Here is a 107,744-nt window from a genome sequence, read left to right on the forward strand (position 1 = left end):
CGATAGCGGCCGGGGTGGGCCAGCAACGCCAATCCCCCAGCGGAATGGAGCCGGCGCCTGACCTCGCTGGCCTTCAGCGCTTCCCCGATCGGAGCTTGGCCCTGGCGATAGGGCTCCAGCGCAGGGTGTTCGGGATCAAAACCAAGACCGAGGACATGAACAAGGCAGCCCTCCAGCAGGCAGCTGATCTCGATGCCACTCCAGAGTTGGGGCGGGCTCATCCCGCTCTCCAGCTGCTGCTCAAACCAGCGCTGGATTGGCAAAAAAGCAGCAGTGCTGTGGTGATCGGTGACCGCCAAGTGCTCCAGGCCGATGGAGAGGGCCTGCTGGGCCAAGGCCTCAGGCGCGAGGCTGCCATCGCTGTTTGTGGTGTGGCAGTGGAAATTCAGCCGCGTTGGGCAGCATTCAGCCGTGACGGATTGCAGGACCGGAATCAGGGGATGGCGCACTAGCTAGCTGCGGCGGCTTCCTTCTCGGCCCGGAGGCGGCGCCAGCGGGCATAGAACTGAATCGAGGCGGCCATGAAGACCACCAGGGCCACGATGAACCAGGTGGCGGCTCCGGTTGGGAACTGGTTCTTGAAGACCACCAGCATCACAACGATCACCAACAGCAAGGTCGGCAGCTCATTGAGGGCCCGCAGTTGTTTGGGACTCCAGCCGCAGCTCCCCTGTTGCAGCTGCCCCATCAGGCGATAACAAAAGAAGTGATAGGCCAGCAGGGCCGCGACAAAGGCCAACTTGGCGTGCATCCATCCCTGCTGAAGCCAGGCAGGGTTGGCCACCAACAGGCCAATCGCCATCGAGACAGCCACCACCATTCCCGGTGTGGTGATGATGTTGGCCAGACGCTTTTCCATCAGCCCGTACTGGGCCTGGAACGCATCCTTGAGGGCAGGCTCGAGCTCCTCGGCCTCCCGGTGATAGATGAACAGCCTGACGAGATAAAAGAGTCCGGCGAACCAGACCACCACGCCGACGATGTGGAGGGTCTTGAACCAGAGGTAAGCCTCAGGAGGAAGGGCCGCCAGGGTGATCACAGGCCGGAGCCGAACTGGGCAACAAGTTAGGCGCCACCACTGGCCGCCAGGGCGCGATGGTTGGCCGCGGTGCTGCGGATCGCAGCCAGCTCCTCCTCCGGAAGCTTGCTGAGCTGCTTCATCACCAATCCCATCCTGTGGTTACGCCTGAGTTCAGGTTCATGGCGTGCCAAAAAATCCCAATAGAGGCTATTGAAGGGGCAGGCCTTGGGACCAGTGCGCTGTTTGACGTCGTAGGAGCAGCCTTTGCAGTAGTTGCTCATGCGCTTGATGTAGTTGCCGCTGGCCGCATAGGGCTTGCTGGCCAGGCGACCGCCATCGGCAAAGACCCCCATGCCGAGCACGTTGGTGAGCATCACCCAATCGAACCCGTCGATGAACATCCGGTGGAACCAGGCCGTTAAGGCTTGGGGATCCAAGCCGGCCAGCAGGCCGTAATTCGCCAGGAGCATCAGGCGTTGGATGTGGTGGGCGTATCCACTGCTCTCGATTTCCGCAAAGACCGTGTCGAGACAACGCATCCCGCTCCCCCCAAGCTGCTCAAACCACTGCGGCAGGGGCTCTGAAGCCCCGAAATGGTTGACCTCTGCGTACTGCTCGCCGAACCATTGATAGAGGCCGTGGGTGTACTCCCGCCAGCCCAGGATCTGACGAATCACTCCCTCGAGTCCCGCCAGGGGCACCTGCCGCTCAAGGCCCTCCCGCTCCAGCCGCTGAATGACCTCCAGGGGATGGAGCAGTCCCAGATTCAGGTAAGGGGAGAGCAGTGCATGCCACAGGGTGGGCTCACCGCTGACCATGGCGTCCTGAAAAGGACCAAAGCCTGAGAGGCGGGTCTGAGTGAAGTGATCCAGGACCTGCAGGGCCTGGTCACGATTGACCGCCCAGCGAAAGGGTTGGGTCTCCCCTGGCAAGCCATGGCGCTGCTGCAGCCCCTCAACCTTCTCGATGACGGCCCTGGTCACGGCATCAGGCTCGAACCAGAGTGGGGCTGGACCGCTCAGACCTTTCGTTGGGGGCTTGCGGTTCTCCTGGTCGTAATTCCACTGGCCGCCAAGGGGTGAATCGGCGGTCTCCATCAGAACGCCAAAACGCTTGCGCCCTTCGCGGTAGAAGAGCTCCATACGCAGTTGCTTGTAGCGCCCTGCCCAAGCCGCAAAGTCTTCCCGGCTCCAGAGGAAGGCATTGCTTTGCATCCAGTGGATGGGAATGGGCAATGACAACCGCTCAATGGAGCGGCGAAAACCGCGATCCACCGGCTCCATCAGCCGCAGTTCCTGGATCCCCTGCTCTTGGATCCAGGCCAAGAGTGCGCTGCTGAACGTCTCCGTCTGGATGTAGTCCACAGTCCAGCCCTGGTCGCGGAGGTCGGCGGCGAAGTGGCGCATGGCACTCCACACCAGAACCATTTTTTGAGCGTGATACGCCCGTTGCTCCAGGACCGAACTGCTCTCCAGCAGCAACACCCGGCAGTCCTCAGGCCTGGCACTGGCCAGAGCTGACTGATCAGGGTTGAGCTGATCACCCAACACCCAGATGCCGATGCTCATGCAGGCTCCCCAGCCAAGCGGCAGGCCTTGGTGGCCACGGCCTGGGCATAGCCGCGTTCGACCAGTCCCGCCGCCGGCGAAAGCTGACCGTTGCGGCAGTCGATCACGATCCGCTCACGGTGGCCCCGCTGATCGCTGATGCGCATCCTCAGCTGGAAGTGATGTTTGGCGCTGCGGCTTATCTCGTCGGCGCAGATGGGGCCAATGCACAACCCGGGCGCAGCCCAGGCCGCTGCGGGAGCCAGCAACAGCATGGCAATGATCGAAGCCAGGATCCAACGCAAGGGCTTCACCCAGCCAGCTCCAACGGTCGATCATTCTCGAGGTCAACCGCGTCCTCCTGGGGCTGGCCCGCGCCAACCTCATCGCCGCCAGGGTGGAAGTGGTCCCAGATCACCTTGGCGAGTCCAGCCCCCATTCCTGGAGCTGCCGCCAGGGCCTCGGGGCTGGCGAGCTGAATCGCGTCGATGGAGCGGAAATGGGCCAGCAACTCCTTGATCCGCTTGGGTCCAAGGCCAGGGATGTCTGAGAGACGGGAGCGCTTCATCCGCTCACCCCGCTGCTGACGGTGGAAGCTGACGGCGAAACGGTGGGCTTCGTCGCGAAGCCGCCGTAGGAGCTGAACGCCGAGCTGCTCCGGTTCGCTCTCCAACGGCTCCTTTACACCGGGAATGAAGACCTCTTCGCGTTGTTTGGCCAGGGAACAGACAACGAGATCCTCATCGAGGTTGAGCTCCCGTAGGGCCTCCATCACCGCAGAGAGTTGACCCTTGCCGCCGTCGATCATCACCACGTCCGGCCAGTCATTGAGCCCGCCCGTGTGAAGCGCTGAGCCTGCCGATCGCCGCAGTTCCTTGAGATCGGCACCGGCAGCCTTGGCCTGGGCCCAGCGGCGGAAGCGACGCCGCATGATCTCGGCCATGGCCATGAAGTCATCGGAATGACCGGAGCGGATCGAGCTGCTCTGGATCTTGTATTTGCGGTAGTGCTGCTTGGCCGGCAAGCCATCGATAAACACCACCTGCGATGCCACCGCATCGCTGCCCTGGATATGGCTGATGTCATACCCCTCGATCCGGCGGGGAGGGGTGTTCAGCTCCAGCAGCTGCGCCAGATCCTCGGTGGCGAGGAGGTTTTGTTCGCTGGCGCGGCGGGCCCGTTCCAGTTCGTAGTTGGCGTTGCGTTCGACCAACTCGATCAGGTCGGCCTTTTGGGCCCGTTGGGGCACGGACAGACGCACCTTGCGGCCACGAAGCTCTGAGAGCCAGTCCTCAAGCAACTGCTGTTGGGGCAAGGGGGCCTGGAGCAGGAGTTCGGGTGGAATCTCAACCCCTTCGACCTGGCTGTAGTGCTCCTCGATCACGGTCTGCAGGATCCGCCCCATGGCAGCGCGACGCGATTCCGAAGGGGGCAGGTCGCCTCCCGCCCCCTCCTCCGCTGAAGGCATGCCAAGGGCATCGGCGGTGAAGCCAAGCCGGCCGACGAGCTTTCCGGCCCGCATTTGAAACAGCTGCACTGCCGCCACCCGCTCGTCGGCAGCCATGGCCAAGACATCGCGTGAGATCGAGCTATCGCCAAGGCTCATCTTCTGATCCGCCGTCAGCGTGTCGATGCCCTGGAGCTGATCGCGCACCCGGGCAGCACTCTCAAAATCCAGGCGCTCGGCGTAGCGCTCCATTTGCTCATGGAGCAGGTCCAGCAGCTCTTCATTGCGTCCCTGGAAGACCATCGCCACCTGCCTCAAGGTGCGGTGGTAGTCCTCGGAGCTGATCTTTTGTTGGCAGACCCCAGGGCAGCGGCCGATGTCGTAATTCAGACAGGTCCGATCCCGATGGAGAGGCTGGGGGCGCTGACGCAGGGGAAAGACCCGTTTGACCAAGCCCAGGGTGCGCCGCAACAGGCCAACATCCACATAGGGCCCATAAAAACGATCCAGGGGTGAGCGGAAGCGCCGCCTGCGGGTGATGAAGATGCGCGGGTAGGCCTCGCTCCAGGTGATGCAGAGGTAGGGATATTTCTTGTCGTCCTTCAGCAGCACGTTGAAGTGCGGCTGGTGGTTCTTGATCAGGTTCGCCTCAAGGGCGAGGGCCTCTGCCTCGCTGTCGGTGACGATGAACTCGATCTCACAGACCTGCCTCACCATCAGGGCGATGCGCGGGGAGTGGCCATGGCCACTCCCGCTTTGGAAGTAACTGCGGACCCGGTTGCGCAGCACCTTGGCTTTTCCGATGTAAAGGATTCGGTCCTCCGCATCCCGCATCAAATAACAACCAGGCTCAGTCGGTACCTCCTTGAGGCGAGCCTTGAGCCGAGCTGGGTCCTGCAGCAGAGACTTCAACCGCCGTACTGCCAGCCGGTGCTGCTGAGTTCGAGGGCCGCGCCATCGCGGTGAAGAACGGCACTCTTGACCTCACCGACAAACACGGTGTGATCGCCATGGGCGACCTGGCCGATGAGCTCACACTCGACTCCACCGAGGGCGTCGTTGAGGATCGGCAGGCCCAGTTCGCCGAGGCTGAAGGGAGCCGCGTCAAAACGGCCACCGACGCCCTTCTGGGGTTTGAAGAAGACGGCAGCTAAATCCTTCTGGTCGGCCGCGAGGACGTTCAACGAGAAGCGCTTGGTGCGCTGAATCATCCCGTTACTGGTGCTGTCGGAGCGGACGGCCATGACCACCAGCGGCGGCTCGAACGAGCCCTGGGTCACCCAGCTGGCGGTGAAGCCGTTGACCTCTTCCCCTTCAGCCACACCACAGATGAAGACCCCGTGGGGAATCTTGCGAAGCAAGGTCTTCTTGGCGTCGGCGTTCAGTGCCATGGATCAGGCCCTCAGAGCCCAAACTCTAGGAACAGCAGGGCCTTTGCGGGTCTGAGCGAGCCTTCTCTTTCTAGGATCGACGGATGAAAGTCCTGTACCCCGGCAGCTTCGACCCCCTGACCCTTGGGCATCTGGATGTGATCGAACGGGGTTCCCATCTGTTCGATGGCCTGGTGGTTGCCGTGCTGCGCAACCCGGGTAAAAACCCTTGCTTCAGCGTTGAGCAGCGGATCGAGCAGATCCGTGGAGCGACGGGTCATCTCCAGCGGATCGAAGTGGCGGCATTCGATGGGCTCACGGTTGAATTCGCCGAGCGCTGTGGTGCTGGCGTGATTCTGCGGGGTCTGAGGGCGTTGAGCGACTTCGAATACGAACTGCAGATCGCGCATACCAATAAAAGTCTGGCTCCGAAGCTGGAGACGCTGTTTCTCGCAACGGCAACGGCCCACAGCTTTCTCAGCAGCTCGGTCGTCAAGGAGGTGGCCCGTTTCGGCGGACCGGTTGGTCACATGGTCCCCACAGGAGTGGCAGAAGATCTGGCGAGGCTTTTTAATCAGTAGTCCCTCCACGCACCCCGCTGATGTCTGAGACGCAGCTGACCTCCGTGCTCGACCAGCTGGATCAACTGGAGGAAGTCGTTCTCGACGGCACCCGGGTTCCCTTCAGTGGCGGGCGTTTGGTCAACGAGCAGGACGCCATCGAATTGATGGATGCCGTGCGGGATGCTCTGCCCGGTCAGTTGGTCAAAGCCGACGAACTGGTGGCCAAAAAGGATGAGTTCATCCAGCAGGCCCGCCAAAAGGCGGACGACATCGTCGCCCAGGCCAAGCAGCAGCGGGATCAGCTGATTAATAGCCAGTCGATCCGCAGTGAAGCCGAGCGGCAGGTGGCGGAATTGCGCGACCAAGCCCGCCAGCAGTGCGAGCAGATGATCGCCCAGGCCCGGCAACAGGTCGCCAAGACAGAACAGGAGCATCAAGCCAGGCTGGCTCAGCTGGAGCAACAGTTCAGCCAGCGCCGTCAGCAACTCGAACAGGAAGGGCTGCAACGCCGCCAGCAGCTTGATCAAGAAGCGATCGAGCTCAAGCGACAGCTCAGCGAGCAACACGAGGCAGCACGGAAGCAGAGCCTCACGGAACTTGAGAAGGTTCGTGTTGAGGCCCTTCGTCTGCAGCAGAGCAGCCAGGCTGAAGCCGAGCGGGTGCAGGGCGATGCTCTGCAGTTCCGCCAGCAAACCCAGCAGCAGTGTGAGGCCCTCATCGCCCGCAGCCGCCAAGAAGCCAGCACGATCCAAGAAGGGGCGAACCGCTATGCGGAACAAGTCCTCGGTGAACTCGAGGATCGTCTGCGGGAGATGGGGCAGGTGGTTGTGGCTGGCAAGCGTGAGCTGGTGAAGCTCCAGGGTGTCAATCCAGCCTCACTGGTGCCGAACCCCGTTGCTGGTCAACAGCAGGCCGTGCCGATCAACCGCGCCCGCCGCGCCGCGGATCGCATTCGCAAGGCAGCCGGAAACCGCTAGGGGCAGAGCGCACCGTTGCGGGTCTGACGCAGCAGTTGTCCAATGACCGTATTGGGGGCGCTGGACCCGTTTGAAATCATGCTGATGTAGCGAGGCCCAGCGGGGGTGTTCAGCAATCCGCTGACGGAGCGCACTCCTCGAATCGTTCCGGTTTTGCCGAAAAACTGACCCTGCAACTCGGTGTCGTACCAGTAGTTGCGGAGGGTTCCACGCTCACCGGCAATGGCCATTGAGGCGAAGTAATGGTCGGCCATTGGGTGCTGCGCCATGCGCAACATCAATGCCACCAGCAGGCGGCTGGTGAGGCGGTTGCCGCGGTCGAGACCACTGCCGTCAACCACCTTGATCCCTGCCATCGGTAGACCTTGGGCGGCCAGCCATTGGCTTGTACGCCACTGGCTTGTGACTTGGTCCCAACTTCCAGCGGCCTGGCGCAGCAGGACCTCAGCAGTGAAGTTGTGGCTCTCGGTGTTCGCCAGGCTCAACAGGCCATGCATGCCGATCGAGCGTTCCTCATGGAGCAACACCGCACTGGAGGGGGGACTCCCATTGGGGGTCGGTGCCACGGTGCTGATGCTGGCCTGTCCTCCCTGACGTTTGATCTCTGCCGCCAACAGTTGTTGAAGGCGACTCGGTGGGTCGCTCACGGCCATCGCCTTGGCATTGCTGGTGACAGCCAGACGCGTAATCGGTGCGCCATAGGCCTCGACACGGTCCTCACCAGGCCAACCTGCCGGCCACCAGCGCTGGGGGGGCTCCTCCTGAAGTTGGATACGGACCGCAGAGGGAGTGGGTGAGCTGCTGCCGCCTTGTCCCAGCGCCAACTTGGCGAAGCGCTGGAGCTGGGGGGTGTTGAAGTCTGGATCCCCCTCACCGGTCAACAGGAGGCTTCCATCGGCCCTACGCCAGAGCCGGGTCGTGAGGCTGTAGTCGGGACCGAGACGGTCCAAGGCCATGGCCGTCGTGACCATCTTTTGGTTGGAGGCTGGGATACGGGGCGTTAAACCGTTCAGATCCGCCAGGAGCCGACCGGAGCCATCGCCAACGCTCACGCTCCAGACGCTGGCTTCGGCACCAAGCACCTGCCGCAGGCGTGTCTGCAACGCTGGACAGCTGACCTGGGTCTGCAGTTGCGGAAATCCCAGTGGAGGCGGTGGAGCAGGCAGGGAGATCGCCCGACTGTCAGGGGCGGCCGCCTGGAGGCCAAGCGAGGGGAACAGCGCTAGGCCAAGGCCAGTCAGAACCCCTGCTCGCCGCCCCGCCATGGTCAGGAGGCCCCGAGTTGGAGCCCAGAGACGGAGCCATTGAGCCTGAATTGCCGTCCCTCCAACTCAATGGGAGCACCAATTTTGAGCGTCTGGTTTCCGAACACCACTCCACCGGCTCCCTTGCGGCCCTCCCCTTTGAGCACAAAGCGGGCATCCAGGTTGCCCAATTGCTGTTGGTTGGGATCGGGAGCGGTGACGACCTTCCCATCGGCCAGAACGGCGGCCAGTTGACGCTGCAGAGGAATGACGTCATCCACCGCCACCGAGCCGTGGGGCTGGTTGCGGATCACGATCGAGACCTTGCCTTGCTCCTTTGCAGCGGCGATGAGCGCAGGCGGATTGGCCACAGGGACGTTACGGACATCGACGAACACCGTCACTGGCTGCAAACCGCCGGTGGCTCGGGCGACGGCGCCACTGAGCTTGGGGCTCCACACCACACCGCCAATGGCCAAAACCACAGCCGCCGCAGCCCCCGCATCCACCAGCGAGAAACGACGCGACAACGAAGGCATGGCGGGGAGGCAGAGTTCGAACTGTACGGAGACTGGGCCGCCGAAACAAGCATTCGTGGGAGCTAGTTCTGGAGCCCCTCGATCAGGCGATCAACGGCCTTGAGTCCTCGAGCGACCCCGCCGCCTTCACCCTCAAGGGCGTCGGCCATCTGCTCAGCATCTGGCTTGAGCTCGAAGTCCTTGACGAAGCGATAGCCGTCGGGGTCTCGCCGGTAGAGCTGCCAGTCCTGGGGATAGGCACGTCTGAGTGCGCCCTCCCCGGTGGGGATGAGGGCATAGGCGGACTGCCAGATGGCGAGGAAGCCCTTGCGACGCTCGCGCGCCACAGTCCCAATCCCTACCGCGGCATCCTCCAATTTTCCGTTCAGCAGAACAACACTGCCGCGGTGCTGAGCGCAGACGGCTTCAACGTCCTCGTAGTCCGCCGGGGTCGGGGCTACCAGGACCAGAAGCCCATCGCTACCGCCGTCGGCCTGCTGGAGTCGCTTGATTCCGCTGAGTTCGGTGATGCTGCCCGCCTGCTCCGCTGCGTCCCGCTTGGCCAGGGCCGCTGCACCGGCGTCAGGGAAGACCAAACGGGCCTCAGCATGGGCAGGCAAAAGCGCTGCCAACAGGCGCAGCGAGACCGGCAGGATGCGCAGTCCTTCAAACCGAAATTCTGCGGTCCAGAAGCCTTTGGCTTGGCTGGCAAGGGCAGCGGCAATCGCTTCAACAGCTTCAGCTTCAGCGCGTCGCAGATCAGCGGGGAGCATCCGGGCCATATCGTTCGGTCGACCCTAATCAGCCATCACTGCGGCGATGGCCTCCCGCAAAGCGATCGGGACAGGCGCAAGGTCAGCGTCGCGATGCCAGGACCCCAAACTGAGGCGCAGGCCGCTGGAGCTGCGCTCTGGTGCGATTCCCATGGCTTCGAGGATCGGACTGCCGGCCGCCTTGGAGCTGCTGCAGGCCGAGCCGCTGCTGATCCCGTAGCCCAGACGTGACATGGCCCGAACGACGGAGCGTCCGGAGAGGGGCACGCCCTGCGGCGACGCGACCAACAAGCTGATGTGATTCGACAGGCGCTGTTCAGGATCCTGAAGGGGATCAGGACCGGTCAGCTCCACTCCGGGCAGCTGGAGCAAACCCGTCAGCAGTGCGTCACGCCTTTCAATCAGCGGATCTTTCGTCCCTTGAAAGCGCTGGATGTTGAGCAACTCCAGAGCCTTGGCAAAGCCCGCAATCAAGGGCACCGGTTCGGTCCCAGCACGGATCCCCTGCTCCTGGCCGCCACCGGACTGGATTGGGCGGACTGGCACCTGATCCCGAATCAAGAGGGCGCCAACACCCCGGGGTCCACTGAGCTTGTGACTGGCGACGCTGAGTAAATCAATGGGCAGCGCATCGAAATCAATCGGCCGTTGCGCAGCCACCTGCACAGCATCCACATGCAGCAGCACCCCTGCTTGACGGCAGAGCCGACCGACCAGGTCCATGGGCTGGAGGGTGCCGACCTCGCTCTGACCCCAGATCAACGACACCAAACGGGTCGGTGGCGCGAGCTGCGACTCCAGGACCGCAAGATCAATGAAGCCCTGGCGATCCACCGGGATGCGCTCGAGCTGCCAACCCTTCCGTTGCAGCTGCAGCGCCGCCGCTTCGGTGGCGGGGTGCTCAACCGCAGAGAGCAAGAGCCGAGGTGCTGACCCTTGCCCGTCCCAGAGCTCAGCAGCGGCACCGAGTAGGGCGAGATGAATTGATTCGGAACCGCCGGAGGTAAAGATCAGGTCCCCACCGCAGCCCAGCTGAGCAGCGATCTGTTGGCGGCTGCGCTCGAGCTGTTCGGCGGCGGCCAGGCCGAAGGCATGCAGGCTGGATGGATTCGCCCAGGCCTCGCGATCCACCCGTTGGATCTCCGCCTGAACCTCTGGCGCCAACGGGGTGGTCGCGGCGCAATCGAGGTATTGGCGAAGATCCGAAGTCATGGTTCGCGCTCGAAGCGAGCGCGGGTCCGAGACTCCAGGGAATTGGTGGCCAGGGTCACCAGATCATCCAGGGAGGTGCTGTTGAGCAGTGCCGCGACCTTGGCTCGGGCGGCTTCGCTGGGGCAATTGTCCGGGCGGATACAGCCGTTAGCGCAGACCGTCGCGCAGTCGATCTGATCGCCTGAATCGGCGGGGGGTTGGGACTGCTCCACGGCAGGGGGCACCATCTCCGTCTCTGCGGCCTGCCCACGCGCCGCGGCTACGGACTCTGCATCCGGGATGGAACCGTCGAACACATGCTCCGCCGGGCCGTCCATAAAGACCTTGCCGTTCATGGCGTCCCAGTGAATCTGCAGGGGGCCGCCCGGGAGGTCGATACGGGCTGTGCGCTCGGAGAGCCCCAGGCGATGGCAGGCCACCAGGGTGGCGCAGGCTCCGGTGCCGCAAGCGAGGGTTGGGCCTGCCCCGCGTTCCCAGACCCGCATCACCAGATGGGAGGGCGAGAGCACCTCGACGAAATGGACATTGGTTTTCGCCGGGAACGCGGGGTGGATCTCTAGCTGACTGCCAAAACGCTCCAAGTCGATTTCATCGACGGAATCCACAGGCACCACCACGTGGGGGTTGCCCATTCCGGCAGCGGCCACGGCAAACCGCTCGCCATCAATCTCCAGTTCGCCGCTGGGAAGCCCCGCCTCGCCGACCTCCAGGGTCGTTGGGATCTCGCTTGGCGTCAGGAAGGGCGCGCCCATGTCGACGCGAATCGTGCCGTCGGGGAGAAGCTCCGGAACGATCCGGCCCGCCAGGGTGTCGACCTGCCAGGTGCGGCCGGGGCCGTCCCCATCGCAATCGGCCAGGAATCGGGCCAGGCAGCGGATGCCGTTGCCGCACATCTCGGGTTCGGTGCCATCGGCGTTGAAGATGCGCATCCGCAATTCCCCTCCGCCGTTGGGTGGCAGGGCCAGGATCACGCCGTCGCCTCCCACCCCAAAGCGGCGATCGCAGAGCTGAACCACCAGCTCCGGAGTCAAACCAAAGAGGAAGTCCGTATCGCCCGATTGACGCCCATCGAGCATCAAAAAGTCGTTACCGAGACCTTGGTACTTGCTGAATTGGAACACGCGCGACAGCCTGTGAATGGAGGCCCACCAGTGCGCTCGATCCTATGGGGAGCAGTCGGGAATGGCGGCCAGGAGACCTCGACACCTCCCAGCCAGGAGTACGCCAAATCCAGGCCTGGATCCGCGAGCAGCTGCCCCTGTCGGTCCAGCTCCTCAACGGCAGCAGCGTCACTGGCAGACCGCTCTGGGTTGACGCTTGTTTTCTCGCACTGGAATCGGAGCCCGGCACCCACAGCTTGCTGATCAATCGCGATGCCATCGCGATGCTGCGGCCCCTCGCCTAACAGCAGCTATGGGAGCATCACTGCTCCACTCCCGATCCGCCCGTGAGCGAGTCCAGCCGCTACCAACCCCAGGCCACTGAGGCCGGCTGGCAACGGGCCTGGAAGGCAAATGGTCTACACAGCACCCCAGAGATCAAGGCCGGCGACGAGGCCTTTTATGCCCTGTCGATGTTCCCCTACCCCTCAGGGAACCTGCACATGGGGCATGTCCGGAACTATGTGATCACCGATGTGGTCGCCAGGGTTCAGCGCTTACGCGGCAAGAAAGTGCTGCATCCGATGGGCTGGGATGCCTTTGGTCTGCCCGCTGAGAACGCCGCCATTGAGCGGGGCGTGGATCCCGGTGCTTGGACGGACCAAAACATTGCCTCAATGCGCGATCAACTCGATCAGCTGGGGCTGTCGATTGATTGGGATCGGGAGCTGGCCACGTGTCACACCGATTACTACCGCTGGACCCAGTGGCTCTTCCTCCAGTTCCTCGATGGTGGGCTGGCCTACCAAAAGGACGCCACCGTTAATTGGGATCCGATCGACCAGACCGTGCTTGCCAATGAGCAGGTCGACAGCGAAGGGCGGTCCTGGCGCTCCGGTGCTCTCGTTGAGAAGCGCAAGCTGCGGCAGTGGTTCCTGAAGATCACCGATTACGCCCAGCAGCTGCTGGATGACCTGCCCAAGCTGGAGGGTTGGCCGGAGCGGGTGCGCACGATGCAGGCCAATTGGATCGGCCGCAGCACCGGAGCTGAGATCCGGTTCAGTGTGGTCGACGCCAACGGCCAGGTCAGTGGCGAGCAGGTCACGGTGTTCACCACCAGACCCGACACCCTCTTTGGCGCCAGCTACGTCGTTCTGGCTCCGGAGCATCCACTCGTCCCCGCCCTGACGACGGCGGCCCACCAGACCGAAGTCGAAGCGTTCTGTGACCTGGTGTCCCGCCAGAGCGAACAGGAACGGACGGCGGAGGACAAACCCAAGCGTGGTGTGTCCATTGGTGCCCAGGTGCGAAACCCCGCCAATGGAGAACTGATCCCGGTTTGGATTGCTGACTACGTCCTGGCGGAGTACGGCACGGGGGCCGTCATGGGAGTGCCCGCCCATGACCAACGGGATTTTCTGTTTGCCCGCCAGTACGAACTCCCGGTCAAGCAGGTGATCATTCCCGAGGGAAGTGACGAACATGCCTTTGAGGGTGGAGCCTGGACCGAAGCAGGGGTCTTGATCCATTCCCAGGGCTTCGATGGGATGACCAACAAGGCGGCCAAACGGGCGATCACCGAAGCAGGGGAGAAGGAGGGTTGGGCCCGTGAGAAAGTCCAATTCCGCCTGAGGGATTGGCTGATTTCCAGGCAGCGTTACTGGGGCTGCCCGATTCCGGTGATCCACTGCGAGAGCTGCGGTGTTGTTCCGGTGCCCAATGAGCAGCTGCCGGTTGAACTGCCAAGGGATGTCGCCTTCAGCGGCAAGGGGGGATCCCCCCTGGCCCAACTTGAAAGCTGGGTCAATGTCGACTGCCCCTGCTGCGGCAAACCAGCTCGCCGCGAGACCGACACCATGGACACCTTCATGTGTTCCAGCTGGTATTTCCTGCGCTACAGCGACGCCAAGAACACTCAGCTGCCGTTTGCGAAAGACGCCGTCGACCAGTGGTTGCCAGTTGATCAGTACGTCGGCGGTATCGAGCACGCCATCCTTCACCTTCTCTACTCGCGCTTCTTCACGAAGGTGTTGAGGGACCGAGGCCTCCTTGGTTTCGATGAGCCCTTTCAACGGCTACTCACCCAGGGAATGGTTCAAGGGATCACCTACAAGAACCCCAAAACAGGCAAGTACATCCCACCCGCTGAGGTGGCCGATGCCACGGATCCCCGTGATCCGTTAACGGGCGATCCCTTGGAGACCTTCTTCGAGAAGATGTCCAAGTCCAAGTACAACGGAGTCGACCCTGCACTTGTCATCGACAAGTACGGCGCTGACACCGCGCGGATGTTCATCCTCTTTAAGGCTCCGCCGGAAAAGGACCTGGAGTGGGATGACGCGGACGTGGAAGGGCAGTTCCGCTTCCTTCAGCGCATCTGGCGTCTTGCCGATGCAGCTCTTGAGCGCGGCCTGAGTCTGGCCGGCGGCGCTGGTGCGCCGGAGTCGGTCGCTGAGCGCCTGGGCTCAGGCGAGGCACTCTCGGAGGCAGAACAAGAGCTGCGCCGTGCGGTTCACACGGCAATCCAAGAGATCACTGACGATCTCGATGGAGACGTTCAGTTCAATACGGCGGTTTCTGAGTTGATGAAACTCAGCAATGCCATGGGGACACATTTGGCTGCGAGCTCGGATGTGCTGGCCTGCGAAGCCCTGCGCACGCTCTTGGTCCTGCTGGCACCATTTGCGCCCCACCTGGCCGAGGAACTCTGGTTGAAGCTCGGAGGCCGGTCTGCGGATGAGGCTCTAGAGAACAGCAGCATCCACACGCAGCAGTGGCCCCAATGCGACGCGTCCGCCCTGGTGCGCGCCACCGTCCCCCTGGTGATTCAGATCAAGGGCAAGGTGCGCGGCAACCTTGAGGTGCCAGCCGACGCCGATAAAGCAACGCTCGAGCGCTTGGCGCTTGAGAGCGAGATCGCAGAGAAATGGCTGGAGGGCAAAGCCCCCAGCCGCGTCATCGTTGTCCCTGGACGGCTCGTCAACCTGGTCCCCTAGGGACCTAGTCGTGAATGAACACGAGGGACTCGGGCTGCCCCCAGTCCCCTTTGGCTGAGATGTGGCGACGGTTGGCGCAGAGGTGCCGCAGGATCCAATAGAGGGGCTCGGCAGTCTCCAGTGCCAACTTGCCTTGGAGTTCGGCCAGGGTGTGTTCCCGCTGGTCAGCCATCACCATCTCCAACCTGGACTGCAGATCCAGAAGTGCTGCCGCCGCTTTCTTGCCGGCCTCAACGCCAGGTTGGTGGTAGGCGTTGACGTTGACCAACTCGCCGTAGAAGCCCACGGCGCGCTCGAACAGTGCAATCAGGGCACCCAGGCTGTGGGCGTTCAGTCGCTGCATCGTGATGCTGAGGTTGAAGCGTCCTTCTTCAGTCAAAGCTGAACGGGTGCCCTGGAGGAAGCCGTCCAAGAAGTCGCCAGGATTCTCGCCCTCCAGCGGCGGAATATCGCCTGGGTCCTCCAGCACCTCGACAAAGGTCACGAAGAAGTTGTCGACACCGTCGCGAAGTTGCTGCACGTAGGCGTGTTGGTCGGTCGAGCCTTTGTTGCCGTAGACCGCAATGCCCTGGTGGACGACCTGACCGTTGCGGTCCAACTTCTTACCCAGGCTCTCCATCACCAGTTGCTGGAGGTAGCGGCTGAAGACCTCCAGACGGTCGCGGTACGGAAGCACAACCATGTCTCGCTGGCCCTTGCCGCCACAGGCGGAATACCAGGCAGCGGCCAACAGTGCAGCCGGGTTCTGATCAAAATCGGCCACCCGAGTGACCGCATCCATCTCAGCCGCACCCGCCAGGAACTCCCGGATGTCGGAGCCAATCAGAACGCCTGGGAGCAAACCCACAGCACTGGTAATGCTGGTTCGGCCGCCGACCCAATCGAACATGTCGAAGCGCGCCAACCAACCCGAGTCCTTCGCTTCACGATCGAGCTTGCTGTCGACCATCGTGACGGCGACGGCCTGTTGGGACCAACTTCCGCCGGCTGCCTCAACCGCACGACGCGCTTGAAGCATGCCGATATGGGGCTCGGGGGTTCCCCCGGACTTGCTGACCACAATCACCAGGGTGGTCTTCAGCCGCTCACCAATGGACGCCAAGGTCCGGCGCATTCCATCGGGATCGACATTGTCGAAGAAATGGAAGGGAAGGCCAGCTCCTGGATCCTGAAGCGCCCGAATCATCAAGAGGGGGCCAAGGCCAGAGCCGCCGATGCCGATCCAAAGCACGTCGGTAAAGCGCTGCCCAGAGCCATTGCCGATGGCTCCAGAGAGAACGTCGCGACCGAAGGACTCAATGCGATCGACTTCAGCCTGGATGTGAGCTCCACTGGCTGGATCGGGGGCGAGCTGAGGGTTGCGTAGCCAGTAGTGACCAACCTGGCGTTGCTCATCGGCGTTGGCGATGGAGCCGGACTCCAGGGCCGCCATGGCCTGGAAGGCCTGATCAAAACGAGGCTTTAAGGCAGAGAGGGTGGCCGAATCCAGGCCCATGCGGCTGACATCGAGCCAGAAGCCGAGCTTTTCGTTGTGCCAGAGCTGACTGCAGAACCTCTGCCACTGGCTCGCGGGGTCCAGAGCGGGTGCAGAGGGGCGGGAAGACATCAGGCCAGATCAAGCGGTCCGCCCTTTGAACCTATCGGTGAAATCCAATCAGGGATACCCTTTTTGGCGTTTCCTGAGGATTGAGCCGGGACCAGGTTGCGACTGTGTGGACCTGCGCATGAGTGCGGCCTCAGGCGAAAGGTCGACCTAGGCTCAAGAAAAGCCTTTTGATTGGGGTCTGACTCTCAATCTGCGCTACGGAAAGCGGCTTCGGCCCCATCGCACCAGGCGCAATCTCTGGGCCTGGCTTGGGGCGGCCACAACGGCGCTAGCCAGCCTGGCGACCTACCCGCTTGTCCAGACCGCTCTGCGCCCCAGCAACGGCGTCAGTGTCGATCGCATCGATAGCAGCAGCCATTCAGACCCAACCAAGTTCAGCGCAGAAGAGCTGAAGGAGTTGCAGCGCCGCTTTGGCGTGCATGGACCCCAACCTCGGCTCGCGCGTCTATTCACCCAAGGGGTGGACCAGTTCACCCCCCTTCGGGACCACACGGTGAATCGGTTGCAATCGCTTCAGCCGGTGATCCAACAGCAAAGCCGCCGCACGGGCCTGAACCCGATGCTGTTGGCCGCGATTCTGTTTGACGAGATGCAGCACGCCAAGCCCGGTGAGGATCACCCCTTGGCAGCCCATTCCGGGCTATTCAGCACCCATGGCCCAGCCCAGCTGGGCCTCAGTGAGATGGAGAAACAGGGATTGCTGAGCCCCAATGCCAGCCCCGAGGAGATTCAAGCCGCCCGCAATCAACTGCTCGACCCGGAGCGCAACGTCGAACTTCTGGCGGGAAAAATGATGCGTCTGCTGAAGCTCCTCGACCGGCAGGCCAGTGAGACCAGCAACGTCAGTCGCTCCCACCGTCATGCCAAGACTGTGGCAACCCTCGCCTATCTCCACAACGGCAAACTCGACTACCCAGCGAGGATCCTGCGCTACATGCAGGACCCCGAACTGCACGGCTTGGTCTATGGGCGCCAGCGGCAACCCCTGTCACCGCTGATCTGAAGGGTCTTCAGCAGAGCACCCCAAGGGCCGCCAATCGCTGCTGCAGCGCCTCCCAGTTGAAGCTCCTGGGATCAGCACGCGCTGCACCAAGATCCACATGGCGGTGGGTCGTAATCCGCTCCTTCGGGATCTTGTAGCGGTTCATCCAATCCGCAAGGACAACGGCCATGGCGTCGTACTGGGCGGAGCTATAGCCACTGTGGGTTTCCGCATCGTTCTCACCATCCAGCGGTGTCTCGAGGCTGAGGTGCAGAGCGAAGTTGTTGATAGAGCCAGGAAGCTCTGGATTCAATACCGCCCATTCGCCATCGAAAGCGGAGTAACCCGCTCCATAGGCACGAAATCGGGGGTGTAGGGCTTCAACCGACTCTCCGTTTTCACCGATCAGCAGGTGGTAGCTGACCTGGTCCTCATCCCTTGGGTTGTGCTTGATGAAGGTGTTCAGCGCCGATTGCAGCCCGAAGACCGTCTCATGCAGAACGACAAGCGATGGGGTCGTCTGCAACGAATTTCCAAACGCGTCATAGGGCACGCGCTGGTCGTAGTTGGAGGGGTCGATCTTGACCCGCTTGAGGGTGGAGGGGTAGTTCTGCTGATGCGTCTTTAACCGTGCCACGAGGGCGCGGTCATTCACGCTGCATTGGCGCTGCAGGGGGCTGGTCCATGCCGCTTGAGCGGGAGGGAGAGGAGCGGGCCGTGCATTGGCAAGGGGAGCTGGCAGCCGCGCGGGAGCCTGACTCGAACGCTGCCAGAGCGGAATGAGGCTGAGGCCAGCCAAAGCGACTAGGGCCAGCCCCAGTGCACGGCGGTGCGGAATGCGAGTCGGTTGCTCGGGAACGAGCCGGACCATGGCTAGCCCACCCGTTGTTGTAACCAGGCCTCTTGGGCTGCCTGCTGGGCGGTTGTGGGGTTGGCTACAGGCTCGAGTTTGTAGCGCTTGGGCTGCGGTGGATCACTGCAGAGTTGAAGCTCCCGCAGACTGGAACGACGGGCCATGAGCAGCGGCTGAGCCACGCCAGCACGCAGATGCGTTGGAACGTCCTCGGGCTTGGCCAGCCGCTGGCCGGCCAAGCCGATCAGTTCATCGCCCACCATCAGCCCAGCCCGCTCAGCCGGGCTATGGCGCAAAACGCGTTGAACCACCAGCCGGCCGTCCTTCAGACCCGTGGTCATTCCCGTCCAAGGATCGCTGGACATCTCCGGCTCCAGAGCCAGGCCTACATCCAACAGGTAGCCAGAACAATCAGGATCGTCGACGTCCGTCAACCATTGCTCTAGACGCCCAGCCAAACCGGTGACTTGCCCTTCAAAGGCCTCCAGCAGATCGGACTCCCCATAGCCGCGACCATGGCGACCGTGGCTTCTCCAAAGCTGCTGAACAACTGCGGAGAGTGAGCTCTGGTGACGCCGGAGCTCCAGGTCCAAACAGAGGGCGACGACCGCCCCCTTGAGGTAATAGCTGACTTGGCTACTCGCGGAGTAGGCATCGGCCTTGTAGAGCTTGACCCAAGCCTCCTCACTGCTCTCTCTGAGGGTCTGGACCTGACGCCCAGGCGTGAGCAGGTAACGGCTGAGGTCCTCCCCAAGATCACTGAAGTAGTCCTGCGGCGTACTCAAGCCCGCGGTCAGCGGCAGCAGCTGATCGAAGTAGCTGGTGACCCCTTCTGCAAACCAGAGCGTCGGGATCACACTGGCGCGGTTGTAGTCCACCGGCCGAAGTTCCCTTGGGGTCAGACGCCGGACGTTCCACTGGTGGAAATACTCGTGGGCAACGAGCTGCAGAAACTTGCGGTATCCGCTGCTGGTCTCGAGGTTGCGGCGCCCATAGACAAGGACTGTGCTGTCGTCGTGCTCCAGGCCCCCATACCCCTCATCCAAGAGGTGCAGCACAAAGAGGTAGTCCGAACTGGCGGGTCTGGGTTCGCCCATCAGCCGGCAACAGGCCAAACAGACCTGCTGTACGTCCTCGAAGAACGTCGGATAACGATCGGCGAACCACACCGCGCAGGCGGGATCTGAAAACCAGGTCACCCAGCGATGGGGAACACCCAGGACCTCGAACGGATGCGACTGGTGTGGACCGGCCTCGATGGGGCTGTCGATCAGCTGATCAAACGTTGTCGCGAGCCAGGATCCCGTGGCATCCGTGGGCAGGGGAACAAAGGCATTCCAGCCATTGGGCACCACGAAGGTCAGGCGGTGGGGACTCCAGCGCTGACCCGCCACCTCGAGAACCACCGCCGCCAAGGCGAAAAAGCCGTGGTCCTGATCCAGATGACAGGTGCGAACCGTCAGCTCCGTGGCCATGACGGCATAAGTCAGCACCAGCGGTCCCGCGTCTGGATTGCAATCGATCTGCCAGGTACTCGGATCGGTGCGGCGCACGGACCGCCCAAGACCCTGCTGAACAGCCTTGAAGCCCTCCAGCTGTTTGACGTAGTCGCGGATCAGGTAGGAGCCGGGTGTCCAGCCGGGTAGTGAGACCTGTTGCTGCGCTTGGGGAGAGGATATCTCCAGCCGCACATGCACCAGGTGGCTCTGAGGGTTGCTCAGATCAAGCTGGACCTGAACCAATCCCGTCATCGTTCAACCGTCAGCTGATCAATTCAACTGAAGCGTTCGACAGCTCCGCGGCAGCGGTCTGAAGGGCCTGGAGTGCGGCGTAGCTGCGGGTGATCTGTCCGACGAGCTGCTGAACGGAGTGGGATCGTCCGAGCCGCTGCAGATCGCCCACCAAAGCCAAACGTCCATTGGACTGACGGGACCAACCCAGTTGCTGCTCGGGGTTCACCTGCACCCAGAGGGTGACCGCCTCCTGCTGGTCGGCAAAACCCTGGAGCTGGCCGCCCCAGTGGACCGCGTAGCCGAGCTCCTGGAGAGCCTGGGCCAGAAGGCGCTCATCCGTAAGGACCGTTGGCAGGATGGAGAGATGGGACATGGCCAGGACTCCACTTTTCCAGACCCTAGCGGGAGTGGATTGGCCGTCCAGTGGCCTTTGCCACCGGAGCATCCGATCGTCACCAAACCGCCCCTGCGCTTGGGGGTCATGGCCTCCGGCTCGGGCAGCAACTTCGAGGCCCTGGTACAGGCCTGCCGCTCCGGGCAACTCTCTGCAGAAGTGAGCCTGCTGATCGTCAACAAACCTGATGCAGGTGCCTTTACGCGGGCCGAGGTCCTGGATGTCCCCGCACAGGTATTGGACCACCGGAACTACCCATCGCGGGAGGCGCTCGACCGCGCGCTCGTCACCTCCTTTCGTGCCGCGCAGGTGGACCTGGTGGTGATGGCCGGTTGGATGCGAATCGTGACGCAGGAACTGATCGAGGCCTACCCAGAACGGCTGATCAATATCCATCCGTCGCTGCTGCCGAGCTTCCGGGGGGCGAAAGCGATCCGACAGGCCCTCGAGGCCGGCGTCACCCTGACGGGCTGCACGGCCCATCTCGTGGAATTAGAGGTGGACACAGGGCCGATTTTGGTGCAAGCCGCCCTTCCTGTTTTGGAAGGAGACTGTGAGGCCAGCCTTTCCGAGCGAATCCATCAGCAGGAACATCGGATCCTGCCCCTGGCCGTCAGCCTGGCTGCCCAGCGCCTTGGGCTTTGCGCTCAGGGATAGAAGGGCAGCAGCGGGAGTCCCGTTTCAGCGGGCAGGCCCGCCATCAGGTTCAAGCACTGCACCCCTTGACCGGCTTGGCCTTTGACCATGTTGTCGATGGCGCTCATCACGATCAGCTGACCGGTGCGCTGGTCCACTTGGACCGACAGCAACGCCCTGTTGGTCTGGCGTACCCATTTGGTCGAGGGATAGGTGCCGACCGGTAGAACCTGCACGCAGGGGGCGTGGCGATAGGCCGCCTCGAGCAGCGTTGTGCAGTCCTCCGCGGTCAGTCCTGGATCGCGCATTCGGCCATAGACCGTGGCGAGTAGGCCGCGCACCATCGGCGTGAGGTGTGGAGTGAACTGCAACTGAATGCTCGTACCCGCGGCTCGGCTGCAGAGCTGCTCGATCTCACTGGTGTGGCGGTGCCCCACGACGCCGTAGGGGGAGATGCCTTCCGAGGCCTCCGCCAGGAGGAGATGCTCCTTCGCGGCCCGGCCGCCGCCGCTGGTGCCTGTCTTGGCGTCGATGACGATGCCGCTGGTCTCAATCAGACCCTGCTTCAAGAACGGGGTCAAAGCCAACAGGCTGGCGGTGGGGAAACACCCAGGAGCCGCCACCAGGCGTGCCGCAGCAATGCGCTGCTGATCCCACTCCACCAGGCCGTAGACGGCTTCCTGGCAAAGGTCCGCGTCAGTTCTAGGGAAGCTGCTGGCCTCGGAGGCATAGACCTCCTTCCACTGATCCAGGGAGCTGTAGCGATAGTCAGCGGAGAGGTCGACCACCTTGACCCCACGCTCGAGCAGCGCAGGGGCGAGGCGGGAGGCCAGGCCATTGGGAAGGCTGAGGACCGCGAAGTCAGCGGCCTCGGCAATCGCATCCACCTCCGGGTTCTGCACCACCGGATCGCCTGGCAGTGGCAAAAACGGAGTGAGCTGACTCCAACGCTTGCCGCTGCTTCGCTCGCCCCCCAGGAAGCTAACGGTCAATTCCGGATGGCCCTGGAGCAGCCGGAGGGTCTGCAAACCGCCGTAGCCCGAGGCCCCAATCACGGCGACGCGCTGACTTGCCATGGCTTGCACTGGGGAAGGCCGATCGTACCGGGCTCTATAAAAGTGTCAGTGCACCTGGCCGTCGGGCCCGCCTTCCCTGAACCAGCCCCTGACTCAGGACTCGTTTGTCTTCGATTCCATCGCCGACGGTCTGGCCGCGATCCGCAATGGCGAAATGGTCGTGGTGGTGGACGACGAAAACCGGGAGAATGAAGGGGATCTGATCTGCGCTGCCCAGTTCGCTACACCGGAGCAGATCAACTTCATGGCCACCGAGGCGCGGGGCCTGATCTGTCTGGCGATGGAGGGTGAGCGTCTCGACGCGCTCGACCTGCCACTGATGGTCGATCGCAACACCGACAGCAATCAAACGGCCTTCACCGTCAGCGTGGATGCAGGCCCCGAGAACGGCGTCTCCACAGGCATCTCAGCGGAAGACCGGGCCCGCACGATCCAAGTCGCCATCCACCCGGGGACCCGTCCGAACGACCTGCGCAGGCCGGGCCACATCTTCCCCCTGAGGGCGAAGCAAGGGGGCGTGTTGAAGCGTGCCGGGCACACCGAAGCTGCCGTCGACTTGGCACGGATGTCGGGTCTCTATCCAGCAGGCGTGATCTGTGAGATCCAAAACGCCGATGGCTCCATGGCCCGGCTGCCGCAATTGGCGGAGTACGCGAAGCGCCATGGCTTGCGCTTCATCAACATTGCGGACCTGATTCGCTACCGGCTCGATACGGAGCGCTTTGTTCGGCGCCAGGCCGAAGCCATGCTCCCGAGTGCCTTCGGTCAGTTTCGGGCGATTGGCTATCGCAACGAGCTCGATGGTTCGGACCATGTGGCCATCGTTAAAGGCAACCCAGAACACTCGGCAGGTCCCATCTTGGTTCGGGTGCACAGCGAGTGCCTCACCGGCGATGCCTTCGGCTCCCTGCGCTGTGATTGCCGCCCGCAACTGGAATCCGCCCTGCGGATCATCGAGGAGGCCGGCGAGGGCGTCGTGGTCTATCTCAGACAGGAGGGCCGGGGCATCGGCCTGATCAACAAACTCAAGGCCTATTCCCTGCAGGACGGCGGCTTGGACACCGTCGAGGCCAACGAACGACTGGGCTTTCCGGCGGACCTGCGCAACTACGGCGTCGGAGCGCAAATCCTCAGTGATCTAGGGATTCACCGTCTCAAGCTGATCACCAACAATCCGCGCAAGATTGCAGGCCTCGGTGGCTACGGCCTTGAGGTGGTGGACCGGGTGCCCCTGGTGATGGATCCCGGCCAGCACAACGTCAATTACCTGCAAACCAAACAGGCGAAATTGGGGCACTTGATGGACACCGCCGCCGTCCAAGGACCAGCGGCAGTCCTGGCCTGGAAGCCGAGTTCAGGCCAGGACGAGGCCAACAGTGCGAGCTTGTTTCAGCAGCTCTCCGACTGGGCCGAGCAGCAAGGATTGGAGTTGGAGCGGGAAGAACACTCCCGGGTGTTGGCCCTGATGGATCAGCCGGAATTGGCCGTTCTCGTGAACGGCGGAAATTCTGAAGGCCTGCGACAGATCCTGAGAACCATGGCGGACTGGCCGGAGACCCAAAGCGTGAGCCTGTTGTTGGCGCCCGATGCGCAGCGCAGCTCACATCCGAGCAACACTCTGGAAGCGCAGCGCAGACCGCTCCAGGAATTGCGCTCGGGTCAGGCGGGGGTCCCGTTTGAAAGCGGAGCCCTGCTGCGCTGGTGTTGAGGGAGTGGGGCTGCTGGGCAGCCCCGACCGGCGATCAGCCTTGGATCGTGACCTTGTTGATCCGGCTGCCGTTCTTCAGCGCCAGGACCACGTCCATGTTTCCGGTGTGACCGAAGACGGTGTGGACGCCATCGAGGTGAGGCTGGGCCTCATGGCAGATGTAGAACTGTGAGCCACCGGTGTTCTTGCCGGCGTGGGCCATGGCCAGGGTGCCGGCCTGGTGCTTCTGAGCGTTGATCTCGCAGTCGATCTGATAGCCAGGACCACCGGTCCCGGCCATGCCGCGGGCACCCTCACGGCTGTTCGGGCAGCCCCCCTGGGCCATAAATCCGGGAATGACACGGTGGAAGGCCAGGCCGTCATAGAAGCCGTCCTTGGCCAGTTTCACGAAGTTGGCCACGGTGTTGGGCGCGTCGGCTTCGAACAGTTCCAGTTCGATCGTGCCGGCGTCGGTCTCCATCACGGCTTTGGTCACGGTGAGATCGTCAGCAAACCGCCTCAGTATGGGCGCTCCGGTAGAAGTGATGGGATCTGATCAGTGGTGATGTCCGTCCCCCATTCCGTCGATCTCAGCCAGGCCCGTCTTGGGGTCCTGGGCGGCAGTGGGCTCTACGCGATGGAGGGGTTGGAGGACGTCCAGGAGCTGACCATCGAGACCCCCTTTGGTCCTCCCTCGGATCAACTGCGTCTGGGCCGATTGGGGGGCATGGAGGTGGTTTTCCTGGCGCGCCATGGCCGCCATCACACCTTCCTGCCCACTGAAGTTCCCTACAGGGCCAACATCTGGGCCATGCGCTCCCTTGGGGTGCGCTGGATTCTGTCCCCATCGGCCGTGGGCTCACTCCAGCAGGAGATCCCCCCGTTGGACATGGTGGTGCCCGATCAATTCATTGATCGCACCCGGGAGCGGCCAAACAGCTTTTTTGGCGATGGCGCCGTGGCCCATGTGGCCCTGGCGGATCCCTTCTGCCCCAGCCTCAGCCGCCTGCTGGCGGATGTCGCCGACAGCTTGATGCCGGAGGGCAGGACCCTGCACCGCGGCGGAACCTATCTCTGCATGGAAGGTCCCGCCTTCTCCACCCGGGCCGAGTCCAACCTCTATCGAAGCTGGGGCTGTTCGGTGATCGGGATGACGAACCACACCGAGGCCAGACTCGCCCGAGAAGCAGAAATCGCCTACGCCACCCTGGCGATGGCCACCGACTACGACTGTTGGTACGCGGACCACGACAGCGTGACCGTCGAGATGGTGATCGGCAATCTCAAGGCCAATGCGGCCCTCGCGACCCAGATCGTCAGGACCACGGCGGAGCGGATCGCAGCCCTAAGGCCCGCCAGTGCGGCGCACCACGCCCTGCAGGATGCACTGATGACCCCAGCCGATCAGGTTCCTGCGGCGACTCGAGTGAAGCTCAATCTCTTCACTGAGCCCTATTGGGGGCCGTTTAAGGGTTAAGTCGTTAAGGCCTGCCGGAGGTTGCCGCCACTGCGCTGGAGGACCTCGGCTGCCTGCGCGGCATCCAGCGAGCGGCGGGCCATCACCAGAGCCAACTTCACCGAGCCAGCACTGGCTTCAAGCAGATCTCGTCCCTGCTCGCGGCTCACGTTGGCGAGATCCGAGAGGATGCGCAGCGCCCGATCCTCCAACTTGCTATTGGTCACGGCAACATCAACCATCCGGTTGCCGTAGACCTTCCCCAGGCGAACCATCACGCCGGTACTGAGGATGTTCAAGGCCATCTTCGTCGCGGTCCCGGCCTTCAGACGGGTGGACCCGGTCAGGACCTCGGGGCCGGTGAGCAAGCGAATATCGATGTCACAGGGCATCGGCACCTGCTCCGCAGGAACACAGGCCATCGCAATGGCGAGGGCACCAACGGAACGGGCATGGGCCAGCCCACCATGGACATAGGGGGTCGTGCCCCCTGCTGCAATGCCGACCAGGGCATCGCCCGAGCCAAAGCCCCGCGCTTCGAGGTCAGATCGTCCGGCGTCGAACAGGTCCTCCAGACCCTCAGAACTGCGCAAAAGGGCCGGAGCGCCACCGGCCAGAACCCCCTGCACTAACTCCGGGGCACTGCAGAAGGTCGGGGGACATTCCGCTGCATCGAGGACTCCGAGCCGACCCGAGGTACCAGCACCGAGGTAGAAGAGGCGCCCGCCCGCCTGAAGCCGCTGGGCGATTGCATCGATCGCTTGTGCAAGGGCAGCAGCGGCTCCAGCCACAGCCTCTTGGGGCTTGCGGTCCTCAGCAACAAAGACGCCAACAAGGTCTTCAGTACTCAGCGCGTCCAGTTCGCTGCTGGCTGGATTGACCTGCTCAGTCAGCAGGTGCCCCCGCTGCACATCCTCAAAGGCGCCTGGGCTCACAGCAGACCCTCAAGGCGCCGGCGAAAGGCTTCCAATTCGCTGTCGCCGGTACTGATGGGCTCTTCCGTCGGGACCAAGGGAGCCTCCGCGGTTTGCGTGGTCTCCTGACCTGGCTCGGGTTGATCCCGCCAGGTTGTGGTGTCCATATTTTTCTCTGGAGGAGCAATCAGCAAGCGCTCCTCGGCGGTCTGCGGCAAGAAGCCACTCGGGACGAAGCGCGCTTCGTAACCGGCGCTGGAGCAGAACTCCTCCATCTCCCGCCGCTCGATCGCTTCAACGCTTGGGGTGGGGAAATCCTGAGCCTCCAGCAAACCGGCATAGCGCTCGGCGTCGTCGCGGTCCTCAAACAGCAGGACAACGGTGGAACCATTGAGTTCCAGGGAGTGAATGCCCTCGTTCTCGCTGCCAGCGTCAAAGAGCAGAACGTGAACCGACATCCAGCGCGCACGGGTCAATCACCAGTGTCTCACTGATTCACCGAGCGTTCGCGCTCACCGTCAATTTCCTCTGCGAGCTGTTGCAGCCGGCGGTACAGCGCTTCCTCCGCCTCAGTCAGCCCCTGAGGAACGACCAGGCGGATTTCAACAAGTTGGTCTCCCCGCTGCTCCATCCGCGTCAAGCCGCGGGATCGCAAACGCAGCAAACGACCACTGGAGGAGCCGGGAGGGATGCGCAGCTGCACGGGGCCGTCAAGGGTCGGGACCACAGCGGTGCAGCCCAAGGCACCCTCCGCCGGGGAGAGCTCCAATTGGTAGTGAACCCTTAGACCATCAATGCGCAGGCCCTCGTCGGTGCGCACCCGTAGCTGCAGAAAATGATCTCTGCCCCCCGGGGCGACCCCGGCGAGGCGTAGTCGCCAACCGTCCCCGGCCATCGGCGGAGTCCACACCTCGATCGCCGTTCCATCGGGAAGGTCCAGCTCCACCCGCACGCCCTCGAGGGCCTGCTCAGGGGTGAGATTCACCACCGACTCGAGCTCCTCGCTGGCCACCACCGGAGGGGGCGGCGGTGGCACTGGTGGCGTGACCTCGCCAGTGCCGTACTCCCGAAAGGGCTCCGGTTCCGGAGCGGAAAAGTCCTCATCAGCGTCCTGGTGACGTGGACGTCTGCGCTCTCGATGAAAGAGAACATCGAGATAGTCCTCGAAGTCAGGAAAGCCCGTCGCAAAGGGATCCAGTCCGGCCGAGGCGGCCGTCGCTTCGTCGAGACCGGCTTCCCACTGTTGACGCCGTTGCGGGTCACTCAAGACCGCATAGGCCTCGTTCACCGCCTTGAACTGCTCTTCGGCATGGGGATCATCCCCGTTCAAATCGGGGTGCCAGCGGCGTGCCTGTTGACGAAACGCTCGCTTGAGCGAAGAGGCGTCAGACCCTGGGTCCAGTCCCAGAACGGCCCAATGATTAATGCTGCCCGGTTCGGACATCACAGGACTCACCTCCGTCAGTCCTCAGCCCAGGGATCTCCCTCGTAGGAGCCGTGATTCGGTGTCGTCGGGGTGGTGGTGGGCCTGCGGTCAGCAAAGCGCTCCTCACGGGGCTGCTGGAGAGGCTCGTCATAGGCATCCTCGTAGGGATCAGCGGGTTGATAACGCTCCTCGAAGTAGCCATTGGACTGGTCATAACGCCGGGCCGGTTGCAGCTCCCTCTCCCGGGGGCTTGGAGGCTCTTCCCAGCGCGGGCGAGGGGGATCAAACCGATCGAGGCTTGGACGATCCCAACGGTCTTCCTGCCAACCGCCGCCGTAGCGGGGTTCGCTCCAGGGGTCGCGGGAGCGTCCTGGGCGGTCCCAGTCATCCCAGTCGTCTTCAGCGAAGAGCTCGTCCTTCAGGGAGCCCAAGGTGTTCTTAATGCCCTGGATTGGATTGGCGTCCTGTTTGCGTTCGCTCGCGAGTCGGCGGTTCAGTCCATAGATGGCCTCCTGAAGCTGACTCACGCTGATGTCGAGTTCGCTGAGGTCTCCATCAGCCAACATCTCCTGGACGTCGCGCATGGCGACCTCAACCGCTCGCTGCTGGCGTTCGGCGCCATAGGGACCGAGCTCGAGAGCAGCGTCTCTGAGCCTGCGCTCGGCTTGTCCCACCAAGGTCTGAGCGCGATTGCGCCGATCGATCTCGGCCCGTTTGCGGCGGTCTTCACTGGCCTTCTCCTCGGCCTCAGCAATCAGGGTTTTGATCTCGTCTTCACTGAGATTGGAGCCGCCCTGGATGCTGACGCTCTGCTGACGGCCGGTGGTCCGATCCGTCGCCGAGACCTGGAGTAATCCGTTGGCATCGATGTCGAACGAGACCTGCACTTGAGGCACGCCCCGCGGTGCTGGGGGAATCCCGGACAGCTTGAAACGACCAAGACTCTTGTTTCCATCGGCCATCTGACGCTCGCCCTGGAGCACATGGATCTCGACGGAACTTTGGTTGGCTTCCGAGGTGCTGAAGAGATCGCTCTTGCGAACAGGAATAGACGTGTTGCGCGGAATCAGCACCTTCATCACTCCACCGATGGTTTCCAAACCAAGGGAAAGGGGAGTGACGTCATTGAGCATCAGATCCCGGAGTTCGCCGGTCAGGATTCCGGCCTGTACAGCGGCACCAATCGAGACGACTTCATCGGGGTTCACCGACTGGCAGGGCTCCAGCGGTACGAGGGTTCGCACCATCTGCTGCACCATTGGCATCCGCGTTGATCCACCAACAAGGACCACATCGTCGATGTCCTCCGCGGCAAAACCGGAATCGCGAAGCGCCCTCTGAACCGGTCGAAGCAGGCGATCCAGCAGATCGGGGCAGAGGCCCTCAAAGGTGCTGCGCTCGAGGGTGGTCTCGATATGAAGAGGGCCGTCCTGACCGGTGGCAATAAACGGAAGAGAGATCGGTGTGCTTTGAACACCACTGAGTTCGATCTTGGCCTTCTCAGCCGCCTCAGTCAGGCGTTGGAGTGCCTGGCGGTCCCGGCGCAAATCGATCTCATGCTCCTTTTGGAAGGCATCGGCCAACCAATCAACAATGCGGCGATCCCAGTCGTTCCCGCCGAGTTGCGTGTCTCCACTTGTGGCCTTGACGTCAAAGACCCCCTGGGCAACACGCAGGATTGAGACGTCAAAGGTGCCACCGCCGAGGTCAAAGACCAGCACGCGCTTGACGGTGCTTCGGTCAAAGCCATAGGCCAGTGCCGCTGCAGTGGGCTCATTCAGGATCCGCTCGACCGAAATGCCGGCCAAGCGACCAGCGTCACGGGTGGCCTGGCGCTGGGCGTCATTGAAATAGGCCGGGACCGTAATCACCGCGGCCTCAACCGGTTCACCCAGATAGGTGCTGGCGTCATCCACCAACTTGCGCAGCACGCTGGCAACCAGCTCTTCAGGGGCGTACTCCCGTTCCGTGGCGGGGCAGACCACCCGGACATTGCCCTGATCGTTGGCTCGAACCGTATAGGGAACACTCAGGCTGCCGTCATCCAGCTCATCCCACTGGCGGCCAACGAAACGCTTGAGGTTGGCGAAGGTGTTTCTTGGGTTGAGAACCAGCTGACGCCGGGCCAACTGACCCACCAGCAGCTCCTGGTCCTTGCTGAAGCCAACAACGGAAGGGGTGGTACGGCCCCCCTCGGCACTGGCGATCACCTGCGGACGCCCACCTTCAAGCACCGCAACCACGGAGTTGGTGGTTCCCAGGTCGATTCCAACGATCCGTGCCAACTGCGTTCCTGCGCCCTGGGGCCATCCACGTTGTGCCCCAAAGCTAACGGCAGTGGGGGCTGAGGGATAGATTCCTAGGAGGTTAAGAACCCCATGGCCAGGAGTCCGCGCCTTGAGCTCTTCGCCTTGCGGCGCCGGTCTGCCGCTGAACGGGCGACCGATCGGGGATTCCAGCAACTCGCCGTTGCCCTGGCTGGGGCGGTGGGTCTGTTGGTCTTCGCGATTCTTCTGACGGTCTTCACGGGGGCCTGGGAGGCCATCCAGACCTTTGGGCTGTCCTTCATCACGACCTCGGACTGGGATCCGATCAGTGAGCACTACGGCGCCTTCACCGCCATCTACGGAACGCTGGTCAGTTCAAGCGTGGCGCTGCTGATCGCCGTGCCCCTTGGGGTGGGCACTGCCATTTTTTTGACTGAAAACATCATTCCCAAGGCCATCCGCGAGGTCCTGGGGGTGATGGTCGAACTGCTGGCGGCCATTCCCTCAGTGGTCTTGGGGCTTTGGGCGATCGTCGTAATGGAGCCCTTCCTTCGCCCTTTCCTGACGGATCTCCACCGCTACCTAGGCTGGATACCGCTGTTTTCGACAGAACCCCAGGGTCCCGGCATGGCGCCAGCGTCCCTGATCTTGGTGGTGATGATCCTGCCGATCATTACGGCCATCTCCCGGGACGCCCTACGGCAGGTTCCCGATGGCCTGCGCCAGGCGGCCTACGGCATCGGCACCACCCGTTGGGGAGCAATTTTCCAGGTCATGCTGCCGGCTGCCATTTCTGGCATCACCGGAGGAGTGATGTTGGCGTTGGGGCGGGCCATGGGCGAGACCATGGCGGTCACGATGATCATCGGCAACTCCAACAACTTCAGCTTCAGCCTGCTTGCGCCAGCCAACACGATTTCTTCAATGCTGGCCAACCAATTTGGTGAGGCCGATGGCATTCAGGTGTCGGCCCTGATGTATGCGGCCCTTGTTTTGATGCTGATGACCTTGCTGGTGAACCTATTGGCCCAGCAAGTGGTGAAGCGACTGAGCCTGAAGTACTGAGCCATGACCCTTTCTCAATACGGAAGCCTTCGTTACCGCAACGGCCTGGCCCGCAATCTTTGGAATCGGATCTTCACCACGGTTGCAGCGCTCTTCACCGGACTGGCGGTCCTTCCGCTCGTGCTGGTGCTGGTTTATGTGCTGCTCAAGGGCGGCTCGCTGATCAATTGGCAGCTCCTCACTGAATTGCCACCCCCTCCGGGGCTCGATGGCGGCGGCATTGGTAACGCGATCGTTGGCACCCTGTTGATTACGGCCTTGGCCAGCTTGATCGCCATTCCCGTGGGCGTTGGCGGCGGCATTTACCTGGCGGAGTATTCACGCTCTGGCGGCTTCGCCCAGTTCGTGCGTTTTGGCACGAATGTGCTTTCTGGCGTGCCGTCGATCATCTGCGGCGTCTTTATCTATGGACTCATCGTCAGCACCCGGGTCATTGCTGGCCAGAGCTACAGCGCCGTTGCGGGGGGGATGGCACTGGCTGTGCTGATGATTCCCACGGTGATCAAGACCACCGATGAAGGACTGAAGCTGGTGCCCCAGGAACTCCGCTGGGGTGCCATGGGCGTTGGGGCTTCGAAGGTCGTGACGATTACGCGGGTCACGCTTCCTGCGGCCTTCGCACCGATCGCGACGGGTGTTGTCCTGGGGATCGCCCGGGCAGCGGGCGAGACAGCACCGCTGATCTTCACAGCTCTTTTCTCACCGTTCTGGGCCGATGGGGTACTCAACCCAATCGCCTCGATGTCGGTGCTGATCTACAACTACGCGATCATGCCCTACGAGGCCCAAATCTCCTTGGCTTGGGCGGCCTCCTTCGTCTTGGTGATGATGATCCTGTTGGCCAATCTGCTGGCCCGCTGGATCGGGCGCCTCTCCAGCACCTGATCTGGGCCCTTCCCTCTGCTTTCTCAACACGTCTGAGCACCACGATCGTGATCTCCTCCCCCCCGGCCAGCCCCAACGTCAGCAGCAACGGGGTTTGCCTATCCCTGCAGGATGTCTCGATCAGCTACGGCAGCAAGGAAGCCGTTCGGGGGGTCTATATGGAGATCCCGCGCGGCCAGGTCACGGCCTTTATTGGCCCCTCCGGCTGTGGCAAGAGCACGGTGCTTCGGGCCCTGAACCGTATGAACGACTTGATCGACGGCTGTTCGATCAAGGGTCGCGTCGTCTTCGATCAACAGGACATCTATGCCCGGCACGTTGATCCGGTCGAAGTTCGCCGGCGGATTGGCATGGTCTTCCAGAAACCTAATCCGTTTCCGAAAAGCATCTACGAGAACATCGCCTTTGGTGCCCGCGTGAATGGTTACCAGGGCGATATGGACGAACTCGTAGAGCGCTCCCTCCGCAAAGCGGCTCTCTGGGATGAGACCAAGGACAAACTCAGAGAAAGTGGCTATGCCCTCTCAGGCGGCCAGCAGCAGCGCCTCTGCATCGCAAGGACCATTGCCATTGAGCCCGAGGTCATCTTGATGGATGAACCTTGCTCAGCTCTGGATCCGATCTCCACGTTGAAGATCGAAGAAATGATGCATGAGCTCAAGAAGAACTACACGATTGTGATCGTGACGCACAACATGCAGCAGGCCGTTCGCGTCAGCGATTACACCGGTTTCTTTAATGTCAGCCAGCGCAGTGACCGCGAGAGCAAGGTTGGAGCGCTCGTTGAATTTGCAGAGACGGAGCAAATCTTTAATGCTCCTAAAGAACAGGCCACCCAGGACTACGTCACCGGCCGTTTTGGCTGAGTTCGTTCAAGAATTGGCATGAAAAAGCCGCTCAGAGAGCGGCTTTCCAAACGGAGAGGGAGGGATTCGAACCCTCGATAGAGTTGCCCCTATACAGCATTTCCAGTGCTGCGCCTTCGACCACTCGGCCACCTCTCCGTGAGGGGCTTTTCGCAGCTCCATCTCTGGATCCAAAGACCACAGAAGACGTCGCGGCTGCGCGGGGGCAACGACGAGAATGTAGCAGTCACTGCTCCCCCCGTTGGATTGCTGCTCCATGCACAGTCACCCGATCACGGTTCATTGGCGCCAGGAGAACCGCACGATCCAGCTGAACGTGCCTGAAGGGGAGTACATCCTCAAAAGCTTTGAACAGCAGGGAGAACCCCTGCCCTTCAGTTGCCGCAACGGGTGCTGCACTGCCTGCGCCGTGCGGGTGCTCGAGGGCCAGATCGACCAGCGTGAAGCCCTGGGCCTCTCGAAGGAGATCCGAAGCCGTGGCTACGGCCTGCTCTGCGTAGCAAGGGCCACGGGCCCCCTTGAAGTGGAGACCCAGGATGAGGACGAGGTCTACGAACTGCAGTTCGGACGCCACTTCGGCCGCGGCAAGGTGCGGGCAGGACTGCCCCTGGATGAGGAATGACGCCAGCGATGACGACACGACTGACCGATCAAGCGGCCCAAGGGTCGGGTCTGAGTTCAGCTGAGCTGGAACGCCTCAGTGCCGTGGCCAGGCAGGCGGCTGCGGCAGGAGCAGCCGAGCTGAAGTCCCTGTTTGGACGACTGGAGCGGATCCGCGAAAAGGGCCGTGCCGGTGATCTCGTGACCGAAGCCGATGTGGCTGCCGAGCAGGCGGTGCTGAGGGTTCTTTCAGAGCAGACCCCCGACCTGGGGGTCCTGGCTGAGGAGAGCGGAAGGAAGGAAGGGAAAGACAGCGCCCTGCAGTGGTGCGTCGATCCCCTCGACGGCACCACGAACTACGCCCATGGCTATCCCTTTTTTGGCACCTCCATTGGTCTGACCTGGCGCGGCCAGCCCCTGCTGGGTGCCCTCGCGGTGCCAGCCCTCGAGCGGCTCTATTGGGCCGCCCCTGGCCTTGGCGCCTGGTGCAACGACGAGGCCATACAGGTCAGCAGCTGCAGCAGCCTTGGAGAGTCCTTGTTGGTCACGGGCTTTGCCTATGACCGCCACACCCGCTTGGACAACAACTACGCGGAATTCGCTTACTTCACCCACCGAACCCGCGGTGTCCGCAGGGGTGGTGCAGCGGCTGTTGATCTGGCGTTTGTGGCCCAGGGTCTGCTGGATGGCTATTGGGAGCGCGGTCTCTCTCCATGGGACCTCGCCGCAGGCATGGCCCTGGTGGAGCAGGCCGGTGGCGTGGTCTGTGCCTACGACGGATCCCCCGCTGAATTGGCCAGTGGAAAGCTGATTGCCTGCACGCCTGAGCTGCAACAGGACCTCGTGGATGGGCTTGCTCAATGCAAACCATTGGCGGGCAGCAGCTTTGGTGCGCCCGAGCTGGATCAGCCCACTCCATAGGATCGGGCGACTTCGACCTGGCCTTGCGATGGCACTTCAACCGGCTGCCGGAACCAGGGATCTCAATCCCCGTGAGGTGGACGGCAACCGTTGGCTGTCCGAGCAACTGGGCCAGGTCTATCGCCTCTGGGGATACGTCGAAGTCAGTCCCCCGAGCGTCGAGCGGCTGCAGACCTTGGAGGCCGGTGGTCGCATCAATGACCGGGAAGTGGTTCGTCTTGCCAGCGATGACCCCTTAGGTCTCCGTCCCGAGATGACCGCCTCGATTGCCAGGGCCGCCTGCACACGCATGGCGGAGCTCCCCAGGCCGCTGCGTCTCTGGAGTTGTGGCACCGTCTTTCGCAGCGTTCAAAGCGACACCGGCCAACAGCGCCTTGAAGAGCAACTTCAGAGCGGCGTTGAACTATTAGGCGGTCACGCCAGCGTCGCCGATGCTGAGTTGCTGCGCCTCCTGCTCGCCTGCATCGCCAAGGTCGGCATCGGGGCAGAGCATCGGCCAAAGCTGCTGCTGGGCCACCACGGTGTTCTCTCCGCCCTGCTCAATCAGGTTCCGCCGGAGCAACGCAACGCCGTCAGAAAGGCCCTGATCAGTTTTGATCCGCTTGCTCTGGCCGGCCTGCAGCTGCCAAGCGAGCAACGCCAGAGCCTTGAGCAATTGATGCGTCTACGTGGCGCTCCGGATCAGGTCCTAAGGCAGCTGGAATCGATGCTCGGCCCCTCCAGTGACCTGGAGCACCTCAGCGCCAGCCTCCAGTTGGTGGCCTCCGCTGCAACCGAGGCCCATGTTGAGCTGCAGCTCGACCCCACCTTCCAACCCCACTTCGACCTCTATGACGGTCTGGTGCTGAAGGTCGTCTGCCAGGGCGTCGATGCTCCAGTCGAGATCGCCAGTGGTGGTCGTTACGACGCCCTGGTGGAGCGCTTTGGTGGTGCGGCCTCAGGCCTCGGGTTCAGCTTCGACCTCGAGGCAATCCAGGGACTGCTTGGAACAGAGAACACTGCACCGCAGCAACGGGCCGTCACGCTGCTCAGCGTTCGAGACCTCAGTCAGCTTCCCGCGGCCTTTGCCGCCCAGGCTGAACAGCATGCCAAGGGTCAAGCCTGCATGCTCCTGGATCGCCCCTGTGGCTCAGAGGCTGAGGCACAAGCCGAAGCCGCAGCACGCGGTTGCCAAGCCGTGATCTGGATGGGCTGAGACAGCACCCCCAGCCCAACTCCTTAAGATCCAGCCCACCCCAGCAACCTGCCGATGGCTCACACGATCGTCACCGACGTCTGCGAAGGCGTGGCCGATTGCGTTGATGCCTGCCCTGTGGCCTGCATCAACCCAGGAACGGGAGCCAACGCGAAGGGAACCGAGTTCTACTGGATCGACTTCGACACCTGCATCGACTGCGGCATCTGCCTTCAGGTCTGCCCCGTTGCGGGTGCCATCGTCCCCGAGGAGAAGCCAGAGCTCCAGCGCGCCGCCTAACCCTTAGGTCAGGGCTTAAGCATTTCTTTGGTTTTTGGCCAGGTGCCGCGCTTGAGTGGATCCATCTGCGGTGGTTTTGCCGTGTCCCTTGAGCCAGGCGCGCTGGTCAAATTGAGCGCGAAACCGGATTGCATCTTGCAGCTGGTCAATCTTGATGAGGTCAGCGGTTCTGCCTGGGTCAGACCCTGGCCCCTGCTTCCCAGCCATTCCGCCACCTTCACGGTCTGCCTGAGCGATCTGGATCAAGCCCAGCCGGTTGGTTAAAAGAGTGTGAGGAGATACGCCACTGCTTGAGGTTCTCCTCAAAGTGGAATTTCCTCCGGGAAGAGAAATATGAATTGGCGAATCCTGAACGAACCTCAACGACTGCAGCAAAGGATTTACCGCCTGATCGACGGGCTCTGCGAGCCGCACCGCCAACTTGACGCCCTGTACCCCAGCCTCGAGGCCGCAATCGAGGATGCCATCGGCTGGCTGCAGCAGAGCAGCATTAATCCCCTCGAGCATCCGGTAGGAGTCGAGGTCGCCACGGGCACCGGGGATTGGCGCACGCTGCGCTCCCCAGAACCCTTGCTGTGCCGCTCGGCTGTGCATCAGTAGGGGCAGCCCCAAGGCGGCGGATGAGCAGAGATCCCTACAGCGGACGCGTGAAGCCCGGGGACTACCACTGTCCCTACTGCGCCCCTCGGCCAACGCGAGCTGTCCAGGGGCCCAACGGACAGCCCCATTGCGCCTATTGCGGTGATCCTCTCCACAGGGAACCCCATGGCCGGGGTCGGCAGCTCGCTGCCGTTCTGGTGATCAGTGGCTTCCTGGCCCCTCTACTCAGCCTCCTCTGGCTGGCTCTACAACCAACGCAACCGCCCCGACGTCCTCAGCCCGCAGAACGCGTTGCCCTGATCTGGGTGGCTGAGAGCCAGGCACCGGACGCGTCGTAGCGACGGATCAAGCGCTGCATGCTGTTGGGCGTTGGCATCCAACCAGCCTCAAGCTGAAAGGCAGCGCGATGGCTGACCTGGACGGGACGCAGGTTGAAGCCGGCATCCGGGAGCAACTGCAGCTGCAGCTCCTGCTCGCCGCCAGCGGTTCCGAGGCAGGGACCCTGCAGGACACCGCTGATCTCGTGTTCCTGGGGACCGATCTGGGTGCGGAGCGAAAACCCCTGGGCACCCTCTTGGCTGATCTGGAAGGAGGTCTGATCAAGGCTGGGTTCCGGCCAGTCGGCACTGATGGTGGAAGCCTGACCGCTCCATTGGCCGGCCAGGCGATCGAGGCTCGCGGAGGGTTGCTCTTCTCCGTGGCCGCCCGAGCGGAATTCGCGGATCAGAACCAACTTGCTAAAGCGACCGTCATTGCCGTGCAGTTGCACCAAACGGTGGCGCCGGTCGCCATCCACAAAGCCGAACTCCCCACCAAATTCGGCACCTGGGGACACCTGCAACGTGCCCTTGCAGAACGTCCCGTTCTCGAAAAACACGACCTGTTTGCCGAGGTTTCGGTAGTCCTGCGCTATCTCATGGATAGGGACACCGTCGTAACCCTCCGGGCCAAAGCGGCGCAGGCTGAAGCGCACTAAACGCTCCTCCTCTCCTTCCTCCAACCGCAAAATCGATGGGGTCGTGTCGGCGATCGATCCATCGGCGGCTAAGCCGCAAAACGTCCCTCGCCACTCGCCCAGGTTGCGTAGGAAGTTGTCCCACTGACTGGACATGAGCTCAGGCGTAACGCGAGTCGGAAGCTAGAGGCTGAGCATCGAGGTCGTGAGCAGCAGATCCAGGGGGGTCGGTTTCCTGCCCACCGCTGCCCCTTGGCGTCAGCCCCTCGCTAGGGAGATTCTGGTGATCACGTTGTGATCAGAGCCGTGGTGCTTCAGGCGGAACAGGGTCAAATCCAGATCCATACCGAGAACATCTTTCCGATCATCAAAAAGGCCGTCTACAGCGGCCACGAGGTGTTCCTGCGGGAACTGGTCAGCAATGGCGTCGATGCCATCAGCAAGCGCCGCATGGCGTCCATGGCTGGCGACTGCAGCGAGGGAGCGGAGGGGAAGATCAGCATCCGCATCGACCGCGAAGCCAAGACCCTCACCATTTCCGACAACGGCATCGGCATGACCGCCGATGAGGTCAAGCGCTACATCAACCAGGTGGCCTTCTCGAGCGCCGAGGACTTTCTCGAGAAGTACAAGCAAGAGTCCGACGCGATCATTGGCCACTTCGGACTGGGCTTCTACAGCAGCTTCATGGTCGCCAAGCAGGTGGAGCTGGTGACCCGCTCCGCCCGGGGAGAGTCCGAGGCCGTTCGCTGGAGCTGTGATGGCTCCCCGAACTTCAGCCTTGAAGCAGCCGAGCGCTCCGAGCCCGGCACGGACGTGATCCTCCATCTGATGGAGGAAGAGGAGGAATACATCGAGCCGGCTCGGATCCGGACGCTGATCACCACCTACTGCGACTTCATGCCAGTGGAGGTGCAGCTTGAAGGCGAGACCGTCAACAAACGCGAAGCCCCCTGGCGCAAGAGCCCTCGCGAGCTCAGCGATGAGGACTACATCGAGCTCTATCGCTATCTCTACCCCTTCCAGGGGGACCCCCTGCTCTGGGTGCACCTCAACACCGACTACCCCTACAACCTGCAGGGGATTCTTTATTTCCCCAAATCCACCGGCCGTGCGGACTGGGAAAAGGGCGAGATCAAGCTCTACTGCAACCAGGTCTTCGTCAGCGATTCGATCAAGGAGGTCGTCCCCCGCTACCTCCTGCCCCTGCGAGGTGTCATCGACTCACCGGACATTCCGCTGAACGTCAGCCGATCGGCTCTGCAAACCGACCGGCGGGTGCGCTCCATCGGCAACTTCGTCGCCAAGAAGGTCGGTGACCGCCTGAAGGAACTCCACCGGGACGAACCCAAGCGTTACGCCGAGATCTGGGAATCGCTGGCCCCCTTCATCAAGATCGGTGCCATGGAAGACGAGAAGTTCGCCGATCAGGTGGCCGAGCTCGTTCTCTTTGGCACCACCGCCGCTGCGGCCGAGGGAGACAACGCTGATCCGATCGCAGCTGAGGGGGGTAAGGCCTTCACGACCCTGGGGGGCTACCGCTCACGCCTTGGCAGCGACAACGACAAGCGCATCCTCTATTGCACCGATGAGGCCGGTCAGGCCGGCGCCCTCGCCCTCTGGAAGAGCCAGGGAGCTGAGGTGCTGTTGGCCGACACCTTCATCGACACCCAATTCATTCCCTGGCTGGAATACCGCCATGAGGAACTGAAGTTCCAGCGGGTCGACAGCGAACTGGATGACTCGCTTCAGGAGAAGGACAACGAGATCAGCGACGCCGAGGGCAAGGACAGCTCAGAGAAGTTGAGGGACCTCTTCAAGGCAGCGCTCTCCAACGACAAGGTCACGGTCCAGGTCCAGGCCCTCAAGGGTGAGAACGCCCCTGCGGCCCTGATTCTTCTGCCTGAGCAGATGCGCCGGATGAATGACATGGGCGCCTTGATGGAGCAGCGCCTCCCCGGTCTGCCAGACCATCACGTGCTGCTGGTCAACCGCAAGCACCGTCTGGTCGAGGGATTGATCAAGCTCTCGGCCGGTTCGGTCATCACCGGAGCGGGCTCCAGTCCTAGCCAGGCTTTGGCCGACAACCTCAGCCGCCATCTCTATGAAATGGCGCGACTGGCCGTCGGCGGACTCGAGCCCAATGAACTCGCCGGGTTCCAGCAACGCAGCTGCGATCTGATGGGGCAGCTGATGGAGCGCGGTCTCTAGGACGCCTGCCCTCTTGAGAGGCCCTTGGGTTTGACATCCCTTGGGCTCTAGGGGATGGTGGAGATTGCCTGTCTGGGCTGGCTAACCCTTCGCAGCCCAGGGCCGACCCTGCAAATGGCACGGCCTGATGGACAGGTGATCCCTGCTGCTTCCGCATGCCGAGCTCCTTCGTCCTCGTCTATCACCGTTCCCCTTTTGACGAGGTGATCGAAGCGGACGGAACCAGGCAGTGGCGAGACCAGAAGAGCCCCAACGGCATCATCCCAACCCTCCGCAATCTGTTCCGCTCCCATCCTTCAGGCACCTGGATTGCCTGGCGAGAGAACGAGGATCCAGCGGCCGAAGATGAAACGCTGACGATCGAGGAGCCGATTGCCATTCGGCTCAGGCGGATTCCGCTGCGTCAGGAGCAGATCGGCAGTTTTTATCACGTCACATCCAAGGAATCGATCTGGCCGATCCTGCACAGCTTTCCCAGCTTTTTTGAGGTCAATAACGCGGACTGGCAGACCTTCAGGGAGGTCAATCAACGCTTTGCGGAGGCGGCCTGCAATGAAGCGGCCCCTGGGGCTTCCATTTGGATTCACGACTACAACCTCTGGCTAGCGCCAGGGTTCATCCGGGCCCTGCGCCCCGACGTCAAGATCAGCTTTTTCCATCACACGCCCTTCCCCAGCAGTGATGTCTTCAGCATCCTGCCTTGGAGGGAGGAGATCGTCGAAAGCCTGCTCTGCTGCGACGCTGTGGGCTTCCATATCCCGCGCTACGCCGAAAATTTCGCACGGGCGGCGTCCAGCTTGCTGCCGGTCAAGAAGGGACCGAAAGCGTTGATTGCCGACCATTTCATGCCCTGCGGCAGCGCCCTGGCCCAACCCGATGCAACCCCCTGGCTGGAGCACAACGGCCACCGCGTCAAGCTCGTGGCAACACCGGTCGGCACCAGTCCGGATGTGATTCGCTCCATCCGAGACTCCAAGCCAGTTCAAGATCTGATCAAGGAGATCGAAAGCAATACCAAACGCGGCCGCACGCTGATCCTTTCAGCGAGTCGCGTCGACTACACCAAGGGCAACGAAGAGCTCCTGCGGACATTTGAACGGCTCCTGGAGCGCAACGAGGCCATCCATGGCCAAGTGGTTTTGGTCTTGGCCTGTGTGGCAGCCAACACCGGCATGAAGGTCTATGAGGACACCCAACGGGGCATTGAAGAAACGGTCGGTCGCATCAACGGTCGTTTCAGCAAGATCGATTGGGTGCCCATCCGGTTGACCACCCAACGCATTCCCTATGAGGAAATGGTGGCCTGGTTTGCCGCATCGGACATCTGCTGGATCACGCCGCTTCGCGATGGTCTGAACCTGGTGGCCAAGGAATATGCGGCGGCACGCAAGGGCCAGGGCGGAAGCCTGGTCCTCTCTGAGTTCACCGGCGCATCGGTGGTGATGAAGGGTGCGGTACTCACCAACCCCTACTCCCATCGACGCATGGATGAGGCCATCGACCTGGCGCTCAGCCTCTCGGGCGAGGAGCAACGGGAGCGGATGGCGTCCATGGCCGCCTCGGTGGACCAGCTCAGCGTCGACCACTGGGCCAAGGAACAACTCGAGGCCATTCAGTAGCAGCCATGGGACGGAGAGGTTGGCTGGTGGGACTGAGCTGTCTCTTGGGCAGCCTGCTCATCAGCCTTGTGCTCTTGGCCCAACCCCGCAAAGAGCCGGTTTCGATCCTGATGCCGGCTCCCTTCGCGGATGCCACGGTTGAACTTGTCGAGGCCTTCAACCGCGAGCACCCCAACATTGACTTGACGGTGACCCGGGGACCCCTGGAAACAGAGGCCGTCTCAGACCTGGCCATCAGCAGCCTCTTGCTTGGCAACAGTCCCTACGACGTCCTCCTCATGGACGTCACCTGGACGCCGAAATACGCCAAGGCCGGCTGGCTCGAACCCCTCGATGGCTGGCTCGGAGACGATGCCCTGAGCGATCTCGCCCCAGGAGCTGAGCTTGGCAATGCCTTTGATGGCCACCTCTGGCGCTTCCCCCTGGTGGCTGACATGGGTCTGCTGTTCTGGCGCACCGACCTCATGGACGCACCTCCCAGAACACCCGCCGAGCTGGAAGCCATTAGCGCCTCACTGCAACAAGAAGGTCGGGTGCGCTGGGGCTATGTCTGGCAAGGCCGCCAATACGAGGGACTGAGCTGCACCTATCTGGAGGTTCTCCGTGGTTTTGGCGGGCGCTGGCTCCGTGACGGCTCACCTGCACTCGACAGCCCGGAGGCGATTGCAGCCAGCCAATGGCTCCGCAGCCTCGTCAATCGCGGGGTCACACCTCCCTCGGTGGCCAACATGGCCGAACCAGAAGCACTTCAGGCCTTTGAAAGTGGCGACGCCGCCTTCATGCGCAACTGGCCCTATGCCTGGGCCGAACTGAACAAGCCGGGCTCAATGCTGGCCGGAAAGGTCGGGATCACCACCATGGTGAGCCTGCCCGGTGAACCCCACGTGGCGACCCAGGGCAGCTGGGGGCTGGCCGTGCTCTCGGGTTCGAACCACAAGCAAGCGGCCGTTGAAGCCCTGCAGTTTTTGACCAGCACAGCAGCCCAAAAAGAGCTCAACCTGAATTGGGGGTATACGCCGACGCGCCTGAGTGTCTTTGAAGACCCTGAGCTAATCAGCGCCAATCCAGTCCTGCCGGAGTTGCAAGCGGCCCTGGCTGCTGCGGTGCTCAGGCCGGTGACCCCGATCTACGCCCAGCTCAGTGACCTGCTCTACCGCGAGGTCAACACGGTGATCGCTGGGGAGATTGCTGCCGCACCAGCCATGGAGACCCTGCAGCGCAACAGCGTTCAACTGGAGCGCTCCACGGGAGGAGTGCAGTAAATGTTCCGCTCACGCCAACAGCTGTGGCTGATGCTTCCGGCCCTGGCCGCGCTAACGCTGATCTTCGTCCTGCCCATCGCTCACTACCTCTGGTTGAGCGTTCACACCCAGACGGTGTTGACCGAGTTGAAGCCCATCCCGGCAGGGGCTGCCCAATGGATCCGGCTCTGGAACGACAGTCGCTTTTGGCAGGACGCCTGGCAGACCCTTCGCTTTGCGGGGTTCTCCGTGACGACGGAAATGGTCCTGGGGCTCGCCATCGCCCTGCTGCTGAACCAGCCCCTACGCGGCAAGAGCAGCTTGCGGCTGATCAGCCTCCTGCCCTGGGCGCTGCCGACAACTGTTATGGCCCTGGGCTGGCGCTGGATCTTTAACGATCCCTATGGCCCGATCAACCAAGCCCTGCATTGGATCGGAGTGGCTCCCGTCGCCTTTCTGGCCAACCCCTCCATCACCTGGATGGCGACGGTCTGGGCTGACACCTGGAAGACCACTCCGTTCGTGGCGTTACTTCTATTGGCCGGTCTGCAGAACATTCCGCGTGATCTCTATGAGGCGGCGCAATTAGAGGGGGCGTCGGCCTGGCAGTCCCTCTGGCGGATCACCATTCCGCTGTTGACCCCCTATCTACTCATCGCCCTGGTCTTCCGCTTGGCCCAGGCGCTGGGGGTCTTTGATCTGGTGCAAGTACTGACCGGTGGTGGCCCCGCAGGCAGTACGGAAAGCCTCGCCCTCTACGCCTATCTCAATGCGATGCGCTTCCTGGACTTTGGCTACAGCGCCACCGTGATGCTGGGTGCCTTTGCGGGACTGATTGTGCTCTGCTCTGGCCTGGCGGGTCTCTGGTGGTTCACAAGCAGCCGCCTATCGATCAAGGGAGGGGAGCCCTAATGGCACGCCTGGTCCTCCTGGTCTGGAGCCTCGGGCCGATGCTCTGGCAGCTCTACACCTCCTTCAGGCCAAGCGCAGCCCTAACCGGGGCTGGCGGTGGCGGCTGGACCCTCGCGCACTACCAGCAGCTCCTCAACGGAAATCCACCGTTTCTGACCTATCTGCTCAACAGCGCGATCGTCGGCTTCAGCAGCACGTTGTTGACCCTGCTCTTGGCCATCCCCTGCGCCTACGCCCTCAGCCGGATGCAGGCCCACCGGGCTCGCCATATCAGCGTCTTGGTGGCGGCTGCCGCTGCCTTCCCCGCGGTACTGCTGTTTTTAGCCCTACTGCAGGTGGCGCGCGACTTTCATCTGGCGAACAACCTTCTGGCCCTGAGCCTTCCCTACGCCGGCCTGTGTTTGCCGCTGGCCATCCTTCTGCTGCAGGCCGCTTTCCGCGATATCCCTGTGGAGTTAGAGGAGGCGGCCCTGATGGAGGGCATGAACCTTTGGCAGCGCCTGCGCTGGGTGCTTCTGCCTCTGATGGCTCCGGCCATCTCCTCGGCAGCACTGTTGATCTTCATCTTCTGCTGGAACGAGTATCCGATCGCCCTGACCTGGTTGAGTCAGTCCGACCTGCTCACCCTCGCCCCAGCGATTGCGCGTATCGCCGGCTCCTCGATTTTCACCGTTCCCTATGGAGCCTTTGCAGCCGCCACCGTTCTAGGTAGCGCGCCATTGCTGCTGATCATGTTGCTGTTCCAACGGCAGATCATCAGTGGCCTCACCCAAGGGGCCATCAAGGGCTAGCCCTGACCAATCACGATCGCTTCACCGCTTGATGACCGCCTCCAGCTCTGCTCGCACAGGTCTTGTTCTCAACCAGCTCTCTCGCAGGGTGGGACAGCAGACCCTGCTGCAGAACCTCAACCTGGAGGTGGCTCCCGGGGAAATTCTGGCTCTGCTGGGGCCCAGTGGTTGCGGGAAAAGCACCACCCTGCGTTGTATCGCAGGCCTCGATCAGGTCAGCAGCGGCAGGATTGAACTGGCTGGAGAGACCATCACAGCCCTTCCACCGGCTCAGCGGAACGTGGCGATGGTGTTCCAGAGCTACGCCCTCTATCCCCACCTCAGCGTGGCTAAAAACCTCAGCCTGGGACTGGAACTCAGGCGAGTTCCCCGTGCGGAGATCGACGGAGAGGTCCAGCGGGTCTTGGCCCTGCTCCAACTCGATGGCTGCCGGGATCGAAAGCCAGCCGAACTCTCCGGAGGACAGCGCCAGCGGGTCGCCCTCGCTCGGGCGCTCCTACGCAAGCCCGCCCTGTTTCTGCTGGACGAGCCCATGAGCAACCTCGATGCCCAGCTCAGGGAAGAGCTGCGCGGCGAACTGCGCGGGATCTTGCACAGCACTGGAGCGCCGGTGGTTTACGTCACCCATGACCAACACGAAGCGATGGGCCTGGCGGACCGCATCGCGGTTCTGAAGGCGGGGGATCTGCAGCAGGTGGGATCAGCCACAGAGCTCTACCAAGACCCAGAGAACCAATTCGTCGCCAGTTTTCTGGGGAGCCCTTCGATCAACCTCTTGCCGCTTCACCCCGGTGAACTCGTCGGTCTGCGGCCCGAGCATTTAGCGGTGGCTGAGGCCGGGGCCCCACAGGACGAACAGGAGGTCGCCGTGGAGGCGCAACGGCAGCATTTGGAGTGGCTTGGCGATCGCGTCATCAGCCACTGGAGAGTGCGGGACACCAGTGTGAAGGTGCTCTCCGATGCCCAAAGCGTCAGCGCGAAGCTGGCGCAAGCCAACGATCGGCCCCTTCAGCTGCGCTGGAGGCGGGAACATGAACTCCACTTCGAGCAGGCCACTGGCCGCCGAATCCGCTGATCGGAACTAGTCCTCCCAGACCGTTTCGATCACATTCATGGCCTGCAGATAAGCAGGGATGTCATCAGCGCTGGCGGACTCATCGTCCACAAAGCTGTCGCCACCGCCCGAACGGCGAGCCAAGTCCGCGACAACTGCACTTACCACGACATCCATTGCCGCTGAGTTGTCGAGATTTTGAAGCGCCTCCGCATAGCGCCTGCTGTGGGTGGGACGCACAGACTCTTGGCAGTAGTTGCTGAGTTCACGGCTCTCGGTCATCACCGAGAAGGCCGATTGTTTGGAGTTTTGCCGGCCAAAGATGGCCATGTAGAGCAGGTTGATCAGCGAGGCGTCATGCAACGGAATGCCGTACTGGCGGACGATCTGGGGCCAGTAGCGCAGGGAGCGCAGGCCCTCGAGTCCCCCTTTGGACAACCCCGCGTCTTCGCACCAGGACTCGAATTCTTCGAGATTCGCCGGGCAGCGACCGCACTCACGCATGCGATTCGCGAGCACGGCCCCCGCCTGGAAATTGCGCGTCGGACTGCCGGCGGTGGGCAGCATCATGCTGCCGCGCACATCGGCAACCATCGCCGTCAACTGCGAGAACGTGTGATCGCGGACCTTCTCCATGTCACCATCGCGGACTAGGGCGGCCTCAATCCTCTGGACGCCATAACCCAATTCCGTCAGGGCAATCGGCTGGCGGTGGTAGAGCCGTTGTCGGTCGGTTCGCGCCATCGAGACGGTGGCCGCTTGATCGAGACACTGCTCCAGCAGCAGGGTCAAGAGGGTCGGAAGAACGCCTGGGTTGTCCCTGTGGAAGGTGTAACCAAAGCCCGCAAAAATCGAGGCCATGTTTTTTGCGGCCTTGATGTATTGCCCTTCGATGTTGTGCACCCCAGCAGAAACCTGAAGGTTGGGGGAAAGGCGATCCAGTAGTCGCGCCCCCAGCAGGGCCGTCAGGGCATTGGGATGGCAGAAATTTGCCGTGAAGCTATCCAGGGGATTGCGCAGGGCTCCATGGCGATGGAAGCCGGTGAAGAAGGCCAAGTTGGGTGCTTTTTGGCACAGCACATAGGCCTCATTGGAGATCGGATCGTGGGTAAACGAACCGGCCAGACAGGCCAGGACAACATGCTCCCGCCCCAACTCTTCGCGCAGCCTGAGGGCCTCCTGGAGGTCCTCCTCGATGTGGTTGCTGTTGGCGCTGAGAACGACTAATTCACAGTTCTTGAGCAAATAGCCCAGGTCGTTGGGCTTCAGCTGGCCTGCCTGCCCGTGGGTGCCCATCCGCTCCATGGTGGCGCGGTGCTCCGGGTCCATCCCTGAAAGCTCCTCGCTCTTGAAGGCTCCGAGAATTTGACGGCCGGGACGCGCGGCCAGAAGCAACCGCGAGCCATCGGTTTGCATCGCGCAGTTGTAGGCCAGCGAAGCGGGATACAAGCCAACGCTGTAGAAGCCGACCTTTCCCTCCTCCAGCGCCAGCAGGCGGCGACGGATCCGTTCAGGGTCCAGGTTGGATTCGAAAAAACCGTTCTGCAAGATCACATCGGGGCCTTCCCCCATCCTTACGGGCCAGAGGGACCCATGGGAGGGTGGAACCCGTTCGACGAGGAACCGATGGCGCGTCTCTCCCTGATCGAACTGAAGCAGCAGATCAGCGCCGACCCGAACGTACTGATCATTCAGGATCTCGACGGTGTCTGTATGCCGCTGGTGCGCGATCCGTTAACCCGGGTCCTACCGGTGGCGTACATCCAGGCAGTCGCCAAGCTGGGGCATCGATTTCGCGTCCTCACCAACGGCGAGCACAGCAGCACCCGCGGCGTGAATCGACTCGTTGAAAGCGCCCTAGCGCCAGGACGAGATCCGGCCGCTGAGGGTTTGTATCTTCCAGGCTTGGCGGCGGGCGGGGTGCAATCCCAAACCCGCCATGGCTTGATCAGCCATCCGGGAGTCACGCCAGCGGAACTCCAGTTTCTGAAGGCCGTCCCCACGCTGCTCAACCGAAGGGTGGGGCAGATCATTCGCCAGATCACTCCGGATGCCAAAGAGGAAGAACAGGAGCGTCTTGCCCAGGCCGCCGTGCTGGATAACGAACTCTCGCCAACACTGAACCTCAATGTTCTTTTTGCTGGCCTGTGCCCGGAAGTCGAAGAACAACGTCAGTTACAGCGGCTCAGCCTCGGATTGCTCCAGAACATCGAGAAGCAAGCGCAGGAGCAGGGGCTGGCCGATTCGTTTTTCGTGCACCTGGCACCCAACCTGGGCCAGCACAAGGGACAAGAACAACTGAAGTGGGCCAGCCCTGAGCACCGCGGGACCAGCGACTTCCAATTCATGCTCCGCGGCGCTGTCAAGGAAGCGGGCCTCTTGGTGCTCCTCAACCAGCACATCGAACGGACCACGGGCAAAGCTCCCCTCGGCGCGGACTTCAACGTGCGCTCCGCCCCAAGAACAGCGGAGGGGCTGCTGGCGTTGGCAGAGGACTGCATCGCCCCAGAAAGCATGCCCACGTTGATCGGCATTGCCGACACGATCACGTCTGAGTGGGTCGTGGAGGGCGACCAAGCCGGTTGGCGCCGTGGGGGCAGCGACCGTGGCTTTTTGACGTTGTTGCAGCAGATCGGACAGACCTTTGAAACCCCTAATCGAGTGGTCTTGATCGACAGCAGTGGAGGGGAACTGGATCGCCCCAGCCTCCAAGATCCAGAGCTCAAAGGTCTGAGTGATCCGGAGGATCCCTTGCGGCTGGATGTGCTTGTTCCGGGGGGGCCAGAGGCCTATGTGGAGTGGTTTGTTGATTTGGCAGACAACGTCTTTTAAAACGTTGGGCTGACAGCGGCAGCAGAACGGCCTATCCAAGGAGGTAGTCGCCGTTTGTTCCGATGCCAGAGGGGGCCAGCAGGACACAAACCTGGCCTCCAGCTCCGGGACAACATCCCTGGTGGGATGGAGCGGTGATCTACCAGCTGATCCCCCGTTGCTACAGCGATTCCGATGGGGATGGCATCGGTGATTTCGGGGGCCTAACCAAGCGTCTGGGCTATCTGCGTTGGCTCGGGGTGGATGCGATCTGGATGACCCCGATCTATCCCTCGCCGCTCAGGGACGGTGGCTACGACATCACAGACTTCACCGACATCCACCCGGAGCTCGGGGATCTCGATGCCTTTCACCGCCTGATCGAAGCGGCCCATGCCCATGGGATCCGGGTGGTGATCGACCTGGTGTTGAACCACACCAGTCAGTTGCATCCCTGGTTTCAACGGGCCCGCTTTGCGGAGCGGGGCAGTCCAGACCGTGACTTTTATGTCTGGAGGGATGACCCGGACGGCTATAGCGATGCCCCAGTCCTCTTTCGACACTTCGAGGACTCCAATTGGTCCTGGGATCCGATAGCGCAGCAGTACTACCTGCATCGCTTTCTGCATCACCAACCTGATCTCAACTACGACAACCCAGCCGTCCAGGAGGCGGTACTCCAGGTCGTTGATTTCTGGTTGGCACGCGGCATTGATGGATTTCGCCTCGACGCCATTCCGTTTTTGTTTGAGCGCGAGGGGACCCGGTGTGAAGGACTACCGGAAACCCATGCCTTCTTGAAGACCCTGCGTCAACGCGTCGATGCCTTTTGCGAGGCCAACCCCGGTCGAGACGTTCTGCTCCTGGCAGAAGCGATTCAGCCGGTCAAAGAAGCCATGCCCTACCTGGAGGATGGAGAGCTGCACGCGGCCTTCAACTTTGCCTTGACGGCCCATCTCTTCGCCTCGGTCGCCCATGGGGAGACCAAGGCCCTGAATCGCTTCCTTCAGGAGATCAGCAGCCTGGACTGCGGCCGCAGTTGGGCTCTACCGCTGCGAAATCACGATGAGCTCTGGCTGGGCGATGGCCACCTGGTGCCTGACGAGGTCATTCACTGGGTGCGTCATGGTCTGCCTGCTGCCCATGGCCATTGGCTGAACTGGGGAATCAATCGACGACTGGCACCGCTCTTAAACGGAGATCCCAGACCCAACATGGCCCTTCATGCCCTGCTTTACAGCTTGCCGGGCATGCCCTGCGTCTATTACGGCGATGAACTCGGGATGGGGGATTGGCCGGGACTGAGGGACCGTGACCCCAACCGAACGCCCATGGCCTGGAGCCCGGATCGCAATGGCGGTTTTTCCAGTGCTCCAGATCCCCTGCTGGTGCTGCCGCCCATCACCGCACCTGGATACGACTACCGCGTGATCAATGTTGAAGTTCAAAAGTCTCTAAAGGGGTCGCTTTTGAACTGGCATCGGCATATGCTGGTCAGCCGAAAACTGCTGCCTGCTCTGAAGCACGGCGACTTTGAACCCCTGCCGAGCCATCACCCGAGCGTCGTCAGCTTCATTCGCCGCTGCGAAGCCATGACCGTGCTCGTTGCGGTCAATCTCAGTGGTACGGGCGCATCCACCGAAATCGATCTGAGCCGATGGGAAGGAGAGCGGATTCGGGAGCTGCTCTGGGGCTGTGAATTCCCAGAGGCCAGCTCCGAATGGTTTGTCTACCTCCAGGCCTATGGCTTTGGCTGGTGGCTGATCGGCGACATGGAACTGGCGAGCAACAGCGACTCGGCCGCTGGAGTCAGTCGCTCCGCTTCCGCCTGATCCAAAAAGCCAATGCGACTGCGCCGCTGCAGCAGATCATCTGCCGAGCGGGCCCACTCCAAGCGGATGTTGTAGCGCCACTCCGCCAGGCAAACGGGAACCACGCTGCTGAGCGGTTTCCGCTCAGACAGCTCCATGGCCTCGTTCAGGACCGCCTCTGCTCGAAGGCCATAACTGGAGATGAGGTGGTCAATTTGCCGGGCCTGGAGTTCGCCGTCCGGCAGTAGACCCTTTAAGTGCTGAGCGAGCTGGGCGAGCTCAGCGTCGGTTTGCTCGGGGGACTGAGCGGCTCCAAGCAGGGGCAGGGGCTCAGGGGCCGGGAGGGTTCGATTCAACTGTTGGGCGATGGCCTGGAGGGCATCGACCGCCAACACCCGGCAGGTGGTCCACTTGCCCCCAAGCAAGCTGATCAGCCCACAATCGAGCTGTTCGACTTCGTGCTCGCGAACCACCTTGCTGCTGCCGCGCTCAGAGTCCGGCTGAATCAGAGGGCGACCGCCGGCCCAGCGGCTGGACACCGAGAAGCTGGGTTGCCCTGGGAACCACTGGCGTAGGTGATCCAACAAGAACGCCACCTCCGCATCGGAGACGGAGGTGGCTTCATCGACTGGACAAGGTGAATCGGTGGTCCCAACCAGTGTTCTGCCTTGGAAGGGGAGCACGAACATCACGCGGCCATCGCTGGTTTTAGGGATCAGCAGGCCGACGCCCTCTGGACACAACGGCTCGCTGAGCACAAGGTGCACCCCCCGGCTGACCAGAAGGCGTGGACTGCACTGCGGGTCGGCCAGAAGCCTCAAACTGTCGGCCTGGATGCCTGTGGCATTGACCACACAGCGGGCTGACCAGTGCTTCAGCGCACCATCGGCCTGACGCGCTGTGACACCTGTGAGCTGGCCCTGCTCCTGCTCGAAACCAACGACCGTGCAGTCCCGCTGAACCACGGCTCCGGCCGCCTCAGCCGTGAGCAAGAGCAACAGATTCAGGCGCGCATCATCAAATTGACCATCGCTATAGAGAACGGCCCCATGGCGCTCGGGGGCCAGGCCCGGCAGGGAGCATTGCAGTTGCTGGCGGTTGATGCCACGACTGGGCTCGAGGCCGGCCGCTCCCGCGAGGAGGTCATACATCCCCAGCCCCATCCGGTAATAAGCCTGCTCAATGGGCCCCTGGGTCGGTAGGGCAATGCGCAGGGGTTGGGCCAAAAAAGGAGCCTGATCAATCCAGTACTGGCGCTCCGCCAGGGCCTCCCGCACCAATTTCAGTTGGGCGGCATCCAGCTGCTTGAAGGCCAGCTCCAGGTAGCGAACGCCGCCATGGAGCAACTTCGTGCTCCGGGAACTGGTGCCCTGGCCTGGATCACCCGCCTCCAGTAACGCCACCCGCAATCCGCGGCGAACGGCCTCGTAGGCCAGGGAGGCTCCACTGCTCCCCCCACCAATGATCAACAGATCAAACGGTTGCATCGCCATGCCACTCCAAACAACGTTCAACCGCCTGGTCCCAGCGGCGTAACCAGCGCTCCCGTTGCGCCTCCGTTTGCTGAGGGCTCACCTGGGTCGAGGAAGCCCTCACCGAGCTGGCAATGGCCTCGAGATCGTCGACCACTCCAACGGCCTCACCGGCCATCAGGGCCACCCCCAAGGCGGTGGACTCCAAATTGGCCGGACGCACCACCTCAACGCCGGCGCTGTCGGCCTGGGCCTGAAGCAGGACAGCGGAGGCCGCCGCCCCGCCATCAACGGCGATGGTGCGCAGGGGAGCGCCAAGGGCCTCGGCCGCACCGCGCAGCAGTCCGGTGACGGCTAAGGCAATCCCCTCGAGGGCAGCCCGGGCGATCTGCGGTGCTCCGGTGTCACGGGTCATGCCGATCAACAACCCTCTGGCATTGGGGTCCCAATGGGGAGAGCCCCAGCCGGTGAAGGCCGGCACGAGCATCAGCTCGCCCGCACTGGCCACCTTGGAGGCCAACCCGTCGACCTCGGCGGACTCACGAATGATCCCGAGGCCATCGCGCAGCCACTGGATGACCGTTCCTGCATTGAACAAGCTGCCTTCAATGCAGTAGGTCGTGCTGCCGTCGGCGTTGCTCCAACCCACGGTGCTCAGCAGGCCACCAGCGGCGCGCTGAGGTTGCTGCCCGCAATTCACGACCAGAAAGGCACCGGTTCCGTAGGTGCACTTGGCCTGGCCGGGTTGCCTGCAGAACTGGCCATAGCTGGCGGCCTGTTGATCACCGAGCATCGCCGTGATCGGCACACCGGCAAAGGGAAGGCCCTCAGCGATCACCCCAAACGAGCTGCGGGTGGGTCGTAAGTCGGGCAACGCCTTCAGGCTCAGACCAACGCGTTCAACCGCCTCCGGCAGCCAACAGAGCTGCTCCAGGTCCAGCAGCAGCGTGCGACTGGCATTGCTGATGTCTGTGGCGTGCTGCGCTCCGCGGGTCAGCTGCCAGAGCAACCAGCTATCGACAGTGCCAAAACAGAGGTCATCGCCAGCCAGGGCCTGCCGGGCCTCGGGATAGGCCTGCAGCATCCAAGCGATCTTGCTGGCGCTGAAATAAGGATCCAGAACCAGTCCCGTCTGGCGCTGCCACTGATCCGCCGCCGCCTGGCGCTTCCAATCCCCGCAGATCGATGCGGTCCGACGGTCCTGCCAGACCAGCGACGGGCCGAAGGGTTGGCCGGTGCTGCGTCGCCAGAGGGTGGTGGTTTCGCGCTGATTGGTGATGCCGCAGGCCCTGACTGCTGCTCGTTGCCCTGGACTGAGGCGCTGCTCCAGTAGGGCCATCGCCTCCAGCTGGCTCTGCCAGATCGCGGATGCGTCCTGCTCGACCCAACCATCATCTGGGTAGTGGATGGCAAGCGGCACCTGGGCCGAGGCCACCGACTCGCCGTTGGAGGACACCAGAACGGCGCGAGAACTGCTGGTGCCCTGGTCGAGAGCTAACAGATAGGACTCAGACACAGGCAAAAGGGTTTCCCCACTCTTACGGGCTTCAAGCGGATCTGTCAGGGGCTTGACGCAGCACGAGACAGTGGAACCAGCTCAAACGTCGCGTCTGCCGATGACCTCGCTCTGGAGTACTGCGCCGGCACTGGCGGCCCTACTCGGCGGTGGGTTGCTGTCCCTTCTGGCAGCAAGGATCTTTGGGATCTTCTTCGGTCGTCTGACACGGCGAACGCGAAGCGAAACCGATGACTTCATCGTTCAAGTCATCACGGACACGATCCCAATCCTTGGCTGGGTCATCAGCGCCAGTTGGGCTTGGTGGCTGCTGCCGACCTCTCCCGAGGCGGATCGGGTGGTCTTCACCATCTCGAAACTCATCCTGGTGGTGTTCCTGGTGCGGCTGGTCAACCGCATCAGCCTGCGGTTGCTGCAACGCTCCGCGGCCCACAGCGGAGATCCAGCGGTCGGCAACATGCTCCGCGCCCTCGCGCCGATGTTGCGGGCGTTGGTCTGGTGCGTCGGCGCTGTCCTCTATCTGCAGAACATCGGTGTCCAGATGGCTGCGATCTGGGCTCTGCTGAGCGCCGGTGGCATCGGGGCAGGCTTGGCCTTAAAGCAGCCGGTCTCTGAATTCTTCGAATACATCACAATCCTTCTCGACAAGCCCTTCCAACCCGGTCAATTCATCCAAGTCGGAGAGGTCTGGGGAACGGTGGAGCGGGTGGGGGTGCGTTCGACCCGTCTGCGCAGCATCAACGGCGAAGCGATCGTCATGAGCAACAGCGCCCTGACCAGCTCAGTGGTGGCGAACTATGGGGAGATGCAAGAGCGGCGGCTGATCTATCGGCTGGGGGTGACCTACGACACCAGCCACGCCGTACTGGAACGGATCCCTGGCCTGTTGAAAGCCATTGTTGAGCAGGGGGGCGATGCCCGCTTTGACCGGGCCCATTTCGTGGCCTTCAACAGCAGCAGCCTTGATTTTGAGTTGGTCTATTTCGTTCCTTCGAACGACTACGTCCAGGCGATGGAAGCCCAGCAACGGATCAACCTGGCGATCGTCCAACGCTTCGCCCAGGAGGGCATTGAGTTCGCCTTCCCGACGCAAACCTTGCACCTGCACAACTGCACTGAGGCCTTGGGTTCTGGGGTGTGACCCGACTTGCTATGGTGGGTGCTTGGGCAATTTGCCCGAAGTTGTGTTTTTAGAAGATCGGTCATGTCCCGGGTCTGCCAACTCACCGGCAAGCGCGCCAACAACGGCATGGCCGTCTCCCACTCGCACATCCGCACGAAGAAGCTCCAGCAGGTGAACCTGCAAGAGCGCCGTCTGTGGTGGGCTGAAGGCAACCGTTACGTGAAACTGCGGGTCTCCACCCGTGCCCTGAAGACCATTCAAAAGAAGGGCCTGGGCGCCTACGCCAAGCAGCTGGGCATCAACCTGGCCAAGATCTGAGCTTCAATCCTGGGAGTTCTCCCAGGATCAAGTTGAACCGCCGCAACCTGCTTGTTTCGTTTGGTGCTGCGGCCTTAGGCCTGCTGGGACTCCCCCGGCAGGCCTTTTCGATGGGAGGGACCCTGCCCGATCTCGATCAACCGGCCCCTGGCTTTGGGCTCTCCGGCGTGGTTCCAGGCGAGGGGGGGGCCGTCGAAGCCGTACGCAGCCTGAGCGATTTCAAAGGGAGCTGGGTGGTGCTCTACTTCTATCCCCGAGATTTCACGGAGGGGTGCACCTTGGAAGCCAAGGGCTTTCAACGGGATCTGCAGCTGTTCCATGCCCGCAATGCCGAAGTGGTCGGAATCAGTGCAGACGACACGGACTCCCACAAAGAGTTCTGCGGAAGCGAGGCGTTGACCTACCCGCTACTCTCTGATCCCGGAGGAGAAACCAGCAAGCGCTACGGCAGCTGGATCCCGCCCTTCTCCCAACGTCACACCTTTTTGATTGACCCAGAAGGGGTTCTTAAAGAGCGCTGGTTAGGGGTACGGCCCCTAGGCCACAGCCAGGAGATCCTGAAGCGGCTGGATGAGCTACAGGCCTAAGGCTGCGCGCTGCTCCAGCAGCCTCAGGTGGGCTTGACCTGCAGGGAGGCTGTCGCAGAACAGGCAGTTGTCCTCAAATCGCACTTGATAAAGCTCGCCTTCGCTGGAGCGCAGCTGATAGATCACTCCCCCTTGGGGATCGACCAGCACAGGGACCTGGGCCATGGGTCTTCAGGAGCAACGAGCAGAGGCTGGCTCGGCGATTGAACCCTTGCCATAGGTGCATCAACTCATCATCCGTAGCGACCACTACAGGTGATGCGGGTGGCCACGAACCGGGGTGGACTTTGGTAGCGAAAGAAACCTGAAGGGGTCTGACTGCTCTGCATGCTTGCCCCAATTCCACTCGAGCAATGTTTACCGAGTACAGGCCAAAGAAGGGATATGACGAATACTTCAGTGCCGCCGAAGGCCCTCGCTCCGGCCTCAAGCCCCTGGTGAACTCCCTGGGTGCACTCGGGATCGAGAAACTCAACCGCAATCACGCCGCCGCTGGAGTCCTACTGAAGCGACTCGGGGCCACCTTCAGGCTGAATGATTCGGGCGGACGCGTGGGGGAACGGATCCTTCCATTCGACCCGCTGCCACGCTTGATTCGCTCGAAGGAGTGGGAGCGTCTAGAGCGAGGACTGTCCCAGCGCCTAGAGGCGATTGATCAATTTCTGGGTGACATCTACGGCGAGCAACGCATCATCCGAGATGGGGTTATTCCGCGGGAGCACGTGGAAAGTTCCCTGGGGTGGAGGCGCGAGCTTCAAGGGTTCAAGCCCCCCTTGGGCAAATGGTGTCAAATCTCCGGGCTTGATCTGATCCGTGATGGAGAAGGAACCTGGCGCGTCCTGGAGGACAACCTGAGATGTCCTTCTGGTGTCGCCTATTTCCTGGAGAACAGGAGGGTGATGAAACGGATGTTCCCGAGCCTGTTTAGTGGCCGGATCGTCCAGCCGATTGATCGCTACCCCTCCCAGCTGCTGCAGACCCTGAGGGAGCTGGCGCCCTGGACCGACTCCCCCCGGGTCGTCCTCCTGACCCCCGGGGTGTTCAACAGCGCCTATTTCGAACACAGCTATCTGGCTCAACAGATGGGCATTCCCCTCGTCGAGGGCCGGGACTTGGCCTGTGAAGACGGACGGGTTTGGATGCGCACGACCCGTGGATTGGAGACCGTCGATGTGATCTACCGGCGCATTGATGATGACTTCCTCGATCCCGCCGTCTTCCGCAGCGATTCAATGCTGGGGGTCCGCGGACTGATGGAGGTCTATGCCCAGGGACGGGTGGCGATTGCCAACGCTCCTGGAACTGGAATTGCCGACGACAAGCTGATCTACGCCTATGTGCCGGAGATGGTGCGCTACTACCTCGGGGAGGAAGCCATCATCCAAAACGTCCCCACCTACCTCTGCTCTAAAGCTGAAGATCGGTCCTATGTACTAAGCCATCTACGGGAGCTGGTGGTGAAAGCCGTCTCGGAAGCTGGAGGCTATGGGATGTTGATCGGACCCCATGCCAGTGACGAGGAGATCCAAGACTTCGCCACGAAGATCGAGGCCAATCCGCGCAACTTCATTGCCCAACCCACCCTGGAGCTCTCCACCGTCCCCTCCCTTAGTGACGGCGAGCTCTACCCCTGCCATGTGGATCTGCGGCCCTACATCCTGCGGGGCAAAACCACCTGGGTCACACCAGGCGGGTTAACCCGCGTGGCCCTCAAGCGGGGATCACTGGTGGTGAATTCCTCCCAGGGCGGCGGCTGCAAGGACACCTGGATCGTGGAGGACGCCCCATGCTGAGCCGCGTCGCGGATTCCCTCTATTGGATCAACCGCTATGTGGAGCGGGCCGAGAACATCTCGCGCTTTGTCGAGGTCAGTGCTGCCATGGCGCTGGACTGCCCCCCTGGTAGCGCAGAGCCCTGGCAACCACTGATCGATGCCAGTGGTCATCGCTCTCTGTTTGATGCGCTCTACCCCGGTGGAGGTGAACAGCAGGTTCTTGAATTTCTCATCCGCGCTGAGGCCAACCCCAACAGCATCGTCAACTGCATCGCGCTGGCCAGGGAAAACGCCAGGCAGATCCGGGATGTCATCACCAGTGAGATGTGGGAGCAGCTCAATGGTCTCTACTGGACCCTGGTCGAGAACGACGGGTTTTGGGAGGAGCCAACCCCAGAGCAGCTCAGGGAGATCCGGCGTGGCTGCCAATTGTTTTACGGAATTACCGATGCCACCCTCAGTCGGGATCTTTCCTGGCAGTTCAGCCGACTCGGTCGGCTGATTGAGAGGGCGGATAAGACCACTCGCATCCTTGATGTGAAGTACTTCCTTTTGCTCCCGAGCCCTGATGACGTCGGCGGGGTACTCGACGAGTTGCAGTGGATGTCTCTACTGCGCAGTGCTGGCGCTTATCAGATGTTCAGGCAATCCAACGTTGGGGTGATTTCACCGGAAGCGGTGGCGTCCTTCCTGCTGCTCAATCCCCTCTTCCCGAGGTCGGTGCGCTACTGCCTCGAGCGGATCCATGAGACGCTTCAGGTGATCGGGCGCGATGCCGCCGCCGGGACGCCCGACGACCTCGAGTGCATGGTGGGTCTGACGCAGGCCCGCTGGAGTTTCAGCAAAATTGAAACGCTGATCGCCGGTGGTCTCCATGAGGCGATTGATGGCCTTCAGCAGGACCTCAACCAGCTGCACAATCTGATTCACGCTCGCTACTTCGTGCTTCCGGGCGGACTGAGCCCCGAAGACACAACAGTGATCCCCGTGAGCTCCACCTCCCTGTCCACCACCGCTTCCGGTCAAGACCTGGCATGCGCGCCCGCTTAATTCATCGCTTCGACTACCGCTACAGCCAGCCCGTGCTACTGGGACCCCATCGTTTTTGCCTGCGGCCCAGGCCCCATGGGTTTCAGCGTCTGATCGATTTCAAACTGAGCATCGAGCCTGAGCCGAGCCAGCTCTATGAGCTGATGGCAGCAGGTGGCGACACCATCACCCGGGCACGGTTTCTCCAGGAAACCGATTGTTTTCAGGTGGTGGCCACGAGCGAGGTTGAGACGTTCACACCACCCCTGATCGAAGCCTGCCTGGACGAAACGATGTTGAACCTGCCGCTCGCCATCGGCAGGCTGAATCCCGATCTCATGAGCAACCTCCAAGGCTGGTTGCCCAACGGTCAACATGATGCCGCCGCTGTCGATCTGGCCCAAGAAGCCCTCACAGGCAGTGATGGCAGCTGCCTGAGCTTTTTGCAGCAGCTGATCGAGATCATTCAGGACCGCGTCAAATACACCGAGCGCCATCAAGGCCCCGCTTGGCCTGCGGGCCGGACACTGAAGGAGCGGATCGGCTCCTGCCGTGATCTCGCCATGCTGATGATCGAGTGCTGCCGCAGCGTTGGACTTCCAGCCCGGTTTGTCAGTGGCTATCACCTTGTGGAGCCCAAACCTGAGCGCTACGACCTGCACGCCTGGACCGAGGTCTACCTCCAGGGAGCAGGCTGGCGAGGGTTCGATGCCAGTGGCAAGGGGGCGGTGGATGATCGCTATATCCCAGTGGTGACCTCTTCGAAATCAGATCTCACGGCGGCCGTCAGCGGCACGTTTTCAGGTCCGACGGGGGTTCAAAGCACGCTGAATTGGGAGATCCAGGCCGAAATCCTCTGCTCGGCCCAGTCCCGTTGAACGCCTACCAGCTGACGCCATGCAACTTGGGCAACGGCGCTGAGCGAAAGGTGGTCGCAAACAGACGAGGAATGAGTCGACTGTTGTAGACGCGAAACTCGCGGGCAACGCTGGCTCCCGGATCACGGATTGCCTGATTCAGCACGACCGATCCCTCCTCATCCGAGATCGAACGGTGGAAGGTCCCGGGCGGAATCCGGAGAATGTCACCACCGGTTTCAAGACGAACAATGTGATACGGATAATTCCAGCCGAAGTTCACCAAATAGAACAGGCGACCCCCGGTTAGAGCGAGCAGATTGTCCTCTTGATGGGGGTGGAGATAGAACTGCCAGGCTCCCGTATTGGGCTCATCCGGTGGACTAACGGCCGGCCCGCTATGGATGACCAAATCCCGCGCGTTGGAGTTGTCGACGGTGATATCGAAGAAACGAACCGCAGGGGTATCGCGGAACTTCTCGTAGGGGATCAGCTCAAACATCTGAGCTTGGGTGGCTGTTCCTGACGACATGCTGCGTCCGTGGGATAGCCCAATGAACCGCACTCCCTGGTCTCCAGGGCGTGTACAGCACTACGCAATTCAGGATTAGCGCCTATGCGTCAGCCCTCGAGCTGGCGCCCACGCCAGGTCCAACCACGTCCGGTGGTCGTCTTCCAAATACTGGCGGGCACGATGGCCGCAATCAGCAACGCCCCAAGCCAACTCAACCACCAGAATTTGATCGGTGTGCCAAAGCGCCAGGCACTCCACAGACGGATCGCCAAGACCAGGGCGATGGAGCAGCCCACAGCCCAAATCGCCATTTGCTCAATCGGACCGCCAAGCCATCCCTGCAGCAACAGAGCAACGGCGCTGAACCAGGGAGCGGCAAACAGCAGCAACACCACAGCGACACTGCCAACGGCTTTGAACCAGTTGCGATCAACCCCCAGAAACCAGTTTTTGGTCCAGCCTTCCCACAGCGCTGCCAAGGAGCGATACATCTGCAGGTCGACAAGATCAACGCCAAGCAGATAGCGCAGACTAAGGCCGGCCTGCTTGACCGCTCGGGCCAGGGCCAGATCTTCGACCACCTCAGCGGCAACAGCGCGATGGCCTCCAATCGCCCGATAGCTGGAATGGCGAAAGAGCATGAAGGGACCAGCAGCAAACGCCGTTGGATCGTTGGGGTCGTTGCTGCGCCGAATCGGAAAACCCAAGCCCAACAGGGTGGCCACAATCGGCTGCACCAACCATTCCGCAAGACAACTGCACTGCAGCCGGGGAGCCAGGGTCAACAGATCGCTGCTTTGACTGCAGGCCTCTTGAAGGGCAGCCTCAATCACCCCGGGCTGCAGGCGCACATCGGCATCGAGAAACAGCAACCATTGCCGCGATGCCGTTCCATCGGGCCAGGGCAGCTCCGAACCGATGGTTGCTGGCCAATTCTTGCCGGACCAGCGCTCACCACTGGGGCGCGCTCCGGCCTGCACAATCCGCCAGTGGAGATCAGAACGGCTGCAGCTCGTGCGGCACAGCTCAGCTAAGGCCTGGGTGTCATCGCTTGAGGCGTCATCAATCACGACGAGTTCGATCGGCCAGTCAGGCGGGCAGGCCGCAACGATCGCCCCAAGGCATCCCTCGATGTTGTCGTGCTCGTTGTACGCGGGCACGAGAATCCGCAGCCACCCGCAGTCTTCGGGGCACTGCTGCGAATCCGTCTTGGTCAGCCTTGGGGCACGGCCCAGTTGCAGCTCCAAAGCCAGCAGGAGTACAAACAAGCAGAGACAGCTCGCAGCCGCCAGATCCAGAATCAGCGACATAGGGCGGCACGCAGGATGCGTCGATGCAGCTCCACCGTCGAGCGGATCGAGGCGATCACCCTGCTCGCCGGAGGACCATCCAAGCTGCTGCGCCAAAGCGTCAAGCACTCCTCAGCAGTCCGGCCGCGCTGGCGCAAGTCCAAAGCCTCAGACTGGAGTTGATCAGCGCAGGCCTGGACCTTGGGGTCGTAGCTCAGGGCGCTGACCGGAGCACCGGAGAGGGCCGCCAGAATCAAGGCATGCAGGCGCATCGCCAGAACCAGACCAGAGGAGCGAAACACGGCCATCGCCTCCCTGGGATGGCTCGCGCTGAGTTGGCGACTGCGCCTCGATAAGCTCTCGGGCATCAACCCCTCCCGGCGGAATTGCTCCAACAGATCAGCGTCCTGGTTGCGATGGAAAGGAAGCCACAGCACCTCGCGGTCTGCCTCTGTGGATAACTGGTCCAGAGCCTGGAGATAAGGACTCCAATCACTGCCCTGGAGCAAGGGCGTTGGCCGCCAGCAGACCACGATTGGTCCACCACGGCCGAGCCACTGCTGCTGCGGCAACATCCAAACCGCATCCGCAGCGTGCTCGCCGTCGCACCCCAGACGGCGAGCCAAGGTCGCCGATTCAGGATCACGCCAACTCACGGCAGTCGTCATCTGGAGCAGCAGACGCACCAGGGCCCGCGTTCGCTTGCGTTGAAGTGGACCGAGTCCCTGGGCCCAGAGCACCACCGCCTTGCCCTGGAATCGGGCGGCGGTAATCAAGCTGGCGTAGTAGATCAGGCTTTTAAAACTGGTGCTGTCCTGCAGCAGGCTTCCGCCGCCCAAGACCAGGGCATCGCAGGCTCTCAAACAGGAAAGAACGGCCTTGAGGTCACGGCGCTGCACCGTCTCAACGCCGTGCAACTGCCGCACCTGGTCCTGGTCAAACGCCGTGACGACAGGCGTCCAAGCTTCAGGCAGCTCCCCAAGGACAGCCTGCAACAGGGCGTCATCGCCAAGGTTGTGTTCGCCGTAGTAGCCGCAGAGCAGAACGGACTGAGGCACACCACTGCATAGCGCGATCACCAGCTTCGCATCGCCTGAAGGACTAGGCGGCTGCGATCAGGCGCTGCCTCAGCAGCGGTAATTCTTGGTCAATCCGTTCACGGGCGTGATCCAGGGAGGTGCAGGTCCCGAGGGACAGACCGCTTCGGTGCTGAATCGCGTAGCAACGGGTGTGATCGGCTTGATCCATCAGAGCAATCCGGCAGCCCCGATGGATCCAGGCTGGTGACGGCTGCGACTCCACCTTCAAGCACCGCTTGTCTAAGCCAATAGAACGTTTCCGCGGGTAGGGATCAAGCGATCCCCTTGAAGAAAGTTCAAAGATTGGGCAGGAGTGCCGCGAGTTTGGTGCGGAAGTCACCCTTGGGCATCCCGCCTTTGAGTTCACCGTGGATCATGAACTCACCGTCGGGGTCTTCCACCACGAGGTAGGTCGGCCAGCCCATTCCTTCCTTGTTGGGATACTGCGCAAGCAGGACCTTTCTGTATCTGCGATAGGTCTCGGTGTCCTGCAACATCACGCTGACAAAGCTGCACCCCAGTTCTTCAGCAACCTTGCCGTCGTAGTGGCTCATCCGATGGCAGGTGCCGCAATCCTCGGAACTGAACTTGAGGACTGTGGGTGCCATGGCGAGGACTGCAGTGCCGGCAACTTAATGGCACTGATCGAGGCTGATGTCGCCGAGGAAACAAAGATCGAGAAGACGTTGCAGTGCAGCCGCCCGCGACGGAAGACCCCACTGTTCCTTCAGGGCATCCAAGCGAGCCAGATGAACTCGGCGAAGATCGCAGCTGACCTTGATGCGCTCATCACCCAGAAAAGGAAGGCTTTGCATCTCCCAGGCCTATCGCTGTCGCAACGATGCCCGCGATCAAGGCGATGTCAACGAACGGCGGGGATGGTCAGGTAGGCCGGAGCAAAGCTGCAGGCCAAGGCGAGTTGCCGCAGCGGTAGGCCAAAGACCGTGCTGACGAAATCGATGGCAACGCGCGAGAGCAACGGAACACCGCTTGTGTCGCAATTGTAAAGAGACGTGAAGCAGCTCTCAGCTTGCAGGGTGTCAGGTCAGCAATCGGCCGAAGCCCCTTCAGCGATCGAGCTTGTCAGCCAGCGCCCTGGCCTCTTGGGCAAGTTGACGCTTCAGCAGCACGCGATCAGTCACGTCCCGCTGGACCGAGACCCAGTGGGTATACCAGCCCGAGGAATCGGCCAGGGGCGCCACCTTGAGCTCAATCCAACAGGTGGATTGATCGCGGCGGTAGTTGATGACCTCCATGGACGCTGGCTTCCACTGATCCATCGCCGAGCGCAGTGCAGAGGTGCTCTCCTTCGATGTCTCTGGACCCTGAAAGAGCCTCGGACTCCTGCCGAGCACCTCGTGAAGCGCGTACCCGGTCTGATCCAGTAGTGACTGGTTGGCGTAAACGATGACAGGACCCGGGGCATCCAAGGGTTCAGCCAAGGTCACCAAGACGGCATCTTGCGCCGTGTCCAGGACCCCCTCGAGCAAACGGCGGTAGGCGTCTTCGTTGGTTTCCTCGGGGGCCGCATCGAGGCGTTGCGCCCGGCGCCGGAGGATGCCAACGCCAAAGCCAGAGTCACAGGCAAACAGACGGAGGCGGGTGGCCAGCTCAACCCCCGTTGGATGGGGGAGAGGCAGCACATGGTCCCGCGGCCCCTCAGCTAAACGCCGGTGTTCCTGGACGATGAGATCAGACAACTGCGGCCAGCACTCGCCCATTGCGCGGCCGCACCACTCCTGGGAGTGGTGACCCAAGCGCTGTTGAGCCGTGCGGTCGACGTGGGAAACCAGGCCATTGGCCCCGCAGAGCACCAAGCCATCTCCGGGCTCCAGCAGGAAAAAAGGCTGCATGGGGCTGACCCTAAAGAGCCGGCCCGTGCCGATGCTGGAAGCAGTGGCCGATGTTCATGAGCGCGACCCCCTATTTCGAGGCCATCTCCGTTGAGGCCTGGCTTGGTGCCAGGCGAGTGTTCAACGATCTGACCCTGAGCTTGCAAGCAGGGGAACCCACGGTGCTGCTGGGACCCAATGGTGCGGGCAAAAGCGCCTTGATCAAGTTGATCAATCGTCAGCTCTACCCCGTGGTGAAGCCGGGCTCTGAGCTGAAGCTCTTTGGCAGCAGCACCGTCAACCTCTGGGATCTGAGGCAACGCATCGGCCTGGTCTCCAGTGACCTTCAGAGCGGCTACATCCCAACGGTGCCAGCGGAAGACGTTGTTCTCTCCGGCCTCTTTGGCTCAGTCGGGCTAGGCCGTCCCCAACGCCCAACACAGCAGCAACGGGCAGAAGCACTGAACCAGCTCGAGCAGCTTGGATTGGCTGATCTCCGTGGTCAGCCCTTCGGCCATTGCTCGGATGGGCAGCGGCGGCGCTTGCTACTCGCCCGCGCATTGATTCATCAACCCGAGGTGCTGGTCCTCGATGAACCGATCAATGGCCTGGACTTCAAGGCCAAGCACCAACTCCTCAAAAGCCTGCGGCAAATCAGCAGGACAGGAACCACGTTGCTGCTGGTGACGCATCAACTGGAGGCCGTGATCCCTGAGGTCCAACGCGCTGTCCTGATCAAACGCGGGCAAATCGTGGCCGATGGGCCTGCCGATCATCTGCTGACGAGCGCAAGTCTCAGTGCGTGCTTTGAAACCCCGATCACTGTTTTGGAGGAAGGGGGCTGGCGCCAAGGTGTACCCCGAAACAGCGAGGCATAAAAAACAGCCCATGCAGGGCTGTGTGAGGAGGCTTCATCGCCATCGAAGCGAAGCCAGTGGCGACGGGCGATGGGTAGATCGACTCAGCTGTCCGATTGGATCGCGGTCGAGACGTCCTTGAGGGGAATCAAAGGATGGCCCCAAGGGCCTGTGCCAAGCAGTGGCGGCGCGCCGGCTGACGGGGAGAGCGCGGGGCCGGCTTGATAGGCCGCCTCAACCCAGGCCAGCAGCAGCGGACCCAGCACCCCTCCATTGGCCTGCTGACCGGGGCGCAGATTGAAATGATCGCCCCCTTTCGCCAAAACCAATTGGTGCCCGAAGGGCACGGCCTGGCGCATCGGTGTGATTGCCTCGGGGTCAGGTGGCACAACCCAGTCATGGGTGCCACTCACGACCAGAAGACGTGCACTGGCGTTGCGCAGTTGCGGAACCGAAAACAGCAGTGACATGGGCGGCGAGACGGCCACGGCTGCAACGACCCGCGGATCGCGAAGGGCGGCCTGATCCACGCCATCGAGCCAGCTGCACTGCAGGGTCCAGCTCAGATTGCGCTGTGGATCACTGGTTTGCGGGCATCGCTTCTTGAGCGTTGTCGCCTGGGGCACCAGACCCGCCTGCTGCAACGCCGTCGTCGCCCCCCAGGAGTGACCAATGACAACCACAGCGTTGGCGTTGACCCCAGTCACGCCGCTGAGTTGGTCAGCAGCCACCGCATCTGTGACCGCGCTGAGATCGCGAAAGCGCAGGGCCAGCTCAATGGGCTTCGGGGGAGGAACCGCTCCCTTCAGCATCAGGGCCTGCTCCTTGTTATCACTGCCGGGGTGGCGGGGCAGGGCCACGGTGTAGCCCCTGGAGGCCAGCAAAGCGCCCCAGGACGCGAAGTTCTTGGGACTATCCCAGAGGCCATGGGAGATCAACACCAATCGCCCATTGCCCCCTTGCGAGGGTTCAACGAGCACCACCTCCAAGGGCCGTGTGCGATGGGGCACCGCAAGACGCACCTGCCGTTGTCGTACCGCTGGAGATGACGACGGTGCAGGAGCCGTTGGCAGCAGATCAGGTGGGGTCTGGGCGAAGAAGCTGTTGGCCTGGGTGCGCTGGGCCAACATGCGGCCGAGGATCGTTTTGACCTGACCGAGGTTGAAGCGCACCCGCTGGCCAGGAAGGGCCTCGATTAGTTCGACCAGGGTGGGCTCACCACCAGTGGCGTTCACCCTCGCCCGATCCAACGCCTGACGAAAGGTTTGCCCCGTCAGATCGGGATCTCGCCCCTCGATCGTGCCGAGGGATGAGACCACCAAAAATGCTTGCTCGAGCAGAGGTGAGCCAACGGATCCATCTGCTAAACGAATCATCGAGATCGGAATCGGTCGCTGGAGCACCTGCATCAGCAGCTGACTCACCGCTCCGTCCGAGGCCCGATCCAATTCCGCCAGGTCGCTCCGGCCCGCCATGAGGGCACTGGGACTTTTCAGTTCGCTGACCTTGACGCTGAAGCTGGAGCGCAACAGGGGAAGCTCAATCAGAACCTCCTCAATGGCGCGGGCCGGCGCTGTCCAGAGGGGGACTGCGGCGGCCGCAAGAAGCGCAAGGCTGAGCCGCTGCAACCAGTGGAAACTCGACACATGTCTAGTACTACTGCTTCGAGCATCGGCGTAATCGACTGGTGCTACTGGCTTCTGGCTCATTCGCTTATGGGTGGTGCTAGGACTAGTCAAGCAGTGGTTCAAGCACTGACGGGTTGTTCACTCGCAACCACACCATGCCAGCAATCAGGAAATCGCTGACTGTCGACAAGGGAATCAGCGTGTTCTGCTACGAGCACACCAAGGACGGTTGGTATGTCCGTCAATGGAACAAAGCAGAGCGTCGGTATCGCACTAAGCGCATTGAAGGCGCTTCTACCGAAACTGAGGCACTAGCAAACTTCTACAAAGCACTAGCGACTTTCTCAGATACGCCACAACGAGTAATCAAGAGAGTTTCGGAAGCATCAACAATCACCGAACTCGTTAATGAGTTCAACAAGTTAGAGGTTCAGCGTGTGGATGCTGGATTAAAGGATGAGAAAGCACGACTTCGCCGAATCACATCCTTAAGGCGAATGATTGAATACCTTAACGCCAAAGAGATTCAGTTTCCAAATCAGATAGATGTAACTACTTGGGAGGATTACCCAATCTTCCGCAAGTCAGTAATGAAGAACACACGCAAGACAGAACTTCGTGATATTGCCGTCTTTTGCCGCTCCTACCTAGTGCCACGTGGATACTTAGCAAACGAGATTGCAATGTCTCGTGGATTCTTCCCGCGCATTTCCATCGGAGACGACGAGTTAGATGCCAATCCTGCTATCACAGCAGACGATTACAAGATAATCAACAACTACCTTCGCCACCAATACTGCGGAAATGCTCGCACCTATGTTGGAGAGTACTCACGTCGGATGTTCGCCACATTCGTACATCTTCTGAAAAACAGCGGATGTCGTCCATCGGAATTGTTAGCAGTAAGGCGCAAGGACATTGAAATTACAAATCCCAAGCGATGGTCTGAATCCAAGCAAAAGTGGGAAGATGACTACAAACTAAAGATTCACGTTCGTGTGTCCAAAACTGGTAAGCGTCGTGATGTTCTTTGCCGAAGCAATGCTGCTTCAAACCTGCTTGATTTCTTGAAGTTTCAGCGTGGATGGCTCGATAGAAACCATTTCACATTCACCATTAAAGAAGATTCACTCATCTTCGGAAATCCCAAAGAGCACTTTGATAAAACATTTGTCTATAAGCGTTTTGATGTGATGTGGGAAGAAGTCCGAAGCGCAGTTGCAAACGAAATCGCAGGCAACAGATTCAGCGAGCGTCAATATACCCTGTATTCGTTACGCTCAACCTTCATCGAAGATTGCATCACAGCGGGGTTAGATGTGTATCTCGTCGCTCGCTTGTGCGGCAATAGCGTCGAAGTGATTCAAAAGCACTACGATAGACACGACGTTCTCAAACGCGCTGAAGAGGTTCAGTCGTTACCAATTGGTAGGCAGAAACCGCCGGAAGTCGAAACGATAAATGTCCTTGATATTTAACTCTTTCCAAGGACGCACCTACTAAACAATTCCATAAATATGCTGAGCGACGCCTAGAAGCGTCTGTGCGGCGTTTTAATTGCTTTTAGGTGTATTGCTTCGTATGATGCATTTTTAGGCGCCTTGTAGGCGATTCTGAGCGAAGTAAACACATCACCACTTAAACCTATGCCAGACGGACTAACTAAAGACCAACGCCACTAGCGTAATTATCAGTTCCCACATGTATACAGAGAAAAGTCTTACCCTTTGGGCGGATCTATAGAGGGAGACACTCCTCCTAACACCTTCCGTTTACAGGAAAAAGTGCTTATGGGGCAGCGATTAAGGGGGATAGCGCATCTAGAGAGGGAGGAACTCATCGTGCCTGAGTAAGACCACATGTATAGAGGGAAATCTTTCTAACGATCCCACATGTATACAGGAGTAATTCTTATGGGGGATCGATTAAGGGAGAAGTAAGACATTACTACCTCCTGGCAAATGAAGCCTTCGCCAACCCGACATGTATAGAGGAGAATACATAGGGCGTATTTGTATGAAGAGAAATAATCCTATCCCTTCGCCTCTTCCTTTAAAAGCGTTCCACATAGAACACAAGATTATGTACCAGTTATGGCAGTTATTCTTAGAGACATTGCGCCTCCAATTAGAGAGGTGTCAAAGCTTGGTTATGCAGCAGTCGCTGTATACAGTCTGTTGTTTGAATCAGCACACCGTGAGTGGGAATACTCTCACTCCTCAGAAGGATTTCCTCGCGATACCGGTGGAACAACCACTTGGTCTCATAAAGCAATTGCTGAAACCCTAAAGATGGGTAAGGCAAAAGTTATTCAGTCAACCGATGTTTTATTGGATTCAGGCTTCTTGCAAGTCATAGGACGAGTTTCGTCTTCAAAGGGTAGTAAGCATCGAATCTATCGCGTCATTCATCCTAAAGAGATAGAGATTCAGAGGCTCATCATTTCTTATTTTGATGAGCCACCTTCTATTCGCAATAAAAAGATCGACTCCATGAAGCATTCGTCTTCTGAAGTCATCGAGAACGATTCTGAAATCTTCTACTAAGACAACTTTAACCGACAAACATTCTATTTCTCTTTATGCCACGCAACAAGTATCAACGACGCAGAGGAATGCGTCCATCTACAACTGCTCCATCTGCCGCTCAAACTGAACTTCTCCAGCATCCTGTTCAACTACCACATTCATCAACTTCTTCCGCTGATGTCGGAAGGGAAGCAGCACGTCAAGTTCGAGAAACCAACAATCCCAATACTCGGTTCATCGACAAACCAGATGCATCTACAAATAAGAACGTCCTTAGAGATGCCTACAACCGCCAACAAGCGGCTTCTAGGAGTGTTCAGCGTCAAGTACTAGGAGAAGCATCAACTGCCTCTCTGAAGCCATCTGGAAGGTATGTAGCGCCATCCGTTCCACCACGCTTATCTATGCAACTTGTCGCTAAAGGTGGAGCAATGCGACTGATGCCAGTTCCAGCAATTGGTGCAAACATCGCTGCTGGTGTCGCCGCATATGCAATTGAACGTGCTGCACAACCAGCACTTGAGTATCTAGGTGAAAAACTCGCTAGAGGCTTATACAGCGGTTATGAAGCCATTTTTGGTGATACCGACGGTATGACGTTCGATGAGTTGCAAGAGCACCATCGGAAGATTGAACAAGAGTATCTAACGAGGATTCAAGGACAGACAAACGAGGGATTGAATCCTCCAGAAGCCACTCAAGCACTCAATAAACCCGTTCTTGAAGCGCCAGTAACCACACCAAAACCGCCAGTAAACCAACCGAAAGTGGCATTGCCAGCGGAAATGGAGAAACAGACTCAACCTCAGTTTGATGAGCGAAATCGTGAGTATCAGATTCGACGAGCGGCATTAGGTGACAATCCGACTAAAGAAGAGATGGATGCAGTTGTTGCTTACGGTTTGGAGCAGCACAGAATCAATTTCCCTCATCTCTACGACTAACGCTATCCAGAGAGTCTGTCAAAGATCTAAGAGTGCGTATTAATACTCTCATCCCCACATCATTGTCCCCATAGGGGTAGTTGCTGATACACCTTTCACTAGTTCGTTAGAACAGTGCTTTTCTAGTTGATTGCACTATTGATCTCTTTCTCGAGGTTTTCGGTAATCAACCATTAAAGCATTATAACAAGTATCGAAGTCATCCGCAACTTGGTTCTCGTTGTCCTAGTCACATCTTGATGTTTAGTGTCGGAAGTTCCTGGATATACTTGCTGCCTTTATCGCACGTCTTCTTGAGTAGATCAGCGAACAAGTCTGTTTCTGCTTGACCTTTTCTCCATCCTATCCAGAGCTTGCCATTCTTGTATGCAGCATTAGTATCATCTTTGCAGTCATAAATGTCTTCGAAGTATGTGCTGCTAACTCCGCCTGGTGTCGAGCTTGTACCAGGAATATAAGTGGGCGAATTACCACTGGTTGTACAACTTATGCTCCCACCGTATCCGCTGCAGTTTGTTGATGACGTTGAGTTGCCAATAAATGTTCCGGAAGAGCCGCCCTTGGGTGACTTGTAGTACCTAGTAATCCTCTTAAACCCAACATATCTTGTCTGTTGACCATGGTGAGGTATTCGATATGTCCTTGAGAAGTAGAACAGCCTTCCATCGTCTGCTTGGTAAGACATCCAGCCAACTGGCTTTGGTAGTCCGTAAACATCAACACCTTTAGTCTTGATGATGCAGAGTTTGCCATCGCAATCGTCACGCTCTGCCTCTACTGTCTTCATGGAGCTGTTAAACCTCATGCATCCTTCATAGTCTTTAGCTTGAAGGCATTGAGTATGAGAATCTTTCTTTGAGCTCTTTCTGACTGGTATCTTTGCCGTACTGGGTAACACTATTCTATTTCTGTTGTGTGACAGACCCGCTAGTAATTTCATACATTTAGCCGAGCCAGCGCCCATCCTCTTTATACCGTCCGGGATATTCCATGAAAGTGGACTTCCTTTAATCCTCTGCTCCCTAAGCTGTAGATTCTTTATGTCGTGTCTATTTTCACCACTATCAGATTGCAGCCTATCTATCTTATCCTTTGTCAACATGGGATCGCTCTCTAGGCAGCTTCTAAATGCAATACTGACAAGTGCTTCTGTTTTCCATCCGTGTCTGCCACCTTTGGTGTAGTCGATACGGAAGATTCCTGGTGCGAGCCTATTAGCAGCTCTGTGGCAGATTTCTGTCATTCCTTTGATTGCATCGTTGTATTTTTCTTTCCAGCCAATTTGTCCTGATAACTCCTCCTGCATCTCCCATGTCACCTTGCTACCAAGTGATTTCCAGTGTCTATTAGCTTCTGGTTGAGCCTCTTTCACTCCGAATCCATAATCAAACATGCAGCCATCAAAAGCCAGGACTTTCGCTGTATCTTTTTCCCAACCTAGGAAAAACTTGCTATTCCCATATGCTGGAAGCATTGGGAGTGAAGCACACATTACTATTGCTGATGCTGCTGGGATGAATCTCATCTTCATTTGCCTTCAACACAGTGATAACCACGGTCACTAGTTGCTTTAATCGTTTCTGCCTTTAGCCATTTCTCACCTTCTGCTTGGCACGTTGTGATGTCAACCATCTCAATCTTTTCAAGTGCCGCTCCGACTGAGCCATTTTGATCAAATGACTTGCCATAAAGAATTACAAGCCATGCTGACTGAGCATTAGCAGAACCAGCAGTCATTACCAGTGCTGACATAAATAGCGCAAGCGGCAGAAACTTAGTCATGACTCCTCAATCCTTGATATTGACTTCAACCTGAGTTGCGTCTCTGTTCTTACACTTGCGGCAAGCACGTCTTAAGTCTGTCCAAAAGCGGTTGGCTGCACCTTGATTAGCAAAGAGAAACTGTGCAAACTCGGGCTCAGTCATCCCGTCTTCAACGTATTCGACACCAAAAGTCGTAACCCATGATGTTGTCCACATATTTGTGTACTCACCATTTTTGGTAATGTACGTAATATCCTCGAAGCGAAGAGAGTCTTTGTCGTTGACGATTATCCGCCCATCAACAAACTTGACATTGCAGTCGTTGCCTTTCTTTCCGCACCAAGCGTCGTAACCCTTTGCGTTGCTGTCAGTAGCCGCCTCACCTAGTCCTGAGTGAGCAGGTGATATTGCTCCGAAAAGAGATAGAGACGCGATAGCAAGAGTCAGAATCTTTTTCATCAGTTTTTCCTCGATAAAAGTGACAAAAATCTGAGAGCTCTTATTACTATACACTACTGCATCTATTTACCCCCCATGGGAGGGTATAGATCTTTACGAACGTCTGGCTACTGTTTATTAATGGTTGGATTTAGTCAGTTTTGTGTACGTTTTTCGATGTCACTTAACCCACATCCATGTCAAGCAGCAGTTCAAGCAGAAAACCCAGTCGTAGCGGCACTCTTCCAAGTTCTACTAAGACATGGAACCGTTGCGCTGTTCGGGGTTTGAGTTGTAATCAATGAGGATTCAGATCTGTATTGCGAGTCATCCTTGGTTCATAGACAAAGCGACTGAATGAACCGTCAAGCATCGGTACCGAGTCAAGCACCAGTTCAAGCAGGAGTGACCCATAGAACCCAGTCAGTCACTAGAATGGACAAAGCCCGACACAGGCATGGCCCCGTTGCTCTGACCATCATCCGTGCATGACCCAAGTGCAGGTAGCTCTGGCCGTTCTCGAGCACAACGGCAGCTGGTTACTGCAGCTGCGGGATGACATTGCAGGCATCGTCGCTCCCGGCTGCTGGGGTCTCTTTGGCGGGCACCTTGAGCCCGGAGAAGGCCCCGAGGAAGCGCTGCGCCGGGAACTCTGGGAGGAAATTCGACTGGAGATCGGCACGCCGGTTCTTTGGTATGTCTCAAGCCAACCGGGAAAGATCAGACATGTTTTTCGTGCCCGCCTCGAGACGCCACTCCGGGCCCTGGAGCTGATGGAGGGTCAGGATCTCGCACTCTTCTGCCCTAACGCCTTGCTATCCGGCGGGGCCTTCAGCCCAAAACTGAAGCAAACGCGGCCCCTAGCTGAGTCGACCCGCGAAGCACTGAGCCGCTATCAAACCGAGGAGAGCTCTTCGATGCGGTAGTAGCTGCGCTCATCGGAACAACAGACATCGGCGTAGTAGCGCTCAAGGACGTCGTAGGCCGCGTCATAGCTCTCGAATTCCTGACCAGCGAGCGGATCGCTGGTCGATGGATTGGCGGACTCCTCATCCAGGACGATGCGGAACACGGCCCGGCTCGGTTTCAGCTGCTCGAGCAATGCGCCGTAGGTCAGTCCCTCGCCAAAGGCGCGCATCAAGGGATTGAGACCCATCGTTTGGCGCTCGGGATGCAACTTGCTGACGGGCACCAACCAGAAGGACCACTCGGCCGGATCCAGCGGAGTGGTTTGCCCTGAGAACAGGGCGAAGACCAAGGTGTTCGCAGCCGTGAGGGGAATGCGGAACTGGATGGAATTGGGCTCGTGTTGCTCGGGCGCGCTGTAAAAAGCCGCCGTGGTGATCGACAGCTGCCATTCCTCCATCGGCAGGACCAAGGATTGGAGATCGGCGCAGGGCCGTCCTGGTCCCGGGTCGAGCCCCAGCCCCTTCAGCAGCAACCAATGGCAGCCGGCCTCGCGGATCTCATCGGCCAGAAGGCTGGGTGTATTCCACTGCAAAAAGGCAGCCAGTTCAGACATCAAACGAACGCCTCCACTCCAGCTCCTGCTCCCTCGATTCAAGCTCGCCTTCCTGGGGAAACCCAGCCAAAAAGTCCTTGTCGGCCAGCGGTTGATAAGGACCTTGCTTCAGTTCAAAAATCACCGAATCGGGGGCGAGGGCCACGAGCGAGTGAAAGAGCCCCTCGTCGAGCTGAAGGCCTCGAACGGGACCTGCTGCATCGAGTCGCTCCTGACGCAGGCATGTTCCGTTGGCATCGAACAACAGCACCCCGATCGAGCCCTGAAGCACCACAAAACACTCAAACCCCTCCCCCGTACCTGGGCGGCAATGGCGATGGGGCCGGATGTAGGTACCAGGCTGCATGACATTCAAGAAGCGCTGCACCAGATCGCTTTCCTGATGCAGGTTGAAGTTCATCCGCAGGCGCTCACTGGCTCGCGCCCGTAGAGCCACCGCATCAAAAAGGTCTTGATCAATGAGCTGGAGCCCAGGGGAGGTCATCGACGAAGCAAAGCGCAGGGCAGCAGGTAGCGAGTCACACCGACAGGCCAGTGGATCTCAGCGACTGTTGTGGGAGATGAGATGCGGCCATGCCCGATTGGACTCGACCACTGATCGCCGTCAGTCTGACCAGCTTCAGCGTCGGCCTGTTCACCGCCCTCGGCGGCTGAGCTGAGTTCAGCTCAGCGCCTTCAGCAGCAGCGAGCACCCCATCACCAGGCAGAGCAGTTCAAAGGCACGCTTCACCAGCGCTTCCCCCTGACGAAGGGCTACGTGGGCTCCCAAATAGCCACCAGCCAGTGAGCCGACCAGCAGCATCGGCAACCAACTCCAAGCAATCTGCCCTTGGACACCGAGGGTCAGGGCCCCCGTCCCATTCCAAAACAGGCCGACCAAGATCAGTGTATGGGCGACGGCCTTGCCGTAGTCCAGTCCGAACCAGCGCACCAGCCAGAGGGTGACGAACAGGCCCGTCCCCGAGGTCAAGGAGCCATTCAGGAAGCCAATGGCGAAGAGCACCAATGCCCCTAAGGCCAATCGCTCTGTTGTCCAGCTCTGGCCGCCAGAGGAAGCACCGAGCTGAGGGCGACAGGCTGAATACACCCCTAGGGCGATGGTCAGAAGACCCAAGAGAAGAGTGGAGAGTTGGGGCGGTAGCGCCAGAACCGTGCGGGCCCCGAGCCAGACCCCTGGGAGTCCACTGAGCAGGATCAACGCCGAGAGCCGTGCATTCAGGCTGCTCTCTTGCGCATGGCGCAGGCTGGCGCCAACCCCCAGGGAGACGCTGGCGACCTTATGGGTCGCCAAGGCCACTGGGAAGGGAAGGCCCATCAGGATCAAGGCGGGCAGCTGAACCAGTCCAGCCCCGCCTCCAGCCAACGCCGAGAGGGCATTGGAGAGCAGGGCCACCGCCAGCAGCCCCAGTTGCATCCCAATCTCCGTGATGCTCAAGGCCTGCTCCGAAATCGGCGCGAGAAGGCCGCGCTGAGGGTGTTAGCCCAGGGCAGCGGCAGGTAGTGGGCCAAGGCCGCGATCAGACGATTCAAGCGTCCGGGGACCACAACGACCTGTCGGCCCTGGAGGGCGCGCTCGGTCCAGCGCACCAGCTGATCAACGGACATCCAGAACACCCCCGGCAGACGCTGCATGCGTTGCTCGACCCCCAGGACGGCGTGGAATTCGGTGTGGACGTAGCCCGGACATAGGGCCATGACCCGAATCCCAGAGCCACTGTTCTCAGCCGCGAGGGACTGGGACAAGCGGATCAAGTAGGCCTTCACGGCGCTGTAGAGCGTGCTGCCGGGCAGTCCCGGAATCAGGCCCGCCAGAGAGGCGATGTTCAGGATCGTTCCCTGCTGACGCCGCTGCATCTCTGGCAACACCAGCCGCGTGAGCTCCGTCGGGACCTCCACCATCAACCGCAGCATCGACTCCAGCTGCATCCAAGAGGACGCCTCGAAGCTTCCCCGCAGCCCAAAGCCCGCGTTATTGACCAGCGTCTCGACCCAGAGTCCATTCGCCGCCAGTCGCCCTAACAACTGATCGACGGCCCGCGGTTGATTGAGATCCAACGCCACCGGTACAACCCTCGCAGCGGCGGATTGCGCCAGCTCGGCAGCCAGCTCGTCCAGGCGGTCCTGGCGACGCGCCACCAGCACCAACACCTCTGAGTGCTGGGCGAAGGATCGAGCCAACGCGGCACCAATGCCACTGGAGGCGCCAGTGATCACGGTGCAGGGGCGGAACGTGAAATCAGTCAGCGGAGCGACTGCCGCCCCGGAATCAACGGTGACGGAGAGCCGCTCAGCGAGTTGCAAGCAGGCATCCATCTCCTGCCAAAGAAGCTCGCGCCGATCGGACGAGACCGAGAACGAACGGTGATGGAGATCCCTGCCGACGTAGCGGAGGGCATCAACCACCCTGCGGCGATCCCCTGGGCTGAGCGCATCAAGCGACCAAGACGCATCCCTCGCTGTTGTCACGCCCATTGAGCAGGAGGACCTACTCGTACATCCAATCGAAGGACTCAGGGTTCGAGGCAGACCAGGACTCCACCTGGGTGGAAGCGGGCTTGAACAGGAGGCGCACAAGGAGGCTGAGCTCCAGCCCCAAGGCCAAGCTCAGCGCCAGAAGGCCACCGGCTGCCACGAGCGCCTGGGGGTGCGCCACCACGGAAAAGGCTTGCTCCATTACCAATGACCTCGATCAATCTCCACTCCATCCCTAGCCACGGCAAAGGGGACTGATCACAGATGTCTCAAGGGGGACTAGCGCAGCGCCAAAAAGGGACTTAAGGTTGGCTTTAGGTTTGAGTTCAGGGAGTGAACGAGAACAATCCCGTCCTGCAGTCCATGCGTCAGGAACTGCACGAGCTCAAGCTCCGTTACGGCAACTCACCCACGGATTTCAACCGATACCAGCTGGTGCGCCACGAACAGCGCCTAGCCCAGTGGGTCCCGAATGAAAAAATCGGCGCCTGACGACAGGCATGGAGCCTCAAGCGATTCACCTCGGCCCTGGCGCCGACCTTCGCAAAAGCCTTGAAGAGCTAGCCCAGCAGCAGCAGGCCGAAGGATTTGTACTGAGCATTGTCGGCAACCTGAGCAGGGTCGCTTTTGCTTGCCCCGGCAGTGACCAACCCACTGTGCTGACGGGAGAACTCGAAATCATCAGCCTGCAGGGGACGATCTCCCCTCAGGGTGTGCACCTGCACCTGAGCTTCTCCGATGGCGAGTGCCAGGTTTGGGGCGGACATCTCGAGCACGGCAGTGAAGTTCTCAAAGGTGCCGATTTATTGGTGGGTCTGCTGAAGCAATCCGCCCCCACGCGCGCTCCTTCCTCCACTGCTCAACCGCGAATCCGGCTTGCTGTTGCCGAGGGATGCCCCTGGTCGAACCGCGCGATGCGCATGCTGCGCAGCCTGGGAATTCCGTTCGAGCTGGCCCCACCGGAGGCGGGCTCACTGCCCCAGATCTGGATTGAGGGGGCGATGATCGGCGGGTACGAGGACCTGGCCGATTGGCACGGCCAAGGAAAACTTGATCGCTTCCGCACAGGCTTCTGAGACCAATACCTGGCAGCTCCGAACGGGGGCCCAGTGTCAATTGGTCATCGGACGCTTCCCCCCGTTTTCGTACAACGCTTCGAGTGGTGGGGGCCCCGTCCTCCAATCCCCTGCCGATCAACAGGGGCGCCTCGCACTGAAGGTGCCCATCGCAGGGCTGACCATCCCCCCTTTGGACTGCCAAACAGCCCGGCTCTTGGGCCTTCCGCTGCCCCCAGGGATCAGCGTTCAGATCCAGCCAGAACAGCTCGAGGGCGAGCTGGACCCGAGCAGCGGCGCCCTGAGCCTGCGCTTCCGATCTCGCTTTCGCTTCACCCTGGGACCTGCCCGTCAACCCGTCTACCAAGCCTCAGATCTCGTCGTGGACACCGCACTGACCAGCGGGTCCATCGAGGGGCTGCGGCACCGCCGTCAAGGGCGACCCCTCGACCAGGACGGCAGGGGGCAACTGGTGGGGGTCGCCAGCATCGCCCCCTGCCAGGACGCATGGCTCAATGCCTTTCTTGGCCTGCCTGATGAAGCGCTGGCCGTCATGGAGATCCAGCTCCTGAGGGCATGACGCGGGATCTCAAGGCGGCGCTGCTGATCCCGCTGGCTCTGCTGGCATTGGCTTGGCTGCAGGAGGGAATCGATCAACTGCTCTTTCGCGGGCAGTGGAACTTGCCGATGCTTCCCGGTGGTCCGGCCTTGGGGATCCTGACCGCCCCCTTCAGCCACGGCGGTTGGGGACATCTCCTCGCCAATAGCGGCTTGTTTCTTCCCCTCTCCTGGCTGGTCTGCTTCAAGAGCAAGTGGGACTATTTGGCCGTCTGGGCCGCTGTGTTGTTCACAGCCATTCCGGTCTGGCTGTGGTGGCCCAATGGCGCCCACGGCCTCTCAGGTGTGGTCTATGGATTACTGGGTTACCTGTTGTTGATTGGCTGGCTGGAGCGCAGACCATTGACCATGCTTCTGTCGCTGGCGGTCCTGCTGATCTATGGCGGAATTCTCCCCAGTCTTTTGCCGTTCTTCACCCCAGCTGGGGTGAGCTGGATCGGCCATGCCAGCGGCTTCGCAGGGGGGCTGCTCGCCGCTGCGGTGGTCTCGCGATCAAGACCATGACTCATCTCATCCCTCGAGCAGGCTTTGGCAAACCGCTGGGTGCGCTCCTCATCAGCCTCGCCATGGCCCTTGGCGCTTCGGCCCAGCCCTGGGCACCCGGCATGGAACCCCCACCGGTGCTGGAAGCCGCATCCGCCAAAGATGCCCTGAAGCTCGAGGCGTCCCGGCAAGCCAGCCAACGCCAGGACTATCTCCGGGAGGCCCATGAGCTGCTCCACCGCCATTGGGGCACCAAGGTCAAGCCACAACTGCTCTTCGCGGGCGATCGCGCCGATGGTTGCGGGGTGAAGGAGGTGCGCCATCCCATGGCCTTCTATTGCCCCCCCAGCAAACAAATCGCCATGGCCCTGGAACTGCGCAAGAGCGTCAGAGCAGCCAAGGGCCAGAGCGATGCTGCACTGCTCTTGCTGGATCTGGCCGTCTTGGCCCATGAGTGGGGCCATCACGTCAACCGAGAAAAGGGGCTCGGCCCCTTCAGTGGCGGCATGGGGCTCACCGTCAAACAGGAGGAACTCGCTGCCGACTGGCGAACCGGAGTCTTTCTCGGCTGGCTGATGAACGTCGGCGCACTCCAGGTGGACGACTTCTCCAATACGGCGAATCTGCTCTTTGAGATGGGCGACTACGAGCGCATCTCAAGGCAGCACCACGGCTATCCCAAGGATCGCTTTCAGGCCCTGACCCTGGGGTTGAGCAGCCAGCTCCAACCGGGGCAGTCGGTGGGGAACTGGACCGTTGACACCAACGAAACCTTCAGCCGGCCACTCCCCGGGGAGCCAGGGGATTCCCTGCTGGGGGCACGGCGCTATGAGGTGCGGCGTTTCGAAATTGAGCGGGGCCAGCAGATCGCGACGAATCTGATCGGGGGGCTTCTCGGTGCGGCCAGCTGCGTCTGGGGCAGTCAGGACCAGTGCGTTGGGATGGCGATGCAACAGGGCAAGGGGAGAGCCCTGGGCAGCTACACCAAGCGCGAACTCACCCTCTGGTGCAACAGCGGCAGTTTTGATGTCAGTGCTGATGACTTCGACCCCCAACCCATCGGACGGGACGGCAAGGGGCAGGCCCAGGTGCTGGCGGAGAGGGACTGCTGAGCGTCAGCTGAACTCCAAGAGCAGCTCCAGAGTCAGCTTCTCCGCCAAGGCTGAGTCGATCACGCGCAGATGACCGATGGCCGTCGGTCGGTCGGAGCTGGGCAGTGCCCTGAGGTCCGCAACCGCGAGTTCCAAACAACGTCGATCGAGCTCGAGATTCACGCAGGGAATGCAGCGAACGGATCGAACCGTGGGCTCTCACTGGCATCCAGCGCTGGGGGCCAGATCCCGAGCTATCCCCCTCAGCCTTGCAAGGACTTGAGCTCTTCGTCCTGGCGGTGCTGCAGCCAGGCCTGCTGCAGATCGACACGGGTAATGCGATAGCCCAGGAGACGGGCCTGCAGCAAGAGACCGTTGTCATCGCGGCAGCGCCGCAACCGGTGACGCAAGTGCGGACGGGTCTCCGCATCGACGACCAAGCGCTCAAGTTCTTGCCAGCTCATGAGGCTTGAGTGGGTTCCAAACCATCGCAAAGCCAAAGCCCAGAAGCCAGGCATCGGCAGCGAGTCTCGCGAGCCTCCTGAGGCTCAACTGCAGCGGCTCTGTCGCCAGAACCCCTTTGAGGCTGCCGTGGTTCAAGCCCCAGCCCCGACCTTGATGGGCACATGAGACTGCTCCGTATTGCAACGAGCTGTGTCATGCCCTTTCCCAGGGCGCCAGGGATCCCTTAACAACGACTCAAGCCGCCAGCGGGCGATGGGCTTCTTCGTTCAACTCACTGAAGCCATCGCAGAGCGTCAGTCCCTGCTGATGACGGGACTCGACCCGAACCCCGAGATGCTGCAGAGCTGGGCTCTGCGCCGGGGGATGGGCAACCGTTCCTTCCTGAGTCAGGCCAGGCACTGGATTAAGGCGGTGGTGGAGGAAACCAGTCCCCACGTCTGTGCGATCAAGGCCAGCCTCGGCTTCTACCAAGCCCTGGGCCCACTCGGACTGGAGTTGCTGCTGGAGGTGCGCGATCTGGTGCCGCGCGATCTCCCCCTGATCATCGACGCCAAACACGGCGATCTGAATTCTTCAACGGCCCTCGCCCACTACCTGTTCAAAGACCTGGGCGTCGATGCGGTCACCCTCTCTCCCCTGGCGGGTCAGGACATCGCCGCTCCGTTTTTGCTGTATCGGGACAAGGCAGTCGTCATCACCTGCCGCAGCTCCAACCCGGCTGCCAAACGAATCCAGTACCACCCCAACGACAGCGATCCCCTGTTCCTGCAGATCGTGCGGGAGAGCCAACTTTGGGGCACCCCAGACCAGGTCCTACTGGAGGTGGGAACCAGTGACCCCAAGGTCCTCTCTCGGGTCAGACAGGCCGCACCCGAGCGCGTGCTGATGCTGCGTTCGATCTGGAGCGAAGAAGAACGGGTCGATGGACTGCTGGAGGCCGGCCTGAGCAACTCAGCGGATGGCCTACTGATTCCCATGCCCCAAAACCTGCTGGTTGAAGACGACCTAGCGGAACAGGCCGAAGCACTCAAAGGTCGCATCAACCGCAGGCGAACCAGCTGGATGGAGCAGCACCGCTCCGAACAAGCCGAGACCTGCGAGCTCTGGCTGGCCAATCAAGCGTCCGAGCAAACCAGCTCGGATCCGATGGCGGAGCTCATCGTTGAGCTCTTTGACATCGGCTGCCTGTTGTTTGGGGAATACGTCCAGGCCTCAGGAGCCGTCTTCAACTACTACATCGACCTGCGGCAGATCATCTCCGATCCGAACCTGTTCCATCGCGTCCTCCATGGCTACGCGCAACTGATGGAGGGCCTGCAGTTCGATCGCATCGCGGGCATTCCCTATGGAGCCTTACCCACGGCAACCGGGCTGGCTTTGCAGTTGCACAAGCCCCTGATCTACCCAAGAAAGGAAGTCAAGGCCCATGGGGCCAGGCGCCTGATCGAAGGGGATTTCCAGGAGGGAGACCGCGTGATCGTGATCGATGACATCTTGATCAGTGGCGGCAGTGTGCTCGAGGGCATTGCCAAGCTGGAGCGCTCCGGTTTGCAGGTCAACGACGTCGTGGTCTTTATCGATCACGGCGGTCAGCGCGATCAAAGTGCCCGCGAGCGACTGAAGGCCAAGGGCTATGACTTCCATGCTGTGCTGGACATCCAGCGCATCACCAAGGCCCTGCTGGATGCTGGTCGTCTCACGGCCGAGCAAGCCAAGGTGCTGGGATAGGGGGAGATGCGATGAGGCGGGTGACCAGGCTCCTGAGGACAACGGCCGGTCTGATCGCCCTGGGAGCTCTGTTGGTGAGTTGTGGCCCCGCAGCCCGTCAATCGCCACCAAAGAACCAACCTCAACCAGCGGCTTCGGACGAACAGCAGCGTCAACGCCAGGAGCAAGAGCTGCAGCTGCAGACGCTCACGGATGAGGCAGAGGATCTGTTCAACCGCGGCGAAAACGATCTGGCCTGTGAACGGGTGCGCCAGGCCCAGGAACTCCAGTCGACGCTCGATGTCGAATTCATTGATCCCCTGGGAGAGCAGGCCAAGGCCTGCATCGAGCTCTGACGTTGAGCAGCTCCACCAACGCCATGGTCCTGGCGCGGGGCCTCAGCAAGACCTACCGGATTGCCGAGAAACAACCGGGACTGCAGGGCACCATTCGTCACCTGCTGCGACGCCGCTACCGGGACCTTGATGCCGTTAAGGCCATCAGCTTTGGGATCCAGGAAGGAGAGATGGTGGGGTTCCTTGGTCCGAATGGGGCGGGGAAAACCACGACCTTAAAAATGCTCAGCGGGCTGATTCACCCCAGTGCTGGTGAGCTGCGGGTCGCCGGAGCCATCCCGCAACGGCGCCAGCCTGGCTTCCTGCAGGACATCACCCTGGTGATGGGGAACAAGCAACAGCTGATCTGGGACCTGCCTCCTTGGGATTCAATCCGGGTCAATGCGGCGGTCTATGGCATCCCCGAACGGGAGATGAAGCGCCGGGTCAGTGAACTGGCGGATCTCTTGGAGTTGGGGGAGGAACTGAATCGCCCCGTGCGAAAGCTGTCGCTCGGCCAGCGCATGAAAGCCGAACTGCTGGCGTCATTGCTGCACCAGCCCCGGGTGCTGTTTTTGGATGAACCCACCTTGGGTTTGGATGTCACGGCCCAGGGGAGGGTTCGCGACTTCCTTGCCACCTACAACCAGCGCACTGGGGCAACCATCCTGCTGACGAGCCATTACATGGGGGACATCACGGCCCTCTGCGAGCGGGTCCTGTTGATCCACGAGGGGGCGTTGTTCCATGACGGCCCCTTGGATGCCCTGACCAGCAAACTCAGCCCCCATCGCCAGGTCCGACTGGAGCTGCATCAGCCCCTGCCGCGCGAGGCCTTTGAAGCGTTCGGAACCGTCGAGTCCCATCAGGACCATCAGGTTCAACTGCTGGTGCCACGGGATCAGCTGACGGATTCGGTAGCCGCGCTTCTCAGTCGCTTTGAGGTCCTGGACCTTGAAGTGAATGATCCGCCGATCGAGGAGCTGATGCGCAGCCTCTTCCAACAGGCAGGACGGAACTAAGCGTGCGCTCGCCCCGTGCGTCACTACGGATCGCCCGGACGCTGCTGAGCACCCAATACGCCTACATGCTGGAGTACCGCGCCGAGATCGCTCTCTGGGCCCTCTCCGGTGTTCTGCCACTGATCATGCTTGGGGTCTGGCAAAACAGCGGTGCGGCCAGTCAGGCGGGCTGGAGTCCCGCACAACTGCGGCATTACTTCGTGGCGGCGTTCATCGTCCGCCAGTTCAGCGTGGTCTGGCTGATCCATGTCTTTGAAGAGGACGTGGTCAGCGGCAAGTTGTCGCCATTTCTGCTGCAACCGCTCCAACCCCTGTGGCGTTACTTCGCGGCACACCTTGCGGAACAGGCCACACGCATCCCCTTTGTGGCCCTCATGCTCCTGGCGTTGAGTGCGGTCGATCCAGGGTTGCTCTGGAGGCCGAGTCTTCAGGAACTGCTGCTTGGTCTCATCGCCCTGTGGGGTGCGTTCGTCCTGCGGTTTTTGCTGCAAACCCTCAGCAGCATGCTCTGTTTTTGGAGTGAGCGCGCTGCGGCTTTGGATCGCCTCCTGGTGATTCCCTATCTCTTCCTCTCGGGGCTGGTGGCACCACTCGACACCTTTCCGCCTGCCGTGCAGCGCTTCGCCCTCGCCACACCCTTTCCAGCGATGGTCGACTTCCCGGCACGGCTGCTTTCAGGGCTACCGGTGGACCTGGGCGGTGGGTACTTGAGCCTGCTGATCTGGTGCCTGATCCTCAGCCCCCTCTGTTACTGGGGCTGGCAGAGGGGGCTGAGGCGCTACGGAGCCATGGGCGCATGAGACGCTCCAAAACCCTGGCGATGCTGCTGCAGTTCTGGCGCAGTTCATTGGAGTCCGAGAGCGAGTACCAGCTCAACCTTGTTCTGGAGTGCCTCTCTGTTTTCGGAAATCTGGCCGGAAGCCTCTTTGTGCTGTCACTGCTGTTTTCTGGGCAGTCCACCCTTGGGGGCTGGACTTGGAATGAAGCGCTCATCGTCCTCGGGCTTTACACGCTGCTCGATGGCTTCACGAGCTGCCTGCTCCAGCCGAACCTCAGCAAGATCGTGAACCACGTTCAGCAGGGCACCCTGGATTTCGTGCTGCTGAAACCGGTGGACTCGCAGCTCTGGCTGTCCCTGCGCTGCTTTTCCCCCTGGGGCGCTCCAGGTTTACTGGCTGGTTGCGTCCTGGTGGTCCTGGGCTTACCCGAAATCCGCCCTCAGTCCTTGCTCTTGGGTGGACTCTTGCTGGCCAGTGGTGCTGCGATTCTCTACAGCCTCTGGTTCTCACTCGCAGCCCTCTCGATTTGGTTCGTGAAGGTCTGGAATGCCACTGAAGTGCTCCGCTACACGCTCGTGGCGGGGCGCTACCCGGTGAGTGCCTACCCACCGGCTCTGCGGCTGGTGTTTGTGTTTGTGCTGCCGGTGGCCTTCATGACCACCGTTCCATCCCAGGCCCTTCTGGGTCAGGGGTCCTGGCACTGGGCCCTGGGATCAGTGCTGATGGCCGCGGGGAGCCTGATCGCCAGTCGCCTCTTCTGGCAATTCGCGCTGCGCCACTACACGTCAGCCAGCAGCTGAGTCCAGACCCAGCCTTGCATTAGATACACAGTCTGTGTAGGATTGTGGGAGGTCCAGGTCAGAGATTGGCCAGCGAACGCCACCAAGTCATCCTGAGCGAGGCCGCGGCGCACTGGGTTCGCGACTTCTCAAAAGAGCAGCGCCACTCGATCTCAAAAGCCATCGCCATCCTTGTGGATGAGGCGATCGAGCGTCGTGCAGGCCCCGGCCTCGATGAGACCCCAGACACGGACTTCCGCCAGTTCCTTCGCGAAAAGTTCTCGATGGACTTCGAGATTTGGTCCCATTCCAAGCGCGGGTAGGATGTACACAGATGTCCCCATCCATGACTCCCTTCTTCCAGTCTGGAATCAGCCTTGAAACCTCAATCCAGCTCAGCACCTGGCTGGATGCTCGCTTTGGGGCGACGACGGATGAGCAGACGGCGAGCGATCGCCTGGGACGACAGGCCGGGTTGCTTGTCGCCCATGACCTGGTCACGGCTCAATACGCAACCAATGGGATGGCCGATGTCTTTGCGGCGATGCATAGCTGTATCGACGACTGGCTGGAGACGTCTCCCGTACCGCCAGGGGAACGCCGGCCGATCAAGCGCCGTGCGGTTCGCGCGGGGGTGATCCAGTGCTGGACATCACTGGCCGAGATGCGGCCGGATGAGCCCTGCTACCAGGAGCTGATGGAACAAACCTGTGCAGCGGTCATGGTGGCTGAATTGGCGGAGGATCAACCGAGCGCCTGAGACTTAGTCCACGAAGCGTTTGTAGAGCCAGCGCACAAAACCACCGATCAAGGGGACAGGGGCAAACGTTGGGCCGACAAAGTCGAAATAGTCGCGGTGATCAACGATCAGACCCTGGTCATTGAGCCGCAGTCGCGTCGCGCCCGGATACACGAACTCAATGCCCTTGATCTTCAGCCCCATCGTCCATTCGACAAAAGCGGTTTGGCCGCTCAGGGCGACGGCGTGCGGAGCCAGGTAGACATCATCGCAACGGTTCACCAGGCCATCCTGGGCATCGAGGTAGGCCTGAAGTCCATCGCGGGACTGGGTGGGATCCTCAAAATGCACATCCGGTGCATACACCGCTTTCCATTGCCCATGGCTCGGGGCCGGTGCGCCATAGGGCTTGGTGAACAGCTGACGCAGGGACTGCTCCGTCAGTGGGAGCTGGAATCCAGAGGAAGAAGCAGTCACAGCTCAAGGAGCGGGTGCGCTCATCCTGACTTCCTGGGAGGAGCGCTGCGGGGGTGCAACTGCAGGTAGCGATCGACAGGCAGGGGTTGGAGTTGTTCGTAGCCAACCGGAAGCCAAAGATCCCCCTGCTGGGCGTTGTAGTGAATCTCCCAGTGATAAAGGCCCACCAAGGCCTTGGGATCCTCCTTAATTAAGGAGGCATAGAGGAGAACAGCCTCGCCGTAGAGATCGCTGTTGTTGTAGCCCCAGAGACCACGGCGAATGTTCTTGAGACCGCCGCGGCGCACGAGATAACGGGCCGCTGCCTGAATCGCATCATGGGGATTACGGATGTCCCCTCGGCCGATGCCTGGCTCCGCCCAGGTGGTTGGCAAGAACTGCATCGGGCCCTGGGCATTGGCAATGGAGACGCCGTCAATGCGTCCCATCCCGGTCTCCACCAAGTTGACCGCCGCGAGCACCTCCCACTCGATCCCTGTCGCGGCTTCGGCCTTGCGGTAGTGGGCGAGTAACTGGGGCAGGGGTTCGGGGGGAATAATCCGCCAGGCCGGCACCTGGGCAGGGCGGCGTTTGCTCATCGCCAGAAACGCACGTCTCGCCGCCAGGTGCCGTTCGGCCACGGAACGCCAACGGGTTGGGAGTTGATCCAGGACCGCCTGACTGCGCTGTCGATCAAGCGAGAGAACCCGATAGATCACCTGCTGTTGATGGGCCAAATCCGGGAGTTCGTCCGCTGGCGTCTGCGGATCGCGCAACTGGCTCTCAAGCGCAGCCAGTCGACGCGCGGTCTCGCTTGCAGCACGCGGAACCGTTGGGTAACTGCGGGGTTGCCGCCGCGGCGCGGCGGCGGGAGCAGCATTGCTTTGGGCCTCGTTGGGGGAGGCACAGGCCACCAGTCCTGCCAGGGCTGCAGCAAGAACCAAGCCAACGGATCGGGTCATGGATTCAGGGCCGCTGCGCCCATGCCTACAGCAGACTGCAGCGACCGATCAATCAGCCATGACCGTTCTGGTGCTGGAGGAGTCCCAGAGGCGCAAGTGGGACGGATCCGATGACGTCCTGTTTTATGCCGAGCCGCGGCTGGTGCATCACCTGGACCAGGCCTTCCGCACACGGCTCACCGCGCTCTACACAGAGCGGATTCCAAAGAACGCCGTAGTGCTGGATTTGATGTCCAGCTGGGTCTCACACCTTCCAGAGGACAAGGCCCTCGAGCGGGTGATCGGGCACGGTTTAAACGAGAAAGAACTCGCGGCCAACCCCCGCTTGGATAGCTACTGGCTGCAAAACCTCAACCAAAACCAGGAACTACCACTACCCAGCAGCAGCGTGGACGCCACCTTGATCGTCGCCGGCTGGCAGTACCTCCAATATCCCGAGGCCATCGCCAGTGAACTGCTGCGGGTGACGCGGCCTGGCGGTCAGGTGATCGTTGCCTTCTCCAACCGGATGTTCTTCACCAAAGCACCCCTGATCTGGACCGATAGCAGCGATCAGGACCATCTCGATTACGTCGCAGGGGTCCTGGAGGCCCAAGGCTGGCAGTCAACCGAGCGAATCGCAGAAACCACAAAGGCCGCTGGCGTGATGGGGCTGCTCGGTCAGCCGGGTGACCCGTTCTTTGCCGTGATCAGCCACAAACCAAACCAGCTGCCTTAAGCGGCCCAATCGCGGTCGCGCCCCAAGGGAGCTGGAGCGTTCGTTGGTTCGTCCGCGGAGTAGGCCAACTCGAGGATCAAGCGCTTGGCCTTCTGGCGCAGACGGCGCCGATGGCTAAGAAAGGCCCGCACCAGTTGAAGACCCACCACTCCGTAGAGCAGCAAGAGCGCGGCGTTGGCAACGGCAGCAAGCATGCGGCAGCCCCAAAGGTGGGTCCATGAGAACCGCTTCATGGAGAGCGGGCAATCAATCGAGAGAAAGTTTTTTGATTTGGCTCTGCAACGCTGTCGCCCAGGGCACCCGGTCACTCGCGTAGGTTGAAGGCTGGTACAGGGCCTTCAGATGACAGCGAGTTCAGAAGGTCTAACGATTGGTGAGCTGGAGTCCAAATACTTCCTCTACCGCAAGGCCCTGAAACAGCTGCTGCTCGAAGGACGTTCGACCGCCGGCATCGAAAAAACCCTGGTCTGGAGCAGGCTCGAGACCCTGCACAACTGCCTTCCCCGTCAGTACAAGGCACCGGACCAGATCCGCTATCAGCTCCAGCGGGAGATTCAACGGGAGAGCACGGCCAGCTAGGCCGGTCCTCTCGAACAGCTGACCCCGAGTCCTCAGGACAAGGCTGTTTCCGTGACAGCGTCATTCGATGGACGCCGCTCTCCTGGAGGCCGCTGAGGTCTTTCATCCCCCAGGGACCGTGTTGCAGGTCAGCCCCCTGGGCAGCGGCAATGTCAACGACACTTATCTCGTCGAGACCGCTCGCGGAGCGTATGTCTTGCAGCGGATCAACACCGCTGTTTTTGGCTCACCGGAGCAGGTGATGCGCAACCTGCTCACCCTGCAGGCGCATATCGCAGGGAAGGAGCAGCCACCGCAGAGCTCCCGCTGGGAGCACCCGCAGTTGCTGGCGCCAAGGGGCTCAGCCGATCCCTGGCATCGCTGCCAAGAGGGCAAGGTCTGGCGCTGCATGAGCTTCATCGGCCAGGCCCGCAGCGTTGATGCGATTGAGGATGAGCGGCAGGCCTACGAACTGGGCCGGGGGCTCGGTCGCTTTCATCAACTGATCCACGACCTCCCCACCGAGACTCTCCACGACACCCTCGAGGGGTTCCACATCACCCCTCGCTACCTCGATCAGTACCGGCAGGCGCTGGTACGCACACAAGCCGAGCCCTGCGAGGACACCGACTTCTGCATTGCCTTTATTCGCGAGCGCGAAGGCTTCTGCTCCGTCCTCGAGCAGGCCAAGGAGCGCGGCGAACTGCAGGAGCGGCCGATTCACGGTGATCCCAAGATCAACAACGTGATGCTGGACACAGAGACGGGCGAGGCCGTCGCCCTGATCGATCTCGACACGGTGAAACCAGGACTGGTGCAGTACGACATCGGAGATTGCCTGCGCTCCTGCTGCAACCGGGCTGGCGAGGAGGCCAGCAGCCCCGATCAAGTCAGTTTTGATCTGGGATTAGCCGAAGCCATCCTGCGGGGCTACCTCGAGGCGGCCGGTTCGATGCTGACGGCATCGGATCGTCGCTTCATCCCCGAAGCCGCTCGACTGATCAGCTTCGAACTAGGTCTTCGCTTCTTCACGGATCACCTCAATGGCGATGCCTATTTCAAGGTGAAGACGCCCGGACAAAACCTCAAACGCGCCCGCGTGCAATTTGCACTCACCCAGAGCATCGAAGAGCAGTGGGAGTTGCTGCAAACGCTGCTGGTGGGCCTGAGCAACCAGGCCCCTGCTGCCCTGTAACCGTGCTTCGCCTGCAGCCCTTTCAACACGAAGCGTTCCTCCAGGACTGCAGTGTTGAAGCGAATCTCGTTCTGTGCGATTCCGAGCTGCAACTGCAGTTCAGGTTGCAGGGCCCAAGCGATCAACTGGTTTGCCCGGAAGCAACAGCCGAGCCCAAGCGTGTAGACGGTCTTTGGCAGAGCACCTGCCTCGAAGCTTTTTTTGGCGTTCCGGGCCAGCGTCCCTACTGGGAGTTCAACCTCAGTCCCAGTGGTGATTGGAACCTCTACAGGCTGGAGGACTACAGGCAGGGGTTGGCCATCGAAACGGGGATCCAGGTCAAAGGAATCAACAGCCGCCGGCAGGAACTGGATTCGGCCTTGATCCTGGAGTCCGAGGTTTGCCTGGATCTGAAGAAAGCCTTTGAGCAACTGGAATGCTCTCTGACGGCCGTTGTCGCGTTACACCACCAGGGATGCAGCTTTTGGGCGTTGAAGCACTGCGCCAGTGAAGCCGATTTTCACCGGCGCGAAAGCTTCAGCATCACGGCAAAACAATCCGCTCAAGACTGATTACAAAACCGAAGAAATTCACACGCTTTGAAAGCGAAACGTTCTTTTCAGTAGCGTGCGCTACATCAACGTCTGTCCGGTGTGAATGTCACCCACTGCGGAGAAGAGCACCTGGTCAGCATGACCACGGCTGAAGCTTCCCAGCTGGTCGATGCCTGCGCCTTGCTTCTTCTGGCATCGAAAACGACCCCGGATTGCCAACTCAAGCCCGAGATGGCTGCGGTGTTGCAGACCGTCTTCGAGCACCTCAGCACCCACGTCGTCTAAGCGGCCGCTAGAAACGGCCCATGCACGCACTTTCCCTACCCACCTGGTGGATCCATGTGGCCTCAGTGTTGGAGTGGGGACTGGCCATGCTGGCCATTCAACGGTGGGGCCAACGGCGCGGAGAGCCGGAGTGGAACTGGCTAGCGCTGGCCATGGTTCCAGCGTTGATCAGTGCCATGGCCGCCTGCACCTGGCACCTCTTCGATAACGCCCAGGAGCTCTACGGACTGGTCGTGCTGCAGGCCGGCTGCACCGTCCTTGGCAACGCTGCCATGGCTCTGGCGGCCTGGAATCTCCAGCGCAAGCGGGCAACCCTGTGATGAACGGGCTGATCCAAGCTCTGAGCGCTGGTCTGAGCCAACTCGGGAGTGTTGATCCCTCGCCCCTGTTCGCGGCCTCACTGTTCCCTTACCTGGCCTTTCTCTGGTGGGCCTGGAAGTCCAAACGCGTTCCACCCCTGGCCCTCTGGGGCTTTGGCTTCACCTTGATCTTTGTCTTGATCACGATTGCAGCGGCCCTGCTGGCCGAAGGGCTCTACGGCCGTCAGTTGGCCGATGTGGATCCACTGCATGGGGGCGCAGAGCTGTTCTTGACCGTCAGCAACGTGATGATCCTGCTGGGATTCATGCCCAAGGGGGTGAACAAGTCTTAAGCGAAGGGGGCCATTGGCCTGCGCCGCTCGGAAGATGAGGTGTCACCCAAAGATTTCGATGCTCGCTCCTCTGCTGGCTATCGCCCCCGCCTCCGTGGCCTGGTCTCCCAAGGTGGGCCTGGTGATGATCATCGCCAACGTGATCGCCATCGGCATCGGCAAGGCCACCATCAAGTACCCCAACGAGGGTGCACAGCTTCCCAACGCAGCCATGTTTGGCGGCATGAGCCACGCCGCTCTGCTGGCCACCACCTCCTTCGGTCACATCCTCGGCATGGGCGCGATCCTCGGCCTGGCCGCCCGCGGCGTGGTCTGATCCACGCTCCTTCGTTCAGTCGTCTGAAGCCCCCCTCCTGCAGGGGGGCTTTTTTGTAGCCATGGATGCCCAGCCCAGCAGGTAGGGCAGGGCCCGCAATCCATAGCGCTCGAAGCGGTAATCAAACAACAACCGCGAGAGTGCCTCGGCACTGGCCGTTGTCTGCAACCCCTCGAGTAGACGCTCCAAACGACGATCGGCCGGTTCACCGGAGAGGCCGAGCCAGGTGCGTTGGGCCAGACGGCCGCTCAGGGACCAGCGCCACCCCAGCTTTTGGCGCAAACGGTTGGGATAGCTCGCGAGGGGCCGGCCTCGCCCAGCCAGGGCCCCAAGCAGGAGGGGTGCAAGAACATCGGCACTGGTCAGGGCATGGCGAATGCCTTCGCCACCGAGCAGGTTTCCGGTGCTGACCGCGTCGCCCAATCCCACCAGAGCACCACGTTGATGCGCTTCACGGCGACGAATCGTGCTGCGGATGAGCCCCCCATGGCGATCCACCACGTTGTCGCCAGTCAGCCCCAGGCGATCGAGCAGTTGCAGCTGCAATTGGTGGAGCGGCGGTTGCGAGCGCCCGCTGTCGTGCAGGCGGCAGACGCCCACCTTTAAGCGCCCGGGCTCCATGGGAAAGACCCAGCCATAGCCCTGGGGAACCCAACGACTGCCGAGCATGAAACTCAGGCGCCCGGCCCAGTCCTGCCAGCGCTCGACGGGAACCTGGAGCACCCACTCCACCCCTGAGCCACTGACCAGGGGGTGGTGGCGTGGTTCACCCATGAGCACACGTTTTTCTCCGGTGGCATCGACCACGAAACGGCTGGTGATCACTGCTTCACGGCCCCCCGGGCCCCGCAGCTGCGTCTGGGCGAGACCGGAGCTCAGGGTCTCGGTGGCGCAGACCCTCCAGCCGAGCTGGAGTTGCGTACCGCTGGCCAGGGCCTGATCTGCCAACCAGCGCCGCAGGGCCGCAAAGTCCAAAACAACGCCGAGTGGTGCATCGGCCGCCCAGCAACGGCGACTCTCCCCCGGCCCAAAGAGCTGCCACTGGTCCCAGCGAGAGGCGATCACCGACTCGGGCAGCTGCCAACGCTCGACGGCGCTGAGCGGCAGGGCGGCACTGCTGAAGGCGTTCTTCGAGAAGTCCTCCAGGGCCTCCACCAGCAGCACCGTGGCGCCGGCTGCACTCAACTGCTGTGCCAAGCGAGAGCCGGACGGACCGGCGCCCGCAATCAGCACATCCCAGGTTCTCTGATCGCGAGGCGTTTCAGACACCCACAGCCTGGCGCTTCAAGGTGCCGAAGCGATCCAGGATGGACTCGGTCATCTGGACCGGGGTCAGGCCCAGGGCCTCCTTGCTTTGGGCCGGTGTGGCGTGGTCCACCAGCACATCCGGGATACCAATCCGGTGCACCGGCACCAGCACGTCCTTGTCGTTGAGGATCTCGACCACAGCGGCGCCGAAGCCACCGGCGAGGCAGCCCTCTTCCATGGTCACCACCTTGCCGATCCGGCGAGCCATCGGCAGGATCAACGCCTCATCCAGCGGGCGTAGGAAGCGGGCGTTGATCACCGCCGCGCGGACGCCCTGTTCCTGCAGCAGACCGGCTGTAGCCATGGCCGGAGCCACCATCGAGCCATAGGCCACGATCAGCAGATCATCACCATCGGTGAGCAGTTCACCGCGTCCGATCTCCAGGGGCTCCCATCCCTCTTCCATCAAGGGGGCTCCTTCCCCTTCACCCCGCGGAATGCGGAGGGCGGTCGGACCGCTGTGGTTCAAGCAGGTCACCATCATCCGTTGCAGCTCGGCCTCGTCCTTCGGCGCCATGACCGTGAAATTCGGAACACAGCGCAGGTAGCTGATGTCGTACTGGCCTTGGTGCGTGGGGCCATCGGCACCGACGATGCCGGCGCGATCCAAAACAAAAGTGACCGGCAGGTTCTGGATGCCGACGTCATGGATGAGTTGGTCGTAGGCGCGCTGCAGGAAGGTGCTGTAGATCGCACAAACGGGGCGCAGTCCTTCACAGGCCATGCCAGCCGCCATGGTCACGGCATGCTGCTCAGCGATGCCGACATCGAAATACTGCTGGGGGCGCGCCTTCTCAAGGAGATCCAGACCCGTGCCCGTGGCCATGGCGGCCGTGATGCCCACCACCCTGGGATCCTGCTCACAGAGTTTGACCAGGGTCTGGCCGAAGACCTTGCTGTAGCTAGGGGGCTTGGGCTTGCTGGAGGGGTAGGCCTTGCCGGTCGCTAGATCGAATGCACTCTGGGCGTGGTAGCCGACCTGATCCGCCTCAGCGAAGGCGTAGCCCTTGCCTTTGGTGGTGGCCACATGCACCAGCACCGGACCCTCATGGGCGTGGGCCTGCTCGAAGACGTCGATCAGACCTGCGATGTCATGGCCGTCGACCGGGCCCATATAGGTGAAACCCAGTTCCTCAAAGACCGCGCCCAGCTTGGGGACGGCGAGACGCTTCATGCTCTCTTTGAGGTTTTTGAGCTCCGGCGGCAGCTCACCGTGCATGAACGGCAAGTGCTTGATCGCCTCTTCCGCGTTGTCCTGAAGGAACTGCAGCGGACGGCTATGCCGCATCCGGTTCAGGTGGGTCGAGAGCGCCCCGACGGGGGGGCTAATCGACATGTCGTTGTCGTTGAGGACAACCAAAAGGCGGGTCTTGGGGAGGTGGCCTGCGTGGTTGATGGCCTCCAGGGCCATGCCCCCGGTTAGAGAGCCGTCACCAATGACGGCAACACTCTTGAAATCCTCACCGCGTTGATCACGGGCCAGGGCCATGCCCAGGGCGGCAGAAATCGAAGTGCTGGCGTGGCCTGCACCGAAATGGTCAAAGGAGCTTTCGCAGCGCTTGAGGTAGCCCGCAACCCCGTCTTTTTGACGCAGGGTGTGGAAATCCTTGTAGCGACCAGTGATCAGCTTGTGGGGATAGGCCTGGTGGCCCACATCCCAGACCACGCGGTCCTTGTCGAGGTCGAGGGTCTGATAGAGGGCGAGGGTCAGTTCCACAACGCCCAGGCCAGGACCGAGGTGTCCGCCGCTGGTGCTCACCACCTCCAGGTGGCGTTCTCGGATCTGACGGGCAATGCCCTCTAACTCAGTGACGCTCAGGCCATGCAGCTGATTCGGATGCGTCAGCTCGCTGAGATGCATGCCTGCGGCCAAGATTGGGGTTCAGCCTACGCGGAGCCGGACGTCCTCTGGGGTTGATTTGGCTACCCCTAGACCGATCCCAGGAGCTTGCGAGACTGGTGTGATCGTCCAGTCGCAATGACAGCCACCGGCCCCAACCAGACCTCCGGCTCCGGCATGGAGATGCTGCAACGAATCTTGCGGGCCAGGGTCTACGACGTGGCCATCGAGTCGCCCCTCGATGCAGCGCCGAACCTCTCCAGGCGGCTGAAGAACACCGTTCTGCTGAAGCGGGAAGACCTGCAGCCGGTCTTCAGTTTCAAGTTGCGCGGCGCGTACAACAAGATGGCCAGCCTCAGCCCATCGGAGCTGGAGCGGGGCGTGATCGCTGCGAGCGCCGGAAACCATGCCCAGGGCGTGGCCCTGGGCGCCCAGCGCTTGGGCTGTCGAGCGGTGATCGTCATGCCCGTGACCACCCCAGAGATGAAGGTCAGGGCCGTAGCGGCCCGGGGAGCTGAGGTGGTGCTGGAGGGCGACACCTATGACGCCGCCTGCGCGGAGGCCTACCGACTGGCCGATGAGCGAGGGCTGACCTTTATTCATCCCTTTGATGACCCTGAGGTGATCGCAGGCCAGGGGACCATTGGGCTGGAGATCCTCAGACAGTGCTCTGAGCCCCCCGATGCGATCTACATCGCCGTCGGCGGAGGTGGCCTGATCGCTGGCATTGGCGCCTACGTCAAAAGCCTCTGGCCCAGCGTTGAGGTCATCGGGGTGGAACCGGTTGATGCCGATGCCATGACCCGCTCCCTGGCCCTAGGGGAGAGGGTGAAGCTCGAGCAGGTCGGACTGTTCGCCGATGGTGTCGCCGTACGAGAGGTCGGTGTTCAGACCTTCGAGCTGGCCAGAACTGTCGTCGACGCCATGGTCACCGTCGACAACGACGCCATCTGCGCCGCCATCAAGGACGTCTTTGAAGACACCCGCTCGATTCTTGAGCCGGCCGGTGCCCTTGCGGTGGCGGGAATGAAGGCTGACATCAGCCGCCGTCAGCGCGAGGGACAGACGCTGGTGGCCGTGGCCTGCGGGGCCAACATGAACTTCGATCGCCTTCGCTTTGTGGCGGAGCGCACCGAGATCACCGAAGACCGCGAAGCGATGTTGGCGGTCGAGATCCCGGAGCAGGCCGGAAGCCTGCGTCAGTTCTGCACCCTGCTGGGGCAGCGGAGCCTGACCGAATTCAGCTATCGACTGGCCGACCCCAGTCGCGCCCACATCTTTGTTGGGGTGCAAACCAGCGGCAGCTCCGATGAACAGGCCTTGATCCACAGCCTCAGGGAAGCCGGCTTCCCCTGCCTGGATCTCTCCAACGACGAGCTCTCCAAGCTCCATCTTCGCCACATGGTTGGCGGTCGGCTACCGGCCAGCACGGGTGAGGCCGCTGGCCATGGGCGGGAACTGCTCTACCGCTTCGAATTCCCGGAGCGACCGGGCGCACTGATGCGCTTCCTGACCAGCCTGCACCCCAACTGGAACATCAGCATTTTTCACTACCGGAACCACGGGGCAGACGTCGGCCGCATCGTCGTCGGGGTCCAGGTGCCCGAGGCGGAGATGAACGAATGGCAGAGCTTCCTCGATGGACTGGGCTATCAGTACGCCGATGAGACCAGCAATCCGGCCTATCGCCTCTTCCTGGGTGAGCTGGCCGGCAGCTTGAGCGTGGGATAACTTTCGAGCAACGCACTGTTCAGCCGGGGGATATGGCAGGCGACACCCAAGAGCCCATCCCCGCTGAAGGCGACACGATTGCCCTGCAACGGGCCGGCAGCAATCTCTCGCTACCCGCACGGCTAGAGGCCATCCTTTATCTCAAGGGCAGGGCTCTGACCCAGGGCGAGCTAGCCGAGATCGCAGGCGCCAGTCGTGATGAGGTCGAGATGGGCCTGATCACCCTGATGGCCGACTACGCACACAGGGACACCGCCCTCGAGATTCGCCAGGAGGGCAAGCGCTACAGCCTGCAACTGCGGGATGGCCTGGGGGATCTAGTGCAGAACCTGCTGCCGGTGGACCTCTCCACAGCGGCACTGCGCACCTTGGCGACGATTGCCATCAAAAAGCGAATCCTGCAATCCGATCTGGTGGACCTGCGGGGATCAGGGGCCTACGACCACATCAAGGAGCTGCTGGCCCAGAACTTCATCGAGCGCAAACGCCAAAGCGAGGGACGGTCCTTCTGGTTGAGCCTCAGTGAGAAGTTCCATCGAACCTTCTCGGTCAAGACCGATGAGCTGGTGGCCCAGCGCAAGGCGGTCAAGCCAGCTCCCGCCAGTCCCGCAGTCGAGGTCAGCGATGAAGAGTGGGAGCAGGCCGCCTAGGGCAATCCCAGCCTCCACACACACTCAATAGAGTGACTTCAACGCAGCTGCAGCCATGTCCATCCTCGGCGATCTGATCGGCGTCCTGATCCAAACGCTCTCGATCTACACGCTCGTTCTGTTTGTTCGTGTGCTGCTGAGCTGGTTCCCCAATCTCGACTGGAGCAATCCAGTGCTCTCCACCGTCAGTGCGATCACCGACCCCTACCTCGGGGTGTTTCGCGGTTTGATTCCCCCCCTGGGCGGCCTGGACCTCTCGGCAATCGTGGCCTTCCTGGCCCTGCAGTTACTCCAAAGCTTGCTGGAGCAGAGCCGGGGTTACTTCTATCCAGCCTTCTTCTAAGCCGGATCCACGTCGGCGACGGCCTGCTCCAACGGCAGCAGGTCATCAAACTCACCCGCGCGGGTCCGAACAGGAGCGCTGAAGCCGCGCGCTTTCACGTTGGAGAAGCTGAACGGTCCTGGGGTTCCCGCTGGGACAGCCAGACGCAGGGCAAAGCTTGAGTTGCCCTGCTCGACATCGCCAATGGAGCCGACTCGAGAACGGTTCTGAAGCACTGGTTCGCCGCTGGCGTCCAGGATTTGGGCAAAGACATCGGTGTCAAATACCGTCTTGCGACCAGGGTTATCGACACTGCCCCTTAGCACAAAACAACTGGCACCACTGGGCCGCTTGAGCTGCGGTTGAGCTCCGATATCTTCAGCAGGACAGGGGTCCAAGCTCACGTCGTGAACGCTCAGACCAGCGGCCAAGGCGCCAGGGGCGGCGCCGAAGACTGTGCAGGCCACCACGAGCACGGCGCTCAGCGCTCGAGCGAGGGCCCGTGAGAGCGATCGGTGCATCTGCATCCAGCGTGACTCCAGCTGCTTAGCGGTGGTCGCCGCTTCCAGCGATCACGTTACGGGCGGCGCGACTGGCCAATTTGTCGAGGTTGGCCTGGGCGATCTCATCGAGACTGAAGCCCAACTCACTGGCGAGCTGAGCGACGTACCAAAGGACATCACCGAGCTCGAGCTTCAAGGACTCCCGGACTTCCGCGGAAAACTCGCCACCGCTATCGCGCAGCACTTTTTTGACCTTGTCCGCGACCTCTCCGGATTCTCCGCAGAGGCCCAGGGTTGGGTAGATGGGGTTGGAGCCCACATCGGGATAGCGGGCCGTTTGCCTCGCACCCTGCTGATAAGCATTCAGATCCATTGGTACGACAGCGCTGGAGGGCCTCGATGATAGTGTCGCTTCTCCCTTTGGCGCCCCCGAATGGCCCTGCCCGATCTCACGCGTCGCACCAAGATCGTGGCAACCATCGGTCCCGCCACCGAATCGCCTGAGCAGCTCAGGCGCCTGATTGAGGCCGGTGCCTCCACCTTTCGCCTGAATTTCTCCCACGGCGACCACAGCGAGCACGCAGCGCGGATCAGCACCATCCGCAAGGTTGCCGCGGAGATGGGGGTTCACATCGGGATCCTCCAGGACCTCCAGGGCCCCAAGATTCGCCTGGGCCGTTTCAAGGACGGTCCGATCACCGTTGCCCAAGGCGATCCCTTCACCCTGACGTCCAGGGACGTCGAGTGCTGCCAAACCATCGCCACCGTCACCTACGACAAGTTGGCGGATGAAGTGGTCCCCGGGAGCCGCATCCTGCTGGATGACGGCCGCGTCGAGATGGTCGTGGACCAAGTGGAGCAGTCCAGCCAGACCCTCCACTGCACCGTCACGGTTGGTGGCGTCCTCTCCAACAACAAGGGCGTCAACTTCCCGGACGTGCAGCTTTCCGTCCGTGCCCTGACCGACAAGGACCGGGAAGACCTCGAATTTGGTCTGAGCCAAGGCGTCGATTGGGTGGCCCTGAGCTTCGTGCGCAATCCCTCCGACATGGAGGAGATCAAGGCCCTGATTCGTTCCCACGGCCACAACACGCCCGTGGTCGCGAAGATCGAAAAATTTGAAGCCATCGACCAGATGGATGCGCTGCTGCCGATGTGCGACGGCGTCATGGTGGCCCGCGGCGACCTCGGTGTGGAGATGCCCGCCGAGGAAGTTCCCCTGCTGCAGAAGGAACTGATCCGCAAGTGCAACACCCTGGGGATTCCGGTCATCACCGCCACCCAGATGCTCGACTCGATGGTGAGCTGCCCCAGGCCCACCCGCGCAGAAGTCAGCGACGTCGCCAACGCCATCCTCGATGGCACCGATGCGGTGATGCTCTCCAACGAAAGCGCCGTGGGTGATTACCCCGTCGAGGCCGTGGCCACCATGAGCCAAATCGCCCGGCGCATCGAGCGGGACTACCCCAGCCGCAGCAGCGATGGGCAGCTGGCCTCAACCGTTCCGAACGCCATCTCCCACGCCGTCAGCTCGATTGCGAGCCAGCTGGAGGCTGCGGCCATCCTTCCGCTGACCAAGAGTGGATCCACGGCACGCAACGTCAGCAAATTCCGTCCGAGCACACCGATCCTGGCCATCACCAGCGACAGCAAGGTGGCCTCACAGCTCCAACTGGTCTGGGGCGTGACCCCGTTGCTGGTCTCCGACATGGACAACGCAGCGGCAACCTTTAACCGGGCCATGGAAGTGGCAGCGGAGGCAAACATGCTCAAAGAAGGGGATCTGGTCATTCAGACCGCCGGAACCTTCGCTGATGTCAGCGGTTCGACCGACCTGGTCAAGGTCAGCGTCGTGGGCAAGGGCACCGTTCTCAACCCGAGCATCGTTTAAAACGGGGCTCTGCTGGCCATCCCGGCAATGCCCGCCAAGCTCCCTATGCGCGAGACCGTCGGGATGGCCCTGGCCACCCTGAGGGCCAATCGTCTGCGCTCTCTGCTCACGATGCTGGGCATCGTGATTGGGAATGCCTCAGTCATCACCCTGGTCGGTGTCGGCCGTGGTGCCCAGAACCTCGCCGAGGGTCAGCTCAACACGCTGGGGGCCAACGTCCTCTTTGTCGTCCCGGGCAACAACGACAGCCGTCGCCGCGGAATTGATTTTCCCAAGACCTTGGTTTTGGAAGATGCCGAAGCCATCGCCGAGCAGGTCCCGAGTGTTCGCAGGGTGGTGCCGCAGATCACCCTCAGCGCCGTACTGCAGGCGGGTGCAAAAAGTGCCAGCGCCACCGTTTCAGGCATCAGCCCAGAGTTTTTAACGGTGCGGCGCTTTGAAGTGGCCCGGGGCCGCTTCATCGACCAGAGGGACATGGAAGGGGCCCGCAATGTCGTGGTCATTGGACCTGACCTCAAGCAAAAACTCTTGCCCTCTGGCTCCGCGATCGGACAGCGCGTCCGCATTCGCAATCAGGGCTTTGAAGTGATTGGGGTGATGGCGCCGAAAGGTGCTGTCTTTGGCCAAAACCAAGACGAGGCCGCCTACATCCCCCTGACGACGATGGTCAGCAAGCTCTCAGGCCGGGATCCCACCTACGGGGTGAGCCTGAACTTCATCAGCGTGGAGGCCGTGGATGAGGCCAGCACCGGTGCGGCGAAATTCCAGATCACCAATCTGCTGCGCCAGCGGCACAACATCCTGCGGGAGGACGACTTCGCTGTCCGCTCGCAAAAAGATGCCCTCTCGATTGTGGGCACCATCACCGGCGGACTCACCTTGATGCTCGCCGCCATCGGTGCGATCTCGCTGTTGGTGGGCGGCATCGGGATCATGAACATCATGTTGGTCTCGGTCAGTGAGCGGACCTCAGAAATCGGACTGCGCAAGGCCATCGGTGCTCGCAGCAGTGATGTCCTGAGTCAGTTCCTCGTTGAGGCCTTAGTGCTCTCCACCTTGGGTGGATTGATTGGAAGCAGCCTCGGCCTCTCCGCCATTGCAATCGTGGCGGCCGTCACACCCCTTCCCGCTGCCATTGGGAGCAGCAGTGTGTTGGTGACGATGGGACTCTCCGGCAGCATTGGGTTGGTCTTTGGTGTGCTGCCGGCCAGGCGTGCGGCTCGACTGGATCCAATCACCGCCCTACGCAGTCTCTAGGGACAAACCTGAAGGAAATCGGAAGAAGCCTGCGACCTTGAGGGCCGGTCTCATCGACGACAAATCAGGCCGATGAAACAGGCGTCAATGACAGTTCTGATTCCAATTGGTCTTGAACCAGCTCCAGTGTGGGTACCAAAACCGCAGCGATCGGATGGTGATCCTGCGCTGCATTGGACCCGATCAATTCTTCCTGGAGCGGGTGGTCTTCCCCGTTGAGATCCTGGGATTTGAGGCACCACCGGCCTCTGAAGTCGAGATTTGGAGCCATTCCTTAGGGGGACCAGAACTGCTGGAACGGTTCCTGGCGGAGGAGCTCACCAGCGTGTCTGAACTCGATTGGCCGCAATCGGCCTAATGATCAGCCACGAATGAGAGGGAAAAAGCGCTGCCGCGCCTGAGATCTGCCCAGAACAGGCCGCGCTCGCTTTACACTTGTTAAACATTCAGATCTGCACCTCAGGCGGCCATGAATCAACGCTGGCGCACGATTGCTCTTTGGGTTCTGCCCATCAGCGTCGCTGTCCTCCTCGGCTGGCAAGTCCTGGGCGGCGGCTTCGGTGGAGTCAGCCGGTCCTCGGGAACAACCGTGGCACCGCGGAATGCCGCTGTCGCTCGGATGAGCTACGGCCGCTTCATCGATTACGTCGATGCCGGACGCGTCACCGCGGTTGACATCTTTGACGGTGGCCGCACCGCCGTTGTTGAAGCCGTTGATCCCGACCTGGACAACCGCGTGCAGCGCCTGCGCGTTGACCTCCCTGGTCTTGCCCCTGAGTTGGTCAACAACCTCAAAGAGCAGGGCATCAGCTTTGACATCCATCCCCCCCGCACCGCGCCTCCAGCGCTCGGCCTGCTGGGCAACCTGCTCTTCCCCCTGCTGCTGATCGGTGGCCTGGTGCTGCTCTCTCGCCGTGGCGGTGGCGGCATGCCCGGTGGCCCCGGTCAGGCCATGCAGTTCGGCAAGACCAAGGCCCGGTTCGCCATGGAGGCTCAAACCGGTGTGATGTTTGACGACGTCGCCGGCGTTGAAGAAGCCAAGCAGGACCTGCAGGAGGTCGTCACCTTCCTGAAGACTCCAGAGCGCTTCACCTCTGTCGGCGCAAAGATCCCCAAGGGTGTCCTCCTGGTGGGCCCTCCTGGTACGGGTAAAACTCTGCTTGCCAAGGCCATCGCTGGTGAGGCCGGCGTGCCCTTCTTCTCCCTCTCCGGCTCGGAATTTGTGGAGATGTTCGTGGGCGTTGGCGCCAGCCGCGTGCGCGACCTGTTCAAGCGGGCCAAGGAAAACAGCCCCTGTCTGATCTTCATCGACGAGATCGATGCCGTCGGCCGTCAGCGGGGCGCCGGTGTTGGCGGCGGCAATGACGAACGGGAGCAGACCCTCAACCAGCTGCTCACTGAGATGGACGGCTTCGAGGGCAATAGCGGGATCATCATCATTGCGGCCACCAACCGCGCTGACGTTCTCGACTCCGCCCTGCTGCGTCCGGGCCGTTTCGACCGCCAGGTTCAAGTCGACGTTCCCGACATCAAGGGTCGTCTGGCGGTGCTGAACGTGCACTGCCGTGACAAGAAGCTGGCCGATGACGTCAGCCTCGAGGCCATTGCTCGCCGGACTCCCGGTTTCTCTGGCGCTGACCTCGCCAACCTCCTCAACGAGGCTGCCATCCTCACGGCCCGTCGCCGAAAGGAAGCCACTGGCCTGGCCGAGATCGATGATGCGGTGGACCGCATCATCGCCGGCATGGAGGGCAAGCCCCTCACCGATGGCCGCAGCAAGCGACTGATCGCCTACCACGAAGTGGGCCATGCCCTGGTGGGCACCCTGGTCAAGGCCCATGACCCCGTCCAGAAGGTCACCTTGATCCCCCGCGGACAGGCCCAGGGCCTGACCTGGTTCTCCCCCGATGAAGAGCAGATGCTCGTGAGCCGTGCTCAGCTTCGGGCGCGAATCATGGGTGCCCTCGGCGGCCGGGCTGCAGAGGATGTGGTCTTTGGCTATGCCGAAGTCACCACCGGTGCCGGCGGCGACATTCAGCAGGTCGCCTCCATCGCCCGCCAGATGGTGACCCGTTTCGGCATGAGTGACCTGGGTCAGTGCTCGCTCGAGGCCGGGAACCAGGAGGTTTTCCTGGGCCGCGATCTGATGACCCGCAGCGATGGCTCCGACGCCACCGCAGCTCGCGTCGATGCATCCGTGCGCAAGATCGTTCAGAGCTGCTACGAGGAAACCGTCAAGCTCGTGTCCGAACACCGAGCCTGCATGGACCGTGTTGTAGAGCTCCTGATTGAGAAGGAGAGCCTCGATGGCGATGAGTTCCGCGCCATCGTCAGCGAATTCACCACCGTCCCCGAGAAGGAGCGCTTCTCTCCTCTGCTGAGCAGCACCGAAGCTGCCTCGGCCTGAAGCTGAAGAACAACAAAGCCCGCGGTCAACCCGCGGGCTTTTTGCTGTCTAGACGGCAGCGGTCGGAGCAATAAATCACCTGCTCCCAAACCGATGCCCATTTTTTGCGCCATTGGAAAGGGCGCTGGCAGACAGGGCAGATTTTGCTGGGACGTTCACTTGGTGGGCGCCCCCGGCCGCCCACCGCTCCGCTGCGTTGACCGCGCCCGCGGGCCATGGAGCCTTCGCTCGATCAGACAGGGCGCACGGGGCGCTTGTCGATCACCTTGTCGATCAGGCCGTACTCGACTGCTTCGGCGGGAGACATGAAGAAGTCGCGATCGGTGTCGTCCTCGATGCGGTTCAGGGGCTGACCGGTGCGATCGGAGAGCTCCTGGTTGAGCTTCTTCTTGAGATACAGGATTTCGTCGGCCTGAATGCGAATGTCGCTGGCCTGGCCCTGGGCCCCGCCCAGGGGCTGGTGGATCATGATCCGCGAGTGGGTCAGGCTGCTGCGCTTGCCCTTGGCACCGGCGCAGAGCAGGAAGGCGCCCATCGAGGCAGCCAGACCAACGCAGACGGTCTGCACATCAGGCTTGATGTGCTGCATCGTGTCGAAGATGCCCAGGCCGTCGTAGACGGAGCCGCCCGGGGAATTGATGTAGAGGAAGATGTCCTTCTCGGGATCCTCGGCTTCCAAGAAGAGCAGTTGGGCAACGATCCGATTGGCGGACTCTGAGGTCACCGGTTCGCCCAGGAAGACGATGCGCTCCCGCAAAAGGCGGGAGTAGATATCAAAAGCGCGCTCACCACGGCCCGACTCTTCGATCACGATCGGGATCATGGTCACGGGCGGCCTCTGCAGATGGGCGGATCCTACTGAGGTTCAGCCCTGTTCAGCGTTCTCAGCGAGCTAGGGTCGCCTGAACTTGATGGATGTTTGAGCGTGGGTGCGAGCCTGACCGTTGCCGATAGCAAGCGGGCCTTTCACCAGGCGTTCCCCTACGTCATCGCGCCGCTCTATCGCCGCCTGGTGGACGAACTCCTGGTGGAACTGCACCTGCTGAGCCATCAGAAGGGGTTCCAAGCCGATGGCCTCTTTGCCGTTGGTCTGACCCAAGTGTTTGACAGCTTCTCCAACGGTTACAAGCCCGAGGCGCAGCGGGAGCCCCTGTTCCAGGCCCTCTGCAGCGCCAACGGCTTCGATGGGGGGGCCTTCCGTCAAATGGCATCCGACGCCGCTACCCAGGTGGGCCACCACAGCCTCGATGAGGTCAAGGGCTGGTTGAGCAACCGCGGCGAAGGCGCACCTGCGCCAATCGCCGGACTGCTGCACGGCGTGCAGCGCGAAGACTTCCACTACTCCCGACTGGTCGCCGTCGGACTCCTGAGCCTGCTTCAACGGGCCCAGGGCGCCGAAGCGATGGATCCTCAGGCCCTACGCAGCGCTGCCCACGAGATCGGTGAGGCCATGGGCCTGATCAAAGCCCGCGTCGACAAGGACCTCAGCCTCTATGCCGGGAACATCGAGAAGATGACCCAAGCGGTGGAACTGATGGAAGAGACCCTGGCCGCCGAGCGCCGTCGCCGCGAGCGTGCCGCAGCCGAGCACGAGGCCAATCACTAAAGCTTGAGTTCGCCGCTCAGGGCCGTTTGCCCGTCAACTCCTCTGGGGTGTTCACCCGTGATCTCCAGCTGACCGGCGCGCCGGACCACCAGAGGCAGCAGTGAGGGAAGCAGCCCCTTGGCCTGCAACTGGCTAGGCCTGAGTTGCAGGGACCAGCTTGCGGGTCGTTCAGCGACCTCAGCCGCAACGGCGGCAGGAGGTGGGCCAAGGAAAAGCAGCAGCTGCTGCTTCGAAAGCCAGCGCCAGCCGCCTTGGGCCACGCCATCGCGACTCCAGAGCCGTTGACCAGCGTCACCAGGGCTCGGAGCCAGACCTTGATCCTTCAGGGCTTGCTCCACGGCCGCCAGCCGCGCCGTCCAGAAGGAACGACCGTCCCGCAGCCGCAGCTGCAGCTGAAGGCCCGCCAGGAACGGACCCCGTTCAACGGCCGAGAGACGCAGAACAAAGGGGCTTTGTGACAAGCGCTTGAGGGCATCGGCCTTGAGGCCGTAGCGCTCGGCGAGCGCCTGCTTCAAGGCGCCACTACTCAACAGCCCGCGCAGCAGGAGCTCCAGCTTCGGGCCCTGCAGAGCCAGCAGCGTGGGAGGCGCCAGCGCGCGCGTCTGAGCTCTGGGAACCGGGCGGGGGCCCGCCGCCAGGCTGCCGCGGGCTGCATCGGCCTCACCGCTCCAGAGCAGCCTGTTGCCCTCACTGCTGAGGGCCAGGCAGCCCTGCTGCAGGCTGCTGGCCAGGGGTGCCAGGGGACCCAGGAGCGATGAGAGGCCAGCAGCACTCCAATAGACCGCATCACCCCGTTGCAGCTGCTGAGCGCAACGCCGCTCAAGGCCGCGCAGGGACGGTCGATCGAGGCGCAATTGCGCCTGAAGTTCGTTGCGCACCAGGGGGTTAGGGGCCACCAGGGTCAGCTGCTCAAAGCGGAGCGCGTTCTGAGGCAGGGGTGTCTTGGAGGGGACCTCAAGCACAAGGACCGCACCGGCTGAGCTGTGGGTTCCCCAGAATTGCCACCAGAGCTGAGGTCGAGCCGACCAAAGCGGGGCCGCCTGGGGACCAAGGCGCTGGGTCCACAGGGCCGGTGGCGGGTCGGCTGGACGGGAACGGTGGGTCTGAAACAGCGAGGCCTCCAGAAGGAGCCGATCGAGACCGCGGGCTGAGCCGCGAGGAAAGAGCCATAGAGCCAGGGCTGGTAGCAGCACCAGCAAGGCCGTCACTGCCAAGCTGTTGCGCAGGCCCTTCATCAGCTGACCGCTCCATAGAGAGTCGTGCGCTCCCGCACGGGCCGGCCCAATGTCAGCGCCGACGAGCGAAGAGCCTGAACCGATTGGCAGGTGCCCCCCTGGGCGCCCGCCATGCTTGTGATGCTCTCCTCCATCAGCGTGCCACCGAGGTCATTGCAGCCCCAGCGCAGGGCCTCCGTGGCACCAGCGAGGGTGAGCTTCACCCAGCTGGGCTGATGGTTTCGGAACCATGGCCCGAGCAGCAGGCGCGCCTTTGCGGTGAGAAGCAACATCTCCAGGCGATCGGGTTGATCTCGTCCCACGCGATGACGCAAGGCTGCCGGAGCTTGAGCTCCAATGAACGGAAGCAGAACGAACTCAGAAAAGCCAGCCTGTCCGGCCCGAAGCGCCTCCTGCTGCAGGGCCACCAGGGTCAAGAGATGAAGGGCACGATCGCGGGCATTTTCAATGTGACCGGCCATCAGCGTGGCCGTGCTGGCGAGGCCAAGGCGATGGCACTGAAGGATCACCGCGCACCACTGCCGAGCGCTGATCTTCTCTGGACAAAGCTGGGCGCGAACCCCATCGCTCAAGACCTCAGCAGCGGTACCGGGGATCGAAGCCAGGCCGGCTGATCGCAGTTGCTCGAGCACAGCCTGCAAAGCGCTCCCGTCCTGCTCAGCAATGAACAGCAGCTCCTGTGGGGAGAAGGCATGCAGGTGCAGTCCAGGGGCCGCATCCCGCAGAGCCTCCAGTAAATCGACGTAGTAGCGGAGTGCCGAACCGTTGGTGCGGGCCGCTGGATTCAATCCCCCCTGGATGCAGAGCTCTGTCGCTCCAAGGGCTGCGGCCTCAGCGGCCTTGCTGCGAAGCAGCTCCAGGTCATGCCAGTAGGCGCCTGGAGCGCCGGCATCACGGCGAAAGGCGCAAAAGCTGCAGTGTTGAACGCAGTGGTTGGTGAAGTTGAGATTCCGGTTCACCACGTAGGTGACCGTCTCTCCAACCAGCTCTTGCCGCAGGGCATCGGCCTGCTGCTGAAGGCTGACGGAGTCGCCACAGCTCAGTAGTGCCTCGGCAGCAGCAATCGAAGCAGGGCTGGCAGGGTTTTGCGCCAGTGCGTCCTGGAGCTGCTGCTGCGACTGCAGAGTCCAGGGTTCTGGATGAAGAGAAGCGGAACGATCTGGAGCTGTCACCAACAGCTCGACGGAACGGTCCCAGGCCCAAGGTTCAAAAACCCCCGGCTCGAGCGTCACTTGCGGGCGCGAGCTGAGGGCTGAACCGGTTGCTGGCGGCGACGCCTGTCGCGCCACTCAATGGTGGAGAGATAGAGAACTCCACCGCTGACAAACACCAACAGTGCCGCGGTGGTCACCGCGAGAACACTGTTGATGTTGAGCGACTCAATCACGGATGAGTAACCCGGCGCTCAGGCTCAGAAATTCAGGGTGCCGTCGCCGTTGCGACCCCAGACGACCATGGCGATCGAGAAGGTGAAGACGGCGGCAAGAGCGGCCCAACCCACAGTGATCAGCATGGTGCGCAGAAAGCGTTTGGACGAGTGTAACCAGGGCTGTGACCCAAACTGAGATCAGATCTGCTGGCTGTTTCGAGATGCAACCCATCCGCTCCATCAGTTCCTCCCCAGGCGGACAGGCCGTCATGGAGCGGCAGCGGGTCAGGGCTCCTTATCCCACGGGTCGGGTGATCGTTCTCGACGATGACCACAACACGTTCCAACACGTGGTTGAGGTGCTGGTGAAACACATCCCAGCCATGGTCAGCGATCGCGCCTGGGAGCTGGCCCATCAGATTGACTCGCAGGGCTCAGCGGTGGTTTGGAGCGGTCCGCTCGAGCAGGCTGAGCTCTACCACCAACTCTTGGCCGGAGAGGGCCTAACCATGGCACCCGTGGAGCGGGGCTAAGGATCTCGGTTAAGCGAAGCGCCGTTGCAGCAGCTCGAACATCGGCAGCGTGCGCAGACGCTCCTGTTCGGCATCCAAAACGAAGCTGAGGATGCGACCTGAGCAGACCGCCACACCCTTGACGCTCTGGTCGCCACTGCGCTCAAGGCTGACCAACTGGGCGGCACCACCAAGCTCGTCACTGAGCCGTTGCCGCAGCTGCTCGCGCAGCTCTGGAGCGTGCTGGCCTGCCATCCGGCAAAAGGAGGGGACAGCATCTCTAGCAGCGGTCAGGCAATCCCGCCACCAGGGCACTCGTTTCTAAGGTGCCCGCCATGGGACGGCTGGTCATCACCCACAGCACCTACCTCGAGGGCCTGATTCCCTGCCTGAAACGGCTGGTCCGGGAGCCCGAGATCGACACGATCACCCCCGCGGTCATTTCAAGGGTCAAGGGCCGGGCGCCAGAACTGCGCCTGAAGGTCTCCATTCCCATTCGCGGTGGCTGGAAGGTAGTTGCACGGCGCGGAAGCAGCGCCCAGGAAGTGTTTGTGGTGACGGGGCTGAGCGCCATGGAACTGGAGCAGCGAATCCAGAGCGCGCTGGCGCGCTGATCTAGACCTCGACGTCCTGACCCCACTGGGGCGCCACCGGGGTCCAGCCACGGCTCAGAAGAGCCCGCCAAAGCTCAACTGCCTGGTCTCGATGGAGGTGGTCACGGGACTGGAGCAGAGGAGGTTGTGCTGGAAAAGGTCGCCCTGAATCGACGAAGACCATCGGGTCTTGCGCCCAACTTTTTTCGTCGCGATGGAAGCGCTTGGTCGCGAGCGTGGCGGGATCCTGGAGCCAACCGTGTCCTGACATGGGGGTGAGGCGGCAGAAGCAGCGGACGCAGCGGGCCAGACCCAATCCGAGGCGCGAAAGGTGGCGTACGGGGAAGCAACAGGAGCCATCAGCCCGATGCGAGTACACCTGTACTAGCCGGCTTCAGTTGTGCTGTCAACAGGCCCTAGTCGCAACGCTCAGCAAGAACCCTCATCACCTGCCGGCGCACGCGCTGCATCTGGGTGCGTTGGATTTCGTAGCGGGTCGAGCGGGTGAATCCGTAGAAGAGAACAACCCAGGTCGCGCTCAGCCCAAGGGCAATGAGGGCGACGGAAAGAGCATTGATCTCGCCCACACCGCACGCTTCGAGGTGGTCTTAACGG

General features: G+C 61.3%; 127 protein-coding genes and 1 tRNA gene (2 of these 128 cut by a window edge). 66 read left to right on the plus strand and 62 right to left on the minus strand.

Going from position 1 to position 107,744, the window contains the following annotated elements; translation table 11 throughout:
* The 6 genes in view from LY254_RS01770 to LY254_RS01795 are tightly spaced (at most 35 nt apart) and all read right to left on the minus strand, a layout consistent with a single transcriptional unit that may run on beyond the window.
* On the minus strand, positions 1 to 449 hold the 5' portion of the coding sequence (locus tag LY254_RS01770) for a PHP domain-containing protein (RefSeq protein WP_247478474.1). The gene continues 199 nt to the left of window position 1, outside the view; only the first 449 of its 648 coding nucleotides appear in the window; it begins with the start codon at positions 447 to 449; its stop codon lies off the left edge, out of view.
* Positions 449 to 1,036 (minus strand): protoporphyrinogen oxidase HemJ, encoded by a 588-nt coding sequence (gene hemJ, locus LY254_RS01775; RefSeq protein WP_371820527.1) that lies wholly within the window; start codon positions 1,034 to 1,036, stop codon positions 449 to 451. Before hemJ ends, LY254_RS01770 begins: the two co-directional genes overlap by 1 nt.
* Positions 1,037 to 1,065: 29 nt before the next feature.
* Positions 1,066 to 2,589 carry a cryptochrome/photolyase family protein gene (locus tag LY254_RS01780; RefSeq protein WP_247478482.1) on the minus strand — a complete coding sequence of 508 codons (1,524 nt, stop codon included), beginning with the start codon at positions 2,587 to 2,589 and terminating at the stop codon, positions 1,066 to 1,068.
* Positions 2,586 to 2,843, minus strand: coding sequence for a hypothetical protein (locus LY254_RS01785; RefSeq protein ID WP_050778481.1), 258 nt, complete (start codon positions 2,841 to 2,843; stop codon positions 2,586 to 2,588). The genes LY254_RS01780 and LY254_RS01785 overlap by 4 nt, the downstream gene beginning before the upstream one ends.
* A 35-nt stretch (positions 2,844 to 2,878) precedes the next feature.
* A complete protein-coding gene (uvrC, locus tag LY254_RS01790) occupies positions 2,879 to 4,927 on the minus strand; it encodes an excinuclease ABC subunit UvrC (protein WP_247478484.1) in 2,049 nt (682 codons plus the stop codon).
* Complete coding sequence (locus tag LY254_RS01795; protein WP_010317037.1) at positions 4,924 to 5,406, minus strand: flavin reductase family protein; 483 nt, start codon at positions 5,404 to 5,406, stop codon at positions 4,924 to 4,926. Before LY254_RS01795 ends, uvrC begins: the two co-directional genes overlap by 4 nt.
* A gap of 83 nt (positions 5,407 to 5,489) precedes the next feature.
* Between LY254_RS01795 and coaD the strand changes: the two genes are divergently transcribed.
* Together coaD and LY254_RS01805 are read left to right on the plus strand one after the other, a co-directional pair.
* A complete protein-coding gene (coaD, locus tag LY254_RS01800) occupies positions 5,490 to 5,966 on the plus strand; it encodes a pantetheine-phosphate adenylyltransferase (protein ID WP_010317039.1) in 477 nt (158 codons plus the stop codon).
* A 20-nt stretch (positions 5,967 to 5,986) separates the two neighbouring features.
* On the plus strand, positions 5,987 to 6,925 hold the full coding sequence (locus tag LY254_RS01805; protein ID WP_247478486.1) for a hypothetical protein: 939 nt from the start codon (positions 5,987 to 5,989) through the stop codon (positions 6,923 to 6,925).
* Here the strand turns inward: LY254_RS01805 and LY254_RS01810 are convergent.
* The 5 genes from LY254_RS01810 to dapF all read right to left on the minus strand — a co-directional run bounded on the left by LY254_RS01810 (position 6,922) and on the right by dapF (position 11,793).
* On the minus strand, positions 6,922 to 8,190 hold the full coding sequence (locus tag LY254_RS01810) for a D-alanyl-D-alanine carboxypeptidase/D-alanyl-D-alanine-endopeptidase (RefSeq protein ID WP_247478493.1): 1,269 nt from the start codon (positions 8,188 to 8,190) through the stop codon (positions 6,922 to 6,924). The two genes, LY254_RS01805 and LY254_RS01810, sit on opposite strands and share 4 nt — an antisense overlap.
* A 2-nt stretch (positions 8,191 to 8,192) precedes the next feature.
* Complete coding sequence (locus LY254_RS01815) at positions 8,193 to 8,708, minus strand: DUF4330 domain-containing protein (RefSeq protein ID WP_247478494.1); 516 nt, start codon at positions 8,706 to 8,708, stop codon at positions 8,193 to 8,195.
* A gap of 62 nt (positions 8,709 to 8,770) precedes the next feature.
* Positions 8,771 to 9,460, minus strand: a complete 690-nt coding sequence (locus LY254_RS01820; RefSeq protein WP_247478495.1) for a DUF1995 family protein — start codon at positions 9,458 to 9,460, stop codon at positions 8,771 to 8,773.
* Between the two features lie 24 nt (positions 9,461 to 9,484).
* Entirely contained in the window at positions 9,485 to 10,672 is a 1,188-nt protein-coding gene (locus LY254_RS01825; protein ID WP_247478496.1) for a cysteine desulfurase family protein, read from the minus strand.
* Positions 10,669 to 11,793, minus strand: a complete 1,125-nt coding sequence (gene dapF / locus LY254_RS01830) for a diaminopimelate epimerase (protein WP_247478497.1) — start codon at positions 11,791 to 11,793, stop codon at positions 10,669 to 10,671. Before dapF ends, LY254_RS01825 begins: the two co-directional genes overlap by 4 nt.
* A 44-nt stretch (positions 11,794 to 11,837) precedes the next feature.
* Here dapF and LY254_RS01835 point away from each other — a divergent pair, with 44 nt between their 5' ends.
* Together LY254_RS01835 and leuS are read left to right on the plus strand one after the other, a co-directional pair.
* The gene (locus tag LY254_RS01835; protein ID WP_247478498.1) at positions 11,838 to 12,077 is read left to right on the plus strand and encodes a hypothetical protein; all 240 of its coding nucleotides are present in this window, start codon (positions 11,838 to 11,840) and stop codon (positions 12,075 to 12,077) included.
* 42 nt (positions 12,078 to 12,119) lie between these two features.
* Positions 12,120 to 14,768: a leucine--tRNA ligase gene (gene leuS / locus LY254_RS01840; protein ID WP_247478499.1), complete on the plus strand. Its 2,649-nt coding sequence runs from the start codon at positions 12,120 to 12,122 to the stop codon at positions 14,766 to 14,768.
* A 4-nt stretch (positions 14,769 to 14,772) separates the two neighbouring features.
* On the opposite strand, the gene LY254_RS01845 is transcribed toward leuS, so the two are convergent.
* The gene (locus tag LY254_RS01845) at positions 14,773 to 16,374 is read right to left on the minus strand and encodes a glucose-6-phosphate isomerase (RefSeq protein ID WP_247478500.1); all 1,602 of its coding nucleotides are present in this window, start codon (positions 16,372 to 16,374) and stop codon (positions 14,773 to 14,775) included.
* A gap of 397 nt (positions 16,375 to 16,771) precedes the next feature.
* On the opposite strand from LY254_RS01845, the gene LY254_RS01850 reads away from it, so the two are divergent.
* A complete protein-coding gene (locus LY254_RS01850) occupies positions 16,772 to 17,377 on the plus strand; it encodes a hypothetical protein (RefSeq protein ID WP_010317054.1) in 606 nt (201 codons plus the stop codon).
* Between the two features lie 7 nt (positions 17,378 to 17,384).
* On the opposite strand, the gene LY254_RS01855 is transcribed toward LY254_RS01850, so the two are convergent.
* From LY254_RS01855 to LY254_RS01865, 3 genes are read right to left on the minus strand one after another with little or no spacing between them, the layout of a single operon-like run.
* Positions 17,385 to 18,227 carry an N-acetylmuramoyl-L-alanine amidase gene (locus LY254_RS01855; protein WP_247478502.1) on the minus strand — a complete coding sequence of 281 codons (843 nt, stop codon included), beginning with the start codon at positions 18,225 to 18,227 and terminating at the stop codon, positions 17,385 to 17,387.
* Positions 18,228 to 18,229: 2 nt separating this feature from the next.
* Entirely contained in the window at positions 18,230 to 19,960 is a 1,731-nt protein-coding gene (locus LY254_RS01860) for a M61 family metallopeptidase (RefSeq protein ID WP_247478504.1), read from the minus strand.
* Between the two features lie 10 nt (positions 19,961 to 19,970).
* Positions 19,971 to 20,315 carry a DUF1257 domain-containing protein gene (locus LY254_RS01865; protein WP_247478506.1) on the minus strand — a complete coding sequence of 115 codons (345 nt, stop codon included), beginning with the start codon at positions 20,313 to 20,315 and terminating at the stop codon, positions 19,971 to 19,973.
* A gap of 39 nt (positions 20,316 to 20,354) precedes the next feature.
* On the opposite strand from LY254_RS01865, the gene purN reads away from it, so the two are divergent.
* Positions 20,355 to 20,993 carry a phosphoribosylglycinamide formyltransferase gene (purN, locus tag LY254_RS01870; RefSeq protein WP_247478508.1) on the plus strand — a complete coding sequence of 213 codons (639 nt, stop codon included), beginning with the start codon at positions 20,355 to 20,357 and terminating at the stop codon, positions 20,991 to 20,993.
* Here purN and argC read toward each other — a convergent pair.
* Positions 20,984 to 22,048: an N-acetyl-gamma-glutamyl-phosphate reductase gene (gene argC, locus LY254_RS01875; protein ID WP_247478509.1), complete on the minus strand. Its 1,065-nt coding sequence runs from the start codon at positions 22,046 to 22,048 to the stop codon at positions 20,984 to 20,986. The two genes, purN and argC, sit on opposite strands and share 10 nt — an antisense overlap.
* A 118-nt stretch (positions 22,049 to 22,166) precedes the next feature.
* Between argC and ribBA the strand changes: the two genes are divergently transcribed.
* A complete protein-coding gene (ribBA, locus tag LY254_RS01880; RefSeq protein ID WP_247479694.1) occupies positions 22,167 to 23,756 on the plus strand; it encodes a bifunctional 3,4-dihydroxy-2-butanone-4-phosphate synthase/GTP cyclohydrolase II in 1,590 nt (529 codons plus the stop codon).
* 34 nt (positions 23,757 to 23,790) lie between these two features.
* Here the strand turns inward: ribBA and LY254_RS01885 are convergent, their stop codons facing one another.
* Complete coding sequence (locus tag LY254_RS01885) at positions 23,791 to 24,231, minus strand: peptidylprolyl isomerase (protein ID WP_010317065.1); 441 nt, start codon at positions 24,229 to 24,231, stop codon at positions 23,791 to 23,793.
* A 69-nt stretch (positions 24,232 to 24,300) separates the two neighbouring features.
* Here LY254_RS01885 and LY254_RS01890 point away from each other — a divergent pair, with 69 nt between their 5' ends.
* Positions 24,301 to 25,212 carry an S-methyl-5'-thioadenosine phosphorylase gene (locus LY254_RS01890; protein WP_247478511.1) on the plus strand — a complete coding sequence of 304 codons (912 nt, stop codon included), beginning with the start codon at positions 24,301 to 24,303 and terminating at the stop codon, positions 25,210 to 25,212.
* Here the strand turns inward: LY254_RS01890 and murQ are convergent.
* Genes murQ through dnaK form a run of 4 tightly spaced genes read right to left on the minus strand, consistent with a single transcriptional unit; the run spans position 25,209 to position 29,816 of the window.
* Entirely contained in the window at positions 25,209 to 26,126 is a 918-nt protein-coding gene (gene murQ / locus LY254_RS01895) for an N-acetylmuramic acid 6-phosphate etherase (protein WP_247478513.1), read from the minus strand. The genes LY254_RS01890 and murQ overlap by 4 nt on opposite strands.
* Positions 26,123 to 26,563: a DUF3110 domain-containing protein gene (locus LY254_RS01900; protein ID WP_010317068.1), complete on the minus strand. Its 441-nt coding sequence runs from the start codon at positions 26,561 to 26,563 to the stop codon at positions 26,123 to 26,125. Before LY254_RS01900 ends, murQ begins: the two co-directional genes overlap by 4 nt.
* 29 nt (positions 26,564 to 26,592) lie before the next feature.
* Positions 26,593 to 27,549 carry a DnaJ domain-containing protein gene (locus LY254_RS01905; protein WP_247478514.1) on the minus strand — a complete coding sequence of 319 codons (957 nt, stop codon included), beginning with the start codon at positions 27,547 to 27,549 and terminating at the stop codon, positions 26,593 to 26,595.
* Between the two features lie 17 nt (positions 27,550 to 27,566).
* The gene (dnaK, locus tag LY254_RS01910) at positions 27,567 to 29,816 is read right to left on the minus strand and encodes a molecular chaperone DnaK (RefSeq protein ID WP_247478516.1); all 2,250 of its coding nucleotides are present in this window, start codon (positions 29,814 to 29,816) and stop codon (positions 27,567 to 27,569) included.
* Between the two features lie 93 nt (positions 29,817 to 29,909).
* On the opposite strand from dnaK, the gene pstC reads away from it, so the two are divergent.
* From pstC to pstB, 3 genes are read left to right on the plus strand one after another with little or no spacing between them, the layout of a single operon-like run.
* On the plus strand, positions 29,910 to 30,863 hold the full coding sequence (gene pstC, locus LY254_RS01915) for a phosphate ABC transporter permease subunit PstC (protein WP_247478518.1): 954 nt from the start codon (positions 29,910 to 29,912) through the stop codon (positions 30,861 to 30,863).
* Positions 30,864 to 30,866: 3 nt separating this feature from the next.
* A complete protein-coding gene (pstA, locus tag LY254_RS01920) occupies positions 30,867 to 31,748 on the plus strand; it encodes a phosphate ABC transporter permease PstA (protein ID WP_010317072.1) in 882 nt (293 codons plus the stop codon).
* A gap of 32 nt (positions 31,749 to 31,780) precedes the next feature.
* Positions 31,781 to 32,614, plus strand: coding sequence for a phosphate ABC transporter ATP-binding protein PstB (pstB, locus tag LY254_RS01925; RefSeq protein WP_371820530.1), 834 nt, complete (start codon positions 31,781 to 31,783; stop codon positions 32,612 to 32,614).
* A gap of 51 nt (positions 32,615 to 32,665) precedes the next feature.
* On the opposite strand, the gene LY254_RS01930 is transcribed toward pstB, so the two are convergent.
* Positions 32,666 to 32,752: transfer RNA gene (locus LY254_RS01930), tRNA-Ser, on the minus strand.
* Between the two features lie 118 nt (positions 32,753 to 32,870).
* Here LY254_RS01930 and LY254_RS01935 point away from each other — a divergent pair.
* The 6 genes from LY254_RS01935 (at position 32,871) to LY254_RS01960 (ending at position 36,209) form a co-directional block, all read left to right on the plus strand.
* Entirely contained in the window at positions 32,871 to 33,236 is a 366-nt protein-coding gene (locus LY254_RS01935; protein WP_247478521.1) for a 2Fe-2S iron-sulfur cluster-binding protein, read from the plus strand.
* 8 nt (positions 33,237 to 33,244) lie between these two features.
* Positions 33,245 to 34,135: an inositol monophosphatase family protein gene (locus LY254_RS01940; protein WP_247478523.1), complete on the plus strand. Its 891-nt coding sequence runs from the start codon at positions 33,245 to 33,247 to the stop codon at positions 34,133 to 34,135.
* Positions 34,136 to 34,163: 28 nt separating this feature from the next.
* The gene (locus LY254_RS01945; RefSeq protein WP_247478525.1) at positions 34,164 to 35,330 is read left to right on the plus strand and encodes an ATP phosphoribosyltransferase regulatory subunit; all 1,167 of its coding nucleotides are present in this window, start codon (positions 34,164 to 34,166) and stop codon (positions 35,328 to 35,330) included.
* Positions 35,331 to 35,384: 54 nt separating this feature from the next.
* Complete coding sequence (locus LY254_RS01950) at positions 35,385 to 35,609, plus strand: 4Fe-4S dicluster domain-containing protein (RefSeq protein WP_010317082.1); 225 nt, start codon at positions 35,385 to 35,387, stop codon at positions 35,607 to 35,609.
* 81 nt (positions 35,610 to 35,690) lie between these two features.
* Positions 35,691 to 35,873 carry a hypothetical protein gene (locus tag LY254_RS01955; protein ID WP_029626309.1) on the plus strand — a complete coding sequence of 61 codons (183 nt, stop codon included), beginning with the start codon at positions 35,691 to 35,693 and terminating at the stop codon, positions 35,871 to 35,873.
* A gap of 69 nt (positions 35,874 to 35,942) precedes the next feature.
* Positions 35,943 to 36,209: a hypothetical protein gene (locus LY254_RS01960; protein ID WP_247478527.1), complete on the plus strand. Its 267-nt coding sequence runs from the start codon at positions 35,943 to 35,945 to the stop codon at positions 36,207 to 36,209.
* 274 nt (positions 36,210 to 36,483) lie between these two features.
* Here LY254_RS01960 and LY254_RS01965 read toward each other — a convergent pair whose 3' ends face one another.
* On the minus strand, positions 36,484 to 37,320 hold the full coding sequence (locus tag LY254_RS01965) for a DUF3598 family protein (protein ID WP_247478528.1): 837 nt from the start codon (positions 37,318 to 37,320) through the stop codon (positions 36,484 to 36,486).
* Between the two features lie 153 nt (positions 37,321 to 37,473).
* Between LY254_RS01965 and htpG the strand changes: the two genes are divergently transcribed.
* The 6 genes from htpG (at position 37,474) to LY254_RS01995 (ending at position 45,013) form a co-directional block, all read left to right on the plus strand.
* Positions 37,474 to 39,375, plus strand: a complete 1,902-nt coding sequence (gene htpG, locus LY254_RS01970) for a molecular chaperone HtpG (protein ID WP_371820531.1) — start codon at positions 37,474 to 37,476, stop codon at positions 39,373 to 39,375.
* 155 nt (positions 39,376 to 39,530) lie between these two features.
* Positions 39,531 to 40,994, plus strand: a complete 1,464-nt coding sequence (gene ggpS, locus LY254_RS01975) for a glucosylglycerol-phosphate synthase (protein WP_247478530.1) — start codon at positions 39,531 to 39,533, stop codon at positions 40,992 to 40,994.
* A gap of 5 nt (positions 40,995 to 40,999) precedes the next feature.
* Positions 41,000 to 42,256: an ABC transporter substrate-binding protein gene (locus LY254_RS01980; protein ID WP_247478532.1), complete on the plus strand. Its 1,257-nt coding sequence runs from the start codon at positions 41,000 to 41,002 to the stop codon at positions 42,254 to 42,256.
* A complete protein-coding gene (locus LY254_RS01985; protein ID WP_247478534.1) occupies positions 42,257 to 43,147 on the plus strand; it encodes a carbohydrate ABC transporter permease in 891 nt (296 codons plus the stop codon).
* Complete coding sequence (locus LY254_RS01990; protein WP_247478536.1) at positions 43,147 to 43,938, plus strand: carbohydrate ABC transporter permease; 792 nt, start codon at positions 43,147 to 43,149, stop codon at positions 43,936 to 43,938. Before LY254_RS01985 ends, LY254_RS01990 begins: the two co-directional genes overlap by 1 nt.
* Positions 43,939 to 43,969: 31 nt before the next feature.
* Complete coding sequence (locus tag LY254_RS01995; protein ID WP_247478538.1) at positions 43,970 to 45,013, plus strand: ABC transporter ATP-binding protein; 1,044 nt, start codon at positions 43,970 to 43,972, stop codon at positions 45,011 to 45,013.
* A 6-nt stretch (positions 45,014 to 45,019) separates the two neighbouring features.
* Here LY254_RS01995 and LY254_RS02000 read toward each other — a convergent pair whose 3' ends face one another.
* Positions 45,020 to 46,564 carry a hypothetical protein gene (locus LY254_RS02000; protein ID WP_247478540.1) on the minus strand — a complete coding sequence of 515 codons (1,545 nt, stop codon included), beginning with the start codon at positions 46,562 to 46,564 and terminating at the stop codon, positions 45,020 to 45,022.
* Between the two features lie 54 nt (positions 46,565 to 46,618).
* On the opposite strand from LY254_RS02000, the gene stpA reads away from it, so the two are divergent.
* Both stpA and LY254_RS02010 read left to right on the plus strand, forming a co-directional pair.
* Positions 46,619 to 47,824 carry a glucosylglycerol 3-phosphatase gene (gene stpA, locus LY254_RS02005; RefSeq protein WP_247478541.1) on the plus strand — a complete coding sequence of 402 codons (1,206 nt, stop codon included), beginning with the start codon at positions 46,619 to 46,621 and terminating at the stop codon, positions 47,822 to 47,824.
* A 62-nt stretch (positions 47,825 to 47,886) separates the two neighbouring features.
* Positions 47,887 to 49,635 carry an alpha-amylase family glycosyl hydrolase gene (locus LY254_RS02010; RefSeq protein WP_247478543.1) on the plus strand — a complete coding sequence of 583 codons (1,749 nt, stop codon included), beginning with the start codon at positions 47,887 to 47,889 and terminating at the stop codon, positions 49,633 to 49,635.
* On the opposite strand, the gene LY254_RS02015 is transcribed toward LY254_RS02010, so the two are convergent.
* Entirely contained in the window at positions 49,545 to 51,107 is a 1,563-nt protein-coding gene (locus LY254_RS02015) for an FAD-dependent oxidoreductase (RefSeq protein ID WP_371820532.1), read from the minus strand. The two genes, LY254_RS02010 and LY254_RS02015, sit on opposite strands and share 91 nt — an antisense overlap.
* Positions 51,088 to 52,602: a glycerol kinase GlpK gene (locus LY254_RS02020; RefSeq protein WP_247478550.1), complete on the minus strand. Its 1,515-nt coding sequence runs from the start codon at positions 52,600 to 52,602 to the stop codon at positions 51,088 to 51,090. The genes LY254_RS02015 and LY254_RS02020 overlap by 20 nt, the downstream gene beginning before the upstream one ends.
* 100 nt (positions 52,603 to 52,702) lie before the next feature.
* Between LY254_RS02020 and LY254_RS02025 the strand changes: the two genes are divergently transcribed.
* The 3 genes from LY254_RS02025 (at position 52,703) to LY254_RS02035 (ending at position 54,630) form a co-directional block, all read left to right on the plus strand.
* Entirely contained in the window at positions 52,703 to 53,743 is a 1,041-nt protein-coding gene (locus LY254_RS02025; protein WP_247478551.1) for a mechanosensitive ion channel family protein, read from the plus strand.
* A 63-nt stretch (positions 53,744 to 53,806) separates the two neighbouring features.
* Complete coding sequence (gene rpmB, locus LY254_RS02030) at positions 53,807 to 54,043, plus strand: 50S ribosomal protein L28 (protein ID WP_010317109.1); 237 nt, start codon at positions 53,807 to 53,809, stop codon at positions 54,041 to 54,043.
* A gap of 32 nt (positions 54,044 to 54,075) precedes the next feature.
* The gene (locus tag LY254_RS02035) at positions 54,076 to 54,630 is read left to right on the plus strand and encodes a peroxiredoxin (RefSeq protein ID WP_371820488.1); all 555 of its coding nucleotides are present in this window, start codon (positions 54,076 to 54,078) and stop codon (positions 54,628 to 54,630) included.
* Here LY254_RS02035 and LY254_RS02040 read toward each other — a convergent pair.
* A complete protein-coding gene (locus LY254_RS02040; RefSeq protein WP_010317111.1) occupies positions 54,619 to 54,795 on the minus strand; it encodes a hypothetical protein in 177 nt (58 codons plus the stop codon). The two genes, LY254_RS02035 and LY254_RS02040, sit on opposite strands and share 12 nt — an antisense overlap.
* Positions 54,796 to 54,983: 188 nt before the next feature.
* Between LY254_RS02040 and LY254_RS02045 the strand changes: the two genes are divergently transcribed.
* Genes LY254_RS02045 through LY254_RS02055 form a run of 3 tightly spaced genes read left to right on the plus strand, consistent with a single transcriptional unit; the run spans position 54,984 to position 58,311 of the window.
* Positions 54,984 to 56,423: a circularly permuted type 2 ATP-grasp protein gene (locus LY254_RS02045; RefSeq protein ID WP_247478553.1), complete on the plus strand. Its 1,440-nt coding sequence runs from the start codon at positions 54,984 to 54,986 to the stop codon at positions 56,421 to 56,423.
* On the plus strand, positions 56,417 to 57,454 hold the full coding sequence (locus tag LY254_RS02050; protein WP_247478555.1) for an alpha-E domain-containing protein: 1,038 nt from the start codon (positions 56,417 to 56,419) through the stop codon (positions 57,452 to 57,454). The genes LY254_RS02045 and LY254_RS02050 overlap by 7 nt, the downstream gene beginning before the upstream one ends.
* Positions 57,439 to 58,311, plus strand: a complete 873-nt coding sequence (locus LY254_RS02055; RefSeq protein WP_247478557.1) for a transglutaminase family protein — start codon at positions 57,439 to 57,441, stop codon at positions 58,309 to 58,311. Before LY254_RS02050 ends, LY254_RS02055 begins: the two co-directional genes overlap by 16 nt.
* 4 nt (positions 58,312 to 58,315) lie before the next feature.
* Here the strand turns inward: LY254_RS02055 and LY254_RS02060 are convergent, their stop codons facing one another.
* From LY254_RS02060 to LY254_RS02090, 7 genes are all read right to left on the minus strand, one after another.
* A complete protein-coding gene (locus LY254_RS02060; protein WP_247478559.1) occupies positions 58,316 to 58,792 on the minus strand; it encodes a redox protein in 477 nt (158 codons plus the stop codon).
* A 119-nt stretch (positions 58,793 to 58,911) separates the two neighbouring features.
* Positions 58,912 to 60,114, minus strand: coding sequence for a glycosyltransferase family 2 protein (locus LY254_RS02065; protein ID WP_247478560.1), 1,203 nt, complete (start codon positions 60,112 to 60,114; stop codon positions 58,912 to 58,914).
* On the minus strand, positions 60,105 to 61,172 hold the full coding sequence (gene csaB / locus LY254_RS02070) for a polysaccharide pyruvyl transferase CsaB (protein ID WP_247478562.1): 1,068 nt from the start codon (positions 61,170 to 61,172) through the stop codon (positions 60,105 to 60,107). The genes LY254_RS02065 and csaB overlap by 10 nt, the downstream gene beginning before the upstream one ends.
* A 22-nt stretch (positions 61,173 to 61,194) precedes the next feature.
* On the minus strand, positions 61,195 to 61,341 hold the full coding sequence (locus LY254_RS02075; RefSeq protein WP_247478564.1) for a hypothetical protein: 147 nt from the start codon (positions 61,339 to 61,341) through the stop codon (positions 61,195 to 61,197).
* Between the two features lie 127 nt (positions 61,342 to 61,468).
* Complete coding sequence (locus tag LY254_RS02080; RefSeq protein ID WP_247478566.1) at positions 61,469 to 61,780, minus strand: thioredoxin family protein; 312 nt, start codon at positions 61,778 to 61,780, stop codon at positions 61,469 to 61,471.
* Positions 61,781 to 61,804: 24 nt separating this feature from the next.
* On the minus strand, positions 61,805 to 61,987 hold the full coding sequence (locus LY254_RS02085) for a hypothetical protein (RefSeq protein ID WP_247478567.1): 183 nt from the start codon (positions 61,985 to 61,987) through the stop codon (positions 61,805 to 61,807).
* Between the two features lie 252 nt (positions 61,988 to 62,239).
* Positions 62,240 to 63,025: a PAS domain-containing protein gene (locus LY254_RS02090; RefSeq protein ID WP_247478568.1), complete on the minus strand. Its 786-nt coding sequence runs from the start codon at positions 63,023 to 63,025 to the stop codon at positions 62,240 to 62,242.
* 56 nt (positions 63,026 to 63,081) lie between these two features.
* Here LY254_RS02090 and LY254_RS02095 point away from each other — a divergent pair, with 56 nt between their 5' ends.
* On the plus strand, positions 63,082 to 63,882 hold the full coding sequence (locus LY254_RS02095) for an ABC transporter ATP-binding protein (protein ID WP_371820489.1): 801 nt from the start codon (positions 63,082 to 63,084) through the stop codon (positions 63,880 to 63,882).
* A gap of 83 nt (positions 63,883 to 63,965) precedes the next feature.
* Here the strand turns inward: LY254_RS02095 and LY254_RS02100 are convergent, their stop codons facing one another.
* Complete coding sequence (locus tag LY254_RS02100; RefSeq protein ID WP_247478571.1) at positions 63,966 to 65,507, minus strand: alpha/beta fold hydrolase; 1,542 nt, start codon at positions 65,505 to 65,507, stop codon at positions 63,966 to 63,968.
* A gap of 116 nt (positions 65,508 to 65,623) precedes the next feature.
* Here LY254_RS02100 and LY254_RS02105 point away from each other — a divergent pair, with 116 nt between their 5' ends.
* The 3 genes from LY254_RS02105 (at position 65,624) to LY254_RS02115 (ending at position 68,961) form a co-directional block, all read left to right on the plus strand.
* Positions 65,624 to 66,967, plus strand: coding sequence for a site-specific integrase (locus tag LY254_RS02105; RefSeq protein ID WP_247478573.1), 1,344 nt, complete (start codon positions 65,624 to 65,626; stop codon positions 66,965 to 66,967).
* Between the two features lie 615 nt (positions 66,968 to 67,582).
* On the plus strand, positions 67,583 to 68,035 hold the full coding sequence (locus LY254_RS02110) for a hypothetical protein (RefSeq protein ID WP_247478578.1): 453 nt from the start codon (positions 67,583 to 67,585) through the stop codon (positions 68,033 to 68,035).
* Positions 68,036 to 68,070: 35 nt separating this feature from the next.
* Positions 68,071 to 68,961: a hypothetical protein gene (locus LY254_RS02115; RefSeq protein WP_247478580.1), complete on the plus strand. Its 891-nt coding sequence runs from the start codon at positions 68,071 to 68,073 to the stop codon at positions 68,959 to 68,961.
* Positions 68,962 to 69,190: 229 nt separating this feature from the next.
* Here the strand turns inward: LY254_RS02115 and LY254_RS02120 are convergent, their stop codons facing one another.
* Genes LY254_RS02120 through LY254_RS02130 form a run of 3 tightly spaced genes read right to left on the minus strand, consistent with a single transcriptional unit; the run spans position 69,191 to position 71,184 of the window.
* The gene (locus LY254_RS02120) at positions 69,191 to 70,486 is read right to left on the minus strand and encodes a hypothetical protein (protein WP_247478589.1); all 1,296 of its coding nucleotides are present in this window, start codon (positions 70,484 to 70,486) and stop codon (positions 69,191 to 69,193) included.
* Positions 70,487 to 70,488: 2 nt separating this feature from the next.
* Positions 70,489 to 70,743 (minus strand): hypothetical protein, encoded by a 255-nt coding sequence (locus LY254_RS02125; RefSeq protein WP_247478591.1) that lies wholly within the window; start codon positions 70,741 to 70,743, stop codon positions 70,489 to 70,491.
* A gap of 6 nt (positions 70,744 to 70,749) precedes the next feature.
* Positions 70,750 to 71,184, minus strand: coding sequence for a hypothetical protein (locus tag LY254_RS02130; RefSeq protein ID WP_247478593.1), 435 nt, complete (start codon positions 71,182 to 71,184; stop codon positions 70,750 to 70,752).
* 467 nt (positions 71,185 to 71,651) lie between these two features.
* Between LY254_RS02130 and LY254_RS02135 the strand changes: the two genes are divergently transcribed.
* Positions 71,652 to 72,089 (plus strand): NUDIX hydrolase, encoded by a 438-nt coding sequence (locus LY254_RS02135; RefSeq protein ID WP_247478595.1) that lies wholly within the window; start codon positions 71,652 to 71,654, stop codon positions 72,087 to 72,089.
* Here the strand turns inward: LY254_RS02135 and LY254_RS13050 are convergent.
* The 5 genes from LY254_RS13050 to LY254_RS02160 form a co-directional block, all read right to left on the minus strand.
* On the minus strand, positions 72,059 to 72,685 hold the full coding sequence (locus tag LY254_RS13050) for a hypothetical protein (RefSeq protein ID WP_371820491.1): 627 nt from the start codon (positions 72,683 to 72,685) through the stop codon (positions 72,059 to 72,061). The two genes, LY254_RS02135 and LY254_RS13050, sit on opposite strands and share 31 nt — an antisense overlap.
* On the minus strand, positions 72,678 to 73,169 hold the full coding sequence (locus LY254_RS02145) for a WbuC family cupin fold metalloprotein (protein ID WP_247478596.1): 492 nt from the start codon (positions 73,167 to 73,169) through the stop codon (positions 72,678 to 72,680). Before LY254_RS02145 ends, LY254_RS13050 begins: the two co-directional genes overlap by 8 nt.
* Before the next feature lie 177 nt (positions 73,170 to 73,346).
* On the minus strand, positions 73,347 to 74,099 hold the full coding sequence (locus LY254_RS02150; RefSeq protein ID WP_247479701.1) for a sulfite exporter TauE/SafE family protein: 753 nt from the start codon (positions 74,097 to 74,099) through the stop codon (positions 73,347 to 73,349).
* Between the two features lie 17 nt (positions 74,100 to 74,116).
* The gene (locus LY254_RS02155) at positions 74,117 to 75,088 is read right to left on the minus strand and encodes an SDR family oxidoreductase (RefSeq protein ID WP_247478598.1); all 972 of its coding nucleotides are present in this window, start codon (positions 75,086 to 75,088) and stop codon (positions 74,117 to 74,119) included.
* 82 nt (positions 75,089 to 75,170) lie between these two features.
* Positions 75,171 to 75,359 (minus strand): hypothetical protein, encoded by a 189-nt coding sequence (locus tag LY254_RS02160; RefSeq protein WP_010317193.1) that lies wholly within the window; start codon positions 75,357 to 75,359, stop codon positions 75,171 to 75,173.
* 131 nt (positions 75,360 to 75,490) lie between these two features.
* On the opposite strand from LY254_RS02160, the gene LY254_RS02165 reads away from it, so the two are divergent.
* From LY254_RS02165 to LY254_RS02185, 5 genes are all read left to right on the plus strand, one after another.
* A complete protein-coding gene (locus tag LY254_RS02165; RefSeq protein WP_010317195.1) occupies positions 75,491 to 75,649 on the plus strand; it encodes a hypothetical protein in 159 nt (52 codons plus the stop codon).
* A gap of 8 nt (positions 75,650 to 75,657) precedes the next feature.
* A complete protein-coding gene (locus LY254_RS02170; RefSeq protein ID WP_010317196.1) occupies positions 75,658 to 76,233 on the plus strand; it encodes a PCC domain-containing protein in 576 nt (191 codons plus the stop codon).
* 142 nt (positions 76,234 to 76,375) lie between these two features.
* Entirely contained in the window at positions 76,376 to 76,792 is a 417-nt protein-coding gene (locus tag LY254_RS02175) for a hypothetical protein (RefSeq protein ID WP_247478600.1), read from the plus strand.
* On the plus strand, positions 76,789 to 77,334 hold the full coding sequence (locus tag LY254_RS02180; RefSeq protein WP_010317198.1) for a rhomboid family intramembrane serine protease: 546 nt from the start codon (positions 76,789 to 76,791) through the stop codon (positions 77,332 to 77,334). Before LY254_RS02175 ends, LY254_RS02180 begins: the two co-directional genes overlap by 4 nt.
* The gene (locus LY254_RS02185; RefSeq protein ID WP_247478601.1) at positions 77,331 to 78,425 is read left to right on the plus strand and encodes a zinc peptidase; all 1,095 of its coding nucleotides are present in this window, start codon (positions 77,331 to 77,333) and stop codon (positions 78,423 to 78,425) included. Before LY254_RS02180 ends, LY254_RS02185 begins: the two co-directional genes overlap by 4 nt.
* A gap of 3 nt (positions 78,426 to 78,428) precedes the next feature.
* Here LY254_RS02185 and LY254_RS02190 read toward each other — a convergent pair whose 3' ends face one another.
* Together LY254_RS02190 and LY254_RS02195 are read right to left on the minus strand one after the other, a co-directional pair.
* Positions 78,429 to 78,587, minus strand: coding sequence for a hypothetical protein (locus LY254_RS02190; protein ID WP_247478602.1), 159 nt, complete (start codon positions 78,585 to 78,587; stop codon positions 78,429 to 78,431).
* A gap of 80 nt (positions 78,588 to 78,667) precedes the next feature.
* Positions 78,668 to 78,868 carry a Nif11 family protein gene (locus LY254_RS02195; RefSeq protein ID WP_247478613.1) on the minus strand — a complete coding sequence of 67 codons (201 nt, stop codon included), beginning with the start codon at positions 78,866 to 78,868 and terminating at the stop codon, positions 78,668 to 78,670.
* 253 nt (positions 78,869 to 79,121) lie between these two features.
* Between LY254_RS02195 and LY254_RS02200 the strand changes: the two genes are divergently transcribed.
* The 7 genes from LY254_RS02200 (at position 79,122) to LY254_RS02230 (ending at position 84,251) form a co-directional block, all read left to right on the plus strand.
* Positions 79,122 to 80,597 (plus strand): bifunctional orotidine-5'-phosphate decarboxylase/orotate phosphoribosyltransferase, encoded by a 1,476-nt coding sequence (locus tag LY254_RS02200; protein ID WP_247478615.1) that lies wholly within the window; start codon positions 79,122 to 79,124, stop codon positions 80,595 to 80,597.
* A 20-nt stretch (positions 80,598 to 80,617) separates the two neighbouring features.
* Positions 80,618 to 80,932: a hypothetical protein gene (locus LY254_RS02205; protein ID WP_247478621.1), complete on the plus strand. Its 315-nt coding sequence runs from the start codon at positions 80,618 to 80,620 to the stop codon at positions 80,930 to 80,932.
* Between the two features lie 23 nt (positions 80,933 to 80,955).
* The gene (locus tag LY254_RS02210) at positions 80,956 to 81,933 is read left to right on the plus strand and encodes an ATP-binding cassette domain-containing protein (RefSeq protein ID WP_247479703.1); all 978 of its coding nucleotides are present in this window, start codon (positions 80,956 to 80,958) and stop codon (positions 81,931 to 81,933) included.
* 65 nt (positions 81,934 to 81,998) lie between these two features.
* On the plus strand, positions 81,999 to 82,733 hold the full coding sequence (locus LY254_RS02215; protein WP_247479705.1) for an ABC-2 family transporter protein: 735 nt from the start codon (positions 81,999 to 82,001) through the stop codon (positions 82,731 to 82,733).
* A complete protein-coding gene (locus LY254_RS02220) occupies positions 82,730 to 83,512 on the plus strand; it encodes an ABC transporter permease (protein WP_010317210.1) in 783 nt (260 codons plus the stop codon). The genes LY254_RS02215 and LY254_RS02220 overlap by 4 nt, the downstream gene beginning before the upstream one ends.
* Before the next feature lie 65 nt (positions 83,513 to 83,577).
* Complete coding sequence (locus tag LY254_RS02225; RefSeq protein ID WP_247478622.1) at positions 83,578 to 83,814, plus strand: hypothetical protein; 237 nt, start codon at positions 83,578 to 83,580, stop codon at positions 83,812 to 83,814.
* A gap of 23 nt (positions 83,815 to 83,837) precedes the next feature.
* Complete coding sequence (locus LY254_RS02230; RefSeq protein ID WP_029626323.1) at positions 83,838 to 84,251, plus strand: hypothetical protein; 414 nt, start codon at positions 83,838 to 83,840, stop codon at positions 84,249 to 84,251.
* Positions 84,252 to 84,254: 3 nt separating this feature from the next.
* On the opposite strand, the gene LY254_RS02235 is transcribed toward LY254_RS02230, so the two are convergent.
* Together LY254_RS02235 and LY254_RS02240 are read right to left on the minus strand one after the other, a co-directional pair.
* The gene (locus tag LY254_RS02235) at positions 84,255 to 84,707 is read right to left on the minus strand and encodes a nuclear transport factor 2 family protein (protein WP_010317215.1); all 453 of its coding nucleotides are present in this window, start codon (positions 84,705 to 84,707) and stop codon (positions 84,255 to 84,257) included.
* A gap of 20 nt (positions 84,708 to 84,727) precedes the next feature.
* Positions 84,728 to 85,648 carry a transglycosylase SLT domain-containing protein gene (locus LY254_RS02240; RefSeq protein ID WP_247478624.1) on the minus strand — a complete coding sequence of 307 codons (921 nt, stop codon included), beginning with the start codon at positions 85,646 to 85,648 and terminating at the stop codon, positions 84,728 to 84,730.
* Positions 85,649 to 85,706: 58 nt separating this feature from the next.
* Here LY254_RS02240 and LY254_RS02245 point away from each other — a divergent pair, with 58 nt between their 5' ends.
* Entirely contained in the window at positions 85,707 to 86,366 is a 660-nt protein-coding gene (locus tag LY254_RS02245) for a class I SAM-dependent methyltransferase (protein ID WP_247478626.1), read from the plus strand.
* Here the strand turns inward: LY254_RS02245 and LY254_RS02250 are convergent.
* The gene (locus LY254_RS02250; protein ID WP_247478627.1) at positions 86,363 to 86,560 is read right to left on the minus strand and encodes a hypothetical protein; all 198 of its coding nucleotides are present in this window, start codon (positions 86,558 to 86,560) and stop codon (positions 86,363 to 86,365) included. The genes LY254_RS02245 and LY254_RS02250 overlap by 4 nt on opposite strands.
* A 148-nt stretch (positions 86,561 to 86,708) precedes the next feature.
* Between LY254_RS02250 and LY254_RS02255 the strand changes: the two genes are divergently transcribed.
* The 7 genes from LY254_RS02255 (at position 86,709) to psaK (ending at position 89,905) form a co-directional block, all read left to right on the plus strand.
* Positions 86,709 to 86,945 carry a DUF3136 domain-containing protein gene (locus tag LY254_RS02255; protein ID WP_010317220.1) on the plus strand — a complete coding sequence of 79 codons (237 nt, stop codon included), beginning with the start codon at positions 86,709 to 86,711 and terminating at the stop codon, positions 86,943 to 86,945.
* Between the two features lie 67 nt (positions 86,946 to 87,012).
* Complete coding sequence (locus LY254_RS02260; protein ID WP_247478629.1) at positions 87,013 to 88,119, plus strand: phosphotransferase enzyme family protein; 1,107 nt, start codon at positions 87,013 to 87,015, stop codon at positions 88,117 to 88,119.
* A 2-nt stretch (positions 88,120 to 88,121) separates the two neighbouring features.
* A complete protein-coding gene (locus LY254_RS02265) occupies positions 88,122 to 88,670 on the plus strand; it encodes a DOMON-like domain-containing protein (protein WP_247478631.1) in 549 nt (182 codons plus the stop codon).
* 120 nt (positions 88,671 to 88,790) lie between these two features.
* Complete coding sequence (locus LY254_RS02270) at positions 88,791 to 88,937, plus strand: hypothetical protein (protein WP_232197302.1); 147 nt, start codon at positions 88,791 to 88,793, stop codon at positions 88,935 to 88,937.
* A 20-nt stretch (positions 88,938 to 88,957) separates the two neighbouring features.
* Positions 88,958 to 89,257, plus strand: coding sequence for a DUF2499 domain-containing protein (locus LY254_RS02275; RefSeq protein ID WP_247478633.1), 300 nt, complete (start codon positions 88,958 to 88,960; stop codon positions 89,255 to 89,257).
* Positions 89,257 to 89,589 (plus strand): DUF3593 domain-containing protein, encoded by a 333-nt coding sequence (locus tag LY254_RS02280; protein ID WP_247478636.1) that lies wholly within the window; start codon positions 89,257 to 89,259, stop codon positions 89,587 to 89,589. Before LY254_RS02275 ends, LY254_RS02280 begins: the two co-directional genes overlap by 1 nt.
* 58 nt (positions 89,590 to 89,647) lie before the next feature.
* On the plus strand, positions 89,648 to 89,905 hold the full coding sequence (psaK, locus tag LY254_RS02285) for a photosystem I reaction center subunit PsaK (RefSeq protein WP_010317232.1): 258 nt from the start codon (positions 89,648 to 89,650) through the stop codon (positions 89,903 to 89,905).
* Between the two features lie 15 nt (positions 89,906 to 89,920).
* Here the strand turns inward: psaK and LY254_RS02290 are convergent, their stop codons facing one another.
* Both LY254_RS02290 and dxs read right to left on the minus strand, forming a co-directional pair.
* The gene (locus LY254_RS02290; RefSeq protein WP_247478638.1) at positions 89,921 to 91,174 is read right to left on the minus strand and encodes an NAD(P)/FAD-dependent oxidoreductase; all 1,254 of its coding nucleotides are present in this window, start codon (positions 91,172 to 91,174) and stop codon (positions 89,921 to 89,923) included.
* Positions 91,167 to 93,074 (minus strand): 1-deoxy-D-xylulose-5-phosphate synthase, encoded by a 1,908-nt coding sequence (gene dxs, locus LY254_RS02295; protein WP_247478639.1) that lies wholly within the window; start codon positions 93,072 to 93,074, stop codon positions 91,167 to 91,169. Before dxs ends, LY254_RS02290 begins: the two co-directional genes overlap by 8 nt.
* A gap of 117 nt (positions 93,075 to 93,191) precedes the next feature.
* Between dxs and ilvA the strand changes: the two genes are divergently transcribed.
* From ilvA to LY254_RS02310, 3 genes are read left to right on the plus strand one after another with little or no spacing between them, the layout of a single operon-like run.
* On the plus strand, positions 93,192 to 94,784 hold the full coding sequence (ilvA, locus tag LY254_RS02300) for a threonine ammonia-lyase, biosynthetic (RefSeq protein WP_247478640.1): 1,593 nt from the start codon (positions 93,192 to 93,194) through the stop codon (positions 94,782 to 94,784).
* Between the two features lie 32 nt (positions 94,785 to 94,816).
* The gene (gene scpB, locus LY254_RS02305; protein ID WP_247478641.1) at positions 94,817 to 95,434 is read left to right on the plus strand and encodes an SMC-Scp complex subunit ScpB; all 618 of its coding nucleotides are present in this window, start codon (positions 94,817 to 94,819) and stop codon (positions 95,432 to 95,434) included.
* A 55-nt stretch (positions 95,435 to 95,489) separates the two neighbouring features.
* Complete coding sequence (locus LY254_RS02310) at positions 95,490 to 95,777, plus strand: YggT family protein (protein WP_010317238.1); 288 nt, start codon at positions 95,490 to 95,492, stop codon at positions 95,775 to 95,777.
* Here the strand turns inward: LY254_RS02310 and LY254_RS02315 are convergent.
* Positions 95,774 to 96,283, minus strand: coding sequence for a hypothetical protein (locus tag LY254_RS02315; RefSeq protein WP_247478642.1), 510 nt, complete (start codon positions 96,281 to 96,283; stop codon positions 95,774 to 95,776). The two genes, LY254_RS02310 and LY254_RS02315, sit on opposite strands and share 4 nt — an antisense overlap.
* Before the next feature lie 19 nt (positions 96,284 to 96,302).
* Positions 96,303 to 96,632 carry a nucleoside triphosphate pyrophosphohydrolase family protein gene (locus LY254_RS02320; RefSeq protein ID WP_247478644.1) on the minus strand — a complete coding sequence of 110 codons (330 nt, stop codon included), beginning with the start codon at positions 96,630 to 96,632 and terminating at the stop codon, positions 96,303 to 96,305.
* 60 nt (positions 96,633 to 96,692) lie between these two features.
* Here LY254_RS02320 and pyk point away from each other — a divergent pair, with 60 nt between their 5' ends.
* The 4 genes from pyk to ftsH all read left to right on the plus strand — a co-directional run bounded on the left by pyk (position 96,693) and on the right by ftsH (position 101,814).
* A complete protein-coding gene (gene pyk, locus LY254_RS02325) occupies positions 96,693 to 98,150 on the plus strand; it encodes a pyruvate kinase (protein ID WP_247478646.1) in 1,458 nt (485 codons plus the stop codon).
* 27 nt (positions 98,151 to 98,177) lie between these two features.
* Positions 98,178 to 99,407, plus strand: a complete 1,230-nt coding sequence (locus LY254_RS02330) for an ABC transporter permease (protein WP_247478647.1) — start codon at positions 98,178 to 98,180, stop codon at positions 99,405 to 99,407.
* 154 nt (positions 99,408 to 99,561) lie between these two features.
* Positions 99,562 to 99,765: a DUF1830 domain-containing protein gene (locus tag LY254_RS02335; protein ID WP_247479707.1), complete on the plus strand. Its 204-nt coding sequence runs from the start codon at positions 99,562 to 99,564 to the stop codon at positions 99,763 to 99,765.
* 111 nt (positions 99,766 to 99,876) lie between these two features.
* Positions 99,877 to 101,814 (plus strand): ATP-dependent zinc metalloprotease FtsH, encoded by a 1,938-nt coding sequence (gene ftsH, locus LY254_RS02340; RefSeq protein WP_247478649.1) that lies wholly within the window; start codon positions 99,877 to 99,879, stop codon positions 101,812 to 101,814.
* A 25-nt stretch (positions 101,815 to 101,839) separates the two neighbouring features.
* Here ftsH and LY254_RS02345 read toward each other — a convergent pair whose 3' ends face one another.
* A complete protein-coding gene (locus LY254_RS02345) occupies positions 101,840 to 102,031 on the minus strand; it encodes a DUF2256 domain-containing protein (RefSeq protein ID WP_247478651.1) in 192 nt (63 codons plus the stop codon).
* Between the two features lie 15 nt (positions 102,032 to 102,046).
* Complete coding sequence (gene clpP, locus LY254_RS02350) at positions 102,047 to 102,637, minus strand: ATP-dependent Clp endopeptidase proteolytic subunit ClpP (protein ID WP_010317246.1); 591 nt, start codon at positions 102,635 to 102,637, stop codon at positions 102,047 to 102,049.
* A gap of 102 nt (positions 102,638 to 102,739) precedes the next feature.
* Here clpP and psb29 point away from each other — a divergent pair, with 102 nt between their 5' ends.
* Complete coding sequence (gene psb29, locus LY254_RS02355) at positions 102,740 to 103,420, plus strand: photosystem II biogenesis protein Psp29 (RefSeq protein WP_247478653.1); 681 nt, start codon at positions 102,740 to 102,742, stop codon at positions 103,418 to 103,420.
* Here psb29 and LY254_RS02360 read toward each other — a convergent pair.
* Genes LY254_RS02360 through petN form a run of 4 tightly spaced genes read right to left on the minus strand, consistent with a single transcriptional unit; the run spans position 103,417 to position 106,168 of the window.
* Positions 103,417 to 104,655 (minus strand): hypothetical protein, encoded by a 1,239-nt coding sequence (locus LY254_RS02360; RefSeq protein ID WP_247478654.1) that lies wholly within the window; start codon positions 104,653 to 104,655, stop codon positions 103,417 to 103,419. The genes psb29 and LY254_RS02360 overlap by 4 nt on opposite strands.
* Entirely contained in the window at positions 104,655 to 105,827 is a 1,173-nt protein-coding gene (gene cofH / locus LY254_RS02365; protein WP_247478656.1) for a 7,8-didemethyl-8-hydroxy-5-deazariboflavin synthase subunit CofH, read from the minus strand. The genes LY254_RS02360 and cofH overlap by 1 nt, the downstream gene beginning before the upstream one ends.
* Before the next feature lie 56 nt (positions 105,828 to 105,883).
* Positions 105,884 to 106,042: a hypothetical protein gene (locus LY254_RS02370; RefSeq protein WP_010317254.1), complete on the minus strand. Its 159-nt coding sequence runs from the start codon at positions 106,040 to 106,042 to the stop codon at positions 105,884 to 105,886.
* Positions 106,043 to 106,066: 24 nt separating this feature from the next.
* On the minus strand, positions 106,067 to 106,168 hold the full coding sequence (gene petN, locus LY254_RS02375; protein ID WP_010317256.1) for a cytochrome b6-f complex subunit PetN: 102 nt from the start codon (positions 106,166 to 106,168) through the stop codon (positions 106,067 to 106,069).
* Positions 106,169 to 106,245: 77 nt separating this feature from the next.
* On the opposite strand from petN, the gene clpS reads away from it, so the two are divergent.
* Positions 106,246 to 106,557: an ATP-dependent Clp protease adapter ClpS gene (clpS, locus tag LY254_RS02380; RefSeq protein WP_010317258.1), complete on the plus strand. Its 312-nt coding sequence runs from the start codon at positions 106,246 to 106,248 to the stop codon at positions 106,555 to 106,557.
* A 9-nt stretch (positions 106,558 to 106,566) separates the two neighbouring features.
* On the opposite strand, the gene LY254_RS02385 is transcribed toward clpS, so the two are convergent.
* Complete coding sequence (locus LY254_RS02385; RefSeq protein WP_010317260.1) at positions 106,567 to 106,791, minus strand: hypothetical protein; 225 nt, start codon at positions 106,789 to 106,791, stop codon at positions 106,567 to 106,569.
* A gap of 80 nt (positions 106,792 to 106,871) precedes the next feature.
* Between LY254_RS02385 and LY254_RS02390 the strand changes: the two genes are divergently transcribed.
* Complete coding sequence (locus LY254_RS02390) at positions 106,872 to 107,150, plus strand: DUF2103 domain-containing protein (protein WP_010317261.1); 279 nt, start codon at positions 106,872 to 106,874, stop codon at positions 107,148 to 107,150.
* A 1-nt stretch (position 107,151) separates the two neighbouring features.
* On the opposite strand, the gene LY254_RS02395 is transcribed toward LY254_RS02390, so the two are convergent.
* The 3 genes from LY254_RS02395 to LY254_RS02405 all read right to left on the minus strand — a co-directional run.
* On the minus strand, positions 107,152 to 107,400 hold the full coding sequence (locus LY254_RS02395; RefSeq protein ID WP_247478658.1) for a DUF1651 domain-containing protein: 249 nt from the start codon (positions 107,398 to 107,400) through the stop codon (positions 107,152 to 107,154).
* A gap of 145 nt (positions 107,401 to 107,545) precedes the next feature.
* Positions 107,546 to 107,716, minus strand: a complete 171-nt coding sequence (locus LY254_RS02400; protein WP_247478660.1) for a hypothetical protein — start codon at positions 107,714 to 107,716, stop codon at positions 107,546 to 107,548.
* 21 nt (positions 107,717 to 107,737) lie between these two features.
* Positions 107,738 to 107,744, minus strand: partial view of a hypothetical protein gene (locus tag LY254_RS02405; RefSeq protein WP_247478661.1) — the end only. The gene runs 206 nt beyond the window's last position; 7 of the gene's 213 nt are visible here — the last part of the coding sequence; its start codon lies off the right edge, out of view; its stop codon occupies positions 107,738 to 107,740.

It is taken from the genome of Synechococcus sp. NB0720_010, from assembly GCF_023078835.1.
Taxonomy (GTDB): Bacteria; Cyanobacteriota; Cyanobacteriia; order PCC-6307; family Cyanobiaceae; genus Vulcanococcus.

Bases quoted from the DNA above. Each gene is read 5' to 3' on its own strand.
- LY254_RS01795 (WP_010317037.1), bottom strand. From the start codon at position 5,406: ATGGCACTGAACGCCGACGCCAAGAAGACCTTGCTTCGCAAGATTCCC.
- LY254_RS13050 (WP_371820491.1), bottom strand. From the start codon at position 72,685: ATGTCTGAACTGGCTGCCTTTTTGCAGTGGAATACACCCAGCCTTCTG.
- dxs (WP_247478639.1), bottom strand. From the start codon at position 93,074: ATGCATCTCAGCGAGCTGACGCATCCGAATCAGCTGCATGGCCTGAGC.
- LY254_RS01820 (WP_247478495.1), bottom strand. From the start codon at position 9,460: ATGCTCCCCGCTGATCTGCGACGCGCTGAAGCTGAAGCTGTTGAAGCG.
- LY254_RS02065 (WP_247478560.1), bottom strand. From the start codon at position 60,114: ATGTCGCTGATTCTGGATCTGGCGGCTGCGAGCTGTCTCTGCTTGTTT.
- LY254_RS01990 (WP_247478536.1), top strand. From the start codon at position 43,147: ATGGCACGCCTGGTCCTCCTGGTCTGGAGCCTCGGGCCGATGCTCTGG.
- LY254_RS02390 (WP_010317261.1), top strand. From the start codon at position 106,872: ATGGGACGGCTGGTCATCACCCACAGCACCTACCTCGAGGGCCTGATT.
- LY254_RS02170 (WP_010317196.1), top strand. From the start codon at position 75,658: ATGGAGCCTCAAGCGATTCACCTCGGCCCTGGCGCCGACCTTCGCAAA.
- LY254_RS02270 (WP_232197302.1), top strand. From the start codon at position 88,791: ATGACCACGGCTGAAGCTTCCCAGCTGGTCGATGCCTGCGCCTTGCTT.
- LY254_RS01810 (WP_247478493.1), bottom strand. From the start codon at position 8,190: ATGGCGGGGCGGCGAGCAGGGGTTCTGACTGGCCTTGGCCTAGCGCTG.
- LY254_RS01995 (WP_247478538.1), top strand. From the start codon at position 43,970: ATGACCGCCTCCAGCTCTGCTCGCACAGGTCTTGTTCTCAACCAGCTC.
- LY254_RS02360 (WP_247478654.1), bottom strand. From the start codon at position 104,655: ATGAAGGGCCTGCGCAACAGCTTGGCAGTGACGGCCTTGCTGGTGCTG.
- LY254_RS02025 (WP_247478551.1), top strand. From the start codon at position 52,703: ATGACCTCGCTCTGGAGTACTGCGCCGGCACTGGCGGCCCTACTCGGC.
- ggpS (WP_247478530.1), top strand. From the start codon at position 39,531: ATGCCGAGCTCCTTCGTCCTCGTCTATCACCGTTCCCCTTTTGACGAG.
- ftsH (WP_247478649.1), top strand. From the start codon at position 99,877: ATGAATCAACGCTGGCGCACGATTGCTCTTTGGGTTCTGCCCATCAGC.
- coaD (WP_010317039.1), top strand. From the start codon at position 5,490: ATGAAAGTCCTGTACCCCGGCAGCTTCGACCCCCTGACCCTTGGGCAT.
- argC (WP_247478509.1), bottom strand. From the start codon at position 22,048: ATGGCAAGTCAGCGCGTCGCCGTGATTGGGGCCTCGGGCTACGGCGGT.
- LY254_RS02250 (WP_247478627.1), bottom strand. From the start codon at position 86,560: ATGCTTGCTGCCGTTGCCAACGCCGCGCTCTTGCTGCTCTACGGAGTG.
- LY254_RS02185 (WP_247478601.1), top strand. From the start codon at position 77,331: ATGACTCATCTCATCCCTCGAGCAGGCTTTGGCAAACCGCTGGGTGCG.
- LY254_RS02215 (WP_247479705.1), top strand. From the start codon at position 81,999: ATGCTGGAGTACCGCGCCGAGATCGCTCTCTGGGCCCTCTCCGGTGTT.
- LY254_RS02280 (WP_247478636.1), top strand. From the start codon at position 89,257: ATGAACGGGCTGATCCAAGCTCTGAGCGCTGGTCTGAGCCAACTCGGG.
- LY254_RS02085 (WP_247478567.1), bottom strand. From the start codon at position 61,987: ATGCAAAGCCTTCCTTTTCTGGGTGATGAGCGCATCAAGGTCAGCTGC.
- LY254_RS02385 (WP_010317260.1), bottom strand. From the start codon at position 106,791: ATGGCAGGCCAGCACGCTCCAGAGCTGCGCGAGCAGCTGCGGCAACGG.
- LY254_RS02145 (WP_247478596.1), bottom strand. From the start codon at position 73,169: ATGACCTCCCCTGGGCTCCAGCTCATTGATCAAGACCTTTTTGATGCG.
- LY254_RS01805 (WP_247478486.1), top strand. From the start codon at position 5,987: ATGTCTGAGACGCAGCTGACCTCCGTGCTCGACCAGCTGGATCAACTG.
- scpB (WP_247478641.1), top strand. From the start codon at position 94,817: ATGGCAGGCGACACCCAAGAGCCCATCCCCGCTGAAGGCGACACGATT.
- LY254_RS01950 (WP_010317082.1), top strand. From the start codon at position 35,385: ATGGCTCACACGATCGTCACCGACGTCTGCGAAGGCGTGGCCGATTGC.
- LY254_RS02075 (WP_247478564.1), bottom strand. From the start codon at position 61,341: ATGGATCAAGCCGATCACACCCGTTGCTACGCGATTCAGCACCGAAGC.
- LY254_RS02040 (WP_010317111.1), bottom strand. From the start codon at position 54,795: ATGGCCCAGGTCCCTGTGCTGGTCGATCCCCAAGGGGGAGTGATCTAT.
- LY254_RS01905 (WP_247478514.1), bottom strand. From the start codon at position 27,549: ATGTCCGAACCGGGCAGCATTAATCATTGGGCCGTTCTGGGACTGGAC.
- LY254_RS02195 (WP_247478613.1), bottom strand. From the start codon at position 78,868: ATGAGCTGGCAAGAACTTGAGCGCTTGGTCGTCGATGCGGAGACCCGT.
- LY254_RS01865 (WP_247478506.1), bottom strand. From the start codon at position 20,315: ATGTCCCATCTCTCCATCCTGCCAACGGTCCTTACGGATGAGCGCCTT.
- LY254_RS02095 (WP_371820489.1), top strand. From the start codon at position 63,082: ATGAGCGCGACCCCCTATTTCGAGGCCATCTCCGTTGAGGCCTGGCTT.
- LY254_RS01945 (WP_247478525.1), top strand. From the start codon at position 34,164: ATGGCACTTCAACCGGCTGCCGGAACCAGGGATCTCAATCCCCGTGAG.
- LY254_RS01780 (WP_247478482.1), bottom strand. From the start codon at position 2,589: ATGAGCATCGGCATCTGGGTGTTGGGTGATCAGCTCAACCCTGATCAG.
- LY254_RS01835 (WP_247478498.1), top strand. From the start codon at position 11,838: ATGGGGAGCAGTCGGGAATGGCGGCCAGGAGACCTCGACACCTCCCAG.
- rpmB (WP_010317109.1), top strand. From the start codon at position 53,807: ATGTCCCGGGTCTGCCAACTCACCGGCAAGCGCGCCAACAACGGCATG.
- LY254_RS02260 (WP_247478629.1), top strand. From the start codon at position 87,013: ATGGACGCCGCTCTCCTGGAGGCCGCTGAGGTCTTTCATCCCCCAGGG.
- LY254_RS02090 (WP_247478568.1), bottom strand. From the start codon at position 63,025: ATGCAGCCTTTTTTCCTGCTGGAGCCCGGAGATGGCTTGGTGCTCTGC.
- pstC (WP_247478518.1), top strand. From the start codon at position 29,910: ATGGCCAGGAGTCCGCGCCTTGAGCTCTTCGCCTTGCGGCGCCGGTCT.
- LY254_RS02245 (WP_247478626.1), top strand. From the start codon at position 85,707: ATGACCGTTCTGGTGCTGGAGGAGTCCCAGAGGCGCAAGTGGGACGGA.
- pyk (WP_247478646.1), top strand. From the start codon at position 96,693: ATGGCCCTGCCCGATCTCACGCGTCGCACCAAGATCGTGGCAACCATC.
- LY254_RS01980 (WP_247478532.1), top strand. From the start codon at position 41,000: ATGGGACGGAGAGGTTGGCTGGTGGGACTGAGCTGTCTCTTGGGCAGC.
- LY254_RS01890 (WP_247478511.1), top strand. From the start codon at position 24,301: ATGTCCGTCCCCCATTCCGTCGATCTCAGCCAGGCCCGTCTTGGGGTC.
- stpA (WP_247478541.1), top strand. From the start codon at position 46,619: ATGGCGCGTCTCTCCCTGATCGAACTGAAGCAGCAGATCAGCGCCGAC.
- LY254_RS01900 (WP_010317068.1), bottom strand. From the start codon at position 26,563: ATGTCGGTTCACGTTCTGCTCTTTGACGCTGGCAGCGAGAACGAGGGC.
- LY254_RS01860 (WP_247478504.1), bottom strand. From the start codon at position 19,960: ATGACGGGATTGGTTCAGGTCCAGCTTGATCTGAGCAACCCTCAGAGC.
- LY254_RS02115 (WP_247478580.1), top strand. From the start codon at position 68,071: ATGCCACGCAACAAGTATCAACGACGCAGAGGAATGCGTCCATCTACA.
- LY254_RS01825 (WP_247478496.1), bottom strand. From the start codon at position 10,672: ATGACTTCGGATCTTCGCCAATACCTCGATTGCGCCGCGACCACCCCG.
- LY254_RS02255 (WP_010317220.1), top strand. From the start codon at position 86,709: ATGACAGCGAGTTCAGAAGGTCTAACGATTGGTGAGCTGGAGTCCAAA.
- petN (WP_010317256.1), bottom strand. From the start codon at position 106,168: ATGCTGATCACTGTGGGTTGGGCCGCTCTTGCCGCCGTCTTCACCTTC.
- LY254_RS02160 (WP_010317193.1), bottom strand. From the start codon at position 75,359: ATGGAGCAAGCCTTTTCCGTGGTGGCGCACCCCCAGGCGCTCGTGGCA.
- LY254_RS02120 (WP_247478589.1), bottom strand. From the start codon at position 70,486: ATGAGATTCATCCCAGCAGCATCAGCAATAGTAATGTGTGCTTCACTC.
- LY254_RS02015 (WP_371820532.1), bottom strand. From the start codon at position 51,107: ATGGCGATGCAACCGTTTGATCTGTTGATCATTGGTGGGGGGAGCAGT.
- LY254_RS02000 (WP_247478540.1), bottom strand. From the start codon at position 46,564: ATGGGGGAAGGCCCCGATGTGATCTTGCAGAACGGTTTTTTCGAATCC.
- LY254_RS02310 (WP_010317238.1), top strand. From the start codon at position 95,490: ATGTCCATCCTCGGCGATCTGATCGGCGTCCTGATCCAAACGCTCTCG.
- LY254_RS01985 (WP_247478534.1), top strand. From the start codon at position 42,257: ATGTTCCGCTCACGCCAACAGCTGTGGCTGATGCTTCCGGCCCTGGCC.
- clpS (WP_010317258.1), top strand. From the start codon at position 106,246: ATGCAACCCATCCGCTCCATCAGTTCCTCCCCAGGCGGACAGGCCGTC.
- LY254_RS02130 (WP_247478593.1), bottom strand. From the start codon at position 71,184: ATGAAAAAGATTCTGACTCTTGCTATCGCGTCTCTATCTCTTTTCGGA.
- LY254_RS01960 (WP_247478527.1), top strand. From the start codon at position 35,943: ATGAATTGGCGAATCCTGAACGAACCTCAACGACTGCAGCAAAGGATT.
- LY254_RS02220 (WP_010317210.1), top strand. From the start codon at position 82,730: ATGAGACGCTCCAAAACCCTGGCGATGCTGCTGCAGTTCTGGCGCAGT.
- LY254_RS02395 (WP_247478658.1), bottom strand. From the start codon at position 107,400: ATGTCAGGACACGGTTGGCTCCAGGATCCCGCCACGCTCGCGACCAAG.
- LY254_RS02210 (WP_247479703.1), top strand. From the start codon at position 80,956: ATGGTCCTGGCGCGGGGCCTCAGCAAGACCTACCGGATTGCCGAGAAA.
- LY254_RS02125 (WP_247478591.1), bottom strand. From the start codon at position 70,743: ATGACTAAGTTTCTGCCGCTTGCGCTATTTATGTCAGCACTGGTAATG.
- clpP (WP_010317246.1), bottom strand. From the start codon at position 102,637: ATGATCCCGATCGTGATCGAAGAGTCGGGCCGTGGTGAGCGCGCTTTT.
- LY254_RS02135 (WP_247478595.1), top strand. From the start codon at position 71,652: ATGACCCAAGTGCAGGTAGCTCTGGCCGTTCTCGAGCACAACGGCAGC.
- LY254_RS01815 (WP_247478494.1), bottom strand. From the start codon at position 8,708: ATGCCTTCGTTGTCGCGTCGTTTCTCGCTGGTGGATGCGGGGGCTGCG.
- LY254_RS02200 (WP_247478615.1), top strand. From the start codon at position 79,122: ATGGGCTTCTTCGTTCAACTCACTGAAGCCATCGCAGAGCGTCAGTCC.
- LY254_RS02010 (WP_247478543.1), top strand. From the start codon at position 47,887: ATGCCAGAGGGGGCCAGCAGGACACAAACCTGGCCTCCAGCTCCGGGA.
- LY254_RS02080 (WP_247478566.1), bottom strand. From the start codon at position 61,780: ATGGCACCCACAGTCCTCAAGTTCAGTTCCGAGGATTGCGGCACCTGC.
- LY254_RS02150 (WP_247479701.1), bottom strand. From the start codon at position 74,099: ATGCAACTGGGGCTGCTGGCGGTGGCCCTGCTCTCCAATGCCCTCTCG.
- ilvA (WP_247478640.1), top strand. From the start codon at position 93,192: ATGACAGCCACCGGCCCCAACCAGACCTCCGGCTCCGGCATGGAGATG.
- LY254_RS02320 (WP_247478644.1), bottom strand. From the start codon at position 96,632: ATGGATCTGAATGCTTATCAGCAGGGTGCGAGGCAAACGGCCCGCTAT.
- LY254_RS02345 (WP_247478651.1), bottom strand. From the start codon at position 102,031: ATGGCCCGCGGGCGCGGTCAACGCAGCGGAGCGGTGGGCGGCCGGGGG.
- LY254_RS02240 (WP_247478624.1), bottom strand. From the start codon at position 85,648: ATGACCCGATCCGTTGGCTTGGTTCTTGCTGCAGCCCTGGCAGGACTG.
- LY254_RS02045 (WP_247478553.1), top strand. From the start codon at position 54,984: ATGTTTACCGAGTACAGGCCAAAGAAGGGATATGACGAATACTTCAGT.
- LY254_RS02060 (WP_247478559.1), bottom strand. From the start codon at position 58,792: ATGTTTGAGCTGATCCCCTACGAGAAGTTCCGCGATACCCCTGCGGTT.
- LY254_RS02335 (WP_247479707.1), top strand. From the start codon at position 99,562: ATGGTGATCCTGCGCTGCATTGGACCCGATCAATTCTTCCTGGAGCGG.
- LY254_RS02055 (WP_247478557.1), top strand. From the start codon at position 57,439: ATGCGCGCCCGCTTAATTCATCGCTTCGACTACCGCTACAGCCAGCCC.
- LY254_RS01855 (WP_247478502.1), bottom strand. From the start codon at position 18,227: ATGGTCCGGCTCGTTCCCGAGCAACCGACTCGCATTCCGCACCGCCGT.
- LY254_RS01965 (WP_247478528.1), bottom strand. From the start codon at position 37,320: ATGTCCAGTCAGTGGGACAACTTCCTACGCAACCTGGGCGAGTGGCGA.
- LY254_RS02180 (WP_010317198.1), top strand. From the start codon at position 76,789: ATGACGCGGGATCTCAAGGCGGCGCTGCTGATCCCGCTGGCTCTGCTG.
- LY254_RS02110 (WP_247478578.1), top strand. From the start codon at position 67,583: ATGGCAGTTATTCTTAGAGACATTGCGCCTCCAATTAGAGAGGTGTCA.
- LY254_RS02230 (WP_029626323.1), top strand. From the start codon at position 83,838: ATGACTCCCTTCTTCCAGTCTGGAATCAGCCTTGAAACCTCAATCCAG.
- LY254_RS02275 (WP_247478633.1), top strand. From the start codon at position 88,958: ATGCACGCACTTTCCCTACCCACCTGGTGGATCCATGTGGCCTCAGTG.
- LY254_RS02330 (WP_247478647.1), top strand. From the start codon at position 98,178: ATGCCCGCCAAGCTCCCTATGCGCGAGACCGTCGGGATGGCCCTGGCC.
- pstA (WP_010317072.1), top strand. From the start codon at position 30,867: ATGACCCTTTCTCAATACGGAAGCCTTCGTTACCGCAACGGCCTGGCC.
- LY254_RS01940 (WP_247478523.1), top strand. From the start codon at position 33,245: ATGACGACACGACTGACCGATCAAGCGGCCCAAGGGTCGGGTCTGAGT.
- LY254_RS01935 (WP_247478521.1), top strand. From the start codon at position 32,871: ATGCACAGTCACCCGATCACGGTTCATTGGCGCCAGGAGAACCGCACG.
- psaK (WP_010317232.1), top strand. From the start codon at position 89,648: ATGCTCGCTCCTCTGCTGGCTATCGCCCCCGCCTCCGTGGCCTGGTCT.
- LY254_RS02050 (WP_247478555.1), top strand. From the start codon at position 56,417: ATGCTGAGCCGCGTCGCGGATTCCCTCTATTGGATCAACCGCTATGTG.
- LY254_RS01785 (WP_050778481.1), bottom strand. From the start codon at position 2,843: ATGCTGTTGCTGGCTCCCGCAGCGGCCTGGGCTGCGCCCGGGTTGTGC.
- LY254_RS02315 (WP_247478642.1), bottom strand. From the start codon at position 96,283: ATGCAGATGCACCGATCGCTCTCACGGGCCCTCGCTCGAGCGCTGAGC.
- LY254_RS01845 (WP_247478500.1), bottom strand. From the start codon at position 16,374: ATGTCTTCCCGCCCCTCTGCACCCGCTCTGGACCCCGCGAGCCAGTGG.